Raw genomic sequence first — 115,343 nt, forward strand, 5'->3', positions numbered from 1 at the left:
ACGCCATGCGGCGCGACGGAAAAGCCATTCTCTTTACGGACGTTGGTCGGATGCCGTAGCGGGCGGGGACACATCCAAAGCAGACGCCGACCCCGCGCCCAGCGCAGACAACTGCTCAATTGTGCCAGACAGCCGCCGGGTGACGAAATCGTGACCCCACCGGGCCCGGTGCAGTCGACATCACAGGCGGCACCGTCACAGACGTCACACCCAACACACATTTACCCGTTACGCTGATCAATCAGATTTTCATCCATCGTGATCCGAGGAGACCCATGCGCCCGCAGCAATTGAAGCTGCTGACCATCACCGCCGCTGCGGCAACGGTGATGCTCACGGCTGGTTGCGAGGCCAAGGTCTACGGGGCGGCGCCGCCGAACAAGATCGCGCTGACCGTCGTACCGGTCGTCACCGCCCTGGAGCTGCCGGAGGCTCCGGCCGCCGAGCCCGCCGCGGCCCTGACGGGCCTCGATGCCCGCGAACGGACCGCCACCAGTGATGCCGCGGCAGCCGGCGCGTCGATCAGCACCGCGGTTCTCGACCGCAACACCGGTCAGCTGATCGCCACCGGCAACACGTCCACCCTGCCCATCGCGTCGGTGGCCAAGTTGTTCATCGCCGACGACCTGCTGCTGCAGGAGGCGAAGGGCCAGATCGAGCTCACCGCGGCCGACCGTCAGTCGCTGGACACCATGCTCCGCTCGTCGGACGACTCCGCGGCCGAGATCTTCTGGAATCGCAGTGGCGGCAACAGCGTCGTCACCCGTGTCGCGGCGCGGTACGGGCTGACCTCGACGTCGGTGCCGTACGACGGCAAGTGGTGGAACACCATGAGCACCACGACCGACCTGGTGCGCTACTACGACAAGCTGCTGAACGGTTCCGGCGGCCTCCCGCCGGAGCGAGCCAGCATCATCCTGGCCAACCTGGCCGCGTCGACGCCCACCGGCGCCGACGGCTACCCGCAGCGCTTCGGCATCCCGGACGGCCTGTACGGCGAACCGGTTGCGGTGAAGCAGGGCTGGATGCCCGAGTGGGGCGGCAACAACTGGATGCACATGTCCACCGGCGTGATCGGCGCCGACCGGCGCTATGTGATGGCGATCGGCGCGCTGCAACCCACCGATGACGCCACGGCCCGCGCCACGATCACGGGCGCCGTCAAGACGATGTTCCCGGGCGGGCGAATCAGCTAGTTCGTCAGTCGGGGCGAGCGAAGCGACGGGGAAGCGGTCTAGCGCAACAGATCAGGTCTTCTTTCCCGCGTGCGCTGCAGCCCCTGTTCGCGACGCCAGGCGGCAACCTTGGCGTGGTCACCCGACAGCAGTACCGGGGGCACCTCGAGGTCCCGCCACACCGGCGGCCGGGTGTAGCTCGGCCCCTCCAGCACTCCCCCGACGTGCGCCGAATGCGAATCATCTTGGTGCGACACCGGATTGCCCAGGACATCGGGCAACAGCCGCACCACGGCCTCGATCATCACGAGAGCCGCGGACTCGCCACCGGGCAGCACATAGTCACCGATCGATACCTCTTCGACCCGCATCCGCCGGGCGGCGTCGTCGGCGACCCGCTGGTCGATGCCCTCGTAACGGCCACAGGCGAACACCAGGTGCTGTTCTTCGGTCCACCGGTGTGCGTGTTCCTGCGTGAACAACCGGCCGGCCGGCGTCGGAACCACCAAAACCGTTTCCGGAGTGCAGATTTCGTCGAGGGCAGCACCCCAGATCGGCGCCTTCATCACCATGCCGGGCCCGCCGCCGTACGGCGAATCGTCGACCGACTTGTGGACGTCATGCGTCCAGTTCCGCAGGTCGTGCACGCCGAGTTGGACGGTGCCGTTGGCAATGGCCTTGCCCGGCAAAGACTGCTGCAGGGCGTCGAGATACGCCGGGAAGATGGTGACGACGTCGATCCGCATGGATGTCAGTCCATCTCGAGCAGGCCGTCGGGCGGATCGATCTCCACCAGACCGTCGGCCAGCGACACCGTCGGCACCATCTGGGTGACGAACGGCACCAGCACCTCGGCGCCGGATTCCGTTCGGATGGACAGCAATTCACCGCCCGGGGTGTGCAACACCTCGGTCACCACACCCACGTCGACGCCGTCGACGGTGCGGACCTTGAGGCCCTCGAGTTGGTGATCGTAGAACTCGTCGGGTTCTTCGATGGGCGGCAGGCTCGCGGAATCCACGAGAAACAGCGTGCCGCGCAACGCATCTGCCGCATTGCGATCGGCCACGCCTTCGAGGCGGACCAACAACCGGCCGCCGTGCTCGCGCATCGATTCGACGACGAAGGTGCGTTCAGGACCGGGATTTCGGGCTCCCGGCTTGCCACGCAGCGATGATCCCGGCGAGAAACGCTCGCCGGGATCATCGGTACGTACTTCGACGACTACCTCGCCGCTGATGCCGTGCGCCTTGACGACGCGGCCGACCACGAGGTCCATATTTACTGGTCGGTGTCCACCACGTCGACGCGGATGCCCCGGCCGCCGATGCCGGCGACCAGCGTCCGCAGCGCGGTGGCCGTGCGGCCGCCGCGCCCGATGACCTTGCCCAGGTCATCGGGGTGCACGTGCACCTCGACGGTACGACCGCGGCGGCTGGTCACCATGTCGACCCGGACATCATCCGGGTTGTCGACGATCCCGCGGACCAGGTGCTCTACGGCGTCGACGACGACGCTGCTCATTCGGCGGGCGCTTCGGCCTCGGCCTCAGTGGCCTCGGCAGCCTCGGTCTCGGCAGCAGCCTCAGCCGCCTCTTCCTTCTTGTCCTTGCGCTTCTTCAGCGTGACGGCCTCGCCACCGGGGGCGGCGTCGGCGTTGGCCAGCGCGGCGTTGAACAGGTCCAGCTTGGACGGCTTGGGCTCCTTGACCTTCAGGGTGCCCTCGGCGCCCGGCAGGCCCTTGAACTTCTGCCAGTCACCGGTGATCTTCAGCAGGGCGGCGACCGGCTCGGTCGGCTGTGCGCCGACGCCCAACCAGTACTGCGCGCGCTCCGAATCGATCTCGATCAGGCTCGGCTCTTCCTTCGGGTGGTACCGGCCGATGACCTCGATGGCGCGGCCGTCGCGGCGGGTGCGCGCGTCGGCGACGATGATGCGGTACTGGGGGTTGCGGATCTTGCCAAGCCGGGTGAGCTTGATCTTGACAGCCATGTTCTGCACTTCTCCTGATGATTGCCACGCTGCAATTCAGCGACTCAGGCGGATTGCCCGGTCCGGTCTTGCCTCACGTGTGTGACCGCCGCGCGGCGCATTGAACGAGTCGCGGACAGACAGCCGACCATTCTGCCAGAGCAGCCACGACCGCCCCAAATCCCGAGGACGCGTCAAACCACCCGGTCGAAGCACTTGGTCTCGACGCGGCGGGTCATGCGCCAGCCCTCGGCGGTACGGACGAACTCGTCCTCGTACCAGAGGCCGCAGAACAGCACCTGGGGCTGCGCGTCGGCTTCCGCCGAGCCTTGCCCCGTCGCTTCGCTCGCCCCGGTGGGCAACACCATGGGGTTGAAGCAGATGGTGCGCGATTTCGCCGTGTCACCGGTGATGGTGACGTCGAAGTTGCCGAGCATGTGCGCATAGGCCGGGAAATTCGGCAGCACCTGCGCCAGCCATTCCTTGACCTCGGGGAAATGCCCGTCGATGCCGCCCATCGCGCGGTAGTCGATGTACGCGTCAGGCGTGAAAACCTTTGCCAGATCATCGAATTGGCGGGTATCGATGGCCGTCGAGTACGCGACCAACAGCTGTTGGATTTCCAGACGGTCCGAGATCTCTTCCAGACTCAGCATGCTCCGATTGAACACCACCAGTAGGCTGCTGGCTCCATGGGAAGGTTCGCAACCGCCGTCATGGCGACCCTGACGCTCGTGTTCCTCGTCGCGCCGCCGGTTGCGGCCGCTGACCCCGACATCCAGCCGGTCGGCACCGTACAGATCCCGGCGGGGCCGGCCCCCGCCTGGATCGTCGCCGACATGGACTCGGGCCAGATCCTCGCCGGCCAGGACATCGACCTGCGGCATCCGCCCGCCAGCACCATCAAGACACTGCTGGCGCTGACCGCGCTCAGTGAACTGCCGAGCCTGGACGCGACCGTGGCCGGCACCGTCGCCGACACCCAGGTGGAGTGCAACTGCGCCGGCATCGTCCCCGGCCACGTCTACACCGCGCGCCAGCTGCTGGACGCGGTGCTGCTCGCCTCGGGCAACGACGCGGCCAACGCCCTGGCCGACATGATCGGCGGCTACGACGTCGCCGTCGCCAAGATGAACGCCAAGGCCGCCGCGATCGGCGCCGTCGACACCCACGCCGCCACCCCGTCGGGCCTCGACGGCGCGGGCGGTTCGGGCTGGACGACGCCGCGGGACCTGGCCATCATCTTCCGCGCCGCGATGGCCAACCCGTACTTCGCGCAGATCACCGCGCAGCCCGCCGCGACGTTCCCAGGCAAGAACGGCAACGAGCAGATCGTCAACGAGAACCAGCTGCTGCAGCGGTACCCCGGCACCATCGGCGGCAAGACCGGATTCACCAACGCCGCCAAGAAGACGTACGTGGCTGCCGCCGACCGCGGCGGACGCCGTCTGGTCATCGCGATGATGTACGGCATGGTGCACGAGGGCGGACCGACCTACTGGGACCAGGCCTCCCAGTTGCTGGATTGGGGCTTCGCGCAGGACCGCTCCGTCAGCGTCGGCTCGCTCTAACCGCAGCAACCGATACCCGACCGGAATCTCGGCGCGAGCTGATCGCAGCCTGGAATCCGTAGCGTCGGCGCTCGTGCGCAAACTGTTCACGGCGACCGCGCTGACCCTCGGCGCATTACTGGTGACGCCGATCGCAACACCCCTCGCGGCGGCCGAACCCACCGGGCAACCCACGGGCGCGCAGGCATTTGCCAACGGCCCGGCCAAGGCCTGGCTGGTCGCCGACCTCGACACCGGCCAGGTGCTGGCGTCGCAGGATCCCGGCGGGTCGTACGCGCCGGCCAGCACCATCAAGCCGTTGCTGGCCATGGTCGTACTGGACAACCTGCGCCCGGACGCCCTGGGACGGGCCAATGAGTCGCACACCAAGGTCGAGTGTTCGTGCGTCGGGCTCAAGCCCGGCCAGGTCTATTCCGTGCGCCAGCTCCTCGATGCCCTGCTCATGGTGTCGGGTAATGACGCCGCGAACATGCTGGCGGACATGCTCGGCGGACAGCGCGTCACGGTGGCCGCCATGAATCGCAAGGCCGCGGCGCTCGGTGCCCGCAGCACCCGCGCCGGCTCACCGTCCGGGCTCGACGGCCCCGGCTGGGAATCGATCACCACCCCGCGCGATCTCGGGGTGATCTACCGGACGGCGCTGACCTACCCCGTGATCGCCGAGATCTTCCGGCAGACGTCCGCGCAGTTTCCCGGCAAGACCCTCACCAGTCAGAACGAGTTGCTGACCGGTTACCCGGGCGATTTCGCCGGCAAGACCGGCTACACGGATCGGGCGCGCAAGACCTATGTCGGTGCGGCGCAACGCGGCAACCACCGGCTGGTCGTGGTGCAGATGTACGGCACCGGCGATCTCTACCCCCAGGCGCGGCAGCTGCTGGACTGGGGTTTCAGCCAATACACGTGAGTCAGTAGACGTTCCCGCGCAGGATCACCAACGCGGGGTGGTCGAGCACGCCCGGCAGCCGCGGGTCCTCGGCATAGCAGACGAGATCAGCCGAGGCACCGTGCTCCAATGCCGGACGCCCCAACCACTTTCGCGCGTCCCAGCTCGCCGCCCCCAATGCGTCGGTCGGGCTCAGGCCCACCCGGCCGAGGGCGGCTACCTCGTCGGCGATGCGGCCGTGGGCGATCATGCCGCCGGCATCGGTGCCCGCGTAGATGGGAACCCCGGCCTCGTGGGCGGCACCGACCCGCTGTGGGCACGTCGCGTACAGATCGCGCATGTGCTTGGCGTAGGCCGGGAACTTGGCCGCCTTGTCCGCGATCCCGGGGAAATTCTCGATGTTGATCAGCGTCGGCACCAGCGCGGTGCCGTTCGCGAGCATCAGCTCGATGATGTCGTCGGTGATCCCGGTGCCGTGCTCGATGCAGTCGATGCCGGCGTTGATCAGCCCCGGCAGCGCGTCCTCGCCGAACACGTGCGCCGTGACCCGGGCGCCGTTGGCGTGGGCGGCGTCGATGGCCTCTTTGAGGACGTCGTCGGACCACAGCGGCGCCAGGTCACCCACGCCCCGGTCGATCCAGTCGCCGACCAGCTTGACCCAGCCGTCACCGCGACGGGCCTGTTCGGCGACGTACTGCGGCAGCTGCGACTCGTCCTCGACGTCGATGGGCAGCCCGGGCAGGTAGCGCTTGGGCCGTGCCAGGTGCCGACCCGCCCGGATGATCCGCGGGAGGTCGTCACGGTCGTCGAAGCTGCGGGTGTCGACGGGCGATCCGGCGTCGCGCAGGAGCAGCGCACCGGCCTGCCGCTCGGTCTCGGCTTGCCGCTCGGCCTCGTCGGGTTCGACGGCGCCACCCGGCCCGATGCCCACGTGACAGTGCGCGTCGACCAGGCCGGGGATGATCCAGCCACCGTCGAAGATGGTGTCGGCGTTGGCGATCGGCTCGGCCGACAGCACTCCGCCGTGTATCCACCACTGCACCTCGTCGCCGTCGGGCAACCCGCGACCACGAATGTGCAGCGCCCGCACGACGGCTACTTCTTCGGGAACTTCAGCTGTGACAGATCGAAGTCGGCAAGGCCCGGCGGCAACTCGTTGAGCCCCTGCGGCATGTTCGACAGGTCCGGGAAACCACCCGGCAGCGCGCTCGGGTCGAGACCGAACGGGTTGGCGGCCGCCTTCGGCGCCGTGGGTCCCCGTCCGCCCTTGCGGCCCTTGCCCGCCTGCTTGTTCTTGCCCTTCGCTGCCTTACGAGAGTTCTTGCGGCCGAACGGCATTCCCATCTGGCCGGCCATCTGCGACATCATCTTGCGGGCCTCGAAGAAGCGGTCGACCAGCTGGTTGACCTCGGCCACGGTGACACCGGAGCCGTTCGCGATACGCAGCCGCCGCGAGGCGTTGATGATCTTGGGATCGGACCGCTCGGCGGGGGTCATGCCGCGGATGATGGCCTGAATGCGGTCCAGGTGGCTGTCGTCGACGGCTGCCAGAGCGTCCTTCATCTGACCGGCACCGGGCAGCATGCCCAGCAGGTTCCCGATGGGACCCATCTTGCGGATCATCAGCATCTGCTCGAGGAAGTCCTCGAGCGTCAGTTCGCCGGAGCCGATCTTGGCGGCGGCCTCTTCGGCCTTCTTCTGGTCGAAGACCTGCTCGGCCTGCTCGATCAGGGTGAGGACGTCGCCCATGCCCAGGATGCGCGACGCCATGCGGTCCGGGTGGAAGACGTCGAAGTCTTCGAGCTTCTCACCGGCGGAGGCGAACAGGATCGGCGCGCCGGTGACCTCGCGGACGGACAGCGCCGCACCACCGCGGGCGTCGCCGTCCAGCTTGGTCAGCACGACACCGGTGAAGCCGACGCCCTCGCGGAAGGCGTTGGCGGTGGTCACGGCGTCCTGACCGATCATCGCGTCGAGGACGAACAGCGTCTCGTCGGGCTTGACGGCGTCGCGGATCGCGGCGGCCTGGGCCATCAGTTCTTCGTCGATACCTAGGCGGCCGGCGGTGTCGACGATCACGACGTCGAAGTGCTTGGCCTTGGCCTCGGCCAAGCCCGCGGCGGCGACCGATACCGGGTCACCGGTGGTCATCTGGTCGATGGTCACGCCGTCGGGTGAGACTCCCGGATGCGGCGCGAAGACGTTGACGCCCGCCCGCTCACCGACGATCTGCAGCTGGTTGACCGCGCCCGGGCGCTGCAGGTCACACGCCACCAGCAGCGGCGTATGCCCTTGCTCCTTGAGCCATTTCGACAGCTTGCCGGCGAGGGTGGTCTTACCCGAACCTTGCAGACCGGCCAGCATGATGACCGTCGGCGGCGTCTTGGCGAACGCCAGCTGGCGCGTCTCACCACCGAGGATGCCGATGAGCTCCTCGTTGACGATCTTGACGACCTGCTGCGCCGGGTTGAGCGCACCGGAGACCTCGGCGCCCTTGGCACGGTCCTTGATCCGGCCGATGAACTCGCGCGTGACCGGCAGCGACACGTCGGCCTCGAGCAGGGCCAGGCGGATTTCGCGGGCGGTGGCGTCGATATCGGCGTCGGTCAGCCGGCCCTTGCCGCGCAGACCCGACAGCGCACCGGTCAACCGGTCGGACAGGGATTCAAACACGGGGTTAAGCCTAACCGCAGCGCCTGCCGCCGGTACTTCGGCACCACCGTCCCCTTGACACGGCAACACCCGCGCCCGCAGTATTTCATCGCGCGATGAATTCATTGCCTGATGAATTAAATGAGGAGCCTGAGATGACCACCTTGAACAGCACGGACGTCGTCGTTGTCGGCGCCGGTCCGACGGGCCTGACGTTGGCGTGCGAACTGGCCATGCGCGGCGTCGCGGTTCAGTTGCTCGAACGACGCCGCGACATCCCGAACATCACCCGGGCTTTCGGCGTGCACGCGCGGACGCTGGAACTGCTGGACGCCCGCGGTCTGGCCGACGAACTCGTGCAGCGCGGGCTCCCGGTCCAGACCGTGAGCCCGGTCCCGGGCGCCGCGATCAACCTGCAGGATCTGCCCACCCGCTACCCCATGGTGCTGATGGCACCGCAAAGCCTGACCGAACGGGTGCTGACCGCACGCGCCATCGAGCTCGGTGTCGAAATCCGCTACGGCGCAGAGGTTGCCGGCCTGACGCAGGACAGCGACGGCGTCACCGTGCTACTCGCGGACCAGAGCACGGTCCGGGCCGGTTACCTCGTCGGCTGCGACGGTGCGCACAGCGCCGTGCGCACGATGGTGGGGATCGGGTTCGCCGGCAAGCAGTACCAGACGCACATCCTGCTGGCCGATGTGCAGCTGGCGAACCCGCCGGCCGACGGACTGGCCGCCGCGACCAGTCCCGACGGCGTCGTGCTGCTGGTCCCGTTCGGCGACGGCTGGTTCCGCGCCATCGCGTGGGACCGGACCCGGGAGGACGTACCACTCAGCGAGCCGGTGCCACTTTCAGAGATCAGGGAGTCCCTGCGCCGGATCGCGAAGACCGACTTCGGCATGGGCGAGATGCGCTGGAGCACCCGGTTCCTGTCCGAGCGGCGCCAGGCCGACCGCTATCGCGTCGGGCGCTGCTTCATCGCCGGGGACGCGGCCCACGTGCACTCGCCTCTTGGCGCGCAAGGCATGAACACCGGAATCCAGGACGCGATGAACCTGGGCTGGAAGCTGGCGTCGGCAGTCAAGGGCACCGCACCGGCCTGGCTCCTGGACAGCTACCAGCGCGAACGCCATGCCGTCGGCGCAAAGGTGCTCAAGCTCACCGATGCGTTCAATCAACTGGTGCTGGGACGCAGCCTGCCGCGGCGACTGTTGCGGCGCATCGCGATCACCACCCTGTTGAGCACCGGACCGACCAGGCGCGCCATGGGAGGCCGCCTCAGCGGAATCGCCATCGGCTATCCGCGCAAGCGCGGCGATCACCGATTGGTCGGGCAACGGATGCCCGACGCCGCGTGCGGGGGCACCCGGGTCTACGAACTCCTGCGAGACGGCCGCTTCCTACTGCTGACCAAGAGCGGCCTGATACTCGACCGCACGGACATCAACTGCGCCGTCACGGACGATGACCAATTGCCGCCCGCCGTGCTGATCCGGCCCGACGGCTATGTCGCGTGGGCCGGCGAGGCAGCCGAGGTCCGTGCCGCCGTCCGGAACTGGTGCGGCAGCGCCGAACTCGCTAACTCACCTCAGCAGTGATCACCGCGGGCTTGGCCGGCACGGGCGCAGGCAACACCGCGTACAGATCCTGTTCGAACGCGGCCCGGGCCTCGGCGGCCGTGAAGTCGTCCGGAACCACCAGTCCGAATGCGTCGACGACGGTGGCGCCCAGCGTGGTCACCTTCGCCCAGGCGATGTCCACGCTCTTGCGCTCGATCACAGCGGCCAGGCGAGCGAGCAGGCCCGGCCGGTCGGCGCTGCGGATCTGTACGACCAACTCATCGTCGGAGGACCCTTCGAACCACCGCACGCGGGGTGGCGCGATCGCGTGGTAGCCGGGCACCGCTGCGGGAATCTCGCCGGCCCGCCGGGTCGGGGCCGGAGTGTCCTCGTCCCGCTGCTCGAGCGCGGCGATCACGTCGAGATCGCCGTCGAGCGCCAGGATGAACTGTTGACGCAGCAGTTCGGCGGCCGGCGGCGAGCCGAAGTGCGGCGAGACCACGAATGTGTTGATCGCCAGCCCTTCGTGGCTGTTGACCGACGCCGAATGCACCCGCAGCGAGTGCAGGGCCAGTACCCCGGCAGCCTTCGACAGCAGACCGCGGCGGTCCGGGGCGAGCATCGTGACGTTGAACAGGTGCGCACTGTCCCCCGCCGTGAGCTCCACATGGACACCGCTCTGGTCGGCACGCGAAAGCAGTTGCGGATCAATGGGATCAGGATGCGGCAGGTCCTCCCCCGCCATCATCATCCGGCACCGCCGCACCAGATCGCCGATCAGCGAGGCCTTCCAATCGCCCCACACACCGGGGCCCGTGGCGAGCGAATCCGCCTCGGCCAGCGCGTGCAGCAGCTCCAGCAGTTGCCCGTCGCCGCCCAGTGCGTCGACCACCGCGGCGATGGTGTTGGGGTCCTGCAGGTCCCTACGGGTCGCCGTCTCCGGCAGCAGCAGGTGGTAGCGCACCATCTTGACCAGCACCTCGATATCGGCCGGCCACAGGCCCAGCCGGATGCCGATCTGATTGGCCAGTTCGGCGCCGATCACACTGTGGTCGCCGCCCCGGCCCTTGCCGATGTCGTGCAGCAGCGCACCCAGCACCAGCAGGTCAGGCCGGTCCACGCGGGTGGTGAAAGCGCTTGCCCGGGAGACGGTTTCGATCAGATGCCGGTCGACGGTCCAGATGTGCACGACGTCGCGTGGCGGCAGGTCACGGATCGCGCCCCACTCGGGGAACAGCCGGCCCCACAGCCCGGTCCGGTCGAGGGCCTCCACGGTGGACACCGCGCCCGGCCCCGCCGCCAGCATCACCAGCAGGTCGTTGAGTGCTTCCTTCGGCCACGGTGCCCGCAATTCGGGCGCTGACTCGGCGAGCCGCGCCAACGTCGAGGCCGCGATGGGCAGGCCGTTGGTGGCCGCCGCGGCGGCCACGCGCAGGATCAGGCCGGGGTCGCGCTGCGGCTTGGCGTCGCGGGCCAGGATGACCTCGCCACCGAACTCGAGTACGCCCTCGTCCAGTGGTCGCCGGACGGGTCGTTTGAGTGCCGCAAAGCCTCTGCGCGGCAAGGCATTCCCCGCGGTACGCACGCCGGCGTCCACGTAGAAGCTGATGGTGCGGGCGGCATCGCTGATCATGCGCGCCAGGTCGAAGCGGTCACCGATACCCAGTGCGGCGCCGACCTCGTCGGCGTACTGGGCCAGCACCATCTCGCGGCCCTTGTGCGAGACGCGATGGAGCTCGGTGCGAACGTTGAGCAGCGCCAAGTGGGCGTCGCCCAGGGTGCCGATGGGTGAAGCCACGGAACGACTCGGGTAGACGTCCGCCAACTGCGCCATGGCCAGCGCGTTGAGCAGCTGCACGTCCCGCAGGCCGCCGCGGCCGTTCTTGAGATCCGGCTCCGCGCGGTGCGCGATCTGACCGGAACGTTCCCACCGCGCCGCGGCGTGTTCGATCAATTCGGTGAAGCGGGACGTGATCCCGGTCCGCCACTGCCGCCTGGCGCCGCCGACCAACAGCGACGACAGATCCGAATCGCCCGCGATGTGCCGGGCGTCGAGCATGGCCAGCCCGGCAGAGACGTCGCCGGCTGCGGTCTTGAGCGCCTGCGGCACCGTCCGGACACTGTGGTCGAGGTGAATGTTGGCGTCCCACAACGGGTACCACAGTGCCTCGGCGACCTCGGTGACGTCGGCCTGCGGCAGGTCGTCGTGCAACAGCATCAAATCCAGGTCCGAGTACGGCAGCATCTCTCGCCGTCCGAGACCGCCGGTGGCCACGATGGAGAACCCACTGGTCTCGGTGATGCCGATCTCGGTTGCCTTTGCGGCAAGCCAGAATTCGTACAGATCGACCAGCGCCTCGCGCAACGCCACCGAATCGAGGCGGCGCGCGCCGCCGGTGAGCAACTGCTCGACAGCAGCGCTCAGGTCGCTCGCCGGACGGGTTGATCCCGCTGCCGAAGCAGACGAAACCGAAGTATCGTCGGCTCCGGCAGCGGAATCTGGTGTCTGCATTGTCATCTGGTGGTCAGCCGACGTCAGATGGCGTCGCTGCCCCGCTCACCCGTACGGACGCGGACCACGGTCTCGACAGAGGTGACCCACACCTTGCCGTCACCGATCTTGCCGGTCCGCGCAGCCTGCACGATGACATCCATGACCTTGTCGACCGACGCGTCGTCGACGATGACCTCGACCCGGACCTTGGGCACGAAGTCCACCGAGTACTCGGCACCGCGGTAGACCTCGGTGTGGCCCTTCTGGCGCCCGTAGCCCTGCACCTCGCTGACGGTCATCCCGAGGATGCCCATCTGCTCCAGACCGGTTTTGACGTCTTCGAGCGTGAACGGCTTGACGATCGCCGTGATCAACTTCATTTGATCAATTCCTTCCAAATAACCGCGGTACTCGTGGATGTCACCGTAAATCCTTCCCGATCACGCGAATTCATAAGCGGTTTCCGCGTGTTCGGCCTCGTCGATACCGTTGGCCTCGTCCTCGCGGTCGAGGCGCAAGCCGATGGTGTACTTGACGATCAAGGCCAAGATAGCGGTAACGATCGCTGAGTAGCCAAGCACCGCGAACGCGCCGACGGCCTGACGCCACAGCTGGTCGAACCCACCGCCGTAGAACAGACCCGCGACAGCGGCCGGAGCCTCCTTGGTGGCCACCAGGCCGACCATCAGGGTGCCGAACAGACCACCGACCAGGTGCACGCCCACCACGTCGAGCGCGTCGTCGAAGCCCAGCTTGAACTTCAGGCCGACCGCCAGCGCGCAGACCACACCGGCGCCCGCGCCGATCGCCAGCGCACCGATGACATTGACCGACGAGCAGGACGGAGTGATGGCCACCAGGCCGGCCACGATGCCCGACGCCGCGCCGAGGGAGGTGGCGTGACCGTCACGAATCTTTTCCGTCAGCAGCCAGAACAGCATCGCGGCGGCGGTAGCCACGGTGGTGGTGATGAACGTCGACGCGGCGACACCGTCAGAGGTCAGTGCCGAGCCGGCGTTGAAGCCGTACCAACCGAACCACAGCAGACCGGCGCCCAGCATGACGAACGGCAGGTTGTGCGGCCGCATCGGAGTGGTGGGCCAGCCCGAGCGCTTGCCCAGGATGATGGCCAGCACCAGGCCCGCGGTACCGGAGTTGATGTGCACCGCGGTACCACCGGCGAAGTCGATTGCCTTGAGCTGGTTGGCGATCCAGCCACCGTGCGTGGCCGTGATGCCGTCGAAGGCGAACACCCAGTGCGCGACCGGGAAGTAGACGAAAGTGGCCCACAGGCCGGCGAACAGCAGCCAGCCGCCGAACTTGAGGCGGTCGGCGACCGCACCCGAGATCAGGGCGACGGTGATGATGGCGAACATCAACTGGAACGCCACGAACACCAGCTGCGGAATGGTCCCGGCGAGCGGAATCTGTACCGCCGCAGTGGTTCCCGCGGGCAGGTGCGCAACGAGCGAGTTGCCGCCGATCAGGCCCTTCAGTCCCCAGTACTGCGTGGGATCCCCGACGAAGCTCCACTTGTCGTTGCCGAACGCCATCGAGTAGCCGTACAGCACCCACAACACCGTGACGACACCCATGGCGCTGATGCTCATCATGATCATGTTGAGCACGCCCTTACGGCGCACCATGCCGCCGTAGAAGAACGCCAGACCCGGTGTCATCAACAGCACGAGCGCTGAACTCACCAGCATCCATGCGGTATCACCGGTGTCCGGCGTGCCCAAGATAGGGAATCCATCCACTGGCCGCTTCCTCCTTAACCCATGTCACAGGCAGATGCCGATGACCTAGGCCAGAACTTTGCGCATCGGTTGTTTCGCCGACGGCGCGCGGGCGTTTCGCGTATGTGAACGGATCGACCAGTTACGTTTCGGCGCGGTTAAAGAGTTTGTTCGGCCTGGTCATCTGCTCCGTGAGCAGTCGCTTCTGTGCGAAAACACGGGCGTCTGAGTGAGGCGGTCCCTGGTGCGGCACGGTGCGGGGTTCCTACGCCGAGTGTGGCGGTTATCGCGACGATCCGCGGCGTGTCGCTTCACCGAGCCCCGCACTCGGCGTAGCAGCCGGGCCGAGGTGACCGACAGATTCCCCGCGTGGGCGCCGAGTCGGTTGATTCAATGGCGAGGGCGAGAAACCCGGATAACGCTGACCGTGAGCGCAGGCTCAACGACGGCCGAATTTCATTGTGCATCCTGGCCGTTCGGTGCTCGCAAAAGCGCAGCCGCAGCGCACAGTCAATGACCACCGTGCGTTGACCGTGCGCCGCGGCAGGAAAAGATCGAGTAGCGAGCAGCGTAGACGCACGGTCAAATGCTGCGATTCACCCCAGGAGGGCGTCGACGAAGGCGGCGGGCTCGAACGGCGCCAGATCGTCCGGCCCCTCGCCGAGGCCGACGAGCTTGACCGGCACGCCGAGCTCCTGCTGCACCCGGAACACGATGCCGCCCTTCGCAGTGCCGTCGAGCTTGGTCAGCACCACGCCGGTGATGTCCACGACCTCGGCGAAGACCCGGGCCTGCGGCAGGCTGTTCTGGCCGATGGTGGCGTCGAGCACCAGCAGCACCTCGTCGACCTTCGCGCGCTTCTCGACGACGCGCTTGACCTTGCCCAGCTCGTCCATCAGACCGGTCTTGGTGTGCAGCCGGCCCGCCGTGTCCACCACGACGACGTCAGCGCCCGCTGCGATGCCCGTGTCGACGGCGTCGAACGCCACGGAAGCCGGGTCCGCGCCCTCGGGGCCACGCACGGTGTCGGCACCGACGCGAGCGCCCCAGCTCTGCAACTGATCGGCCGCGGCGGCGCGGAAGGTGTCGGCCGCGCCGAGCACTACGCGACGGCCATCAGCGACCAGCACTCGGGCCAGCTTGCCGACGGTGGTGGTCTTGCCGGCGCCGTTGACGCCGACGACCAACAGCACAGACGGCTTGTCGGCGTGCGGCAGCGCCTTGATGGACCGGTCCAGATCGGTCCGCAGCTCCTTGATCAGCACCTCACGCACCACGGCGCGGACGTCGGCCTCGGTGCGCACATTGGCCTCGGCCATGCGGCTGCGCAGCGCGGTGACGATCGATTCGGTGGCGACAGGCCCCAGGTCGGCGATCAGCAGGGTGTCTTCGATGGACTCCCAGGAGTCCTCGTCGAGGTCGCCGCCACCCAGCAGGCCCAGCATGCTTCGGCCCAGCGTGGTCTGCGACTTGGCCAGGCGGCCACGCAGGCGCTCCAGCCGGCCCGCGGTCGGCGCGATCTCGTCGCGCGGGGCAACCTCGAGCTCAGGCTCCGGTTCGGGCTCGGGCTCTGCCTCTGGTTCGGGCGCAGCGGTCGGCTCCGGCTCAGCAACGACTTCCGGCCGCTCGGTGACCACATCCGGCTCTGCCACGACCTCCGGCGCTGCCAGCTCCGGCTCGGGCAGCTGAACATCGGCGATGGTGCGCTTGCGCGAATCCCGCGGAATCTCGGCGTCGTCCCCGACGGTCGGCAGTTTCTCTGCGGTGTCCGAACTACTGAACGTGATGCCTGAGGACGCCGTGTAGCCGCCGGAACGGTCCAGCTCCGGAGTCTCCTCCGGCGCGGACAGCGAAATCCTGCTGCGCCGGTAGCGGACGAATCCGACCACCAGAGCGGTGACAACGAGAACAGCGACGATCGCTATCGCGATCCAGAGACCTTCCGACACGCGAACATTGTGTCAGGTGCTGGAGACCAACTCCTGGCCGCGCATGCGCTGCGAGATGACCTGCGTGATGCCGTCGCCCTGCATGGTGACGCCGTACAGCGCGTCGGCGACCTCCATGGTCGGCTTCTGGTGCGTGATGACGATCAGCTGCGACTTCTCCCGCAGCTGCTCGAACAGACTGATCAGGCGGCGCAGGTTCACGTCGTCCAGCGCGGCCTCGACCTCGTCCATGACGTAGAAGGGTGACGGCCGGGCCCGGAAGATCGCCACCAGCATGGCCACCGCGGTCAGCGACTTCTCACCGCCCGACAGCAGCGACAACCGCTTGACCTTCTTGCCCGGTGGCCGGGCCTCGACCTCGATGCCGGTGGTGAGCATGTCGCCGGGGTTGGTCAGCAGCAGCCGGCCCTCGCCACCGGGGAACAGCGTCGAGAACACCTGGGTGAACTCCTGCTCCACGTCGGCGTAGGCCTCTGTGAACACGCGCAGGATGCGCTCATCGACGTCGGCGATGACGTCCATCAGGTCCTTACGGGCACCCTTGACATCCTCCAGCTGCGTCGACAGGAAGTTGTAGCGCTCCTCGAGCGCGGCGAACTCCTCCAGCGCCAAGGGATTCACCCGGCCGAGCTCGGCCAGTTCCTTCTCGGCCTTCTTCGCGCGGCGCTCCTGCGTGGGCCGGTCGAATGCCATTGGCGTGGGCGCGCTGACCTGTTCGCCGCGTTCCTTGGCCTGCTCGTACTCGGCCATCTCGAGTTCGGTCGGTGGCAGCGGCACGTCCGGTCCGTATTCGGCTACCAGGTCCGCGACCGCCATACCGAACTGCTCCAGCGCCTGCTGCTCGAGTTGCTCGATACGAAGGGCCGCTTGGGCTTTCGCGACCTCGTCGCGGTGCAACGCCTCGGTCAACGCCGCGGCGCGGGCACTGAGTTCGGATACTTCCGCCCTGACCCGCGTCAACCCCTCGGAGCGCTGAGCGCGCTCGGTGGCCAGCGTGTCGCGCTTGCGTGCCGCGAGAGCCACTGTGGCAGCCAGCTTTTCGGCCACCAGCCGACCGGAGTCGGCGACGGCGGCCGCGACCTTCGCCGCGTTCTCCCGGGCCTCGCGGGCGCGTGCCGCCCGTACCCGGGCCTCACGCTCGGCGGCCGCGGCCCGGCGCAGTGAATCTGCCCGTCCGCGAACGGCATTCGCACGTTCCTCAGCGGTACGCACCGCGAGCCGGGCCTCGACCTCGACGGCACGCGCCTCTTCGGCGGCTGCCGTCGTCTCGGAGCGGTCGACGAATTCGACGTCGAACATCGGCTCCTGTTGCGCGTTGTGGAACCGGTCTTCGAGCTCGGCCAGCTCGGCCAAGGTCCGGCTGCGGCCGGCTTCCAGCTCGTCGCGCTGGGCCATCAGCTGCTGCCATTCGGCATCGGCGGTCCGGGCCTCCTGACCCAACCGCGCCAACTGCTCGTAGACGGACGAGATGGTGGCATCGGATTCGTGCAGCGCGGCCAGCGCGTGTTCGACAGCGTCGCGCCGCGCCGACTGTTCGGCCAGCGCACCCGCCAACGCGGCACCGAATTCACTGGTCTGGCGCTCGGCGTCGATCAGCGCGGTACGGGCCTTCTCGATCTCCGAGGTGATCTCCAGAGCACTCGGCTTGCGATCAGACCCACCGCTCACCCAGCCGGCGCCGACCAGATCGCCGTCCGCCGTCACCGCACGCAGCTCCGGACGTGCGGCCACCAGCTCCAGCGCCGCGGGCAGATCAGCGACCACTGCGACCCGCGCCAGCATGGCGTGCATCGCGCCCGAGAGCCGGTCGGGCACGTCGACCAGGTCCAGCGCCCACTGCGCAGCGGACGGCAAATCCCCACGCGGCGAAGAGGATTCAACCGGCCAGTCGCCGAGCACAATGGCCGCCCGGCCACCGTCGCCCTTTTTGAGCGCGTCCACCGCGGCGCGTGCGGCATCGAAACTCTCGGCCGCCAGCGCGTCGGCGGCGGCGCCCAGCACCGCCGCGATCGCCGCTTCATGGCCGGGCTGCACCCGCACCAGTTCGGCCACCGAGCCGAAAAGCCCTGAGCCATCGTGGTTTTTCTGCAGCCACGCCGACCCGTCTTTGAGGTCGAGGGTCACCGAAAGGGCGTCGATGCGGGCTCGAAGGGATGCGACCTGCTTCTCGACGGCACGCTCGGCCGCCTGCAGCTCGTCGACGCGCTCGTCGGCCTGACGCATCGCCGCGATGGTCCGATCGTGATGCTCGTCGAGCCCGTACTCGCCGGCATCCAGCTCACCGACCTTGCTCTGCACGAGTTCGAACTCGGCTTTCGCCTGCTCGACCCGAGCGGCTGCCTCCTCGATGCTGCCGGTCAGCCGGACGGCGCCCTCGTCGATCGATTCGATGCGGGTCCGCATGGTGTCGACCTGTCCGGACAACCGCGCGAGTCCTTCGCGCCGGTCCGCTTCGGCACGGGCCGCGGCCATCTGGGCGCGTTCGGCGTCGGCCGCCGCACGTTCGCATTCGGCGAGCGCGCCGCGGGCGGCCTCGAGCCGGGTCCGCGATTCGGCGAGTTCGGCGAGCAGCTGTTCCTCGTGCTCGGCGACGGCGTCGGCCTCGGCGTCCAGCGCGTCCGGGTCGGGCCCGGTCGACACTTCCGGGTCAGAGTCCAGCAGGTTCGTGCGTTCGGTGGCGATCCGCACCGTGGCACTGACTCGCTCGGCGAGCGCGGACAACCGGAACCAGGTCTGTTGCGCTGCCTCCGCGCGGCCGGACAGGCCCGATACCGCCGCTTCGTGGCCGGCAAGTTCGGCCGATGCGGCTTCGAGGCGCTCGGCCACCTCTCCGTGCTCACGCCGCAGCGCGGTCTCGGTTTGATTGGTGTCGTCGAATTCGGCCTGCCGAGTCACCAGGTCATCGGCGGCCAGGCGCAGCCGGGCGTCCCGCAGATCGGCCTGGATGGTCTGCGCGCGGCGCGCCATCTCGGCCTGCCGGCCCAGTGGCTTGAGCTGACGGCGCAGTTCGGTGGTCAGGTCGGTCAGGCGGGCCAGGTTGGCCTGCATGGCGTCGAGCTTGCGGACCGCCTTTTCCTTGCGCCGGCGGTGCTTGAGCACCCCGGCGGCCTCCTCGATGAAGGCGCGACGGTCCTCGGGCCGCGATTCCAGGATTTCCGACAGCTTGCCCTGGCCGACGATGACGTGCATCTCGCGGCCGATGCCGGAGTCGGACAGCAGTTCCTGCACATCCATCAACCGGCAGCTGCTGCCGTTGATCTCGTACTCGCTGGCGCCGTCCCGGAACACGCGGCGGGTGATCGACACCTCGGAGTACTCGATCGGCAGGGCGTTGTCCGAGTTGTCGATGGTCAGCGTCACCTCGGCCCGGCCCAGCGGGGCCCGTGACGAGGTGCCGGCGAAGATGACGTCTTCCATCTTGCCGCCGCGCAGGGTCTTGGCGCCCTGCTCGCCCATCACCCAGGTCAGGGCGTCGACGACATTCGATTTGCCCGAACCGTTCGGCCCCACCACGCACGTGATACCGGGTTCGAAGCGAAGAGTCGTCGGCGACGCGAAGGACTTGAAGCCCTTCAGCGTCAGACTCTTCAGATGCATGGGGTGAAACCCTACCGTCGCGCCGGTTAAATGCCGGGGACCCCTGGGCTTCTAACGCTCAGAAAAACCGTCGATCGGGTCACCTGCGACGGCCCAGTCGTCGACGACGGTCGTCACCGTGCCCGGGGTGGTGCCGCTGCGCAGGAGTGCCAGCAGCTGCTCGCAGTCGGCGCGCGGGCCCTGCGCCACGACGTGCACCCGGCCGTCCGGCTTGTTACTGGCGTAACCGGTGAGGCCCAACTCCAGTGCCCTGGCCCGGGTCCACCACCGGAACCCGACACCCTGGACCTGGCCGTGCACCCAGGCCGACAGCCGGACCGCCTCCGTCACTCGGCGAACCCGAAGGTGACCTCGGTGCCCGCCTTCAGCGTGCGGCCCACCGTGCAGACCTTGTCGATGGCTCGCTCGACGACGATCTTGAGTCGCTTGATCTCGTCCTCGGACAGACTCGAGAGGTCCAACTCCATCGACTCCTGCAGCAGCGGGTAGACCTCGTTCTCACGGTCCGGCGGCCCCGACACCCGGATGGTGGTCTGGTAATCGTCGCCGAGTCGGCTACGCAGCGGCGCATCGCTGCTCATGCCGCTGCAGGCCGCCAACGCGATCTTGAGCAATTCCCCCGGGGTGAAGACGCCCTCGACGTCCTCGGACCCGACGAGGACCTCGGCCCCTCGCGAGCTGTGCCCGGTGTAGCGGCGCACCCCGGTCCGTTCGACCCACAGTTCCGTCATGGCACATTTGTACCGCGCCGCCGCTCAATGTCCGGCGGGAACCCTGCTGGGCCCCAGGTAAAGTCAGGGATTCGCGCAACACTCTCGGGGGGAGAGTTCACATGACGTACCCATACCCGGGTCCGAATCCAGGGCCATCCGGGTACCCACAGCAGGGACCGTACGGCGGCCAGCCGGTTGCTCCCGGCTACCCCGCATATGGCCCGCCCGGATACGGTCCGATGCCCGGTCAGCCGATGCCGTACGGCTATGCCGGTGCCACTCCGCCGCCGAACTCGGGCGGTCCGGGCAAGTGGATTCTGATCGCCGGCGCCGTGGTGCTGGTGCTGGTCCTCGGTGGCGTCGGAATCTACGCGCTGACCGGTTCCTCCGACGACGACCAGTCGACATCCGCGAGCCGCCAGTCCGGTGCGCGCAAGAGTGCAGCCGGCAGCACGGGTCCGACAAACGACGCCACTGAGCCAGGGTCGTCGGGCAGCGGCAGTTCCGATGAGGACGAGATTCGCCAGTTTCTGGCCAACTTCGGCGGGGGCGACATGGCGTCGATCTCCTGTGCCAACGACCGCAAGTTCTTCGGCCAGGCGGGCGGCGGCGCATTCGGCAGTATGCCGATACCGAAGGTCGCAGGTGACGCGGACAGCATGCAGGTCCTCGACATCACCGTCACGGGCGACCGCGCCACGGTCAAACCCCCGGGGTCGTCGCAGGTTGCGTTCTGGCTGCGTAAAGAAGGCGGCGAGTGGAAGTTCTGCTCCACCGACAATCCCGTATTCAAGAACCTGCCCGGAACCCGCTGAGATCACGGCTCGCCGCCGCCGATTTCGCCATCACGCACCACTTCGCGAGGAGCGACCAGACAATGACCTATCCCCCGCCCGGGTCGCCGGGTCCTCAGCCGTGGCAGCCGGCACCCGGGTACCCGCCGGCCGGCTACGGGCAGGCGCCCGGGTACGGGCAACCGGCCGGGTACGGACAACCGCCCGGGTACGGACAGACACCCGGCTACGGGCAGGCACCCGGCTACCCAATGGGGCCCGGATACGGCCAGGCACCCGGGTTTCCCCCGGGACCCGGCTATCCCGGCGCGCCAACCCCGAACAACAACAAGAAGTTCCTGATCGGCGGGCTGGCCCTGCTCGCGGTCATCGGCATCGTGATCGGCGTGGTGGTGTGGACCTCGGGCTCCGGCGGTGGGCTCAGCGCACTGGGCGGTAACTCGGACGAGGACCAGATTCGCAGCCTGATGAGCGACCCGACGGCGTTGAAGGACCACCGGTGCGAGGCCGACGCCAAGTTCTTCAGTAAGTTCCCTGGCCTCGCCGACGGGAAGAAGGCGCCGGTCGGGCCCAAAGTGAAGGTCACCGTCAACAGTGTCGACGTGACGGGCGAGCATGCCACCGTGAACGTCACCACGCGCGCCGAAAGTGGGCGTGAGGCCTCCGCCACCGTCTATTTCCGCAAGGAAGGCGGTGAGTGGAAGTACTGCCTGACGGACTCCCCTGAGATGAAGAAACTGCAGCAGCTGCCGGGGATGAAGTAACGACCGAGGCTGACCGGCGTTTCCGGAGGTAGACGGCCCAGCGGTGTTAACTTGGACGGCAAGCACAGTTCACAGGGAGCGACCAGACATGACCTATCCCCCGCTCGGGCCGCAGCCAGGCGGCCAGCCGTGGCAGCAGCCGCAGCAGCCGGCACCCGGGTACCCGCCGGCCGGCTACGGCCAGCCGGGATACGGCCAGCCCCAGCCCGCCTATGGGCAACCCTCGTTCGGTCAGCCCGCGTACGGTCAGCCGGCCTACGGCCAGCCCGCATACGGACAGCCGCCGGGTTATCCGATGGGCCCGGGTTTCCCCGGTGCGCCGCAACCCAAATCGAACGGCCCGAAGTGGGCGCTGATCGGTGGGCTGGCGGCCATCATCGTCGTGGGCATCGTGCTCGCCGTAGTCCTGGTCTCGAATTCCGGCGGTGGGCTCAGCGCACTGGGCGGCAACTCCGACGAGGATCAGATTCGGAGCCTGATGAGCTCGGGGCCGTCGTCGATCAAAGAACGCGCGTGCGAGAACGACCAGAAGTTCTTCAGCAAGTTCCCCGGCATCGCCGACAGCACCGGCACCAATCCGACCGGCGCCAAGGGCAAAGCGACCGTCGACAGCGTCAACGTGACCGGGGATACCGCCACCGCCGAAGTCACCGCGACGTCGAGCACCGGCCTGGAGCGCTCCGGCACGCTCTACTTCCGCAAAGAGAGCGGCGAGTGGAAGATCTGCTTCACCGACTCACCGCAGTTGAAGCAGCTGCAGAATCTGCCCGGCATGAAGTGATCGCCCTGTGACTTGCCCGGCCGCGGTTGGCATTTCGGGTAGTGCCGCTGGTGTTACGTTGGATACCAAGCACAGTTCACAGGGAGCGCGCAGACATGACCTATCCCCCGTCCGGCTCTGATCCGGGCGCCCAGCCCTGGCAGCCGCCACAGCCGCCGCCCGAGGGATACGGCCCGCCTGCGTACGGCCCGCCGGCCTACGGACAGCCCGCCTACGGACAGCCCGCCTACGGGCAACCGACCTACGGACAGCCGAGCTACGGACAGCCCGGCTACGGCTATCCGGGCTACGGACCGCCGCCCGGCTACCCGATGGGGCCGGGTTTCCCGGGGCAGCCCGGATTCCCGCCGCCGCCTCCGCCCAACAACACCCGCAAGTGGGCGCTCATCGGTTCGGGGATTTTCGCCGTCGTGCTCGTGATCGGAGTGGTATTCGCTCTGGTGATGTCGCGCTCGGACTCCGGCTCCGGCTCGGATACGGCGTCCAGCGGTGGCGAGGTGACGAACGGTGCGTCGTCCTCGGACCAGGAGAAGATCCGCGACCTGATGACGTCGCAGATCGACACCTTCGACGATTTCAAGGCGCACTCCTGCGCGAACGACGTGAAACTGTACGACAAGGTGCCGTCGATCGCGGGCAAGTTCGGCAAGGGCGGCAGCGCCGGCGACGCCGGCCCCGGTTCGACCAAACGCGCCGAGATCACCGACATCGACGTCAACGGAGATCGGGCGACGGTGAACGTCAGCTCGTCCACCGGGGTCACGAACGTTCCGCTGCGCAAGGAAGGCGGCGAGTGGAAGTTCTGCATGACCGATTCGCCGAAGTTCAAGGGCATTCCCGGGCTGAAGTAGCCCGGGCCGTCAGATCGGACGCGGGATGCGGGGCCGCGGTTGGCATTTCGGGCAGTAGTACGACGAGCGGTTCATGAACTTCTCCCGCCGGATCGCCGTGCCACAGCGGCGGCACGGCTCTCCTTCCTGGCCATAGGCGTCCAGTGACCGGTCGAAGTACCCGGACTCGCCGTTGACGTTGACATACAGCGAGTCGAATGACGTGCCGCCTTGCGCCAGAGCCGAATTCATCACGTCGGCCGCGTGGACGAGGAGTTCCCCGAGCCGGCGCCGAGCCAGCGCCGATGCCGGACGAAACCCGTTGACCTGTGCCCGCCACAGCGATTCGTCGGCGTAGATGTTGCCCACACCGGACACCACGGTTTGGTCCAGCAGCTGACGTTTGATCTCGGAGTCCTTGCGCCGCAGGACATTCACCACGGCGTCCGGATCGAACGCGGGGTCCAGCGGGTCGCGGGCGATGTGCGCCACCGGCACGGGCACGACGCTGCCGTCGACCTCGACGAGGTCGCAGACCTGCCAACCGCCGAACGTACGTTGGTCGACGAAACTCAGCTCGGTGCCGTCGTCGAGCACGGCCGCGATGCGCAGGTGCGACGGCCGGGCCGGTGGTCCGATCAGCATCTGGCCGCTCATGCCCAGGTGCACCACCAGCGCCTCGTCACCGTCGAGGGTCAGCCACAGGTACTTGCCGCGGCGGCCCGTCCCGGTGATCCGGCGTCCGGCCAGCCGGCCGGCCAGATCCGCGGGACCGTTGTCGTGCCGTCGTACCGCACGCGGGTGCAGCACCCGTACCGTGGTGAAACCCTTTGTCACAATGTGTGATTCGAGGCCCCGGCGGACGACCTCGACTTCGGGAAGTTCAGGCATTGCTGACGGCGTCGGCGTCAGGGTCGACTTCGGGACTGGCCTCCAGCGCCTGGTAGGCCGCCGCGGCGGCGTGCTGTTCGGCTTCCTTCTTGGTGCGCCCGACGCCTTCGCCGTAGTCGATGCCGTTGAGCACTGCGCGCGCGGTGAACTCCTTGTCGTGCTCCGGTCCGGTGGACGTCACAACATAGGACGGGACGCCGATCCGGCGGGCGGCGGACAGTTCCTGCAGGCTGGTTTTCCAGTCCAGGCCCGCCCCGAGACTCGCCGCGGTGTCGAGCGCGGCGCTGAACAGCCCCATCACCACGGTTTGGGCCACCTCGTGGCCGTGCTCGACATACGTTGCACCGAGCAGTGATTCGAGTCCGTCGGCCAGCAGGTTGGCCTTCTGGGCGCCGCCGCTGGCCATCTCGCCGCGGCCCAGCAGCAGGTAGCTGCCGAGTCCGTCTGGGGTGAGGGTGCGCGCGATCTCGGCCAGCGCCTGGGTGTTCACGACCGCGGATTTGAGCTTGGCCAGCTCGCCTTCGCTGCGGTCCGGGTAGCGGCGGAAAATCTCGGCGGTGATCACCAATCCGAGCACGGCGTCGCCCAGGAACTCCAGCCGCTCGTTGGTCGGCAGACCGCCGTTCTCGTACGCGTAGCTGCGGTGGGTCAGTGCCACGGTCAGCAGATCGTCGGGCAACTGCACGCCCAGCGCTGCCAGCAGCGGCGCACGATCTACCGTCACGAACCGCCCTCCGACGAAGCCCCGTCGGTGTCGGGGGTCTCGGGCAGTAGCGCCGACAACTTCGCCCACCGCGGGTCGATCTTGTCGTGGTGGTGGTCCGGTTCGGCGTCGAGGAGGCGTACCCCGCAATCCGGGCACAGTCCCGGGCAGTCCGGGGTGCACAACGGCGAGAACGGCAGCGTCAGCCCGACCTCATCGATGATCGACTGCTCGAGGTCGACGGCGTCGTCGACGACGTGGCCGACCTCGTCCTCCTCGGTGGTGGCTTCGGTCGTGCTGTCGGGATACGCGAACAGCTCGGTGAGGTCGACGGTGACGTGCCCCGACAGCGGGTTGAGGCACCGCGAGCACTCACCGGTGGTCGGTGCGGACACCGACCCCGTCACCAGCACGCCCTCGGACACCGACTGCAGTTGCAGGTCGAGGTCGATCGGCGCCCCGGCGGCGATCGCCATCAGATCCAGGCCGATCCGCTCGGGACTGGGCACGGTTTCGACGTGCGTGATCATCGACCCGGGCCGACGGCCCAATCGCGCGATGTCAATGGTCAGCGGACTCGGGCCAGGCATTGCTCAATCCTACGTCGGCGCCGATCACCGACCGGACGCCATTCCCGCGAAGCGGTTCAGCGCTGGGCGTAGTCGTGCGTGCCGGCGGCGGTACGCAGCTGGTGCCGGCCCCGGCTCACCGAGCGCAGCGTGCCCTGCAGGTGCTCCTCGAACTCGGCGAGCTTGGTGTCCACGTAGATGTCGCATTCGCCGCGCAGGCGGTCGGCCTCGGCGTGCGCCGAATCGATCATGCGGGTGGCCTCGGCGTGGGCGGTCTGAACCACCTCGGTCTCAGACACCAGGCGCTGCTGCTCCTTGATGCCTTCCTGCACGGCCTTCTCGTAGGACAGGTTGCCGCTCTCCAGCAACCGGTCGACCTCGGCCTTGGCCCGGTTGGTGCTGGCCTCGTACTCCCGCTTGGCGGTACTGGCGATCCGATTGGCCTCTTCGCGGGCCTCGACGACCATGCGCTCGCTGTGTGCACGCGCCTCGGAGACCATCCGGTCGGCCTGCGCCTTCGCGTCGGCGAGCAGCCGGTCCGCCTCGGCACGGGCGTGGTTGACCAGCGAATCCGCCTCGGCCGTGGCCGACGACACCATCGAGTCGGCGTGCTGCTTGGCCTCACGCAGCATTCCGTCGCGGGCGTCCAGGACATCCTGGGCGTCGTCCAGCTCGCCCGGGATGGCGTCCTTGATGTCGTCGAGAAGTTCCAGGACATCGCCCCGCGGCACCATGCAGCCCGCGGTCATGGGCACTCCGCGTGCCTCTTCCACGATCGCGCCGAGCTCGTCCAGCGCCTCAAATACTCGGTACACGGCAACATCCTCCAGGCGTAGTTGGTTGTTACCAGTGTGCCTGTTGTTACTCGTGTGACTCGGCTTTGCGGGCCGGTGTGTCGCGACCTATCCGGCCAGCTTGGCCTGGAGCCGCTTGTTCACGACCGGCGGCAGCAGGTCGGTGACGTCGCCGCCGAGGGCCGCGACCTCCTTGGCCAACGACGACGACACGAACGAGAATTGCGGCTTGGTCGCGACGAAGAAGGTGTCGACGCCGGCGACGTGCCGGTTCATCTGCGCCATCTGAAGCTCGTATTCGAAGTCCGTGCCGGTGCGCAGACCCTTGACGATGGCCGTCAGCCCGCGCGCCCGGGCGAAGTCGACGACGAGCCCGGAGCCGGCCTCGGCCCGCAGGTTCGGCAAATGCGACGTCGCCTCGCTGATCATCGCGATGCGTTCCTCCGCGGTGAACATGCCCTTCTTGTTGGGGTTCACCAGCACCGCCACCACCACCTCGTCGAACTGGGCCGCTGCCCGCTCGAAGACATCGAGGTGACCAAGGGTTATCGGATCGAAGGATCCCGGGCAGACCGCACCACTCATAGCCCAAGACGGTACAAGGCCTGGGCGCATCAGACCCGACTGGTCAGCCCGACCGACCGGCAGTCCACTCCGCCATTTCCAGCCGGGTGTCGCCGTACCGCCGCTCGCGCAGCACGGTCCAGCCGTCCGGCCAGACGAGGGCCGGGCCGGACGCCGGGCGCTCGATCACCGCGACGGCGCCCTCGGCCAGCCAACCACCCGAAACGAGCTGCCCCACAACGACTTCCACATCAGCGGCCGGTACGTCGTAGGGCGGGTCCGCGAACACCAGATCCACCGGCCGCGGCGCCGTCGTCGCCGCCACACTGGACGCCGTACCGCATCGCACGACGGCGCCGTCCACCCCGAGCTCGGCGATGTTCCGCGAGATCACCGCCGCGGCGCGCCGGTCGGCCTCCACGAACAGGGCCGACGCCGCACCGCGCGACAGCGCCTCCAGCCCGAGCGCTCCCGACCCGGCGTACAGGTCGAGGACCCGCGCCCCCTCGAAGTCCACCCGGGCCGCCAGCACGTTGAACAGCGACTCCCGGACCCGATCCGTCGTCGGCCGAGTCCCTTTGGCGGGCACCGAGATCCGGCGGCCGCCGTGGCGGCCGCCGATGATCCGGGTCAGCTGATCACCACGAGCAGATCGCCACCTTCCACGCCCGCGGTGGGGGTGACGGCGATCCGCGCGACGGTCCCGGCCTTGGGCGCGGTGATGGCCGCCTCCATCTTCATGGCCTCGATGGTGGCGATGGTCTGACCCGCGTCCACCTGGTCACCGACCGCGACGCCGACCGTGACAACACCCGCGAACGGGGCCGCGACATGGTCAGGGTTGGTGCGGTCGGCCTTCTCGGCGGCCGGCACGTCCGCAGCTATGGCGCGGTCGCGCACCAGCACGGGCCGCAACTGCCCGTTGATCAGGCACAGCACGGTCCGCATGCCGCGCTCGTCGGGCTCGGACACCGCCTCCAGGCCGATGAGCAGCTCGACACCCTTCTCCAGCTGCACGCGGTGCTCTTCGCCACGGCGCAGGCCGTAGAAGAACTGGTTGGCGCTCAGGCGCGAGGTGTCGCCGTACTCCTCGCGGTGCGCCAGGAACTCCTTCGTCGGACCGGGGAACAGCAACCGGTTCAGGGCACCCTGGCGCACGGGGCCCGGGGTGGCCAGCTGGGCCTCGTCCTCCGCGGTCAGCTGCTGCTCCGGACGGGCCGGGCCGCGGCCCTGCAAGGCCTTGCTGCGCAACGGCTCCGGCCAGCCGCCGGGCGGGTCGCCCAGTTCGCCGCGCAGGAATCCGATGACACTGTCGGGAATGTCGTAGCGTGACGGGTCGGTCGCGAAATCGTCGGCGGTGACGTGGGCGCCGACCAGAGACAGGGCCAGGTCGCCGACCACCTTGCTCGACGGCGTGACCTTCACCAGCCGCCCCAGGACACGGTCGGCGCCGGCGTACGCGTTCTCGATCTCCTCGAACCGGTCCCCCAGGCCCAGCGCGATCGCCTGCTGGCGCAGGTTGCTCAGCTGGCCGCCGGGGATTTCGTGGGTGTAGACGCGTCCGGTCGGCGCCGGCAGGCCGGACTCGAACGGCGCGTAGACGCGGCGCAGCGCCTCCCAGTACGGCTCCAGGTCGCAGACGGCCTCCAGCGACAGCCCGGTGTCGTACTGCGTGTGTGCCGCCGCCGCGACGATGGACGAGAGCGCGGGCTGGCTGGTGGTGCCGGCCAGCGGCGCCGAGGCACCGTCGACCGCGTCGGCGCCGGCCTGCCAGGCGGCCATGTAGGTCGCCAGCTGCCCGCCCGGGGTGTCGTGGGTGTGCACGTGCACCGGCAGGTCGAAGCGAGACTTCAACGCCGACACCAGTTTTGCCGCGGCCGGCGGTCGCAGCAGGCCGGCCATGTCCTTGATGGCCAGCACGTGCGCACCGGCTTCGACGATCTCGTCGGCGAGCTTGAGCCAGTAGTCCAGCGTGTAGATCTTCTCGCCGGGATTCATCAGGTCGCCGGTGTAGGACATCGCGACTTCGGCCACCGCCGAACCGGTTTCGCGCACCGCCTCGATGGCGGGACGCATCGACGACACGTTGTTGAGCGCGTCGAAGATGCGGAAGATGTCGATGCCGGTCGCCGTGGCCTCTTCGACGAACGCCGACGTCACCAGTTCCGGATACGGCGTGTAGCCGACGGTGTTGCGACCACGCAACAGCATCTGCAGACAGATGTTGGGCAGCGCCTCACGCAGTGCGGCCAGGCGCTCCCACGGATCTTCCTTCAAGAAGCGAAGGCCCACATCGTAAGTGGCACCACCCCAGCACTCGACCGACAGCAGCTGCGGCGTCGACCGGGCGATGTATGGGGCGATCTCCAACAGACCGGTGGACCGCACGCGAGTGGCCAGCAGCGACTGATGGGCATCACGGAAGGTGGTGTCGGTGACCCCGACCGCCGGGGTGTCACGCAGCCAGCGCGCGAACCCCTCCGGTCCCAGTTCGTCCAGGCGCTGCTTCGACCCCGCGGGCGGCGCCGCCTTCAGGTCGACGGCGGGCAGCTTGTCGCGCGGGTACACCGCCGACGGGCGCGGCCCGTGCGGCTGGTTGACCGTGACATCGGCCAGGTAGTTGAGGATCTTGGTGCCGCGGTCGGCGCTGCTGCGCGCGGTCAGCAGCTGCGGACGTTCGTCGATGAACGACGTCGTCACCTTGCCGGCGACGAAGTCGGGGTCGTCGAGCACCGCCTGCAGGAACGGGATGTTGGTCGATACGCCGCGGATGCGGAACTCGGCCAGCGCCCGCTTGGCACGGGCCACGGCTGTCGTCAAATCCCTTCCGCGACAAGTCAATTTGACCAGCATGGAGTCGAAGTGGGCCGATACCTCGGCGCCCAGGTTGGTGCCGCCGTCGAGCCGAATGCCGGCGCCGCCGGGGGTGCGGTAGGCGGTGATGCGGCCGGTGTCGGGGCGGAAGCCGTTGGCCGGATCCTCGGTGGTGATGCGACACTGCAGCGCGGCGCCGCGGGCCTGCATGGTCTCCTGGCTCAGACCCAGCTCCTCGAGCGACGAGCCGGAGGCGATACACAACTGCGACGCGACCAGGTCGACAGCGGTGATCTCCTCGGTGACGGTGTGCTCGACCTGGATGCGCGGGTTCATCTCGATGAACACGTGCTGGCCGCGCTCGTCGACGAGGAATTCGACGGTACCCGCGCACGTGTAGCCGATCTGCCGGGCGAAGGCGACGGCGTCGGCGCACATCCGCGTCCGCAGTTCGGGGTCCAGGTTCGGCGCGGGCGCCAGCTCGATGACCTTCTGGTGCCGGCGCTGGACGCTGCAGTCGCGCTCGAACAGGTGCATGACGTTGCCGTAGGTGTCGGCAAGGATCTGTACCTCGATGTGCCGCGGGTTCACGACGGCCTGCTCGAGGAACACCGTCGGGTCACCGAAGGCCGAATCGGCTTCGCGCGACGCGGCTTCGATGGCCTCGCGCAGGTCGGCCGGGTCGGCCACGCGGCGCATGCCGCGGCCGCCACCACCGGCGACGGCCTTGACGAACAGCGGGAACTGCATCTGCTCGGCAGCCGCGAGGAGGTCGTCGACCGACGACGACGGCTCCGACGACGCCAGCACGGGCAGCCCGGCGGCGCGCGCCGATTCGATGGCGCGGGCCTTGTTGCCCGTCAGTTCGAGAATGTCGGAGCTCGGTCCGACGAACGTGATGCCGGCGGCGGCGCAGGCGGCCGCCAGTTCGGGGTTCTCCGAGAGGAAGCCATAGCCCGGGTAGATCGCGTCGGCACCGCACGCCAGCGCGGTGGCGACGATGTCCTCGACGTTCAGGTACGCGCGTACCGGATGGCCCTTCTCGCCGATCTGGTACGACTCGTCAGCCTTGAGCCGGTGCAGCGAGTTGCGATCCTCGAACGGGTACACCGCGACAGTGGCGATACCCAGTTCGTTGGCTGCGCGAAAGGCCCGGATCGCGATCTCGCCGCGATTGGCCACCAGGAGTTTGGAAATCACCCAGTGACCCTAACGGGTAGGGCAAGCTCGCGCGCTAGATCAGGGTGGACCAATAACTCCAGAATCGATCAAGGATCAGCAACGCGATCGCGGTGATCCACACGGCGTACAGCGGCCACCGCCACTGGTACAGGGCGTCCACCACTTTGTTGCGGCCGGCCAAGGGCCGCAAGGCAATTGGCGTGACCACGACAAGCAGCGCCATGGTGACCACCCAGACCACCATGCAGTACGGGCACAGCGCGCCGATCTCGTACAGGCTCTGGTAGATCAGCCAGTGCACGAACACCGCGCCCAGCAGCGTGCCACCGGCCAGGCCCGCCCAGTACCACCGCGGCAACCGAACGCCCGCCACGGCGAGCACACCCGTCACGATCACCACGCTGAAGGCGGCGATGCCCAGGAGCGGGTTGGGAAAGCCGAACAGCGATGCCTGTTTGGTCAGCATCACCGACCCGCAGGACAGCACGGGGTTGATGCTGCAGGAGGGGACGTACGACGGGTTCTGCAGTTGCCGAACCTTCTCGACGGTCAGCACGAACGCGGCGACCCCGCCGATGATGCCGGCGAGCAGAACCCAGACGGCGGCGGGGCGGCTGACCGCCACCCCCGCCTGCCGCTGCGAGGTGTCGACGTCGGTCACTGGTGCGGTGCCGGAGCGGGCTGCGGCGCCGGGGCACCAGGTGCCGGAGCGGCCGGGGCCGCCGGTGCCGCCGGCAGGTTCGGCAGATCCGGCGCGATGGCCTTGATCTTCTCGATCAGGCTGTTCGGATCACCGTTCGGGACGAGGCTGGTCTCGGTGCCGTTGATCTTGATGGTCGGGGTGCCCTGAATCTCGGCGTTGCGGGCCATGTTGTTGACCATCTCGGTGTAGACGCCGTTCTCGACGCACTTGCTGAGCGGATCATTGGGGCCGACGGCGACACCGGACTGGCGCGCGTACTCCAGCAGCTTGGCGTTGTCGGGGAACGACGCCGCCGTCTCCTCGGGCTGGTTCTTGTACAGCGCTTCGTGGAAGCGCCGGAACGCGGCCTTGTCCTCGTCGGCGACGCAGTACGCCATGGCGCCGGCGCGCGTCGAGTACGACTTCGGGTCGCCGCGGCCGATGATCGAGACGATGTTGTAGTCGACGGCGATGTCACCGTTGTCGATCAGCTTGGCGATGGTCGGGCCGTAGGTCTTCTCGAAGACGCCGCAGACCGGGCAGAGGAAGTCCTCGTAGATCGTCAGGGTGACCTTGGGATCCTTGGTGCCGGGGTTGGTGACGACGTTGCTCGCCGCGATCTGGACCGCCTGCACCTTGTGCGGGTCGGCCTTGGGCTTGCCGTTCATGACGATGTACGCCACCAGCACCACCGCGAAGATGATGACAAGCGCGGTCAGCCCGCCCTTGACCACCCAGTCGCGCTTGCGGTCCGCGGCCTTGAGGTCGTAGCTGGCGTTCTTCGATGACTTCGACGATTTCGACGGCACGGCGTCAAGGGTACCGACGTCGTCCCCGAAGTCGGCCGGACCCGTGCCTCAGCGGGTGAGGTGGGCCCGGAAGGCAGATATGAAGTCCGCGGTCGCGTCCGCGCTGTCGCCGCCGAGCGGGAAGAAATTCGCGAAGGCGTGGATCAGGGACCCGTACTTACGGTGGTCCACCGGCACGCCGGCGGCGGCCAGTGCCGCGGCGTACGCGTCGCCTTCGTCGCGCAGCGGATCGAACCCACCGGTGAGCACGAGGGCGGGCGGCAATCCCGACAGATCCTCGGCCAGCAGCGGGGACACCCGCGGGTCCGACGCATCGAGCGCCGATTCGGCGAGGTAGTTCGCCCGGAACCAGTCCATGTCGATCTTGCTGAGGAAGTAGCCGTCGGCGAACAGCACCTTCGACCGCGTATCCCTCGCGAAATTGGTCACCGGATAGATCAGCAACTGCAGGGCCGGCAGCGGTTTGTGGTTGTCGCGGGCCAGCTGCGAGACGACGGCCGCCAGGTTGCCGCCGGCGCTGTCGCCGCCGACTGCGATCTTCGCCGGGTCCGCGCCCAGCCGCGCCGCGTTCTCCACACACCAGAGATAGGCGGCGTAGCAGTCGTCGGAGGCCGCCGGAGCCGGGTGCTCGGGGGCCAGCCGGTACTCGACGGACACGACGTGCACTCCGGCATCCCGGCTGATGAGGCGGCACAGCCCGTCGTGCGACTCGATGCCGCCGACGACGAACCCGCCGCCGTGGAAGAAGACGAGCATCGGGGCGGGGCCGGCGCCGTCGGGCTGGTAGTGCCGGGCGCGCAGCGGTTCGACCGGACCGGGGATGGTGAAGTCCGTCGTCGGCACGGCAATGGCCGGGTCGAGGTACTGCGACAGCGTCATCAGCTGGGCCCGCGCGACGTTGACGTCGCTGCTGGCGACCAGGCCGCCGGCGCCGCTGGCGTTCTGCGCCGTCAGCATCAGCTGCAGGGTGGTGTCGAGAGTGTTGCCGTCGATGGTGACGCGGCGGCCACCGAGCAGCACGCGCTTCAGCCGATCGGGAATCTTGGGGAGGATCCGGAGGGCGGTACCGCCGACCCGGGTCAGAATCGCCAGGCGCAGCCGGCTGGGTCGTCCCGCGACCGGATGCTCCGGCCGGACGACCAATTCGGCGTCGGTTGTCGCTGCCGCGTGCACAGCGTCGCCTGGCATGCTCATGGTCATGGCTGATCCTTCAGGTGCTCCGAGTCCAACACTGACGCTCAACGACGGTACGTCCATTCCCGTGGTGGGGCTCGGGGTGTGGCAGACACCGGCCGAGGACACCGAACGCGCCGTCAGTGCAGCATTGCACGCCGGATATCGCCATATCGACACCGCCGCGGCCTACGGCAACGAAGACGGCGTCGGCCGGGCCATCGCCGCCTCCGGCATCCCGCGTGAAGACGTCTTCGTCGTCACCAAGCTCTGGAACTCCGAGCAGGGTTACGAGAAGACCCTCGCGGCGTTCGACGCGAGCATGTCGCGACTGGGGCTCGACTACCTCGATCTCTACCTGATCCACTGGCCGACGCCCGCGCAGAACCTGTTCATCGACACCTTCAAGGCTTTCGCGCACCTGCGTGACCAGGGCCGGATCCGCTCGATCGGCGTCAGCAACTTCGAGCCCGAGCACCTGAAACTGCTCATCGACGCCACCGGGATCGTGCCCGCGGTGAACCAGATCGAACTGCATCCGCGGCTGCCGCAGGCCGAGCTGCGCGAAGCGCACGCCCGCTACGGCATCGCCACCGAGGCCTGGAGTCCGCTGGGGCAGGGTTCCCTGCTCGAAGACCCGATCGTGACCACCATCGCGGAGCGACACGGAAAAACGCCAGCACAGGTGCTGATTAGGTGGCATATACAGCTGGGTAATATCGTCATCCCGAAATCGGTGAACCCAGACCGGATTGCGAGCAATTTCAACGTGTTTGATTTCGAGCTGAGCGAGGCGGACATCGCGTCCATCGCGACCCTCGACAACGGCACCCGCCTGGGCCCGGATCCACGAACATTCAACTTCACAGGGTAGGTGACATGGCCTCCGCAGAGATTCCCAATGTGGCGCTCCACGACGACAACACGATTCCGGCGCTCGGCCTCGGTGTCGCCGAGCTGTCGGACGCCGACACCGAGCGTGCCGTCTCGGCCGCGCTCGAGATGGGTATCCGCCTGATCGACACCGCTGCCGTGTACGGCAACGAGGAGGCCGTCGGGCGGGCCATCGCGGCGTCGGGTATCCCGCGCGCCGAAATCTTCGTGACCACCAAGCTGGCCAACGCCGACCAGGGTTTCCAGGGCGGCCAGGACGCCCTCAAGGTCAGCCTGGACAAGCTCGCCATGGAGTACGTCGACCTCTACATGATCCACTGGCCTGCCGGTGACATCAGCAAGTACGTGGACAGCTGGGGCGCCCTGATCAAGCTGCACAACGACGGCACCGCCAAGTCCATCGGCGTCTGCAACTTCACGGACGAGGATCTGTCCACCATCATCGACCTGAGCTACGTCAGCCCGGTGGTGAACCAGATCGAGCTGCACCCGTTGCTCAACCAGTCCGCGCTGCGGGCCGTGCACGCCGAGCGCGGCATCGTCACGCAGGCCTACAGCCCGCTGGGCGTCGGCAACCTGCTGACCCACCCGACCGTGCAGTCCATCGCCGCCGAGTACGGCAAGACCCCGGCGCAGGTGCTGATCCGGTGGAGCCTGCAGCTGGGCAACTCGGTGATCCCCCGCTCGTCGTCGCCAGAGCGCATCGCCGAGAACCTCGACGTGTTCGGCTTCGAACTCGCCGCCGAGCACATGGACAGCCTGAACGGGTTGGACGACGGCACCCGCTACCGCCCGGACCCCACCACCTACACCGGCATCTGAGGGCCGCCTGAGGTCCCACTGATACAGACGCAAATGGTCGTTCTCCCATCGGGGAGGACGACCATTTGTGTTTGGCGCGAACGATTCTGGTTACGCGCTGCATCGGTACGACGGGCGTCGGCGCGCGCGTGTCACAGATGTTTCCAGTGGGTCGCGTGTGCCGATTGTCGAAAAACTCGCAGCAATTGATTCGTGTTAACTATCCCACTATTACCCCTGGTGCGTTAATTTGATATTGCGTCCGTTTATTCCGACGCAACCAGACATCATCGAGCAGGGGGTTCGAGAAATGGTTCATTCATTCCGGAGCACTTCACAATTAACGACTCCGACAATTGGGCGCGTCTCTCAGCGCTTGCTATTGGGTGCGGCAACAATTGGCATGGGCGCACTGCTATTCACCTTCGGAGCCGGCACGGCACAGGCCGACACCTCCGGGCTCGCGAGTCACGCCAACGCACCCACCTCGAGTAGCCCGGTGGGCGGCATCGCTGGCGCACTCGACGGCACGGTGAAGACGGTGGCCGGTGCCCTCCACGGCACCACCAAAACCCTGGCCGCCGACCTCAACGGGACCACCAAGACCGTCGCCGCCGACCTCGACGGCACCACCAAGACCGTCGCGGGCGGACTGCACAACACCACCAAGACGGCCGCGGGCGCACTCGACGGCACCACCAAGACCGTCGCCGGTGCCCTCAACGGCACCCTGAAGACCATCGGCGGCATTTTCGGGCGCCGCTAGCGAATACCGCAACAGGCAGGAGCGAATTTGGCATCAGGCTGCGGCGAATTGTTGACCGATTGCTGAATTGACGGCATTCCGACCCGAAATTCAGTCGCCCCGCTCTCGGTCATTTCGCCGTGGTCATATGAGCAGATATTGGTTGCCGAGACGCGGTAGCTCGGCAACCAATATCTGCGCAATTCGGCGCCGACCGCTCTCGAATTAGCGGTTGTGCGACCCCGGCGCGCAACAGCAAACAATCCACCGCCATTTTTTGTGCGGAATCAGTCGGTCGGGCAACGAATACGCAAACAGCCCGTCGTGTACTGACGACGACGGCTCCTAGCTCGTCGGGCAGGTGGCCGCGGCATCGCGCAGGACGGGCACCGACGGCGCGTCCACGGGCAGCCCATAGCCGCGCAACACCGCGACGTATTGCACGGCGTACTGGCACCAGAAACCGTGGTTCGGCGGCATCCAGTCCGACGGCTGCTTGTCGCCTTTGTCCTGATTCGATTTCCCGGACACCGCGAGCAGATTCGCCGGGTCATTGGCGAATCGGAGCCGAAGCTCGTCGTTCCAGTCTCTGGCCCCGAGGTCCCAGGCCAGCGCGAGCGGCACGATGTGGTCGATCTGCACCGCTGCGCCGACCTGGTTGCCGCGCGTGAACGCGATGGTGTCGTTGGTGTAGGGATCGCGCAGTACCCCGGTCTTCACCGCCTGCGGGCAGCGCTTGAGCGACACGAGAGTCTTGTCGGTGAGGTCCCGGTTCAGGATGTCGTTGCGGGTGTCGCAGCCGTTGTGGCCCTCGGGCGCCGGGTTGTCGTCGGTCCAGGCCTCACCGAACGCCGCGCGCCGGTAGTTCGGATCCCGCACGCGCCGCGCGATGACGGCCACGCCCGCCAGGATGTCGGTACCGGGAGCGACGGTCGGCACGACGGCACCGTCGACGCCGTCGGCGACCGCTGCCGGTTCGTCTGCCGTACCGACCTGGATCGCGACCACCACCGCCAGCACCACTGCCGCCACCAGCCACAGCAGGCGTTTCACGCCTTGTCCAGGTACTCGACGCGGTCGGTGTCGACGAACTGGGCAGCCAGCGCGGACATGCCCGGATCATCCGGATTCTGCGCGTAGGCCGCCTGGCAGAAGGTCCGGGCCGACTCGATGACTTCCTGATGGTCGGCCAGCGACAGGAACCGCAGGTGCCCGGCCCGCCCGGACTGGTTGAGGCCCAGCACATCGCCCTCGCGACGCTCCTGCAGATCCAGATCGGCCAGTTCGAAACCGTCGAGGGTGCCGGCGACGGCCTGCAGCCGGGCGCCGGCCTTCGATCCCTCCGGCAGTTTCGTCGCGAGTAGGCACAGGCTGGCGTGCGAGCCACGACCGATACGGCCCCGCAGCTGGTGCAGCTGGCTGATGCCGAAGCGGTCCGCGTCCATCACCACCATGACCGTCGAGTTGGGCACGTCGACGCCGACCTCGATGACCGTGGTGCACACCAGCACATCGATCTGTCCGGCCCGGAAGGCCGACATGATGGCGTCCTTCTCGTCGCCCGGCAGCCGGCCGTGCATGAGCCCCAGCCTCAGTCCGTGCAGCGGCCCGGTACGCAGTTTGTCGTAGAGCTCGACGACCGTCACCGGCGGCGGGCCGGCCTCTTTGTTCTCGCTCGTCTTGTCGTTCTCGTCGATCCGAGAGGCCACCACGTAGGCCTGCCGGCCCGCTTGGACCTCTTCGCGGATGCGGGCCCACGCCCTGTCGAGCCACGCCGGCTTCTGGCTGACGAAGATGGTCTTGGTGTCGATCGGCTGGCGGCCCCGCGGCAACTCCCGCATGGTCGAGGTCTCCAGATCGCCGTACACGGTCAGCGCGACCGTACGCGGGATCGGGGTGGCCGTCATCACCAGCAGGTGCGGCGTCAGGCCCTCAGGAGCCTTGGCGCGCAAGCGATCTCGCTGCTCGACCCCGAACCGGTGCTGCTCGTCGACGACCACCATGCCGAGCCGGTCGAACTCCACGGCGTCCTGCAGCAGGGCGTGGGTGCCGATGACGATGCCGGCCCGCCCACTCGAGACCTCCTCGCGTACCTGCCGTTTCTGCTGTGCGGTCATGGATCCGGTGAGCAGCGCCACCGATGTCGCATCGTCCGGGGCGCCGAGCTGGCCCGCCATGGCGAGCGGCCCCAGTACGTCGCGAACCGACCGCGCATGTTGCACGGCAAGCACTTCCGTCGGCGCGAGCAGCGCACATTGGTATCCGGCGTCGACCATCTGCAGCATGGCGAGCAGCGAGACGATGGTCTTGCCCGAGCCCACTTCGCCCTGCAGCATCCGGTTCATGGGCCGGGACTCGGACAGCTCGGTCGACAGCACCTCGAGCACATCACGCTGGCCCGCGGTCAATTCGAACGGCAACCGGTCGCGCAGCGCGGCCGCCAGACCGTCTTCTCTCGGCGGTGCCGGTGGACCGGATTGCGACTGCGTACCGTGCCGACGGGCGGCCAGCGCCCATTGGAGCCCGGCGGCCTCGTCGAAGGTCAGCCGCTCCCTGGCCTGTTCACGGTCCGCCTCGCGCTCGCCGAGGTGGATGTCACGCAGCGCCTGGTCCTCGGAGATCAGGCCCCGCTGCGCGCGGATGGATTCCGGCAGCGGGTCGGATATCGGGTCCAGCACCGCGAGCACCTGCAGGATGCATGCGTAGATGTCCCAGCTCTGCACCTTGGCGCACGCCGAGTAGATCGGGAAGAACTCCCGCTCGAACGCCGACATCTGCAGTTCGCCGTGCATCTTCTCGGAGGCGTCGGCGATCTTCTTCAGCGCCGGTGAACCGAACGTGCGGCCCCCGGCCGAACCGAGGACCAGGTGTGCGGGATGCGTCAATTGCATTGTGCGCCCATAGAATCCGACCACGCCCGACAGCATCACCCGGGTGCCCTCGACGAGCGACTTCTTGAGGAACTTGGCGTTGAAGAAGGTCGCGGTGACCTTCGGATTGCGATTGCCGAGGGTGACCACCAGATATTCGCGCTTGGGTGCCCGGTTGGTCCAGCGCGTCTCCGCCTTGGTGATGACGTCGACGAACGTGACGTGGTCGCCTTCCTCCGGTAGCTCGGTGTCTTCACCGAGCACCGTCATACCCTGGCTGTACTTGCGCGGATAGTGCCGCAACAGGTCGTTGACGGTACGGATACCGAAGAATTCTTCCAGCGGCGCAGCCGATTTCGCGCCCAGTACGTGGACCAAGGAGTCGGTCAGCGCGACCACCGCTACTCCACCCCGATCAGTAGTGCGTCGCCGCGGTGACCGGTGTGATAGGTCACCAACTCGGCCGCCAGGTGCTCCTGGCGCACATGCTCGGCCAGGGCGGCCCCCACTTCGGCGTCGACGCCCGCACCGGTCAGCACCGTCACCAGTTCGCCGCCCGACGACAGCAGCAGGTCGATCAGCCCGCTGGCGGCACTGACCAGGTCGTGCCCGACGATCAGCACCTCGTCACCGGCGATGCCCAGTCCGTCACCGGGACGGCACCGGCCGGCCCAGGTCAGCGCCGCTTCGGTGGCGATACGTACCGATCCATGCCGGGCGCCCGCCGCGGCGCGCGCCATGGTGTAACCGTCGTCGACGGCCTGCCGGGTGGCGTCGTGCACCGCCAGTGCCGCCAATCCCTGCACCATAGATCCGGCCGGTACCGGTACCACGTCCATGCCCCAGCTGATGGCCGTGGCGCAGCCGGCCACCAATTCCTCGGCGGCCAGAAAACCGTTGGGCAGCACCATGATCTGCGCGGCGCCGGTGCCGACCAGCCCGGCGAGGAACTGCTGCGCACTGACCGGCTGACCGTCGACCGGCCGCAACACGTGCGCACCCTCGCCGCCGAACAACTCCCCCGCCCCATCGCCGTCGACGATCGCCAGCACGGCGCGGTCCCGGCTCCAGCCGCCGGAGGGCCGGGCCCCGGCGGCCCCGATCAGCGCGGTGACCTGAATCCTGCTGACGGTACCCAGATCGAGGGCGGCCTCGATCGCGGCGCCGGCGTCGTCGGCGTGCACGTGCACGCTGTACTGGGCACCGGCGCTCGCGGCGGCGATGGCAACCGATTCACCGAGCCGCAGCAGGCGGGCGCGCAACACCTCGACGTCGTCGGCGGCGCAGTCACCCAGCAGGTACATCACCTCGAATTGTTGTGCCGCGCCATTGATTTCGTGATGATCGTGTTGGCCGTGGTGGTCGTGCTCGGGCCGAGGGTGCCCCGGCTGGTACTGGGGCCGGGGCGCCGAGCCGCCGGACAGCGTCGCGGTCAGCGCGTCGAGCAGGACCAGCAGACCGCGCCCACCGGCGTCGACGACGCCCGCCTCCGCGAGCACGTCGAGCTGGTCGGTGGTCCGCTCGAGCGCTGCCGCGGCGGCGTCCGCGACCGTCGCCGCGATGGTCGCGAGGTCCGTCAGGCCGTCGTGCTTCTCGGCCTCCAACGCGGCCGCCTGCAGCACCGAGACGATGGTCCCGGGCACGGTCTGCCCGACCGACGCGACCGCCAGCACCTGGGCGTGATGCAGGGCCGCGGCGAATTCCGGCGCCGTGATCTCGCCGCACTCTCTGTCCTCGCCGCGTTGCAACGCGGCCTCGGCGACCACGTCGGCCACGCCGCGCAGGATCTGCGACAGGATGACGCCCGAGTTGCCCCGGGCGCCGTGCAGCGCGCCCGCCGACAACGCGGCCGACACCGCCACCACGTCGTTGCCCGCCGCCTTCACGGCCTCGTCGGCCTGGGCGGCGGCGGCGCGCATGGTGAACAACATGTTGGTGCCGGTGTCGGAGTCGGCGACGGGATAGACGTTCAGCCGATTGATCTCGTCGGTGTGGGCGATCAGATGCAGGACCGCGGTGTGCGCCCAGTCACGTAAGGCGATCCCATCCAGCGGACGGGGTGTGCGACCCACGCCAGCTGACATGTGACCTCCATCGCGTCCGCCCTCGACCCTCAGTGCCCCGCCAGCCTAGCCACAGGCCCCGACAAATCTCCTGACCAACTCCCATGGAACAGCGGCCGCCAGACCCATTTTGGTGATCGTCGGGCGGCCCGGTATCCTGGTCAGGTTGTCTGTTCGCGCCGCACAACGCTGCGGCCGTCGGACTCAGACCCCAAGTACTGATTTTCGAGGAGTTCTTCATGGCCGCCGTGTGCGACATCTGCGGAAAGGGACCGGGCTTCGGTATGTCCGTCTCGCACTCCCACCGTCGGACCAACCGCCGCTGGGATCCGAACATCCAGACCGTGCGTGCCGTGGATCGTCCGGGCGGCAACCGCAAGCGCGTCAACGCCTGCACCTCCTGCCTCAAGGCCGGCAAGGTCACCCGCGGCTAGTTTCGGCTACCGCCGGGCGGATTGCTTCCGCCTGACAACTGAAAGCTTCACACGAAAGCGCTGCACGTACTCCGCGTGCAGCGCTTTCGTGTGTCTTCGGGCCAAGTTCGCGGCCCGCGAGCGGCCGCATAGTGCACACCAAAACCGGCGTGTCGCCGTACAAACACGGTCGCTCGCGGGAGGTGTCCTAGGGCAGGCGCCAGTCGATCGGGTCCGCACCGAGGCCGGTCAGCAGCTCGTTGGCGCGGCTGAAGGGCCGGGACCCGAAGAAACCGCGCGATGCCGACAACGGTGACGGGTGCACCGATTCGATGCTCGCGCAGCGTTCGCCGGTGAGCATGGGCTTGAGGGTCTGCGCGTCGCGGCCCCACAACACCGCCACCAGCGGCTGCGGCCGCGCGATCAGGGCGTTGATCGCGCATTCGGTGACGGCTTCCCAGCCTTTCCCGCGGTGCGATGCAGGATTGCCCGGCCGGACCGTCAGCACCCTGTTCAGCATCATGACGCCCTGCTTCGACCACGGGCTCAGGTCGCCGCAACTGGGCGGCTCGTAACCCAGGTCCGCGGTGTACTCGGTGAAGATGTTGGACAGACTGCGCGGCAGCGGCCGCACGTCGGGCGCCACCGAGAAACTCAGCCCGACGGCATGCCCTGGGGTCGGATAGGGGTCCTGGCCGACGATCAGCACCCGCACCTCGTCGAAGGGGAACGTGAAGGCGCGCAACACATTCTCCCCCGCCGGCAGATAGCCGTGACCGGCCGCGTTCTCGGCGCGCAGGAATTCACCCATCGCGGTGATCTGCGGGGCGACGGGTGCCAGGGCCGTGGCCCAGCCGGGGTCGATCAGGTCGTGCAGGGGTCGGGCGCTCACGCCAGTACCTTACTGACCGAACGATTCCCATCCGCCGGCTCCATGCCATGACGCGCCGTCGACCGTCACGCGCGCTTCGCCGGGCCCGACGGTTCCGATCGCCCGCCACCCCGCCGGCAGTGCGCCACCGAAAGTGCCGACCAGCACGTGGTCCTCACCGCCGCCGAGCACCCAGTCACGGGCGTCGCCACCGACCATCGCGGCCGCCGGCGTCAGCGTCGCCACGTCGACCTCGAGCGCGGCCATGGACAGGTCTACGGCGACGCCGGAGGCCGACGCGATGTGACCGAGGTCGGCGACCAGCCCGTCGGACACATCTGTCAACGCGGTCGCGCCCGCCGCCGCGGCGGCCGCCCCCTGTCCGTACGCCACGTGCGGCACCAGATGCCGTCGGCGCAACTCGTCGAACTCGTGGATACCTTTGCGCCACAAGGTATATCCGGCTCCAGACCAGCCCAGGTCACCGATCACCGCGACGGTGTCCCCCGGTTGCGCACCGGACAGCAGCACAGGCGCGCGGCCACCCAGGTCGCCCAGCACCGTCACCGAGACCACCCACTGCGGTGCGGCCACCAGGTCACCGCCCACGATTCCGGCACCGAATTTCGTTGCCTCCGACCACATTCCGTCAGACAACCGCTGCGCGTCGGCGGCCTCGGTGTCCACGGGCGCCCCGAAGCCGACGACGAACGCGTAGGCCCGGCCGCCCATGGCCTCGATGTCCGCGGCGTTCTGCGCAATTGCCTTGCGGCCCACATCATGCGGTGTGGACCAGTCCAGCCGGAAATGCCGGCCCTCGACCAGCATGTCGGTCGACACCACGACCCGGCCGTCGGCGGCCGTCAGCAGCGCGGCGTCGTCACCCGGACCGACGACGACCTCGGCGGGCTGGGTGCGGCGAGCGGTTATCCGCCCGATCACCGCGAACTCACCGAGCCCCGCCAGGGTCTCCCGGGATTCCGCGCTGCTCATGGTGGTGGAGTCTATGGCGCACGACCGCCGTCGGCCGCCCGGGGCGACGGGCGCTCTAGAGTTGCCGTCATGACCGAACCCGGCGACCACAGCGCCCTGGCCGGCGATCCCGATGGGCCGCCCCGCGGCGCCATCATCGCGGCTGTCGTCGTGGCGGTCGCCGCTATCGTCGGTCTGCTCGCCTATGCGGCACTGCGGCAGGCGCCTGCGGACAAGCCCGTTGCGCTCCTGCTCGCCGGCGCGCCGGCACCGCAGGCCGACAGCGACCAGTGCCGGGCACTCCTCGCGGCGCTGCCCGACGCCATGGGCGATTTCCGGCGGGCGACGCTCGCGGACCCCGCCCCGCCCGGCGCCGCCGCGTGGCTGGGCCCGACCGGCATCGACACGGTGGTGCTGCGCTGCGGTGTCGAGCGGCCCGACGATTTCGTGGTCGGCGCACCGCTGCAGATGGTGAATGCGGTGTCGTGGTTCGAAGCCAGCGGCCCCTCGGCCAGCACCTGGTACGCCGTCGACCACGGGGCGCAGGCCACCTACGTCGCGCTGACGCTGCCGCAGGGCTCCGGTCCGACACCGATCCAGACCATCTCCGAGCTCATCGAAAAGGTGATGCCGCCCCGGCCGCTGGACCCGGCACCGGCCCGCTAGCGCAGACCGGTCCCCCGCCCGACCGCGGTGTCCACCATGACACTGAGCAGCGTGGCGTAGTCGACACCACTGGCCGCCCACATCTGCGGGTACATCGAGATGGTGGTGAAGCCGGGCATGGTGTTGATCTCGTTGATCACCGGCCCGTTCTCGGTGAGGAAGAAGTCGACGCGGGCCAGGCCCTGGCAGTCCAGCGCTTTGAACGCCCGGATGGCCAACTGCCTGATCTCGTCGGCGGTTTCGTCGTCGACCTTGGCGGGCACGTCGAGTTCGGCGGCGTCCTCGAGGTACTTGGTGGCGAAGTCGTAGAACCCGCCACCCACGCGAATCTCACCCAGCTCACTGGCCGCGACACGGCCGTCCGGGTACTCCAGAACCCCGCATTCCACTTCGCGGCCCGGCATCGCGGCTTCGACGATCACCTTCGGATCATGTTGGCGCGCATAAGCGATGGCCTGATCCAGCTCGTCCCACGACGTGACCCGACTGACGCCGATGGACGATCCGCCGCGAGCCGGCTTCACGAACACCGGCAGACCCAGACGTTCCCGGTCGTCGAGGCTCAGCGTCACGTCGCGCGGCCGCAGCACCACCTGGTCGCCGATCGGCAGACCGTCGGCCGCCAGCAGCTTCTTGGTGAATTCCTTGTCCATCCCGGCCGCGCTGGCCAGCACACCCGCACCGACATACGGCACACCGGCCAGTTCCAGCAGGCCCTGGATGGTGCCGTCCTCGCCGTACGGGCCGTGCAGCACCGGGAAGACGACGTCGACCGCGGTCAGCACCTGTGCGACGCCGTCCTGCAGCGACAGCAGTTCACCGCGGCGGTTCGGGTCGGCGGCCAGCGTCAGCGCGGTTCCGGACGCCTCGGTGACACCCGGCAGCTGGCCGTCGGTGATGGCGAGGGTCTCCGGACGACCGTCGCCCAGCACCCAGGAACCCTCCGGGGTGATGCCGACGGCGACGACCTCGTAGCGGGCCGGGTCCAGGTTGCGCAGGATGCTCCCGGCCGAAACACAGGAGATGGCGTGCTCTGAGCTGCGTCCGCCGTAAACGACGGCGACCCGGGTACGGCCGGCGGCTGCTGAGGATTGAGGGGCAGTCACAATCTGGAGAGGCTACCTGGCTACCCCAGCGCACCCGTGATGTCGGCCAGTAGGTCATCGGTGTCCTCGATCCCGAGCGATATCCGCGCAAAGCCCGGCTCTACCGCATCGCCCCAGCGTGCGCGCCTGTCGACCGAGGTGTGGATACCGCCGAAACTGGTCGCGGCGACCAGCAGCTGACTGCGGTTCACCAGCTCCCGGACGGCAGCGGCGTCGGCCAGCTCGATCGCGACCAGGCCGCCGAAACGTCGCATCTGATCGCGGGCGACGGGGTGCGCCGGGTCGGTCGGTAGGCCCGGATAACGCACGGTCCGCACGGCGGGGTGGGCGTCGAGCGTCATCGCCAGCGCGAGCGCGTTGCCGCACTGCCGCTCGAACCGCAGACCGGCGGTGCCGAGGCTGCGCAGCGCCAGCCAGGCCTCGAAGTGGCCGAGGATCGCGCCGGCCAACAGGCGGTCCCGTTCGATGGCGGCCATGAGTTCGCGGTGGCACCCGGCGACGTAGCCGGCCAGCAGGTCGCTGTGCCCGGACAGCCCCTTCGTCGCGCTGGCCACCACCAGGTCCGCGCCGAGCGACAGCGGCCGCTGCCCCAGCGGGGTCGCGGCGGTGTTGTCCACCATGAGGGTCGCGCCGCGGGAGCGGCAGATCGTGGACAACCGGTGCAGGTCGACGACATCCAGCGTCGGGTTGACGGGAGATTCGGCGAGCACGACGTCGGCGCCCGCGGCGGCGTCGTACATCTGCGCGGCGGTCGCCTCGATCACCGTGACGCCACGGGCCGCGAGATGCTCGGCCGCGTATCGGCGCACCTGGTAGTAGCCGTCGGCGGGGACCACGAGCGTGGTGCCGGGGATTGCCAGCACCCGCAGCGCGGACGATATCGCGGCCATCCCCGAGGAGAACGTCAGCGCCGAGGTGGCGCCCTCCAGCTCGGCCAGGGCCGATTCCAGTTGACGCCAGGCCGGATTGGAGTTGCGGCCGTAGAAGTCCAGACCGTCCGATTCATCGTCGGACAGGTGATACGCCGCCACCGGAACCGGGGGCGGCGCCACCGGCAGCCCTGGAACCCGTTGCGACGCAGTCGCTTTGACGGTACGGGTGGAGTCGCCGAGCTGGCCGTCCACGGCCCTACTCCGGCTTGGTGCTGCGGCCGAGCAACAACGCGAACGCCTGGTCCACCGACAAACCCTTGTGGCACACCCGGTTCACCGCGTCGGTCAGCGGCATCTCGACGTCGTAACTCTCGGCCAGCGCCAGCACCGACTGGCAGGACGTGACGCCCTCGGCGACCTTGCCGCTGGCCGCGGCCGTCGCCGACTCCATGGTGCCGCCGCGCGCCAGGCGCTCGCCGAAGCTGCGGTTGCGGGACTGCGGCGAGGTGCAGGTGGCGACCAGATCACCGACGCCGGCCAGTCCGGCCAGCGTTACGCCCTTGGCGCCGAGCGCGATTCCCAATCGCATGATCTCGGCCAGCCCGCGGGTGATGATCGCGGCGGCCGTGTTCTCGCCGAACCCGGCGCCCGCCGCCATCCCGCAGGCCAGCGCGATGACGTTCTTGCAGGCCCCGCCCACTTCGGCGCCGATCACGTCGGCGCTGGTGTACGGCCGGAAGTAGCCGGTGGCGAAGGCGCGCTGCAACGCGACCGCACGTCCCGAATCGGTGCACGCGATCAGCGTGGCGGCCGGCTGCTCGTCGACCACTTCGCTGGCCAGGTTGGGTCCGCTGAGGACGGCGACCCGGCTCGGGTCGGCACCCGTGACCTGGACGATTACCTGGCTCATGCGCAACAGGTTGTCGAGCTCGATGCCCTTGGCCACGCTGACGAGCGTGGTGTCGTCACCGAGGTATCCGGTCCAGGCGGTCAGATTGGTGCGCAGCGTCTGGGACGGCACCGCCAGCAGCACGGTGCAGGCGCCCGTCAGCGCCTCGGCGGGATCCGCCGTCGCCTTGATGGACGCCGGCAGCGTCCGGTCACCGAGATACTTCGAGTTCCGGTGGGTCTCGTTGATCTCGCGCGCCACCTCCGCGCTGCGCGCCCACAACGTCACATTGTTGCCCGCGTCCGCCAGGACTTTAGCCAGTGCCGTCCCCCACGCGCCGGCACCCATCACCGCTGCCTCCACCACGCGTCAACAGTAGCCCCGCCGGCCCTTTGGCAGTATGGCGGTCATGAGCGGCGACCCGAGGGTGCAGACGGCCGGCGATGGCGCCGGTGTCGGGTTGATCATCGCGGTGAAACGGCTGGCCGCGGCCAAGACCCGACTGGCCCCGGTTTTCGCCGGCGATCTGCGCGAGCAGGTGGTGCTCGCGATGCTGCTCGACACCATCACCGCGGCCCTGGCCGTGCCGGCCGTCGGCTCGGTAACCGTCGTCACGCCCGACCCGGACGCCGCCGCCGCGGTGCGCGAACTCGGTGCCGGCGTGCTGCTGGACCCCACGCCGGCCGGACACCCCGATCCGTTGAATCACGCACTCGCCGCCACCGAGCGCGTGCTGCGGGACCGGGTGACGAACGTCGCGGTGTTGCAAGGTGACCTGCCCGCGCTGCGCACCGCGGAATTGGCCGACGCGATCGCCGGCGCCAGTGGGCATGCCCGCAGTTTCATCGCCGACCGGCACCGCACCGGTACCGCGGCACTGTTCGCCTTCGGTGCCCCACTCGTTCCCGAGTTCGGCGCCGATTCCGCACGGCGCCATGCCGATTCGGGCGCGGTGGAACTGTCGGGTGACTGGCCGGGGCTACGCTGCGACATCGACACCCCGGACGACCTGGAGACGGCGCGCCGGCTTGGTGTCGGGCCGGCCACGACGCGGATCGTCGGCTGACCACCGGCGTTCACCAACCATGTGGCCTGTACCCAACAGATAGGGAATGATCGTCGGGGTGACCGAAGCCGACACCCGTTCAGCACACACCGACCGCACCCCCGTCGACTCGGACCCGGAGACACTGCCCGCTGCCACCGCGGATCCGACGGACGGCGCGCTACCCGATGACCGGTACCTCAACCGCGAGCTGAGCTGGCTGGACTTCAACGCCCGGGTGTTGGCGCTCGCCGCCGACCGGTCGCTGCCGTTGTTGGAGCAGGCCAAGTTCCTGGCGATCTTCGCCTCGAATCTCGATGAGTTCTACATGGTCCGGGTGGCCGGCCTGAAGCGCCGTGACGAGACCGGGCTGTCGGTCCGGTCGGCGGACGGGCTGTCACCGCGCGAACAGCTGCGCCGGATCGGCGAACGCACTCAGCAGATCTCGACCCGCCACGCCACCGTGTTCGGTGAGGTGGTGCGTCCGGCGCTGGCCGAGCAGGGCATCACGATCGTCAACTGGAGCGAGCTGGACGAGCACGAGCAGTCCAAGCTCTCCACCTATTTCCACGATCAGGTGTTCCCGGTGCTGACGCCGCTGGCCGTCGACCCCGCGCATCCGTTCCCCTTCGTGAGCGGCTTGAGCATCAACCTCGCCATCACCGTGCGCAATCCCGAGGACGGCACTCAGCACTTCGCCCGAATCAAAGTGCCGGACAACGTCGATCGGTTCGTGGAGTTGCCCGAGCCGGGCACGACGGCCGACGGCGTGAAGTCGCGCGTGCGGTTCCTGCCGATGGAAGAACTCATCGCCGCATTCCTGCCGGTGCTGTTCCCCGGCCTGGACATCGTCGAGCACCACGCGTTCCGGATCACCCGCAACGCCGACTTCGAAGTCGAGGAAGACCGCGACGAGGATCTGCTGCAGGCGCTGGAACGGGAGCTGGCGCGCAGGCGGTTCGGCTCACCGGTACGGCTCGAAGTCGCCACCGACATGACCGAGAACATGCTCGACCTGCTGTTGCGTGAGCTGGACGTGCACCCGGGCGACGTGATCGAAGTTCCTGGACTGCTGGACCTTTCGTCACTGTGGCAGATCTACGGCGTCGACCGACCCGATCTGAAGGACCGGCCGTTCGTGCCGGCCACGCCCCCGGCGTTCGGCGAGCGCGAGACACCGAAGAGCATCTTCTCGACGCTCCGCGACGGGGACGTCCTGGTGCACCACCCGTACGACTCGTTCTCCACCACGGTGCAGCGTTTCATCGAGCAGGCCGCCGCCGACCCGAATGTGTTGGCCATCAAGCAGACGCTGTACCGCACCTCGGGTGACTCCCCGATCGTCAACGCGCTGATCGATGCCGCCGAGGCCGGCAAGCAGGTGGTGGCGCTGGTGGAGATCAAGGCCAGGTTCGACGAGCAGGCCAACATCAAGTGGGCGCGCGCGCTGGAGCAGGCGGGCGTGCACGTGGTGTACGGACTCATCGGGCTCAAGACCCATTGCAAGACGGCGTTGGTGGTGCGTCGCGAAGGTTCGACCATCCGCCGCTACTGCCATGTGGGCACGGGCAACTACAACCCGAAAACCGCGCGCCTGTACGAGGACGTCGGCCTGCTGACGGCCTCGCCGGAGATCGGCGCCGACCTCACCGACCTGTTCAACTCGCTGACCGGCTACTCACGCAAGGTGTCGTACCGCAACCTGCTGGTCGCTCCGCACAGTGTGCGGCGCGGCATCATCGAGCGCATCGAGCGCGAGATCGAGGCCAAGCGGGCCGGAGGCGACGGCCGCATCCGGATGAAGATGAACGCCCTGGTCGACGAACAGGTCATCGATGCGCTGTACCGGGCGTCGCAGGCCGGGGTGCGGGTCGAGGTCGTGGTCCGAGGTATCTGCGCGCTGCGTCCCGGCGCCGAGGGATTCTCCGAGAACATCGTCGTGCGCTCGATTCTCGGCCGCTTCCTTGAACATTCACGCGTTATTCACTTCAACGCCATCAATGAATTCTGGATCGGCAGCGCCGACATGATGCATCGTAATCTCGACCGACGCGTCGAGGTGATGGCGCAGGTGAAGGACCCGAGACTGACCGAGGAGCTGAGCGGGGTGTTCGATTCGGCAATGGATCCGGCCACCCGTTGCTGGGAGCTGGGTCCGGACGGACACTGGACCGCGCTGCCGCGCGAAGGCGAGAAGGTCCGGGATCACCAGGTGTCGATCATGGAGCGGCACCGCACACCGTAGTTTTCGCCCGGCGGCAACGCACCGCGAAAACCTGATCCCGACAACCACATCCAGGAGCACAGGTGCCGAACAAGACGGCGCACGACACCCCCGCGACGCCGGTGTTCGCGGCCGGGGCGGTGCTGTGGCGCCCCGGCGAGTCCGGAGCGCCACTGATCGCCGTCGTCCACCGACCGCGCTACGACGACTGGTCGCTGCCCAAGGGCAAGGTGGATCCCGGTGAGACCGAACCGGTTACCGCCGTGCGGGAGATCCTGGAAGAGACCGGGTACGAGTCGGTACTGGGCCGCCGGCTGGCCGCCGTCAGCTATCCGCTGGAATACGGCACCAAGAAGGTCCGCTACTGGGCGGCCCGCACGACCGGCGGCGGGTTCAGCCCCAACGCCGAGGTCGACAAGCTCGACTGGCTGCCGGTGACCGAGGCCATGCTCCGGCTGCAATACCCGCACGACCGAAAAGTTCTGCGGCGCTTCACCCGTCGGCCCGCCGATACCCGCACCGTGCTGATCGTCCGGCACGCGACCGCGGGCCGCAAGGCCCGGTACAAGGGCGACGACCGGCTGCGGCCGCTCGACAAGAAAGGCCGGGCACAGGCGGAATCGCTTGTCGGCCAACTGCTCGCTTTCGGTGCCGGCGAGGTCCACGCGGCGTCGCGGACCCGGTGCCACCAGACCGTGGAACCGCTGGCGCAGGAGCTCGGTGTCCGGGTACGGGATGAACCGACGCTGACCGAAGAGGCCTTCGCGGCCGACGCCGACGCGGCCCGCAAGCGGGTGCTGAAGATCGCCGCAAAAGCCGACGACGAAACGGTCCCCGTCATCTGCACGCAGGGCAAGGTGATCCCGGACCTGATTTCGTGGTGGTGCGAGCGCAGCGGCATCCGGCCCGACAAATCGCGTAATCGCAAGGGCAGCATGTGGGTGATGTCACTGCACGGTGACGCGCTCGTCGCCGCGGATCACATCGGCAGCCCACTGCCGACGAAGCGCTGACACTCCACACACAGACACGCCGTGGATCGGTTGATCCACGGCGTGTCCGAGTCGGACCTATCGGATAGGGCTTAGCGGCGGCCCTTCTTGGCGGGAGCAGCCTTCTTGGCCGGTGCGGCCTTCTTGGCGGGAGCGGCCTTCTTGGCCGGAGCCGCAGCCTTCTTCGCCGGTGCGGCCTTCTTGGCGGGAGCGGCCTTCTTGGCCGGAGCCGCAGCCTTCTTCGCCGGAGCGGCCTTCTTGGCGGGAGCGGCCTTCTTGGCCGGAGCCGCAGCCTTCTTCGCCGGAGCGGCCTTCTTGGCCGGAGCGGCCTTCTTGGCCGGAGCCTTGGTGGCGGCGGCCTTCTTGGCGGGAGCGGCCTTCTTGGCCGGGGCGGCCTTCTTGGCAGCGCCACGCTTGGCCGGAGCTGCGGTGGCGCCGCGCTTCACGGCGGGGCCGTCAGCCGAAAGACGCTGCTGGCCAGCGACAACGGCCTTGAACTGAGCGCCCGGGCGGAAAGCCGGAACCGACGTCGGCTTCACCTTGACGGTCTCACCGGTGCGCGGGTTGCGCGCGACGCGGGCGGCGCGGCGACGCTGCTCGAAGACGCCGAAGCCGGTGATGGTGACGCTCTCACCCTTGTGCACGGCGCGGACGATGGTGTCCACGATGTGCTCGACGGCCGCGGTGGCCTGACGACGATCGGTGCCCAACTTCTCTGTCAGGGCATCGATGAGTTCTGCTTTGTTCATCCAAAACCTCCGATTTCAGTGGCCCTGGGTGGACCGACTAATGCACACGGTAAACCCAGTACCCGCCGATTTCCAAGAGCCACGCCCGGTTTCGGGCATAGCTATGACGAAATTCGGCAATCCGGTTGGCCCACTTGGGAGGTGGTTGAGAGGTTTCGAAACGTGGTTGCGGGGGCAGGGATTCGAGCTGCGCCCGAGTGCCGAAATTGCTCCGCAGGCCCTCCGCCGGGACCTGCGGAGCCCCTTGGTCAGGCCGGCAGAGTGCGCGGTTTGTAGCTCGGCCGACGCTGCTCGAAGGCCTCGATCTCGTCGCGTTTCCGCAGCGTAAGGCCTATATCGTCAAGACCTTCGAGCAGCCGCCATGCGGTGTAATCGTCAATCTTGAAGGGCAGCACGACCGTTCCCGCGGTCAAATTCCGATCTTGAAGATTCACAGTGATTTCCAGCCCCGGGTTCTGCTCGATCAGCTTCCAGAGCAGTTCGACATCGTCCTGTGCGACCTCCGCGGCGAGCAATCCGGCCTTGCCAGAATTTCCCCGAAAAATATCTGCGAAGCGCGACGAGATGACGACCCGGAATCCGTAATCCATCAATGCCCACACCGCGTGTTCGCGCGACGAGCCGGTGCCGAAATCGGGTCCGGCGACCAGAACCGAGCCGCGGTCGAACGGCGGGAGGTTGAGGATGAACGACGGATCGGTCCGCCAGCCGGCGAACAGTCCGTCCTCGAAACCCGTTCGGGTGACCCGCTTCAGGTACACCGCGGGGATGATCTGGTCGGTGTCGACATTGGACCGGCGCAGCGGAACGCCGATTCCGGTGTGGGTGTGGAAAGCCTCCATTACAGTGCGCTCCTAGCTCAGATCAGCGGGTGAGGACAGGGTTCCGCGCACCGCGGTGGCGGCGGCGACGGCGGGAGACACCAGGTGGGTGCGGCCGCCCTTGCCTTGGCGGCCTTCGAAATTCCGGTTGGATGTGGAGGCGCTGCGCTCGCCCGGAGCCAGCTGGTCGGGGTTCATGCCCAGACACATCGAGCAGCCGGCCTGCCGCCACTCGGCGCCGGCGGCGGTGAAAACCTCTCCCAGACCCTCGGATTCGGCCTGTGCACGCACCGCCATCGACCCGGGCACCACGAGCATCCGCACGCCGTCGGCGATCTTGCGGCCACGCAGCACATCGGCCACCACCCGCAGATCTTCGATCCGGCCGTTGGTGCAGGAACCGACGAACACGGTGTCCACCGCGATGTCCCGCATGGGCGTATTGGCCCGAAGGTCCATGTAGGCCAACGCCTTTTCGGCGGCCAGCCGGTCACCTTCATCGAACATTTGTTCTGGGTCAGGGACATTCGCGGACAGCGGCACGCCCTGCCCGGGGTTGGTACCCCAGGTGACGAACGGGCTCAGGGTGGCCGCGTCGATGTGCACCTCGGTGTCGAATTCGGCACCCTCGTCAGTACGTAACGCCGTCCAGGCCGCCACGGCCGCGTCCCAATCCGCCCCCTGCGGCGCATGCGGACGGCCCTTGAGGAACTCGAACGTCGTCTCGTCGGGCGCCACCATGCCGGCGCGGGCACCCGCTTCGATGCTCATGTTGCAGATCGTCATGCGGCCTTCCATCGACAGCGATTCGATGGCACTGCCGCGGTATTCGATGACGTGACCCTGGCCGCCGCCGGTACCGATCTTGGCGATCACCGCGAGAATGATGTCCTTGGCACTGACTCCCGGTGGCAGTTCGCCGTCGACATTGACCGCCATGGTCTTGAACGGCTTGAGCGGCAACGTCTGGGTCGCCAGCACATGCTCGACCTCGGACGTGCCGATGCCCATCGCGATCGCGCCGAAGGCACCGTGCGTCGAGGTGTGGCTGTCACCACACACCACCGTCATACCGGGCTGGGTCAGACCCAGCTGCGGTCCGATGATGTGCACGATGCCCTGCTGCGCGTCACCCATCGGGTGCAGGCGGATGCCGAATTCCGCACAGTTGCGCCGCAGCGTCTCAACCTGAGTGCGGGACACCGGATCCGCGATCGGCTTGTCGATGTCGATCGTGGGGACGTTGTGGTCCTCGGTCGCGATGGTGAGGTCCGGGCGATGGACGGGACGACCGGCCAGGCGCAGGCCGTCGAATGCCTGCGGGCTGGTGACCTCGTGCACCAGATGAAGGTCTATATAGATGAGATCGGGTTCGCGGGCGGCGCCTTCACCGGCACCCTCGACCACCACATGGTCCGCCCAGACCTTCTCCGCCATGGTGCGTGGCTTGTTCGTCATGACTGTGCAGTTCCTTCCGCGATACCCGGGAGGGCTGACCTACCATCTCACAATGCGAGACGTTAGTATCTCCCTGTGAGACAGGATAGCGGCATCGGCGTCCTCGACAAAGCGGTGGGTGTGCTGCATTCAGTGGCCGAGTCACCGTGTGGACTGGCCGAACTGTGCACCCGGACCGGGCTGCCCCGGGCGACCGCCCACCGACTGGCCGCGGGCCTGGAGGTCCATCGACTTCTGGCCCGCGACAACGAAGGACGGTGGCGGCTCGGCCCGGCACTGACCGAACTGGCCGGGCAGGTAAACGATCCGCTGCTGAGCGCTGCGGGCGCGGTACTCCCCCGACTACGCGAGATCACCGGCGAGAGCGTGCAGCTCTATCGCCGGGAAGGCATGGCCCGGGTGTGCGTCATGGCCCTCGAGCCACCGTCGGGCCTGCGCGACACCGTGCCGGTCGGCAGCCGGCTGCCCATGACCGCCGGCTCCGGCGCCAAAGTCCTGCTGGCGTACAGCGATCCCGCCACCCAGCAGGCGGTGCTGCCGACGGCGAAGTTCACCGACCGCGTCCTGGCCGAGGTCCGCCGGCGCGGTTGGGCACAGAGCGCCGCCGAACGTGAGCCCGGCGTGGCCAGCGTCTCGGCGCCGGTGCGGGACAACCGCGGCGCGGTGATCGCGGCGGTGTCGGTCTCCGGGCCGATCGACCGGATGGGCCGGCGCCCCGGCGTGCGCTGGGCGAGCGATCTGCTGGCCGCGGCCGAAGCGCTCACCCGCCGCCTGTGAGACGAACCAGCAAACCTTTGAATACGCCGCATACGGTGACGACGGTGGCGCCGATCACCTAAGTTCCTAAGTGACCCCGGCAGCGCCGGCGGGGACGTACCGCTGTAGGAAAGTAGGTTTCATCGTGTCGCAGCCACCGCAGTGGCTGGCAACCGCACGGATGCTGCGCCGCACCGGCTTCGGAACCACCGGAGCCCAGGTGGATGCTGTCGTCAAACAGGACTGGTCGGGGTATCTCGATTGGGCGCTGAGCCTCGATCCGAACGCCGACCCGGGTGCCATCGCGACCCCGATGCCGAAATCCGCCATCCCGCAGTACCCACCGTCGGGCGCCTCGGCCACCGAGATCGCCACATTCGGCCAGGAACTCGTGGCGCGCATGCAGGAACTGTCGGGGTGGTGGTTGCGCCGCATGGCCGCCGTGCAGCAGCCCGTCCACGAGAAGCTGACGCTGTTGTGGCACAACCACTTTGCCACCTCGGCGGAGAAGGTCAACGCGGCCCAGTTGATGGGCGAGCAGAACGAGAAGCTGCGTACCCTCAAGCTCGGTGACTTCGGCAGCCTCGCGTGGGCCATGCTCACCGACGGTGCGATGCTGCACTGGCTCGACGGTGACGTGAACACCGCCGCGGCGCCCAACGAGAACCTGTCCCGGGAGTTCATGGAGCTCTTCACCATGGGACATGCCAACGGCTACACCGAGATCGACGTCAAAGAGGGCGCCAAGACCCTCACCGGGCGGCACCTGAAGCCCGACGGCAGCACTGTCATCTACGCCGAGCATCATGACGAGTCCGTCAAGACCGTGCTCGGTGTCACCGGCAACCTCACCGACACCGACTTCTGCAACATCGTCCTGCGTCAGCCCGCCTCCGCGGCGTTCGTCGCCGGAACCCTCTGGCGCCTGCTGGCTTCGGACCAGCCGGCCTCCCCCGACACCGTGACCCGCCTGGTCGCCGCCTACGGCCACAACCGAGATCTCAAGGCGCTCACCAAGGCCGTCGTGCTCGATCCCGAATTCACCAAGGCCGCCGGCACCGTCGTGAGCACTCCCGTGGAATGGCTGATGGGCATCGTCCGGTCGCTCGCGGTTCCCCTCGACGACGAGCACGTCCTCGCCGACCTCGACCAGGTGCTCCGGGTGATGGGTCAGCGCCCCTTCTATCCGCCGGACGTCGGCGGCTGGCCCCGCGGCCAGCTCTGGTTGTCGACCAACAGTGCGGCGGCGCGGGTCTGGGCCGCCAACCGGCTGCTGGCGCTCAGCGACATCAGCGCCGTCGAGCAGATGGCGTCCAGTGAGCGGATCGACGGCGTCGGTTACCTGTTCGGCATCGGCGCCTGGTCGGATCGCTCGGCAGCCGCGCTCAAACCGTTGGTCTCCGATCCACACCGGCTGGTGGCAGCGGCCGTCATCACCCCCGAGTACGTGACGTCCTGAAGAGATCCCCATGCCCGAGTTCAATCGCCGCAAGTTCTTGATCGCCAGCGCCGGGGCCGGCGCCGCCGGTCTGCTCGGCGGTGTCGCCGCGGTGACGCTGCCCGATCTGCTGCGCGAAGGTCAGGACCGTCCGCTGCCGACCAACCAGGGCATCCTGGTGATCGTCACGCTCTACGGCGGCAATGACGGCCTCAACACCGTTATCCCGTACGCCGACAACGCCTATCACGACGCCCGCCCCGAACTCGCCTACAAGCCCGAGGAAGTGCTCCACCTCGATCCGGCGTTCGGGCTCAACCCAGCGCTCACCGGGATGTCGAAGCTGTGGCAGTCCAACAAGCTCGCGATCGTGCGCGGTGTCGGCTACCCGAGGCCCGACCGCAGCCACTTCCGCTCCATGGACATCTGGCAGACCGCCAACCCCGTCGACGCGGTCACCAGCGGCTGGATCGGCCGCTGGCTCGACACCAGCGGCGACGACCCGATCCGGGCCGTCAACATCGGCACCGTGCTGCCGCCCCTGGCCGTCGGCCAAAAGCACGTCGCGGCATCACTTTCCGACTTCGTGCCGGCCATCCCGCCCGACGTCGCGCGCACTTTGGCCGCGCTCAGCGCCGACGACCCGAACGACACCACCGCCATGAGCCAGGTGTGCGAGTCCTACCGTGCCAACCACGCCACCAACAGCCGCTTCGCGCCGGTGATCAACGGCCGCCTGCAGACCATCGGCCAGGCCGACAACCAGTTGGCCAGCGACCTGGAACTGGTGGCCCGCTGCATCCGCGCCGGGGTGCCCACACAGGTGTACATGACGCAGCTGCTGGGCTTCGACACACACGCCGACGAGCGCGCCCCCCAGCAGGCATTGCTCAAGACCCTCGACGACGCGCTTACGCCTTTCTTCCACAAGCTTCAGGGCACGCCGTACGGCCGCAACGTCGTGGTGCTGATGTACTCGGAATTCGGGCGGCGCGTCGCGGCCAACGCCTCACAGGGCACCGACCACGGCACGTCCGGTCCGGTGTTCATCGCCGGCACCCCCGTCAAGGGCGGGTTCTACGGCGACGCACCGAGCCTGACCGATCTCACCGACGGCGATCTGAAGACCACCGTCGACTTCCGTGACGTTTATCACGAACTGCTCCACGGCACCCTAGGCGCCGATCCGGAGCCGTCGGTCGGGCGCGGCCGGCGGGATCTCGGATTCCTGGCCGGCGGCAGGTGAGACCCCGAGAAAGACAAAACGCCGGACCTGTTGTCAGGTCCGGCGTTCGTACGTACCCCCGATGGGATTCGAACCCACGCTACCGCCGTGAGAGGGCGGCGTCCTAGGCCGCTAGACGACGGGGGCTAGAACTTCCGGAGCGATAGCTTAGCTCAGTTGCGCTGGCTGACCTAATCGCTCCGGCAGCTGGGGTACCAGGACTCGAACCTAGAATGGCTGAACCAGAATCAGCTGTGTTGCCAATTACACCATACCCCATTTGATGCCCATCACCGCAGGTCACGGGCATCTTCGGCCTGGAAACCTCAGCGGATGTTCGCCGCTTTGCGCTTTCCGGGCCGACGAGCAGACTACCAAACAGTTGGCCCTGCCTTTAAATCGCCCGCTCACAGGCCGTTTCGGGCCGCCTGCAACCGCGCCAGACTGCGCTCACGGCCGAGCAATTCCATCGACTCGAACAGCGGCGGGCTGACCGTCGCGCCGGTGACCGCCACCCGGATGGGACCGAACGCCTTGCGGGGCTTGAGTTCCAGGCCGTCCAGCAGCGCCGCCTTGAGCGCGGCCTCGATGTTGGCGGTGTTCCACTCGCCGACGCCCGCCAAGGCGCTCAGCGTCGCGTCCAGGACCTCGGCAGCCTCGGGCTTGAGTTCCTTGGCCGCCGACTTCTCGTCGATCACGTAGGCGTCGTCGTTGAAGAACTTCACGAGGTCCCACGCGTCGCCGAGGACCACGATGCGGGTCTGGATCAACTCGGCCGCCGCGGCGAAAGCCAAGGCGTTCAACGTGGTGTCGTGGCCGTGCGCGTCGAGATACGCCTTGAGCCGTGCGGCGAAGTCCTCCGGGGCCAGCCGGCGGATGTGCTCGGCGTTGATGGCGTCGGCCTTCTTCTGGTCGAAGCGCGCCGGGTTCGAGTTGACGTCGGCCACGTCGAACGCCGCCACCATCTCGTCGAGGCTGAAGAGGTCGTTGTCGTCGGCGATGCCCCAGCCCAGCAACGCCAGGTAGTTCAGCAGGCCCTCGGGGATGAATCCGCGGTCGCGGTGCAGGAACAGGTTGGACTGCGGGTCGCGCTTGGACAGCTTCTTGTTACCGTCACCGAGAACGCTTGGCAGGTGGGCGAATTGCGGCACCGCGTCGGCGACACCGATCCGGATCAGCGCCTGGTACAGCGCGATCTGCCGCGGCGTCGACGGCAGCAGATCCTCGCCGCGCAGCACATGGGTGATCTTCATCAGCGCGTCGTCGACCGGATTGACCAAGGTGTACAACGGCTCTCCGCTCGCGCGCGTGATCGCGAAGTCCGGAACCACGCCGGCGGCGAAGGTCGTCTCGCCACGCACCAGGTCCACCCAGGAGATGTCCTCGTCGGGCATCTTGAGGCGCAGCACCGGCTTTCGGCCCTCGGCCTCGAACGCGGCCTTCTGCTCGGCGGTGAGGTCGCGGTCGTAGTTGTCGTAGCCCAGCTTGGGGTTACGGCCCGCCGCGAGGTGCCGGGCCTCGACCTCTTCGGGCGTCGAGTAGGCCTCGTAAACCTCGCCCGCGGCAAGCAGTTTCGCGATCACGTCGCGGTAGAGGTCGCCGCGCTGCGACTGCCGGTACGGCTCGTAGGGGCCGCCGACCTCGGGCCCCTCATCCCAGTTCAGCCCGAGCCAGCGCAGCGCGTCGAGGATCGCGTTGTAGCTCTCCTCGCTGTCGCGCGCAGCATCGGTGTCCTCGATCCGGAAGACGAAGTCGCCACCGGTGTGTCGCGCGTACGCCCAGTTGAAGAGGGCGGTGCGGACCAGGCCGACGTGCGGCGCGCCGGTCGGCGACGGACAGAAGCGAACCCTGACAGGTGTGTTCACGTTATTTCCCTTTACGCACAACAGGATTGGAGAGGGTGCCGATACCCTCGACGGTGATGCTGACGGTGTCGCCGTCCTCGATCGGGCCGACGCCCTCGGGGGTTCCGGTGAGGATGATGTCGCCGGGCAGCAGCGTCATGACGGCCGAGACCCATTCGATGATGGCGCCGACATCGTGCAACAGCAGCGCGGTGTTGCTGTCCTGCCGCTTCTCGCCGTTCACCTCGGTGCGGATGTCCAGATCGGCCGGGTCCACGGCGGTCTCGATCCACGGGCCGACCGGGCAGAACGTGTCGTGCCCCTTGGCCCGCATCCACTGGCCGTCCTTCTTCTGCTGATCACGTGCCGAGACATCGTTCGCGATCGTGTAGCCGAGGATGTAGTCCTTGGCCTTGGCCGCCGGGATGTCCTTGCCCGGACGTTCGATGACCACCGCCAGTTCGCCCTCGTGGTGCACGGGGTTGGCGTCGGCGGGCAGCTGGATCGGGATGTTCGGCCCGATGATCGCGGTGTTCGGCTTGAGGAAGATCACCGGATCCTCGGGCGGCTCGCTTCCCATCTCACGGGCGTGTGCCGCGTAGTTCTTGCCCATGCAGATCACCTTGCTGGCCAGGATCGGCGCCAGCAGCCGGACGTCGGCCAGCGGCCAGGAGCGCCCGGTGAAGGTGGGGTTGCGGGACAGGTACTGCTCAGCGATTTCTTTGCAGACCGCATCGGAGTTCGGGTCGCCCTCGATCACCACAAAAGCGACGCCGTCTGGACTGGCAATTCGACCTAGGCGCATCCGTCCAGCCTAGTGAGGCCCGCTGGTCAGCCCGCGAACTGGGCTTGCAGGAAGGGAGTCGAGTCGGCCATCGAGGTCAGCACGGTGCTGGAGTGGTCATCCTCGGGGTAGACGTACAGCGCCACGTCCTGGCCGTTGGCCTTGAGCTGATCGGCGAACTTCAGGGTCGACGACGGCGGTACGTCACGGTCCTTGAGGCCGACGCCGAGGAAGATCGGCCGGTCGTAGCCCGCGATGGGCGTGCCCATGAAGTCGGCCAGCGCCCGGCGCATGTCCGGTAGCGACGCCAGTGGGGCGGAGAAGAACTGTGGCGGCGTGAGGCCCGTCACCGCCGCACTCAGTGGTGCGGTGCACAGGGTCTCGGCCTGGTCCGCCGCGGTCAGACCGGCCGGCGTGAGCACACTGTTGACGTCCGGGCGCAGCTCCCGGAAGCCGGCGAGGATGTAGGCCGTGTAGGCCGACGCGATGGGACCCAACCCGGGCGGCAGCACCATGTCGGGGCCTGCCGTGATGATGACGTCGTCGATGTTCGCCGGGGTGCCGGTCGCCACGACACCGCGGTAGTCCAGGCCGCTCCCCTTGCTGAATTCGGTGGCCCACCGTGCGCTCGCGACCGCCGCCGCGCCGCCCTGGGACTGACCGACCAGAGCCCACTTCGGCGACAGCGGCAGGTTCATGTGATGCGCGGCGATCACCGAATCGATGATGGCGTGCGCGGTGGCGACGCTGTTGAGGTAGCTCATCAGACCCGGGGTGCCCAGACCCGTGTAGTCGGATCCGACGACGACGTAACCCTCATTCAGCCAGTGGCTCAGATACTCGTTGTCGCGTGCGCTGCGTGGCTGCGCCGAGGGCGTGCAGTCGTCACCCAGGCCGACGGTGCCGTGCGCCCAGGCGATGACGGGCCAGCCGCCCGGCGGGGCCTCGCCGGGCGGCACGAACACCACGCCGGTACTGACCGCCGGTGAATTGTGTTGGTCGGTGGTCGAATACAGGATTCGGTAGGCGCGGGCCGCACCGGCGACCGACAGCTCGGGGTTCAGCGGGACGGTCCGGATGAGCCCACCCGGCGGCGATACCCGGTCCGCGAACGCCCGGGCGTCCAGGCCCGACCAGTTCGGCGCAGCTGCCGATGCCGTCGGTATCGGTGCCGCCACCAGCATCAGGCCGGCCACGAAGGCCCCCGTCAAACGTGAGAAGTACGCGCGCTGAGCCATGTTGCCGACCCTAGTTGTTCTCATATATTGAGAAATGGATTCATATCTTGAGAAGCCTGGTGGCACCATGAAGCCATGGTCACCAACGTCTCAGCCGTCCGCCGCTGGTCGATGCTGGTGATCGCGCTCGGCTCGACGATGTGCGCCAACGTCTTCATCAACGGCGCCGCCTTTCTGATCCCGACGCTGCACGGCGAGCGCGGCCTCGACCTGTCGCGTGCCGGTCTGGTCTCCGCCATGCCGAGCTTCGGCATGGTCCTGACGCTCATCGCGTGGGGCTGGGTGGTCGACCGGGTCGGCGAACGGTTCGTGCTGACCGTCGGGTCGTTGCTGACCTCGGCGGCGGCGTTCGCGGCGGCGTGGGCCGACTCGTTGGTGGCGGTCGGAGCCTTCCTGTTGTTGGGCGGCATGGCGGCCGCGAGTTCCAATTCCGCGAGCGGCCGGCTGGTGGTCGGCTGGTTCCCGCCCGAGCAACGCGGGCTCGTGATGGGCATCCGCCAGACGGCGCAGCCACTCGGAGTTGGGCTGGGCGCCTTGGTGATTCCGCGCCTGGCCGAGTCGTCAGGGGTATCGGCCGCGCTGTTGTTCCCCGCGATCGCCTGTCTGGTCGCCGCCGTGGTGACCGTCATCGGCGTCATCGATCCGCCCCGGCCGCCCCGATCCTCCGCCCCCGCAACCGATCTGGCCAATCCCTACCGCGGGTCGTCGGTACTGGCGCGCATCCATGCCGTGTCGGTGTTGCTGGTCGCGCCGCAGTGCCTGGTGTGGACCTTCTCGCTGGTGTGGCTGATGACAGCGCACGGCTGGTCGGCCGGCGCGGCGGGCGCGATGGTGACGGTGGCCCAATTGTGCGGTGCCGCAGGGCGAATCGGCGCCGGCCGGTGGTCGGATGTGATGGGCTCGCGGCTGCATCCGGTACGCGTGATCGCGGTTGCCGCCGGGGTCTCCATGGGACTGCTGGCGTTGACCGACTACCTGCACTGGCCGGTGGCCGTGTTCCTGATGGTGGTGGCGTCGGTGGTCACCGTGACCGATAACGGACTGTCGTTCACCGCAATTGCCGAAATCGCAGGGCCGTTCTGGAGTGGCCGGGCGCTGGGTGTGCAGAACACGACGCAATTGCTGACGGCAGGCATCGTGCCGCCGGTGTTCGGCGCCCTGATCGGAGCCTTCGGGTTCCCGGCCGCGTTCGCGGTGTGCGCGCTGTTCCCGGTGCTGGCCGTGCCGTTGGTCCCGGTGGCCGCAGACCCGTTGCGCGCCAACCCTGTTTCCGACCCCGTGCCGCATTGATCGTGCGCCTGCGCCGTGCGACACTCGCAAGTCTTCAGCGCTGACGCACAGTCGATCGCAGCGCGCGTCGACTCCAGTCACAGCCGTCACTCCAGCCGCGGCCCTCCTACCTGATACCGATCTCTCACCTGAATGATCGAATGGCGGCGCGCAGCCGTCAGCAAGTCCGCCGCACCGAGCGCGACCTCGCCGTAAAGAAGTTGTGGGTCAACTCCGTTCGCGCGTAGCAACGGATCGGCGCGTTGCGAAACGCTGCCCTTGATCCCGAACCATTCGAGGAGTTCAGCCACCTGCGGCGTGCCGAATCGGCCGATGGAGTGGTTGGCTCGGCAGATCACCCAGGCCACGGCGGCCGCTCCGCGTTCCAACGATGCCTTACGACGGAAGATCGCTGGATCGGCCACCGCAGCACGGCCCAGGAAGCGACGCATCGCCGTCCGGTGCTCGACATCGAAGAGCTCGTCCGCGCAGCGGTCGCACAGGGCCAGCACCTTCTCGACGGCGGGCCGGATGTCGTCGGCTATGCCCGCCCAGTCAAACGACTCATCATCCAATGGCTCGTCGGTCAGATTCTGCAACTGGAAATGGCCGCCGACCATCGCGTCCAAGCGCTCGAGCATGATCTCAGCGAGGCTTGGGTCGTCATCGTCGAATCCGCCGAAGCCCTCCCCCAGCAACCGGGCGGCCAGCGCCGCCGCACCCTGCGGACGATCCGTCCGGATCATCCGCTGAAATTCGCCTTCCCATCTACCGACGGACGTCAAGGTCTCGGCCGTGAGGGTGGCGCTGATGCCTTGGCCGAGATGGCAGTAGGCGATGAATGAGCGCAACACGTTCGGTAGCTGTGCGAGATACCCCGTGTCCGCCACTATCTTTCGCGGAGCCCAGTCCACGAGGAGGATTTCAACGTTGACGGGGCTCCAGCGGTAGGGATCACCGGGTCCCCATTCGGTCGCGAACCACAAGATCGAGTCCAGCAGACCACGCGCATCGGCGGTGTCCATGGCGTCACCGAACCGCGAGGCGAAGAAATCGTCGGCGATTGCCGTTCTCTCCTCGTCGGTCCATTCATGACGTTCCGGCACCGCGCCTCCGGCCGGCTGCATACGCACCAGCCACTCCACGAGAGGCCGGCACATGGGCCAGGACTCCGACTCCAACGGCGGGAACAATCGGGATCCGTAATCGATCGCCTTCTCGACTATCGCCCGCGCCTCAGCCGGGTCGAACGGTGTCAGTGACTGCCCGTCTTCGATCGACGGTTGTAGCCGCTCCAGCACGACTGAAATCGGTTCCGGAATGACGAATGCGTCTTTGACCACCGTGCCCATGTTGTGGTCGACATAAACCAGCGCCGTCAGCTGCCGGCCGTCGGGCAGCGTCGCGCCGAAAAAGTAGTCGTCACCGTCGCCAAGAACGTGCGTCAGGATCCACACTTCCGGGTCGGCACGGGTATTCGCCAGGGCGCCAAGCCAATTCGGCAACGGTTGGCGGCGCGCGGCCAATTCGCGATCGATACGCGCCGCCATCGCCTGGTCCGGCACCAGCTCGCGGACGACGGACAACGCGGCCGTGGTCTGCGCGAACGAGGTACCGATAAACGACTCGATCAGGGCGTCGAGACTGGGGCCATCGTCATCGCGGGCCCAGGGATTGCGAGAGCGCGGATCGGTGGCAGTGATCAGCCCACTCACGAGTTCGAGCAATGCCAGAGGCTGGTCGGAGCGCAACGCAGTACGCAGCGCCTGGAACAGCGGCTGATCCTCGGGTCTGACCGAAGGCGGAGGCGGCACCGACCGAAGGTGACGCTTGGGTTGCTTGCCACGGGCAGACTTGGACATACCGGTCAGCGTAGGGTGTCGCTGATGGACGGAGGGTGAGCGAACCGCTCCTCACCTACGGATTCGTGTCGGACCGGGCGCGAAACCACGACAATTCAAGTGAAGTACCTGAGGTCAAAATCTCTTTGTGACTTCACTTTGTCCGGCCACTTCGACCAATTCTCGCAAGAAGGTGTCCGGAAGGGGACACCGCGTGGAATAGGCTGGGTCAGGCACCAACTCGGCGAAAGTGGAACAGCATCGTATGCCCGCGCATCTCGAATCCGACGAATGGGACGACGACCACAGCGATCTCGATGCTCTTGGCTATGCCTCCGACTCCGTCGAATCGGACACCGACGGCACCGACCTCGATGCCGTCGCCGCGACTCCCCCGGACGACGATGACGCGGTCATACCCGTGTCATCCGCCAGCAACCCGGCCGACACCATCACCGTCACCGCGTATCTCACCGGCGTCATCGCGCGCGTCGACCTCGACAGCAGCGTCACGGCGCTGACGGAATCCCAACTCTCCCAGCAGATTCAGGCGGTGGCAGAGGTGGCGGTGAAGCGTGCTTCCGCGGTCATGCACATCGCGATGGTCAAGGTCCTCATGGACGACGGCATGGACTTTCCGCAGGCGCGGGACTTCGCCGAGAACATGCTGCCGTTCACCACGCCCGCCCAGGCCGACGCTGCTGCCGTCGAACTCGTCGCCCGCTTCGCAGACGGCGATCTCGACCATGCCTGACGCCGGCACGACGAAAACCCCGAAGCGGGGACTCCAAAAGTCCGTACTCGTTGGCGCCGTTGTCGTCTGCTTGATCTGGGCAGGCGCCAGTGCATGGTCAGGCCGCTATGTGACCGCAGCTGTGGCATTGGGCCTGGCGGCATGGTGGTTCAACGCGCTTCGAGCCCCGTTCGCCATGACCACCGCGGCCCCGGAATGCAGTTACGACGCGAACGGCACCACGTTGCATCCCGACCAGCGCCTGGAGCGGGTGGGACGGATGACGTACGTCCTCGGCATCCCGGCGTGCGCGGCGATGGGATTCCTGGGGATCTACGACATGGTGCATCAGGGTATTTCACCGCTTCACCCATCAGCCGGCGACAATCCGGTCGAGGTCATCGGGCGCCTGTACAAGCTCGCCTTCGGGGTGTGCGCATTCGTCTTGATTCCCTTCTGGCTTAGCCAGCGCAAGAACGGGATGGGCTGGATCCGCCTGAACTCTGACGGATACCAGTTTCTGGACGGCCTGAAGACGGGTAGCGGGCGCTGGAGCGACCTCGAGGCGGTGACCGACCAATTAGACGGTGTGGAGGGACGCTTCACTCCGCTGGTGTTCCGGTCGGCCGACGGCAGCATTGCCTCAATCGAGTCCTCGGCAATGTACGCCGGGCCCGACGGCCGTCCGCTGTACGAACTGGTGCGGTACTACTGGCAGCATCCCGAATCTCGGGGCGAACTCACCAACGGGCAAGCGCTCGAACGATTTACCCGATATCGCGATGACGCCGCACCATCGAAGGGGGTACGCTGATGGGGACGATGGTCGACCTCTACAACTCTGCGAATTACTGGTACAGCGGCTACCAGCACGTCACCGGAATGGGCGAGAGTCCAGGTTGGGCGGCGGGTGGCATCGCCGCGGATTTCGTCGGATTCATGCAGCCCATCGGCCACGCAGCGGCAAGCGCCCTCGGGGCCACGAGAGCGGCGGCGGCACTCGAGACGCCCATCATTGAAGCCGCCCTGACCTCGATGAACGTCATGAACAATCTGTGTGGCTTCGGCGGCCCGGACAAGGGCGAGCAGTTTGCACAGGGAGCAGACGCCTTCAATGCCGTGAAAGACGAATTGGGATCGTGCCGCCCGCCGGACAGTTGGCAGGGCAGCAGCTCCGAAGCCTACGAGGATCGCAACACCGAGCATCAGCAGCGGGCAGAGTCCTTGGCAGAGGTCGACCGCACGATTCACGACGTCCTGAACAAAGAGGCCGAGCAGGTGGAATCGACCCGGACCAACATCGATCACAACCAAACCATCCTCACCGCCTTCATCCCGCCTGCGGTCGCCGCCATGGCCGTGGAACTGCCACCGGGCGCCGGCATAGCGCTGTCCATGTCGATCCAGACCGCCGGTGTCGCCGCGACTCTGCCGTTCTGCATGGAAGCCTTCGCCCAACTCGGCAGCGACGCCGCGCACAACGCCACACTCATTCGCCGTGCCGGGGCGTCGTACGACCAGATCGCATCGGCGGCGCAGGCCGCCACCCAGGCAGGGAGCTGATCATGAGTGGTGAATTGAAGGTCACACCAACAGATTTGACCGAGCTGTCCGGCAGGCACCAAGGAGTCGCCGAGCATCTGGGCACCGCGGGCGCCGTCACCGAGGGCGCCACCGGGAGCGTCGTGCTGACCCACGGGCTGGTGTGCAGTCTCACCTCGGCCGCTCTGGGCTCCGCGCAGTCATCGCGCGACGCAGCGGTTCGGGCGATGCAAGCCGCCTCGAACAGCCTGGCCGGCCGGCTCGACACTGCCGCGAGTAAATACACCGCGACCGACGCTCACGAAGGCTCGGTATTGGACCAGGAGATGCCGCCTCGCTGAGAAGGTGTTGCTTTGGTGTTCGACGTCCGCTGTCTCGGACGGATGCCGCCGCCCCTACGCCGAGCGTGGTACCTGATGAGCCGACACGCGAACGCACACCTCGGCGACTCGCACGCTCGGCGTAGTCGCCAGTCTCAGCTAAGACCAGATCTGGATGGCCCGCGATCTATCGCAGCTCACGAGGCCGCAATGAACACCTCGTCGTTGTGCCACTCCAAAAACTCTCTCGCCGGACGATCTGCTCGACGGTCGGGGAGATTGATGCGTTGGCCCTCCCGCTGATAGAACCAGTCACCGTTGCCGAAGCGCTCACGCAGCGCGGGGCTGACCCGTAATCGGTGCTTGGGGTCGACCGCAATGAAGCCACGGTCAAACAGCGTGTGAACGTCCGAGCGCAGCAGCAAGCCGTTGTCGATGCGATGGTCACCACCCGCCGCGACCGGAAATATGTGCGCCGCTTCGAGAACCGGTCGCACTTTGTCGCCGGTGATCGCACAGTGGTGGTTGTAGGTTTCGGCGACAACCGCCTTGAAGGCCTGCTGACCGATGCGCGGGACCGCGAGGACCGGCGCGCCGCGCGTCATCTCCGACAGCAACGGAACGTGGGCGTCGGCGAGGAGTTGATACTGCAGCAACGCTTCGACGACCGAGTGCCCTGGCCCGATCGACTCGAGGTCGTAAGCTCGCCCACGAACGAGGTTGAGCGCGAAGTCGTCTGGGGCAGGCAGAGTCTCACCCTCATCGAACAACACCACGTTGTTCAGGTAGACGCATCCGATCAGGGGGTCCTCGAACCGGCCAAGCGGATGGTTCCGATACTGCTCGATGCTCGCTCGCAACTGCTCAAACGAATCAACCCCGTTCGCGGCGCCGAGCAAGTCCCACGCTTCTCCGACGGTTGAACGCGCGAAGCCGGAGAACATGCCCACCCCGACAATGCGGTTACTCAGCGCAGGATATTTGCGGTCAACGTGTGTCTTGAAGACAAACGCCTGACCTCGCGCAATAGCACCAAACCCCTGACCCGCGCTCGGCAGCCAGAAGTTGACTTCGTCATGCTCCGGACCGCTGGCGAGCAGACGGCGATACCAGTCAAGGTCAGTGACGCCGACGTACGCGTTCATTCGAAGATCGCCGTCACCAACTCGGGTACAGACACTCCTAATACGTCGCTCAACGCGACGAGTGTCGACAGCCGCGGGTTCGCCGGCCTCTTGGTCCTGCGGTTGCTCAGACCGTTCTCCAGCAGTTGGTAGTGGTTGCGGCTCATGCCCGCAGCTTCAGCCACCACTTCCTGAGTGAGCCCACGCGCTTCGCGCAGATTGCTTAGTCGTCGCCCGAGAGCCTGCGCCAGAGCTCGTTCGATCTCGGACTGCGGCACCCCTGCAATCTGCCGAGGCACCAATTCGCCGTCGACCATCTATACATGGCTTATGATCCGGATTGGTGGATGTCGCCGTCTATAGATGGCTAGAGCGAAGGGGGCAGGTGATCAGTTACATCACCGGCACCTTGTTCAGCCCGCTCCGCGATTCGCCCGTACTCCCCGCCGAGCAGCCATGAAAGACGGTCGCTGGGTCACGATCGCTGACTCGCAGTTCGCACACGAAAAGGAAGGCCTCGACGCCGTCAAGCGGGTGCTTCCCGACGCGCCGCCGTTCCGGGCCTGGGCCAACTTCGAATTCCGCGACAATCGCGGCCGCTGGCACGAGGTCGACCTACTGGTCCTGGCCCGCGACACCCTCTATCTGATCGAGCTCAAGCACTACCGCGGCATCCTGCGCGGCAACGACCACGTCTGGATGCGTGACGGGCATCGCGCCGAGGACTCACCGCTCCTGCTGGCTCGTCGCAAGGCCCAGTACTTCGCCTCACTGCTCAAAGACGCTATGCGCCAACGCGGTGGGCCGGAGGCCGCAAGAAAGATCCCGTTCGTCCAGGAATTGGTGTTCCTGCACCACGAGCAGTTCGTCTGCGATCTGCCCTCAAGTTCCCGGATCAATCTCTACGGCTTGGACGGTCACACCCGAACCACCGGACTGCCGGGCATCTCCGAGCGGCTGATGGCTCCAGCCCGCCGCGAACCGATCTCTGAGCATGACAGCAAGCTCATCGCCGGCCTCATGAAAGCCATCGGACTGGCACCCCGGCGCCAACGCGAAGTCGGCTCCTGGATCATCGACGATCAGCCACTCGGTGATGGCGACGGTTGGCAGGACTGGCCGGCGTTTCATCACGTCAACACCGAAGACCACGCGCGAATCCGGTTCTACACCACGGCCCCTGGCGCGACGGCAGCCGATGTGCACGCACACAAACAGGCCGTCACTCACGAGTACAACCTGCTGTCTCGGCTCACCTACGACGGTCTCCAGGCACCCAAGGACCTGGTCAACGAGCCGGAGCTGGGTATCGGTCTGGTGTTCGGGCAGCCGAAAGCCGATACCCCGCTCGACCTTTGGCTGGCCGACCACAAAGACACGGTCACGCTGGCCGAGCAGTTGGACCTGATCGCCAAGATCGCCGACATCGTGCACTACGCCCACCGCAACCGGGTAGTGCATCGCACACTGAACCCGCGCGCCATCGCGATCCGCGAGCGTGGCAAGACACTGCTGCCCCAGGTCACCGACTGGGACAGCGCCGGCGTGCTGCCAGCCAACCCCGATACAGAGGTCAGCCGGCTGTCGTCGGGGTCGCTGAGCCTGATGGCCGGCACGCCCAGCGACACTGCACGGTTGTTCGCCGCACCCGAAGGCCAGCGGCCCACTGATCCCGCCCGCATCGATGTGTTCGGCCTTGGCGCCCTTGCTTTTTACATCCTCACCGGCGGAACCGCGCCCGCCACCGAACGGGGCGAACTGCTCGACCGGCTGCGGCGTGACCGCGGGCTGGACCTGGCGGCCGAGCTGCCGCAAGTGCGGACTCCGTTGCGGCAGTTGGTTCTTGATGCCACGCATCCGAGCCCAGCCGAACGCACCGCCGATGTCGCCGATTTCGTAGCTCAACTCGCCGCGCTCAATGAGAAACTGTTCGAGAAATCCACCGGCACCGACCCGTTGGAAGCTTCCCCGGGCGCCGAATTGGCCGACGGACGATTCCTCTACAAGCGGCGCCTCGGCGCGGGGTCGACGGCGGTAGGCATCCTGGTCGAAGACCGTCAGGCCGGCGAGGCCGAGCGAGTGTTGAAGGTAGCCAGGGACTCTGAGGCTGCTGAACGACTTGCCGCCGAAGCCCAGATTCTCGGCCGGTTGGACAACAACGAACGGATCGTCACGCTCCACGCGATGGTGCCGGTTGGTCCGCGCATGGCGCTGGTGCTACAGAACGCCGGACGCACCACGCTGGCCGAGGAACTGACCGGCGGCCGCCGGTTGTCCATCGACGTGCAACAGCGCTGGGGTACTGACCTGCTGACCGCGCTGGTGACCCTGGAACGCAAAGGCATCACCCACCGCGACATCAAACCGTCGAATCTGGGTGTTTACCAGTCAAGTTCACGCGCCAACACGCATCTGGTGATGTTCGACTTCTCGATGGCCGGCGTCGATCCCCGCAACGTCGAGGCTGGCACTCCCCCATACTTGGATCCGTTCCTGGGCACCGGAACTCGCCGCCAGTACGACTCGGCCGCCGAACGTTACGGCGCCGCAGTGGTGCTGTTCGAGATGGCGACCGGCACGACGCCTCAGTACGGACCGGACCGCAACGCCAACCCAGTCACGGTCGACGACGACATCACGATCAATGCCGCGATGTTCGAGCCCACGTTGGCAGCGGCAATGGTCAGCTTCTTCACCTCGACGTTGTCCCGCGACGTTGAACGCCGTCCCGACACTGCCGAGGACATGCTGCGGGCCTGGCAGCAGGTTTTCGACGTCTCGCACACCGACACCGCGAGTGGTGACGAGGCGGCCGAAAAAGCTGATGCCACAACCACACTCACGGCAGCCGGCCTGAGTCCTCGCGCAGTATCGGCACTGGTGCCCGTCCAGGTCACCACCGTCGGTGAGCTGCTGGCGTTGGATTCGACGGCGCTGAATCGGTTGGTCGCGCGTGAGGCCAAAGACACCAGCAAGGAGATCAAGGACCGCTACCAGGCGTGGACCAAGCGGTTGGGCAGGCAGAAGCAGACACCGAAGACCACGCTGATGGGTCTGGACGAGGCGGTGTCTCGGCTCATGTCGGCCGTCTCCGGCCAGCGGGCGTCGACCCGCAAGGATGCGGCTGCGTTGATCCTCGGTGTCACGCCCGGCCTGGATGCATTCGCAAGTAGCACCGAGCTCGCGGAGAAGCTGGGCAAAGCCACTCAACGTGGACCGCAGTTGCTCAGAGAGCTGCAGGGTGATTGGGGTAGTAACCCAGCGACGCGCGAGCTGCTGGATGCGGTCATCGACATCGCGCGACGTGTGATCAACGACTACGGCGGCGTGGCAGCGATCAGCACCCTGACCGCTGAGATCCGGGCGCGGCTCCCCCAGACCGATATCGGTGCCGGCGACACCGCGGCACATACGTTGGCCGAACGGGCGGCCGGTGGGCTACTTCGAGTCGCGCTGGACCGCCTCAGCGAACACGAGCTACTCGACGGCGATAAGCAGCTGCTGCGTCGCCGTCACGGTCGACGACTGGCCCTGCTGGCCGAGGACGAAAGGCTGCTTGCTGCAGCTGATTCCGCGGCCAAGCGAGCGAACGACTTGGTATCGGCTGACGTCGATGCCGTTATTCCGCCACACACCGCTGCCCGGGAGTTGCGTACGGCATTCCAGGCCGGTTTCGACTCGGCATCTGATGGGAAAGCCACCGCGCCGGTACCCAGCGATGGACGGTTGATCCGGCTGGCTGCGTCGATCGGCCACAACACCGCGGTGTCGGGTCGCGGCGAGCTGCACAACGCGAATATGTCACCTTCCGCAGCGGTGCAGGTGGCGTTGACTGGTCTGGCGCAGAGCGAATCACTATCGGCGTCGCAGATCCGTAGCCGAGTGACCGCACGCTTCCCCGATCTGGACAAGGTTCCGACCCGGCCACATCTGGACGCCGTACTCGACCGCACCGATCTGAAACTCAAGTGGGACAACGACCGTCAGGTCTACTTCTTCCCCGACGCGCAGCCGGCCAGTGCCACCACCATGCACACCCGCGCACCCACCGATCTGCCGGCGGCTACCCATTCCACCGAAGCGGTCGATGGTGCACCGAACAACCTCGCGACGTTGAACCGCTCGATCGATGAGTGCGGTTTCGTCGCGATCGGGGTGCACGTACCGCCTGACCGTCCCGGCGAGCATGAGCGTGTTGCCCAACTGCTGGCCGAAGCCCACGGCGGCCGGGTGGTCGATGTGACGACTCGATTGATCGCGTCGATGCGAACTCTGGCTGAGCAACAAGGTGTTTCGTGGGATCTGATCCGCGGGGCCGATGCGGCTGAGGCCGGCACTGTCGATGCCCGCGGGTTGCGCGCGGTGATCGACCGCGTGGTGCCGCTGCTGCGGGACGAACTGCAAGCGGCTGTGTTCGACGGCGAAACCAGCCGCGCACCACTGATTCTCACCGAGGTGTCGCCGCTGGCCCGGTACGGACACCTCGACGTGCTGGCCAAACTCAGCGACCTGGCCGCGCCGCGGCGCCGACCGGTGTGGGTGGTCCTACCGCAGCTACGCGGGCAGACCGGGGCACTGGTGGACCGAAAGCCCATCCAACTGGGCTCTCCCGGTGGGCAATTCGTGTTGTGGCGGGGTGTGCCTGCCGGTTTCGATGAAGGAGTCAGGTAAATGGGTTGGGCACCAGCAGATTTGGTGGCGGCGCTGCGTAAGCAGGTGCTCATGCTGGAGGCCGACTTCAAAGTGCGCGTCGACGGCGATGACCCGCACCTGCGTGAGGACGGCGTGTACGAGGCGTGGAAACGCGACTACGACATCGCATTCGCCGCGAAACGCACCGCGTGGACCTGGCTGGAATGGCGCAATGACCGCATCACCCAGGCCGCAGTCGGCTGGGTACTGCTGACGGCGTTCGCTCGCTACTGCGAGGACAACGCCTTGGTTAGCCCACGCTGGATCGGCGGGGCGGATGCCGACCAGCGTGCCCATGCGCTCGACGCACGGCGAGCCTACTTCCAGGAGAACCCAGAGCACACCGACCGCGACTGGCTCCGCCAGATCATCGAGCACTTCGGCAAGTTCGACGCCACCATGGCCCTGGTCGACAAGTACGCGCCGCTGCATCTGGTTGCGCCGTCCGGTGACGCCGCACGCGCGTTGCTTGAATTCTGGTGGCAGCTAACCGATAACGGTGAGCCTGTCTATCTATTCATCGGTGAAGACACCCGATTCCTAGGCGACGTGTACCAGGACCTGTCCGAGTACGCGAAGAAAACCTACGCGCTGCTACAGACCCCCGAGTTCGTCGAAGAGTTCATCCTCGACCAGACCATGGAGCCGGCGCTGGCCGACCGGCCACTCGAAGGCTTCACGGTCATCGACCCGACGTGCGGGTCCGGCCACTTTCTGCTCGGCGCTTTCCATCGCCTGCATGAGCGGTGGCAGCGGGAGGCGCCCGGGCTCGGCGCACGCGAGTTGGTTAAGAACGCGCTCAACGGCGTGTACGGCGTCGACATCAATCCGTTCGCGGTGGCGATCGCGCGGTTCCGCTTACTTGTCGCAGCCATGCGGGCCGCCGGCGACAAGACCATCGAGCTGGACATTGATTACCGGCCGCACCTGACGGCTGGCGACAGCTTGCTGTGGGGTGCACCTCAACATTCGTTGCCCGAGGACTTGCTGGCGCGGGATACATCAAAGGCGTATCCCACTGAGGACGAAGACGCACTGGAAAAAATCCTGCAGCGAGGACATGACGTTGTGGTGGGCAATCCTCCGTACATCATCCCGAATGATCCAGCGCTCAACACCATGTATCGCGAGCGGTACAAGACAACCCATCGCCAATACGCGCTCTCGGTTCCATTCATGGAACTGTTCTTCCACCTCGCCTATGGTGTCTCGGGCCGCCGACCGGCAGGTTGGACGGGACAGATCACCTCAAATTCGTTCATGAAGCGCGGGTTCGGATCCAAGTTGGTCGAAGAGTTCATTCCGACGGTGGACCTACAATTCGTAATTGATTCTGAGGGTGCGTGGATTCCTGGACACAACATGGATGGAACGCCGACTACCATCCTCTTCGGACGCAATCGCCCGCCAGTTGCACCGACTGTTCGGGCGGTGCTCAGCAAGGGCATCCGGGAGACTTCGGCCGACGCCGCTGAGCGCGGACACGGACCGTACTGGTCTTCAATCGTCGAACACGTCGGCACTGCCGGCTACGAAGACGAACACATCAATGTCGAAGACATTCCACGCGATACATTAAAAGCACATCCATGGACACTCGCGGGCGGTGGAGCTGTCGATCTGAAACGTAAGATCGAATCGGCATGCTCGCGTCGCCTCTCTGAATCCATCTCTCCTCCAATCGGCCGCGCAATCCGTGCAGGTTCGGATGAGGCGTTCATACGTCCCGCATCTCACACACGTTGGCGTGGCGATTCATATTGCCGTCCTGTGTTGCTCGGCGAGGAAATACGGGACTGGTCTGAAAACTGCGAGAAACTCATCTTGTACCCGTACGTATTTGGCGCCAACAAAGTGCGCTCGGATTTTCCTCCAGACGAGCTTTGGCATCTGCGAACACAACTCCGACAACGCAAGACATTCCAGGGTGTAATGGAGGATGCTGGCCTCAAATGGTGGGAATATATGCAACACACCGCTAGTGCCTATTTCACCGAACTATCCATTGCTTTCAGCAATGTGAGCAGTCATAATCACTACACATTGGACCGCGGCGGACGCGTATTCACGTCTCACGCCCCGGTGATCAAACTCAGCGAGGACGCATCCGTGCAGGATCACCTGCGACTGCTGGGAGTCCTAAATTCATCTGTGGCGTGCTTCTGGCTAAAGCAGAGCAGCCAGCCAAGGGGCGGCGCAGCGGAGCATACATGGTCACGAACTTATGAGTTCACCGGTACCACGCTCCAAGCATTCCCGTTGCCGGCAAGTCTCCCCGGCGAACTCCCAAAGATTCTGGACCGCATTGCACACGACCTTCGTCAGCAGTTTCCGACTGAACTCGCCAACCGCCAAGCACCCACCGCCAGTGCCCTCGAAGCCGCAAGAACCGAGTCAAACCGAATGCGCAACTTGATGATTGCCAACCAGGAAGAACTCGACTGGGACTACTACCGCATCTACGGCCTGATCGACGACGACCTCACGTACCCGGGCGACTTGCCGGGTATCGCCCTCGGCGAGCGCACATTCGAGATCGCCCTGGCCCGCCGTATGAAGGACGGCGAGCAGACCGCCTGGTTCGATCGGCACGGCTCCACCCCCATCACCGAAATCCCCGAACACTTGCCTGCCGATTATCGAGAGCTGTTGCAGCGCAGGCTCGATGCCATCGAGTCGAACCCCCACATCCGCCTGCTGGAAAAGCCGGAATACAAGCGGCGCTGGGCATCTGAGCCTTGGGACAAGCAGGTCGAATCCGCATTACGAGGCTGGCTGCTCGACCGGGTCGAGGACAAGGCACTGTGGTTCGATCGCGATGGCCGGCCCACCCCGCAGTCGGTGGCACAGCTCGCCGACGTCCTCGACCGCAATGAGGAATTCCGGAATGTTCTGCGGTTGTGGGCCGGCGACCCCAACATCGCCACGGGTGCCGCGCTCGCGAAACTGCTTGCCGATGAATCAGTTCCGTTCCTCGCGGCCTACCGCTACAAGCCGTCTGGACTCGACAAGCGGGCCGCATGGGAAGACACCTGGGCACTGCAGCGTCGAGAGGACGCCGGCGAGAAACTCGCCAATCCCATCGCCGTACCACCGAAGTACAAGCCCGCCGACTTCGCCAAACCGTCGTACTGGTCGCACCGCGGCAAGCTCGACGTGCCCAAGGAGCGGTTCATCAGCTACCCCAATGCCGGGCGTGATACCGATTCCACCGAACTGCTGGGCTGGGCCGGCTGGGATCATGCCGACCAGGCGCTCTCTCTGGCCTCGCTGATCAGTCAGCGGATCGAAGATGGTTGGGACACTGCGAAACTCACGCCGCTGCTGGCCGGGCTTCATGAGCTCCAACCGTGGGTTCGGCAGTGGCACAACGAAATCGACCCCGAGTACGGCGAATCGGTATCCGACACCATCGACGATGAGCTGACCACCCGGCTCACCGAGCACCACCTGACCGTGACCGATCTGACGTCGTGGCGACCTGCGGCCCAGCCCCGACGAGGACGGTCGGCACGATGAACCTCAAACTACCGTCGGGCATTCTAAAGCCCCGGAAACGTGATGATCAGCGGTCCTCCGGGGCAGTTCGATCCCCACTATACCCGCACCACGCATCCGTTTCTCGTCCGACGGTCCCATTGCGGTCGATCGGATCGTCGGCGACTCAGCACAAGCAACAGATCCACCGTCAGGACATCACTGAGCCCCGGCGACATATCCGAAAGGTACAGGTCCACCGGGGCTTTTCACCGCTAACTCTACAACCCGGAAAGGCGCCAGAACTGTGCGTCAATCGGGTCCGTCGATCCCACACGATTGGGAGCCCGTCAGCCCACGGTTCCTGTCGGTGGGCCCGGATACCGTCGCGTGATGGTCACCAAGAAATGTGGAAGCCCCGGCAACGTGGCAATCAGCGGTCGTCCGGGGCTGTTCAAAGCCAGCATACACGTCGGGACCGTCTGAGGGAAAGAGCGATGACAAGCTCCGCGCCCATTCTCTCCGACCGAGATGGCGAGTGGGTCGACGAATGGCTCAGCGCCGCCCGCCTCACTACCTATCTGACCGCCGCCGCGGGATCACGCCGCAACGCATTGGCACTCTACGAATGGAACATCGCGGCTGCATGCGCCATCCAGCAGGACCTGTGTCACCTGGAGGTCGGACTGCGCAATGCCTACGATGCCGCGATTCGGGCACATTGGACCGGCCCCGCGGACTGGACCAGCCAACCTCTAGCTATGTTCCCTACAACGCCAAGCACGCGGGGGCGCGGAGGGAGCATCAACCCGAAGGAAGTCGTCGACGTCAACACCAGACCGCGGACTCTGTTGCTCAAAGCCCGCCAGGACGCCGGCGGTGTCGCAGCACCGCCGGGCAAAGTGATTGCCGAGCTGAGCCTCGGATTCTGGCGTTACCTGTCGGTCAAGCGTCACGATCAGACCCTCTGGGTGCCCTATCTCCATCACGCGTTCCCACCCGGGACAGACCGTGCGCGTGACGTCGACGCGCGTATCCATCGTCTGCACACCCTCCGCAACCGGGTCGCCCACCACGAGCCGCTCCTCCGAGTGAACTTACCGGGGCGGCTGGCAGATATCACCGACCTCGCAACCCTGATCAATCCCGATCTAGCCGCCTACATCACCGCGACCACTCGTATCCCCCAGGCCATCGCCGAACGCCCGTGAGAGATTGAGACACCTTTGAGCACCCTTCTACGTGATGTCATCGACATCCCCGAACGCGTCGGCAGCGACGATTACGTACTGCGCCTCACCGACAGCACCGACGACGACCAGCATGTGGCCGCCACCGTCGAGCAGTACGTCCTCACCAACTCGTTGCGGGACAACTTCGTCCAGGCCATCGACCTGGTGGCTGATGCGTTGGGCCGCAACACCTCCCGGGCCGCGTACCTGACCGGATCGTTCGGCTCCGGTAAGAGCCACTTCATGGCTGTGCTGTACGCGCTGCTCGGTAACCACGCGGCCGTCCGTGTTCCGAAATTCCAGGAACTCACCGGGCATTACGACGGCACCCTGGCCGGCAAGAAACTGCTGCGCCTGACGTACCACTTGCTCGGCGCCAAATCGTTGGAGCAGGCCGTGCTGCGCGGCTACGTCGAACAGATCACCCGACTGCATCCCGGAGCCCCGCTACCCGCGGTGCACGTCTCCGACACGCTGCTCGCCGATGCCGAGAACCTGCGCGGCAGGATGGGTGACGACGAGTTTCTGGCCGGTCTGGGCGGGAGCAGTGGCAGCACCGGTGGTTGGGGCGGGCTGCTCGGCGCCGGCTGGGACCTGCCGCGCTACCAGGCCGCACTGGGCGCCGGTCCGGAGGATTCTGAACGGCGCGAACTGGTTTCGGCGCTGGCGGGCAGTTACTTCAGCTCCTTCACCGCGACCGCCGACTACATCGACCTGGACCGCGGCCTGGTCGTCATCTCCGAGCACGCCAAAGCTCTCGGCTATGACGGCGTGGTGCTGTTCCTCGACGAACTGGTGCTGTGGTTGGCGTTCTCGGTGCGCGACACCGAATTCTTCGCCCGGGAATCGCAGAAGATCACCAAGCTCGTCGAGTCCTCCGGCCGGCAGCGCGCTATTCCGTTGGTGTCATTCATTTCTCGCCAGATGGACCTGCGCAAGTGGTTCGCTGATGCGGGTGCCTCGGGCGCCGAGCAGGAGGCCTTGGATCGGGCGTTCCAGTACCAGCAGGGCCGGTTCGCCGAGATCGAAATGGGTGACGACAACCTGGCCGAGGTTGCCAAGGCCCGGCTGCTCAAGCCGAAAGATGAAGCTGCCCAGGCCATTTTGGATCAGGCGTTCAAGGACCTGACGCGCCGCCCCGAGGTGTGGGATGTGCTGCGCGACAGCCTCAACACCGACGACAAACACCGCGGTGCCTCCGAGGCGGAGTTCAAGCTGACCTATCCGTTCTCCCCGGTGCTGGTTTCGACCCTGCGCAATCTGTCCTCGGTGATGCAGCGCGAACGCACCGCGCTGAAGGTCATGCAGCGCATGCTGGTCGACCGCCGCGACACCTTGACGGTCGATGATCTGGTTCCGGTCGGCGATGCCTTCGACTACCTGGTCGAGGGCAGCGAGCCGATCGACAAGCATGCCGGCACCATCTTCAAAGCCGCCCACGACCTGTACGAAAACCGGTTGCTGCCTTCCCTGTTGGAGACACACGGGGTCACCCGCGACCAGCTCGCCAGCGACCCCACATCAGTGCCGGGCGGGTTCCGCAGCCAGGAACGCATCGCCAAAACTCTGCTGCTCTCGGCCATCGCCCCCAACGTCCCAGCCCTGCGCGACATCACCGCCGCACGGCTGGCGGCGCTCAATCATGGCTCTATCAAGTCCAAGATCGCCGGCGGTGAAGCACGCGTCGCGCTCGGTGTGGTCCGGGACTGGGCGAACAAACAGGTTCCGGAGATCAGCCTGACCGATGGCGCCAACCCGGTGATCCGGGTGCAGCTGGCCGAGGTGGACTACCAGTCGATCCTGGATCGCGTCCGCGGCGAAGACAATTCGGGTCGACGTCGGGTACTACTGCGCACCCTGGTGCACAAGGCGCTTGGCGTTACCAGCGCCCCAGACCTGGGTGGTGCAGCCACCCGCACCATCATCTGGCGAGGTTCCCGCCGCGAGGTCGACGTGGTGTTCGGCAACGTCCGGGACGCCAACTCGCTACCCGAACTGGCCTTCGAAAACCGGGACGGGGTGTGGCGGGTCGTAGTCGACTATCCGTTCGACGAAGCTGGACACACCAGCGCCGATGACCGCAACCGCGTTGACCGCCTACTGTCCAACGGGCCCAGCCGCGAAACCATCGTGTGGCTGCCGTACTTCTTCACCGATGCGGCGATGGAAGACCTTGCCCTGCTGGTCAAGCTGGATTGGCTGTTCACCGACACCAGTGGCGATCGCTGGAATGAGAACTCCAATCACCTCGGCGCCACCGAGCAGGCCCAAGCCCGCGGCATTCTGGAGAACCTCTTGAGCGGCACCATGACCAGCTTCCAGAACCTCCTCAAACAGGCCTACGGGATCGAACCGGCGGATGCCAAGCGCATCAGCGCCGAATCGCAGCAATTCGACGTGCTGACATCGCTGAGCCGCGACTTCCAGCCCAAGATGCCGCCGGCCGCCAGCCTGGAAGATGCCTTCACCAAGATCGTCGACCAAGCGTACGGGGCCACGTACCCGAGCCATCCGCTGTTCGAGCCGGAGGCCGAAGAACTCACCGCCCGCAACTTCGAGACCGTCCGCGATTACGTCGAGCAGGCCAGCACCCACCGAGACGCTCGGGTGCCGACTAATGCGGGCGATCGAAAGGTGTTGCGCCGCATCGCTGGACCGCTGCAAGTCGGCAAAGCCACCGAAGATCATTTCCTGTTCTCCGAAACCTCGTTCACGTTCTGGGCTCAGGAACTGGACCGCGCCGCAGCGGCAGCCACCCCGGTGACCGTCGGGGCGCTGCAGAGGCACATCAACGACCTGTCTCCGCGCTGGGGTCTGCGCTCCGAAGCCCGTGATCTGGTCCTGAGTGCATGGGCACTGCTGCGCAAGCGCGCCTGGTTCGAGGCCGGAAGTGCCATCACCGCACCCGCATTGGGTCGCATGCGGCCGAACATCGAGTTGCGCGCCGAGGAGCTTCCTGCCCAGCAGGCCTGGGATTCCGCTCGGATCAAAGCGTCGAAACTATTCGGCTACACCAGTCCCCGCAGCTATCTGACGGGGGCCAACGTCGCCGAGTTCGCCGACCAGGTACGCGCCAGAGCTGCCAACAGCATCAGTGAGGTGAATCACCTGATTGACCAACTCAAATCTGCCCATCACCAACTGGAATTCGCTCCCGGCGACGGCGACCGTCTGACCACAGCCCTTGCCCTGCGCACCTTTATCGAAACTCTGTCCAGTACCTCGGGCAATGTTGCAGCCATCACCACGATGGCCGACGTGTCATTACCTGTCGGATTGGAGACTGCGGGACAGATTCTGGCCGACGCCGACCGCGACCACCGCGCACAGCGAGCCTTCAAGTGGGACCTGCTGCGCAAACTCAAGACCGGCACCGAACGGGCCGGCGAAGCCGGCGACAGCGCCCGCGCCATCTGGTCAGCACTGCAGAACGCAATCTCGGTTCCTGGCCGGTCGCTGTCCGATGAATTGTCCTCTGGTTTGGACAAGCTCGTCACCTGGGTAGTGCAAGACGAACCGGTGACGCCGCCACCCCCACCTCCCGGACCGACGCGCTCCGAGGTGGTGCTCAACAGTCCCGCTGACCTTTCCGGCCTGCAAGAGCAGTTGACGACGGCCCTCGCTGAGCCCGGCAAGACCGTTCACGTGCATTGGTGGGTGGAATGACCACCTTGGTCGCCACAGCCCCGATCATCCGGGCCCGGCTGAGGAAGGCGACGGCAAAGAACCACCGCCGCGGGGTGCTCGGACTGCGGGCCCAACCCCATTGGGATGGCGCTGATTTCGAGCATGAGGGCGTGCGCGTAACAGTGGTCGCATGCCCCTCGGTATTGGCCATCTGGGAGGCGATCGATAGCCGCAAGGCCGAGGAATGGACCGTCGTGCTCACCAATGTCGATGACGACGAACTGGGTGACACCGTGCTGGCGCATCTGCTCGATGGCCGGCTGATTACCCCGGATCCGTGGGATGCGTTGCGTAGCAACTTCTCTGCGTCGACCATCGAGCCCGCACTGTACCGCGGGCCGAATGACCGGGCAGTCGCCAACGGACTGTTGGCCGTACTGTCGTCGTACACCCCGGCACCAGGCGGGGTATTGACTCGCGACCACGCCATGGCGGCTGTCGCACGCGATGTACTGGGCGTCGTGAAGGGCGCCGACGTCGAGGTCGATACCTTCGCGGTGCTGGAGTGGAGCCGCTCATCCCAAGCCGCCGCCAATCTGACCGAATTGCGCGTCCATGCGGAGCTGGCGTCGGTGGTCAGCGCCTGGCTGGCCGAACGGGCCGGCAAGCTCGCCGGGCCGGTGACAGCGTTACTGAAGGCCGACCGCTTGGCGGATCTGGTGCCTCTCGGCGTGGTCTCAGGCCTGTTCTGCCAACCCGACAACGCCGACTCTGTGGCACTCGGGAGGTTCCTCGGGCGCTACGAGTTGACCGGCGACGGACTTGAAGATTGGTACAGCCATGCCCGCGGATTGGTCACCACCTCGCTGGCACCAGACCAACAACAACTGGTGTTGCAGAGCGCAGCGGCGATCGTCAATGATCTCGGAATCACCTCTGCCGCAGCATCATCGGATCTGCTGCCGCATGGGCTCGAGTCCCGCATCGGTGCCCTGGCCGACGCGGTCACGGGCTCTGGGCTTTCCGCGGTCGAAGCATGCTGGACCGAAGTAGGCAAGCATTTTCTGGCGGCGGGCTCCCCCACCGTCGACGCGTTTGCCGGTGCGGTGCGATTGGTGCGCTGGCTCAACATTGCGGCTCCCGCGGGCAACGGGCTCGCCCACGCAACCGAACTTTACGTCAGCATCGATTCCTGGGTCGACGCTGCATTGTTGAAGGCACGCCGCGGTTCCGAAAACCCCATCGCCGCAGCCGCTTTACGCACCGTCATCGACACCACGCTGGCGCGTCGTGCCCAATCCGACCGGGTGTTCGCGGCCGCACTGGCCGACGCCCCACAACCCGCAGTGCCGCGGATCGAGAACGTCCTGCGCGCGAATGTGGTGCCCATCGCCCGACAGGCGCCGACGCTGCTGCTGGTGATCGACGCGTTGTCGATGGCCGCCGCCAATGAGCTCGTTGCCACTATGCAGCAGGACGGCTGGACCGAGGTGTCCGCCGGTACCGGATCGCAACGCGCCAGTGCGCTGGCCGTCCTGCCCACTTTGACCCAGCGCAGCCGTTGCTCGCTGCTGTGCGGAGAGTTGCGCGAAGGCCCCGATACTGTGGAGCGGTCCGGGTTTCTGGCTCTGCTCAAGGAGACTGGGCTGGAAGCCACCGGTGGAGTGGCTGATCCGATTTTCCACAAGAAGGCCCTCGACGCGATCCCCAGCGGCGCATCGCTGGCAACCGATGTCAACAACGCCATCGCGGACATCGAACACCAGCCGTTGGTGGCTGCTGTCTTGAACTACGTCGACGACACCCTGCACCACACCGACCCCGGCGGCACTGATTGGACGATACGGACCATTACCCACCTACGAGCACTGCTGCACGCGGCGAAGAGCGCCGGCCGGGCCGTGGTCATCACGTCCGACCACGGCCACATCATCGAATACGGCACCAGTGCCAAAGTTGAGCGCGCCAATACATATGGCCAACGCGCGCACGGTGATTTCGCCGCTGCTGATCCTGAGCGTGAGGTGGTGGTCGAAGGGCCGCGGGTCCTCACGAGCGATCACCGCGTCGTTCTGGCGGTCGACGAAACCATCCGCTACGGAGCCCGCAACGCCGGATATCACGGTGGCGCAACCCCGGCCGAGGCCATCGTGCCGGTGCTGGCCTTCGTGCCCGGCGTCGCTGAGTGGGCCACTCCGGTCGTCGGGGCCGAACCCTCTTGGTGGCATGCAGGCGTTGTGCATCCGACGCTGAAGACTGCGACGGCACCGAGCCTGTTCGATACCGAGAACACCCCGAGTCCGCTGCCCGAGAAGGTGATTCGCAGCAAGGTCTTCGAGGCACAGCTCAATTTGGCCGGCCGTGTGGTGGTCAAACGCGAGCAGATCAAGGCACTGCTGGCTGTGTTGCTCGATGCCCACGAAATCACCGCCGCGCAGGCCGCCACCGCCCTTGGCGTCGCAACCGCCAGCGTCAACGGCGCGCTGATGCAGACGAAACGCATCCTCGATGTCGAAGGTTACGAGGTGCTGAGGGTCAGTCGTGGAGTAGTCAGCTTGGATGTCGCCGCGCTCACCGAACAGTTCAGGGTGCGCGCATGACATCGCCGGTGTCCGCACGCCGGCGCCGCGAGATCCTCGACGCGCTGCGCCGCGGCACCGTCCCCTCCAATGGACTGGACCAATTGGCTGTCGGTCTCGGTCGATTCGAGACCGAACTGGACAATGAACTGGACGTCGTCGCTGCCGGCGGTGCCATGTTCAAAGCGGTTCGCGGTGAATATGGCTCAGGTAAAACCTTTTTCGCACGGTGGCTCGGCGATCGAGCGATGAAGAAGGGCTTCGCCGTCGCCGAGGTGCAGATCAACGAGATCGACACCCCACTGCACAAACTGGAAACCGTTTACCGCAGGTGTATCGAGTCGCTGCGCACGGCCTCGATCCAGCCCAGCGCACTGCGCCCTATCCTCGATGCCTGGCTGTTCACCATCGAAGATGACGCAGCGCAGCAGGGTGTCGATGTCGATGTGCTGCTTGAGCGGAGGCTGGCCGACGTCGCGACGCGGGCGCCTGTGTTCCCGTTGGCCATTCGCGCGTACCGGCGGTTCGTCGCCGAGGGTGATCATGACGGCGCCGACGCCCTGGTGGCCTGGCTCGGTGGGCAACCGCATATCGCGGCGTCGGTGAAGCGCCGTGCCGGAATCAAGGGCGACCTCGACCATTACCTGGCTTTGGGCTTCCTGCGCGGACTGTTGGCTATCCTGGCCGACGCCGGTAACCCTGGCTTATTACTGGTGCTCGATGAAGTCGAAACGCTGCAGCGAATTCGTAGCGATGCACGGGCCAAAGCGTTGAATGCATTGCGGCAGTTGATCGATGAAGTACACGACGGGCACTTCCCGGGGCTGTACCTACTGATCACCGGCACCCCGGCATTCTTCGAAGGCCGCCAAGGCATTCCATTATTGCCGCCCCTGGCCGACCGGCTGCACACCGAGTTCGCCAAGGACCCCCGCTTCGATAACCCGCGAGCACCACAACTGCGGCTGAGCGGGTTTGATCAAGCCCGGTTGATAGAGCTCGGTGGCCGGGTCCGCGATTTGTATGTCAGCGGGCTGGACGACGCCGCGCGAGTCTCGGCTGTGGCCTCAGACGATTTCGTCGCGCAGTTCGCCACAGCGGTCGCTGGACAACTCGGCGGCAAGGTCGGCATCGCCCCACGGCTGTTCCTGCGGAAGCTTGTGGACGTGCTGGACAAGATCGAACAGTTCCGCGACTTCGACCCGTACGAAGACTACGAAGTCTTCATCGCACCTGCGGAGTTGTCCGACGCCGAGCGGGCCGCGCTGGTCGCCGACGACATCCCGCTCGACCTGTGACCGAACCGTTCGACCTGTTGCACCCCGGGGTGCAGTATCACATCGCAAACACCTTGCGCTGGGACGGGCTTCGTCCCACCCAGGCCGCTGCCGTCGAACCCATCCTGTCCGGCGGGGATGCCTTGGTATTGGCCCCCACTGCGGGTGGAAAAACCGAAGCCGCGATGTTCCCGGTGCTGTCGCGGATGGCGACCGAGGACTGGCAAGGGGTTTCGGTCCTCTATATCTGCCCACTGCGGGCGCTGCTGAATAACTTGCAGCCCCGCGTTGACGGCTATTGTCGCTGGCTGGGCCGCTCGGCCGCGGTCTGGCACGGTGATGTGAGTCAGAGCCAGCGCCAACGGATTCTGGTCGAACGTCCCGATGTTCTGCTGACCACGCCTGAATCCATCGAATCAATGCTGGTGTCTACCAAGGTCGATCCGCGGATGTTGTTCGCCGGCCTGCAGACGGTGGTGGTCGACGAAATTCATGCCTTCGCCGGCGACGACCGCGGCTGGCATCTATTGGCGGTGTTGGAGCGGCTGTGTCGCATCGCCGGGCGGAAACTGCAACGCATCGGGTTGTCGGCGACTGTCGGTAATCCTGATCAGCTGTTGGCGTGGCTGCAGGGCGGATTCCGGTCCCAGGCCTGCTCGGTTGTTGCACCCGCAGCGCCCCCAACCGCCGTTCAACCCGAAATCACCGTCGATTTCGTCGGCTCAATCAGTAACGCCGCCACAGTGATTGCGTCGCTTCATCACGGCGAGAAGCGACTGGTGTTCGTCGATAGCCGTCGTCAGGCCGAAGAGCTCGGGGCTGCCTTGCGCGGCCACGGGATCGAAACCTACCTATCTCATTCGTCGCTGTCGGCAGCTGAGCGCCGGCGTTCCGAAGAAGCCTTCGCCGAGGCCCGCGACACCGTCATTGTCGCGACCTCGACGCTGGAACTCGGTATCGACGTGGGCGATCTGGACCGCGTCATCCAGATCGGGTCGACGCGTACCGTCGCGTCGTTTCTGCAGCGACTCGGACGAACTGGGCGACGGGCTGGCACTGTGCGCAACTGCCTGTTCCTCGCAATCGATGACGAAAGCGTGCTCCTTGCGGCCGGCATGCTCAAGCGTTGGTCCGACGGATGGGTGGAACCCATTGCGCCACCGCCACATCCCCGGCACATCGCGGCGCAGCAGCTGATGGCATTGTGTCTGCAAGAGCATCGGCTCGCTCTCGGCGAGTGGGCTCAGTGGTGGGGCGATCTGCCGGTCTTCGACTCGGCCGCGCCCCAGATCGTGGATCACCTTGTCGCCGAAGGTTTTTTCGAGCTCGATGGACCATTCCTCCACATCGGACCCGAGGCCGAGCGCCGATTCGGCCGACGGTACTTCTCCGACCTGACCGCGGTATTCACTGCGCCACCGGAATTCGTGGTCCTGGCCGGTCGGATCGAGGTCGGGACGATTGGCACCGACCTCCTGACCGAGCAGACCGAGGGGCCACGCGCGCTACTCCTGGCCGGACGGTCGTGGACGGTCACACACATCGACTGGGAACGACGGCGGTGTTTCGTCGAGCCCGCCAAGGAGGGCGGCAAGGCCAAATGGTCCGGTACCGGTGCCGGTCTGTCCTACGACATTGCCCGCGGCATCCGCTCGGTCCTCCTGGGCTCGTTGCCTGCCGGTGTCACCTTCACCTCGCGCGCAACCAATAGCCTTGCCTCACTGCGTCAAACGTACGGCGGCAACGTGTCGACTGACCGGCTGATCGTCCGACTCCCCGATGGGTCCCAGGGCCGCTGGTGGACCTGGGCGGGCACCGCAGCCAACCGAACATTGCAGGCCTCCCTGCCTGACCTCGTCGACCCACGACAGCGGATCGACGAAAAGTCCATACGACTGTTGCCCTATGTGAGCGCCGAACGTTTCGCGGCGGCGTTGGCCACTGTCGAGTGGACCGACCCACCTGTCGACGAAGCAGCACTCCGCGGGCTCAAATTCTCTGCGGCGCTACCTCGTGGATTGGCCATGCACACCGTCGGAGCCAGACTCGGCGATGTGCAATCTGCAATGGACGTAGTCAACGGTCCGAGGATGATTGTCCGGTGAGGTCACGTCTCCACCAACAAAGCCCTACGGCATTTCGCCATCCGCCGCCTATGCAGGCCCGCGTCGTGTTAGCAGTTCGGGATTGCATGTAACCGCTCGTCGCGCCATAGTGGTCCGGTGCTGATTCACATCCTCCGCGGGAAGGGCGTTCCCGCCTCCGCGTGACTGCCGACGGCGGCGCTATGCCGCTGGATATTCGGACCCGAGCAGAACTCCGGCAACAACGCCGCCGACGACCGCACAGCTGCTGGAATCACTTGATCGCCGCGCCGCTGTGGCCCAAATACGGCGTCAACCTCGGTACCTTGCTACGGACCTGCGACGCCGTCGGCGCCTGCCTTGCCGTCCCGCACTTGCCGTGGGTGCCGGACGCGCTCAAGCAGGGCGACACGCTCCGCCGCCGCCCGTGCATCCATTGGATATACGGCGACGTCGGTCGCTGGCTCGGACGGCAACGCGGAGGCGGGTCCAACATCGTCGGGGTCGAGCTGACTCACCAGTCGATCCGACTGGCGGACCTGCCCACCGCTCGTGGCCGCACAGTCATCGTCCTCGGCAACGAAAGCAACGGCATCCCTGAAGAAGCAATGCGCCACGTCGACGTCGCAGTCGAAATCCCGATGATCGGCAGTGGGCACAGTCTCAATGTCGCCGTCGCCGGATCCCTCGTGCTGTACAAGGTCGCCGGACTGATCTGAATCGACGTCGTCATCGACGACGGCGCTTCTGCCGATCGTGACACTCTGAGCATCAACATCATTCGGTCGATTTCGGATGCCCCGGACCGCCCACTCAGCCTCGAACCGCCGGCGGCGGAACCTGCCCCAAATCTTCGTCGCTCGGCGCCGACAAGACGGCAACCAGTTCAGGATCAGCCAGTACCTCTGCCGTGTGCCGCCATGCGTCGATCACCTGTGCGACCGGCGCTGGATTGTCGATGGATTCGGCGGCCCTCATTGTCGAGACCAATTCGACGGCGAACTGGCGAAGCTCGTCGCGAGACAGAAACTCCACCCACGGGAAAACGTCTGGCACGACGTCGGTGACAAGCTCGCGAACCTGGGGGCGCGCTGCATCAATGCAACGAACAACCGCGACGTGACCGACGAGGCCTCCCGTGCCTGTGCAGCCCGTGACGCGGTGGTTAGCGCGAGGTCCTCGGCATCCCTACGACGGACAACCAAGACGCGGCTGGTCGATCTCCTCAGCCAGTCCTCGACAGTGGCCTTGCCACGGAGCTGCAGATCGGCCGACGAAACCGGTTGACACCAACCTGCTTCCCATCGTTCAGCGAACAGTGAAGGATTCGAGCGCAGGTACACAACCGTTGGTGTATCTTTGGTGTATGACCCGCACAAACATCGACATCGACGACCATGCGTGCGAGGTCGTCATGCGAAGGTTCCATTTGACCAGCAAGCGAGACGCGGTGAACTTCGCGTTGCGCAATCTCGCCCAGGAAGCATTGGACCTCAAAGCGGCCCGAGAACTCCGCGGGTCCGGATGGGACGCCGATCTCGATGAATTGCGCAGCGACCGCGTCCGATGATCCTCGTTGACACGTCAGCCTGGATCGAGTTTCTAAGGAACACCGGGAGCGGTGTGTGCGTGCGAGTCGACGAGCTACTCGCCGAGCCGATCGCGATCTGCGCTCCCGTCCAGATGGAAATCCTCGCCGGGGCCCGAAACGACCGCCACCTCAAGGATCTTCGTGGCCTGTTGGCACGCGCACAAACTCTACCGACATCCCCCACTGACTATGAAGACGCCGCAACCATTTACCGCGTCTGTCGGCGTCGCGGTGAAACCGTACGCAGGCTGATCGACTGCCTCATCGCCGCGCACGCCATACGCGAACAGATTCCAATCCTGCACTCCGACGGCGACTTCGACGCAATTGCGCGGCATACATCACTACAGCTGGATACCTCACCGCGGCCGGACTGACCCAGCCGCCATCAACAACTCCACCGCGGCGCCAATCGGAATGCGCTCCTGCTCCAGGCGAATGCCATCGCGACTCAACAAATCGAGTGCTGCGCGCTCCCTCTCGGTCAGCCACGCCGTATCTACCGAGCCGCTCGCGCGGTGTGGCACAACCAGACTGCGCCACCTCTCCACGCTGGCTTGATCCATCAGCAGGCTCTCGCAAGGACATTGAGCGCGAAAACGGGCCAGTATGTCGAACCCGTCCGTGTCCAGATCGCCCCAATACACGACACGCGGCGCATTCCGAACCCACGGGAATCCGGCCACCGCGGTGGCATGGTCGCCCCAGCCGAACACCGCGATCGTGCCGGGCACGTCAGGCAGCGCTTCGAGGGTCTGCAAGTTCTCGACAACCAGGACCTGCGATGCCGCAAAATCAAGCCCCGCCAGCTCACCATCCGGGGCGGCAAAGATACGTGGAAGACCTCGCCGCAGTGCGGGGTCAGCAATGACAACCGCCCGCAGTAGTTCACGCTCCCGCAGTCCCAGATGCTCAGGCACACCGAGCGGCACCGCTAGCGCCGTCACCGCAGTGCGGTGTGTACCCAGCCATTTGGTGTCGACACCGGGAATCGGAAGCTGACGGATCAGCAGGCCGGAGTCCGGATTCTGACGTAACCAGCGAACCGTAGCCAGGAGCCGGTCGAAGTCGTTGTCGGCCAAGGAATTCCAGTACCGGAACGTCTCGACCAGGACCGCCGACCATTGCGGCCCATCATCGAGCGCCTGGAGCTGCGCGCGGCGCTGTTGCAGAGACTGCCAGCGTCGGGTCTCACCTGCAGCCGCGACAATCGCATCCGCACCCTCGATGGTCACCACGACCGGTAGCAGTTGCCTACCAAGGCTGGGCCACCGCCGCTCCTCCCAGCGGACATCGAGGCGCGAGTCTTGCCAGGCATGGACCCAGTTCTCGACGACCGCACGCTGGGCCGCGACGGCCGCCTCGCTCGGGCTACCCAGTCTTATTGTCAACGCATCGACGGAAGCACCGAACAACCACGATTTGAGATGGCGGTCCACCGTCCGTCGTGCCCGCGCCACGACGTCCTTGGGCAGCACGAGTTTTTGTGGCTCAGCCATCAGCCGCCTCACCGATGGATGCGACCCCCAACCGGGATGCCTTCGAATCTCGGATCGACACAGTGGCTACCCCGCCGACGTAGTCCTGCAGTGTCTTGATCATCTTCAGTGGTGTGGCGAGCACAAGGTGAAAACCGAACTGATCGAACACATCTGCCGCACGGCGGGTGTATTCAGGATCCGACCGGTCGAATGCCTCGTCGAGGACCACCGTGCCGTACTTGGGCACGTCGGCATCCGACCCGACGAGCTGGTACCGAAGGGCCGCGGCCAGACAGAAGAACACCAACTTCTGCGCCTGCCCACCGGACAGCGCGTCCGAAGAATCGTGGTGGTTGACCGCCGTGCCCTCGGCATCCATCTCGATACCGACGAACGTGACGTGGCGCCGCGTGTCCAAACACCGATTGCGCCACACCACATCACCAGGATCGGACGATCCGAGCCGCCCGAGCAGTTCCCGCATCCGCTCGAATCGTTGCTCCTGAGCCTGTCGATCGTCAGCAAGCAACGACCCCTCCTGCACGCGTGCGATAGCCGCGAGAAACTCCGTCACGTCCGGATGCAGGGAGTCGCGGACGTCGATCTTCAGGAACCGGCCACGGTCGAATTCCGAGTGTGCCAGTGACGAATTGACCTCATCGATCCGGCGACGGATCTCGCCGGGCGCGCGCCGGATTCGGAGCGCGAGCGTGCCGAGGTTCTGATTCGACTGCCGATCATTGAGATCGAAGAATCGATTTTCCACGCTGGGCAGGTCATCAGCGCGCAGCCGGCGCAGGAATGCCACGGCATCGTCGGCGTATCCGTGCTCTGCAGCGAGTTCGGGGTGTGGCCAGCGGTTGAGGTACTGCTGCAGCACAGTCTCGATAGCGTGTTGCGCCTGCAGCAGCTTCTTCTCGGCTGCCGAGTATTCGCCCCGAATCTGGTTCGCCACAGCCCGTTCGGCAGCGGGAAAGCCGTTGAGTCGCAGCGGTGCACGCTTGCCATCGTCGAAACGGGCGCGATAGCGCTCGGTCAGTTCGGGAGACGGCTCGTCGCTGGCCGCCGCTGTGCGTTGAAGGTCGTCGATGCGGGATGCGACATTCTGTGCGTGCTGGCGCGCTGAGTACAACGCCTCGTGCGCGTCGTCGTACGCCTTTTCAGCTCGAGTCGCCTCGCCTCGCGCCGCCACCACGGCAGCTTCCAGGCGGTCGATCTCAGCGTCACCCCGTAGCGCCGCAAGACGTTCACCCACATCGAGACGGTGAGCTTCCGCGGCCAACAGGTCGAGCTCGTCCCATTCGACAGCGACGATCCCTGGAGCTGACTGGACCCGGTCCCGACGCTGTTCGGATTCGGCACGGGCGGCACGCGCGCGACGGTGTGCGGAGCCGGCATCGGATTCAGCCTTGCGCAGGGCGTCGCGCAGGGCCTGGAGCTTGCTGTCATTGCTGGTGCCGAGCACGTAGTGCCGTCGGTCGTCGATCGCCGACCGGTCGTCCTTGATATGCCGGTCGCCGTCGCGGGTCTGTCCGGCGCGGGTCACGGCGCGGTGGTGCCGGCCCAGTTCTCGCGCGTCGGCAACACGGCGGTAGTCGAATCGGGATACGAGTTCGAAATGCAGCCAGTGCTGCCATGGCCCCTCGGCGATCTGGAGCACATTCACGATCGAATCGGCATCGACAGCCGAAATCCGGTGTGTGCGATGCACATCCACGCGCCGCCACACCAGCCGCGTACCCAGATGGGCAGCATCGACGGCAGCGGCGACATCAGCGGCGTGCTCGTCGGCGACCAGCATTGTGCGGCCCAGCCCGCCGAGCACCCGCTCGGCGGCGCCCGCCCAATTCGCATCGATGACGTCGATCAACTCGCCGGCGAACGGCAACGATCGCGCCGGCAGCCCGGTCGCGCGCATGACCAGCTCACGAGCCGCCAGCAGCTTGTGGTCCAGGTTCGACTTCTGCCCGGCGAGCGAAGAGATCTGCTGTTTGAGGTCGGTAACCTGTTCGTCGGCGCGCGCGGCAGCGAGGATCAGGGCGCTGTGGGCGGCGTCGTGCGCACCGGCTCCAGCCTCTAGTTCAGCTGCCTCCCTTGCGATCTGCGAGCACATGGTGGCGAAGCCTTCGGCGGTATCGGGAACGGTCGTGTCCCAGGACCGCAAAGCCACACCTAATCGGGCGCGCTGCGTGACCACCCGACGGACCGCTTCGTCGGCGCTATCCAGGGCATCGGTGAGCTCACGCAGGGACTGATTTCCGTCACGCGCACGCTCGGCGTCCTTCAGCGCGGTGGCAGCACGATGACGGGCCGCACTCGCGTGTTCGTCACGCGTGACGGCGTCAGCGAGCGCGGCCTCAGCGTCGGCGTGCCAACCCTGCGCCAGGTGCAGCTCGAAGCGCGCGGCGAGGCCGTCGAGCGCTGTCTGCTCCTCCCCGAGTTCCTGAGTCCGTTGCGCCTCTCGGTCCCGCGTTTCGGTCCACTCCTCCAGCGGTGTCAGTGCGGCGATCTGCTCACGCGTCTGCACGACCCTGCGATGCGCCTCGTCGAGGTCGGCGAAGAACTCGACGGCGCGACGAGCTTCGGCAAAAGTGTCGGGTTCGTCGAGCATGTAGTCGCGGAACAGCCGGTCGAGGCTGTCGAGCCCTTTGGCAGACATCGCCCGGTGCAGCAACAGTTGCGCGTTCTCGTCGGCGATTCCCAACCGGGCACGGAGCCGCTGACCAAACTGGGGGTAGCTCTTGTTGTAGAGAACATCGGGCCAGCGCTTCTTCAACCCGCGGACGTCGATGCCGTCAGACACCACGTGTCTGAGTTCGGTGATGTCCAGGTCGTGGTCGAAAAGCAGGAACGCGCGGCCCGATTCGCCAAGATCATTGCTGCCGCGTTTGAGGTGGAACAGCGCGACCAAGGTGGTGACGGTATCCCCATCAGGATCGGCAGTGGCCATCGTCAACCCGACGGCGCTCCAGGTCGCACCTTCCCGCAGGTAGCGCGACCGCAATTCGCGGGTGTCCGTGTCGGATCCGCGCGCATACGCACCTCGGATATAGGAGGCCACGGTGCGGCCGCGGCCCTGCGCGGCCGCATTGAAACTGAGCTTCGTCGGGGGCACCAACACCGTGGAGATCGCGTCCAACAACGTGGACTTACCCGAGCCCGAGGGACCGGTGATCAGGAAGCCCCGGCGCGCCACGGACAGGTCGTGATAGCCGTCATAGGTGCCCCAATTGAACAGCTGAACACGTGCCAGGCGGTGCTGACCATGCCGGAACACGTCCTCACTCATCGTCGGCCTCGGTATCGGAGTCCTGGTCGCTACCGGCGTCCAAGAGCCGCTGGTACTCCGCCTCGACCAGGGCAACCTCGTCCGCGTCGAACAACTGACGGAGCACGGGCGATACTTCGAACCGGCCCGCGGTGTCAGCGGCGGCGATCAGCGAGTACTTCTTCATCTTTTCCCATGACGCGTTGATCCGCTTCCGGAAGCCGCCCGCATCGGTGGTGTAGCGCCCGCGGTAGGGCTCCATGTCGGCGGCGATGTCGTCGTAATCGACGATCACCCGTTGTCCAGGCGGTGCCACGAGCAACTGGTAGCGCAACGCGAGTACCACCAGCGTGTCCATGAAGGTCAGCGTCTCTGTCCGAAGTACCTGCGGTGGAGCGAATTTGGGGTCATCGGGTGCGGGCTGCGGCCGGGTGAACGCGATGCCGTCGTCCTCGTCGAGGACGAGGTCGAGGAACACGTCGGCCAGTCGGCGTTCGATTTCGCTGCGGTGGGCGAGAATTGCCGACCATTGCTGTCGATGCGCATCATGCGTCACCACCGGACCGCGGAGCAGTTGGACCAGCGCACGCTTTGCCTCGAACGGAAAGGTCTCTTCGGGATTCACCGGTGATCCTCGAATGCATCGGGGCTGAAGGTGATGGTCGGAAGCACAACGGTGCGTCGGTCCATGGCGACCCGTTCGCTGGTGTCGGCGGAGACGGCACCGTGCTCAGCGCCGAGAACCATCAGGCCGACGATGCTGGCGAGGCCCTGGGTGGCAGGGAACTCGGCCAGGACCTGCCCTGCGGTGACCGGTCCAGCCGACCGGCTGAGGCTGGCGACGATGTTGCTGCGGAGTTCCTCGAAATCGATGTCGGATTCATGTGCCTGCGCAGCGAGTTCGGCGAAGTCGACCTCGTCGGTGTCATGCCGATCGAACTCCGTAGGCACCCGGCCTTCGCCCGGGTTGTGCAGCTTGAGGGCGGCGATCGAACGAACCTGCATGCCAATTCTGGTGAGTTCCAAGTTCATTGACTTCTCGGGTCGGTGCTGTGCACTCACTCGCACAGCCAGCGACTGGCAGCGCTGAATCAGTTGGCGGAGCCGCCGATGTTCTTCGTATTGGCGCGAGAGCACGAAATGTCGCAGCGATCGCGATAGCAGGATCATGGTCTGGCGTACCGTGGCTGCTTCGTTCTCCAGCCGGGTGAGGAGAGTGCTCAGGTCCGTACGCGTCTGAGGGGTCAACTCGGCTGCGAAGTCCCGTGACAGGATGGCGGTGATCGCTTCCTGAAGACGGGTCGACTGTTCGGCATCGAGGATCACGTCGTAGAAGCCGTTCACGGAACGTCCGGCTTCTGAGTCCGCCAACAGATCAACCCCGCGAAAAACGTTGCTCAACGTCGCACCGCCCTCAGCGGTGTCGTCAAGGATTTTGGCCCGGAGGTCCCGGCTCAATTCTTCGATGGTCGACCGCACCCGGGCGAAATCCACGGGTATCTCCTGCGCCAGGCCGAGCGTCTCGGCGACCCGCTCCTTTGCCGTCTCCGCGTCGAGCACAGCGAACTCGCCGCGTTCGACTTCTTCAATGCGCTGCTCGACGGCCTTGCGTTCGGACTGCAGCAGTGCCAGCCGCGATGCCGAAACCGGGTCTGAATCACGTTGCAGTGCAATGAGGTTAGCGGCAATCGACCCCAGCCGTGACGCCGACGCGGCGCGCTGCGGCGCATCGATTCCGTTCACCACTGCGGCAGCGTTCAATGCTGCCGCCGATGGCACCAACGTTTCGGTCCCCCGCGTCTGGCCGGGACGCCGGACCAAGTAGCCGTCGTGCACCCATGCGGCGACGTATCCTGTTGCCGTCGATTCGAATTCAGCTCCGGTCTCGCGGAGGAGTTCGAGATCATGATCGAGTTCGGCTACCACCTCGGCCGCCGGGCGTATACGACGTTCCGGCGGAAAGTAGTCCTGGACCACGGCGATGATGAGCCCGGCGTTTCGGGCCCTCAGCAGCGACCATTCCGGCGCCTCCTGCTGTAGACGCCGGAAGCGCAGGACCGCGGACGTTATCGCCACGCTGCGAGACTAGCCGGAAGGGCTGACAAGGCTCTCCACAGTGTCGAGCGCTTCTGCACAGCGCAAACTCAAAAATGGGATTTCACTGGTACCATAGTCCCATGGAAGCGGTAATCGACTCGGGCGGCCGCATCTTGGTGCCCAAGCAACTCCGCGACGCGTTGGGACTGACGCCCGGTTCGACGGTCGATATTTCGGCATATGGCCCTGGACTGCAGATTGTCCCCGGCGGCCGCTCCGCGCGCCTCGTGCGAAACAAGGACGGACGCCTCGTCGCCAACGCAGACACAGTCGTCACCGATGAAATGATGTTCGCGCTCATCGATTCGGGGCGACGCTGACGTCGCAGCAGGTCACGGCAATCGATACCAGCGTCGCGGTGCCCTTGCTTGTGTCCTCGCATCCGCAGCACGTCGCGGTCTCGCAATGGGCAATGGGCCGACGTCTTGGGCTCAGCGGGCATGCGCTGGCCGAGACATACTCGGTTCTGACGCGTCTGCCCGGCGATGCTCGTGTCGACCCTGCCGACGCGGTGGCGTTGATCGACGACAACTTCCCGGAGCCCCTTCAACTGGGTGCCGACACGGGACGCGGTGCCCATCACGAATTCGCCCGTTGTGGCGTCGCGGGCGGCGCCACCTATGACGGCTTGGTCGCGTTGGCCGCTCGTGAGCACGGTGCAGTCCTGGTCACTCGCGATGCCAGAGCCAAGGCAACCTACGACGCCCTCGGGGTAAACGCGGAAGTGCTGGCCGGCGCCTGACCTGTCTTTGGCGAACGGGCGCGGCCCGACCAGAACCTGGCACTGAAATCGCGGTGTAACCCCGCACCCACCCTCGTTGTCGTAGATCTGCACGTGGTGATGCGTTGTGCCTCGTGCTCTGTCACCTGTGCGCATTGCTGGGCTGCGGTGTGCGCGTGGGAATCGAACCCGTTGCACTGCCCTCCGTGCGCCTGAACGGTTGGAGCCGTTTGCGGTTTTGTGCACGCCTCCGCGACAACTACCTGCTACACCATGCTGCTGTCAGTCCAGCAGCTCGATCTCCCAGTTCGCCTTCTGGATCCGGACGTCGAGCTCGCGCAACTCCTGCGCCACCTGGTCGGCCCGCGCCCGCAGATCGCCAACGGACAAGGCGGACAACATCTTCAGCTCCGAACGCAGCTGCCGCGAGTAGCCGTACTGGCCCGCGCCCGCACCCGCGGCTGCATCCGCGGCCGTGGTCAGGACGTGGTACCGCAAGCGCAGCGCGTCGCGCCGCCCGAGGGCGTCGGTCAGCGTGCCGTCCGCCCCGACCGAGTTGGCCGCGTTGGTCAGGTTGATCCGCCGGATCAGGGATTCGTATTCGTCCAGCGCGCCGTCGATCTCGACGAGTAGCGCCGCGGCGTCCTCGGCAGGCACTTCGCCCTCCTGGAACCGTGCGTTACCCACGACGCGCACGCGCAACTGCTCGATACGGCGAACTGCGTTCGCACGCAACGACAAAGCTTCTGCCAACTTCATGATTTCACCTCGCTCCTGATGGCACCGGCCGAGCGTTCGTTTCTCGGCCCGAACCATGATGAGCGGAAAAGGCTTGGCCGGCAACGTATTTTTCAGCAGGCCAGACGGTCGGTGGCGATCAGCCCTGCGCGCCGACGAAGAACAGCACGAGCACCGCAACCAGGCCGAACAGGGCGGCAAAGAATGCGCCACATGCCACGTCGTCAAACCGCGGCCGCACCGTCGCGACCAGAACCGCGGCCGCGGCGACCAGCAACGCGCCCGCCGGCGCGAACAGCCAGTAGTACAACAGCGGCGCCGGGGACATCACGACCAGGCCGAGCGCGTAGCCGCCGAACAGATATCGCGGATCAACCTCGCGCTCGATCCGCGGGTCGAGCGTGCTCTCATGCTCGAAGGACATGCGCACCTCCTCTGGTCAGCGACACACCGTCACCGTGGCAACGGCCTGCAGGTACAGCAGACCGACAATGCACCAAACGCTCACGGGTGCGACCACCAGCGCCACAGCGACGCTGCTGAGTACCCGCGCGCGCAACAACAGTGCTGCAATCAGTCGACATATCAGCGAAACACTCACCGCTGCAGTCAAATTCGTTCCAGCTACCCGGTCGAGGTGCGGATCATCACCGGGGCCCATGGCCCCGACCGCCAACAGACCCCAGCCGACTCCCCCTGAGACCGCTCCGGCGAGTACGCCGCGGGTCCAGTCCGTACCAATCAAACGTCCCCCCGATCCGGTTCGCTCATGTCCCCCGTCGCCGGTACGCCCTCGGCCAATCCGTACTGCAGGTACACGATGCCGGCCGGGCTCGATACCGGCGGCTTGAGCAGCGTTAGGTTCGACGGCACCGGACCGCCATCGAATACCCTCTTGCCTACCCCAGGACAATAGGATGCACCCAGAGGTCGATGCGATCAAATAGTTTTTCGCGCAACAGGGTCTGCACGAAGTTCAAACTCCCGACCACTTTCACGTGCTCGTGGCGATCACGGATTTCCCGCACTTCGCTGACCAGATCCGTGCCGATCTGCGTCGAGCCGGACCACGACAGATCGGGCTCGCCGCGGGAGGCGACGTACTTGGGGATGCGATTGAACATGGCCGCGAATTCGTCGTCCTGGTGCGGCCAGTAGCCCGCGAAGATGTCGTACGTCCGCCGGCCGAGCAGCAGCGCGTCGGTGCCTTCGTACGCGGCGCCGACCTGCTCCCCCGACACCTCGTCGATCAGCGGTGCCTGCCAGCCTTCGAATGGAAAACCCCCGTCGGGGTCTTCTCCGGGACCGCCGGGCGCCTGCCCGACGAGGTCGAGAGTGGCGAACAACGCGAGGTGAATCTGGCCCATTTCCAGCTCCTGGTGAGTCGGTGGTGTGTGTCAATGAGGTAGACCAGCGGACTCGGTGAAACTCATCGGCGCGGCCGGCTACTTCCCGGACAGCACCCGGTACTGCGCCGAAATCTGTTGGTCCACAGCGGTTTCATCGTCGGCGAAGACCTGGAACACAAATCTGTCGGTGCGGGCGAGGCAGCTGTAGTGCCACCCCAGGATGCGCCATGTCACCGTCGCGTCCGGTTGCGCATAGTCGCGGAGGTGCTCGAAACAGCGCGCACCGGGGAACCCCGGCACCGGCCCGGCCATCTGCACATCCGGATTCTTCATGATCAGAGCGCTGGTGGCGTCCAGCAGCTGCGCGGCCGAATCCGCATTGGGCGCCTGGTAGACCCGGCCCCACCGCTGTGTCACCCACTGGACGCCGGCGCGCTCGAACTGGGTCGTCATGCTCACCGGATCGGTTTCGAAATGCAGCCACGCCCGCGGTCGCCACGTCCCGATCAGTACGCCCTGCTGCCGATCGGGAGTGGTGATGGTCTTCGACAGCAACTGATCGTCGCTCGGATCTTTGGGCAGGTCAGCGAGTTTCGCGGGATCGGTGGGCACAAAGCTCTTGATGAGCGACTGCTGCCTGCTGAGCAGGTCGGACGTCAGCAACTGAGCCCGCAGCGGTGCCTTGGTCAGCTTGGTGGCTTTGGCGCTCACGAATTGGTACAGCACGAAACGTCCCTGCGCGGTGTACGCCGCGACGCCACTGGCCCCGGTGCCGTAATCCACGCCGACCGCCGGCACCGTGCCGGTACCGACCGAGATCTGGACGGGATATGTCGGAAACGGAGTGGCCACGACGGGGCCGAACTGTGCGGTGAATTCTGCCGCGGCCGCCGCTGCTTGGCCATCATCGGGAAACATCAGGACCGCGTTCTGGATTTCCAGATCGGAGTCCCGGGACCCTGATGACCGGTACGACCCGAAACCGGCGACCAGACCGTGTGCTCTGGCAATGCCCTGCATCACATTGTCTTTGGACACCCCAAGGATGTTGTCGACACCGAACTCCGACGTCATGGTGCCGGTCCCGATGGCCCCGGGCTTCGTCACCGACGCGTCGATTTCCCAAGGGCCCACGACGTATTCGGCCATCCGGGTCGATTCGACGATCGACTGCGTGAGCGGGTTGGGTCCAGCGCTGAAGAACGGGGTGCTCGGCTTGATCTGGTAGTTACCGGTCCGCAGCTGGCTGACGTCCGGTTCGGGGTCGCTCAGTGAACCGCCGAACCGCGAGGTGCCGGTCGTGGTCGTCGAACAGCCCGCGACCACGCACCCGCACGTAACCACGGCAAGTGCCAGCTTCCGGATCCCCACGATCCAACACTAACTGTGGCCGAGGCGCGCAAGCACCGATCGCACCGACTCCGCGATCGCCTCGTTGAACGGCCCGGCGTCCCGCCGCACGGTGCGCGTGCGGACCAGCACCGTCAGCATGACCCGTTCCCGCTTCGGGCCGATGAGCATCCCGGCGTCGTTGGTCGACCCGTAGTCGCCGCCGCCGGTCTTGTCCGCGCTGGTCCATCCCTCAGGCAGACCCGCGCGAAAACGGCGGGTCGACGTCGCGGTCTCCTCCATCCACCGACGCAGTTGGAACTGAGCCGCACCGGACAACGCGTCGCCGGCGAGAATGGCGCGATACCCGCCGCACAGCGCCCGCGGCGTGGTGGTGTCGCGGAGATCGCCGGGCGCCGCTTCGTTGAGGGCCGGTTCCCAGCGATCCAGCCGGGTCTGCGAATCACCGATCGAGCGGGCGAAATCCGTGAGCGCCGAGGGCCCGCCGATGGTCCGCAACATGATGTTGCCTGCCGCGTTGTCACTCTGGCTCAGGGCCGCGGCACAAATCTCTCGCAACGCCATCCGCGCCCCCACCGCCTCGCTCAGCACCGGCGAGTTGACCACGATGTCACCGGCGGTGATGGGCACCATGGCATCGAGATTCGCCTTGCCCGCCGTGGCCATCTGCAAGATGCGGGCCGCCGCATACGCTTTGAAGGTCGAGCACATCGCGAACCGCTCGTCAGCACGGTGCTCGACCGTCGCCGAAGACTCCAGATCAACTGCGTAGACGCCGATTAACGCCTGATAGCGATCTTCCAGATCGGCAAAGTTGGTCGGCTCGTCCGCCTTGGTGGGCTGGCACCCGGCCAGCACGCCCGTCGCGGCCAACCCGACGATGAAATCCCGTCGGCTCAGCGATACCCCCACATATTCAGCCAACCATGTATCGACGAAAGACGCCAACGCGGGGTGCCCTTCCGGCACCCCGCCGGCCTGCAGTGCGTTGGGCCCCAACAGATCCCGTGGTGTCAGCAAAGATGACGTCAGGCGATGTACTTGTCGAACCAGTCGATGGCCACTTCCGGGTGGACACCGAGGTAGTTGTAGCCGTCGAATCGCCTGTTGGTTCCTTCAATCCAGTGCAGGCTCTTGTCGGCGACCGGAATCGCGTCGTAGATGTCCTGCACATCCTGCGGGCGCGTCATCGTGTCGTCGCGGACCTGGGCGACGAGCGTCGGCACGGTCACGGCCTTGACGTATTCGAGCGGTGACTGCTCGGCGATCCGGAATCCCGTTCGTTCGTGCACGGCCTGATCGAACTTCACGTAGCCGTCGGCCATCCCGACTGCCTTGACGAACTCCTCGACGATGTAGCGACCCGACACCGGTTGCAGCATCACCATGGCCTGGATTTCCGCGAACTCCTCGGGATGCTTCGACCAGGCCACCGCCGTCGAATCAGCGCCCAGGCACACCGAAAGCAGCACCTTCTTCATCGATTTCGTGTCCGGCCGAGCGCCGGCGTAGCGCAAGGAGCCGATGACATCGCGATATTCGGTCAGACCGATGCCCGCGATTCCGCCGTTGCCCTGGCCACTGCGGCCGTGATTACGGATGTCGTACGCGAGAACGTTGTAACCGGCGTCATGCAGCGCCTTGTACTCGGGCAGGAAATTCACCTCGAAGCCGCCGAGCCCGCCGAACTCCGGCAGGTGCCCGGGGTAGCCGTAGCGGTTTCCGGGGAGAAAGTGGTTATGGATGACGAGCCGGTCGGAGTCGGCCGGGATGAACCAGCCCTCCAGCGGGACGCCGTCCATCGACGGGAAGAACACGTCTTCGTAGTCGAGCCCGACCTCATCTGGGCTCCGTAGCACTGGCGCGCGCCGTCCGCCGGTGGTTCCGGTGGTCCACATTGCGACAAAGCCGTCGAACGCTTCCTGAGCTGCGGTGTCATCGGACATGTGCGGTTCCTTCCGTCGAGAGGTGGTGTCAGAAACGACGGTAGGCCGGGCGCGGTCCGGTCAGTCAGGGCCGAGTTGTCCGGGGTCCAGCAAACCCCCTCTCCCGGCTGCCGAGCCCACTACTGTCGAGAACGTGGACCAGCGCAAGGACATCCGGGAATTCCTCACGTCCCGGCGCGCCCGCATCACTCCCCAGCAGGCCGGCCTGCCCGACTACGGCGCCAAACGACGAGTCCCCGGCCTGCGCCGCGAAGAGGTCGCTCTGTTGGCCGGAGTCAGCGTGGACTACTACACCCGGCTCGAACGCGGCAATCTCACCGGCGTCTCCGACTCGGTACTCAACTCGGTGGCGACCGTCCTGCAACTCGACGAGACCGAGCGCGCGCACCTGTTCAACCTGATCAAAGTCAGCCAAGGGCCGCGGCGGACCCCGCGCAAGGCCGGCAGCAGGCTTCGGCCGAGTGTCCAACTGATCCTGGATGCGATGGTCGGAGTGCCGGCCTGGGTCAGCAATGACCGCCTCGACATCCTGGCCGCCAACGTCATCGCCGCGGAGTTGTACCGCGTCGCCATCGACGGACCCGGACAGGCCAACCTCGCCCGATTCGTGTTTTTGGACGGCCGCGCGCAGGAATTCTTCGTCGATTGGAATCAGCAGGCCGACAACGCCGTCGCGATTCTGCGCAGTGCCGCGGCCCGTGATCCGTACGACGACCGGCTGACCCAGCTCGTCGGCGAATTGAGCACGCGCAGTGACGAATTCCGGGTCCGCTGGGGCGCCCACATCATCCGCGCACACCAGTCGGGCCCGAAAGCGTTCAAGCACCCCGACGTCGGCCAGCTCGATCTGACCTTCGATGGGCTGGAACTTGCCGCCGATCCGGGTCTGACGCTCTATGTCATGACGGCGGAACCGAATTCAGCGACGGCGGAACGACTGAAGTTACTCGGCAGCCTGGCGGCAACGCGCCAGTCACACGGCTGACCGCCCAGGCCGCACCAACAGCGCGGCCACCAGGAAGCACAGTGCTCCGACGAACGTCCCGAAGTTGGCCATCCGCTCGTCGATCGTGACACCGGTCTTGCGGACGAACGCCGCCAGCGCCGAGACCTGGAACGCGACGCAGCCCATCATGTTGATCCACGATGCCTGCCAGGCAACGGATTTCGGCGACCACAGGCCGACCACCATGACGGCCAGCAGCCCACTGAGCAGGAAGGCCAGTGACCCGGCGGCGTCGGGCGCCCACACGTAGCGGCGCTCGGCGAGCACGGCGTGCGCCCACACTGCCGCGCCGGTGCTCACGTTGAACAACACGGTGCCCATGAATTGGATTGCCGCCGACCACCATTGGCTTCCCGGCGGGGCCAGCAGGTACTGCATCAGGGCGGCCGTGGTGAAGAACCACGATCCGATGAAGCACAGCACGTTCGCCGTGCCGGCCCCGGCCACCGAGGGAAACCCCGGCGCCGTGGCCAGCGCGAAGAATGCCGAGCCGATGGCGAAAAGCCAACACTGCCTGGTGAGGGTGGCGAAGCCGCTCACGGCACTACAGGAAGCTGCGAATCCGCTCGCCGGTCTCCGACGTCGACAGTTTGGCGTCGCCACGCGTCGAAAGGTGCTCGGCGACAGCCTTGTCCACGCGGGCCGCGGCGTCGGTCTCACCGAGGTGCGTGAGCAGCAGCGCCACACTCATGATGGCCGCGGTCGGGTCGGCGAGACCCTGACCCGCGATGTCGGGCGCGCTGCCGTGCACCGGCTCGAACATCGACGGGTTGGTGCCCGTCGCATCGATGTTGCCCGACGCTGCCAGGCCGATGCCGCCGGAGACGGCCGCGGCCAGGTCGGTGATGATGTCGCCGAACAGGTTGTCGGTGACGATCACGTCGAAGCGGCCCGGATCGGTGACCATGTGGATGGTCGCGGCATCGATGTGCTGGTAAGCGGTCTCGACGTCCGGGTACTCGGTGGCGACCTCGTCGACCGTGCGCTTCCACAGCGAGCCGGCGAACGCCAGCACGTTGTTCTTGTGCACCAGGGTCAGGTGCTTACGCCGCGTCCGGGCCTTCTCGAATGCGTAGCGGACGACCCGCTCCACACCGAAGCGCGTGTTGGTGGACACCTCGGTGGCCACCTCGTGCGGGGTGCCGACGCGGATGGCGCCACCGGTGCCGGTGTACGGACCCTCGGTGCCCTCGCGGACGACGACGAAATCGATGTCCGGGTTGCCGGCCAGCGGGCTGTCGACACCGGCGAACAGCCGCGACGGCCGCAGGTTCACGTGGTGATCCAGCGCGAACCGCATGGTCAGCAGCAGACCGCGCTCGAGCACGCCGCTGGGCACCGACGGATCGCCGATGGCGCCCAACAGGATCGCGTCGTGTGTCTTGAGCTCGTCGACCATGCCGTCGGGCAAGGTCTCGCCGGTCTCGTGGTAGCGCTTGGCGCCGACGTTGTACTCGGTGCGCTCGACGCCCGGCAGTACGACGTCGAGAACCTTCAGCGCCTCGCCGATGACCTCGGGGCCGATGCCGTCACCGGCAATGACGGCGAGCTTCACGACAGATCCACCAGTTCCAGCGTGGTCGCGCCGACGGCCTCGCCGATCGCGCCGAGCACGTCGGCCGGCACCTCGCGGTCCAGGCGCAGCATGATCGTCGCTCCCGAACCGTCGGCGTCCTGCGACAGCTGGGCCGCCAAGATGTTGACCTCAGCCGCACCGAGCAGGGTGCCGATCTTGCCCAGTGCGCCCGGCTGGTCGCCGTAGTTGAGGATCAGGTTGATGCCCTCGGCGCGCAGGTCCAGGTTGCGGCCGTTGATCTGGACGATCTTCTCGACCAGCTGCGGGCCGCTCAAGGTGCCCGACACGTTGACGACCGAGCCGTCGGCGGCCACGGCGCGCACGTCGACGACGCTGCGGTGGTTGGGGCTCTCGGTCTCGCTGGTGAGGACGGCCTCGACGCCACGCTCGGCGGCCAGCGCCGGCGCGTTGACGAACGTCACCTGGTCCTCGATGACGGCCGAGAACAGGCCGCGCATCGCCGAAAGCTTCAGAATCTCAACGTCTTCCGACGCCAGCTCGCCGAGCACCTCGACGTTCAGCGAGGCCGGGAGCGCCGGTGCCAGGGCACCGACCAGCAGGCCCAGCTTGCGCACCAGGTCGAGCCACGGCGCGACCTCTTCGCCGACGACACCGCCGCCGACGTTGACGGCGTCCGGCACGAACTCGCCGGCCAGCGCCAGCTTCACGCTCGCGGCGACGTCGGTGCCGGCGCGGTCCTGGGCCTCTTCGGTGGAGGCACCCAGGTGCGGGGTCACGACAACCTGCGGCAGCTCGAACAGCGGGCTGTCGGTGCAGGGCTCGGTGGCGAACACGTCGAGGCCGGCGCCACGGACGTGGCCACTGGTGATCGCGTCGGCCAGGGCCTGCTCGTCGATCAGGCCACCGCGGGCGGCGTTGACGATGATGACGCCCGGCTTGGTCTTGGCCAGCGCGTCCTTGTTGATCAGGCCGGCGGTTTCCTTGGTCTTGGGCAGGTGCACCGAGATGAAATCAGCACGACCCAAAAGTTCATCGAGGCTCAGCAGCTCGATACCGAGCTGGGCGGCGCGGGCCTGCGAGACGTAGGGGTCGTAGGCGACGATGTGCGCGCCGAAGGCGGCGAGGCGCTGCGCGACGAGCTGGCCGATGCGGCCCATGCCCACGACGCCGACGGTCTTGCCGAAGATCTCGGTGCCCGAGAACTTGGAGCGCTTCCAGGTGTGTTCGCGCAGCGTGGCGTCGGCGGCCGGAATCTGGCGGGCCGTCGAGAGCAGCAGCGCGAGGGCGTGCTCGGCGGCGCTGTGGATGTTCGAGGTCGGGGCGTTGACGACCAGCACGCCACGCGCGGTGGCGGCGTCGACGTCGACGTTGTCCAGGCCGACGCCGGCACGGGCGACGATCTTGAGCTTGGGTGCCGCGGCCAGCACCTCGGCATCCACCGTGGTGGCCGAGCGCACCAGCAGGGCGTCGGCGTCCGGAACGGCGGCCAGCAGCTTTTCGCGGTCGGGTCCGTCGACCCAACGGACCTCTACCTGGTCGCCGAGGGCGGCGACGGTCGATTCGGCGAGTTTGTCAGCGATGAGTACGACAGGAAGGCTCACGCGCACAGACTAGTGGGCGGCATGGCCGCGCTACCAATCGCGGTTGCCTTGAGCTGCGTTGTCAGCGGCCGTCACTACCATCGACGTGGTGGACGTCACCGTCGTCGGTAGTGGACCGAATGGCCTGGCCGCGGCCGTCATCTGCGCACGAGCGGGGCTGTCGGTCCGGGTCATCGAAGGTCAGCCGACGCCCGGCGGCGGCGCGCGCAGCGCCCCCGACCCGGAATATCCAGGCGTTTTGCACGACGTCTGCTCGGCGGTACACCCGCTGGGGGTCGTGTCGCCGTTCTTCGCGGAGTTCGACCTCGCCGCCCGCGGGGTGCAGATGGTGACGCCGGAGATCTCGTACGCCAATCCCCTGCCTTCCGGCGGAGCCGCCATCGCTTACCACTCGCTGGAGCGCACCTGCGCCGAGCTCGAACACGGCTCCTCGTGGCGGCGGCTGCTGGGCCCTCTGGTCGAGCACGTCGACGGCGTCCTCGGCTTCTTCCTCGGTGACAAACGGTCGGTGCCGCCGGACCTGCCGAGCACCGTGCGGGCCGGGCTGCGCGTCCTGGCCCAGGGCAGTCCGGCGTGGCGCCTGCTGCGCGGCGACGACGCGCAGGCCCTGTTCACCGGCGTCGGCACGCACGCCATCCACCCCATGCCATCGCCCGTCAACAGCGGCGCAGGCATCATGCTCACCACCGTCGCGCACACGGCGGGCTGGCCCGTCCCCGTCGGTGGCACCCAGACCATCACCGATGCGCTCATCGCCGACCTGCGCGCGCACGGCGGCGAGCTCATCACCGACTCCCCCGTGACCAGCCCGCCCGGCGGCGTGGCCATCTACGACACCTCGCCGACCGCGCTGCTCGACATCTACGGACCCGCGGTTCCCGACCGTTACGCAAAAGCCTTGCGCCGCTACAAATTCGGGCCCGGCGTCTGCAAGATCGACTTCGTGCTGTCGGGTGAAATCCCCTGGCGCGATCCACGAATGGCGTCGTCGCCCACCGTCCACCTCGGCGGCACCCGGGCCCAGATGGCACACGCAGAGCGCGAGATCTGGCACGGCCGCCATGCCGAGCACCCGATGACCCTGGCCTCGCTGCCGCACCTGGCCGATCCTTCACGCATCGACGCCCAGGGCCGTCGGCCGCTGTGGACCTACTGTCATGTGCCGGCCGGCTCGACCGTCGACCAGACCGACACCGTCATCGCGTTGTTCGAAGACGCCGCACCGGGTTTCCGCGATCTGGTGCTGGCGGCGCGCGCGGTGCCGGCCGCCGAGATGTCACGGCACAACGCCAACTACGTCGACGGCGACATCATCGTCGGCGGCGCGACGCTCAAGGCCGCGATGATCGGGCCGACGCTGCGGGCCAACCCCTGGACCACACCCATCCCCAAGGCGTATGTCTGCTCGTCGGCCACCCCGCCGGGCACCGGCGTGCACGGCATGGCCGGTCTGTACGCCGCGCGTACCGTGCTGCGTCGTGAATTCGGGGTGAAGACGCTGCCGTCGCTAGCGCCATAGTGTTGGCTTGGCGCATGGCCAAGCTTTCTGTGATCTATTACTCCGCGACCGGGCACGGCAGCTCCATGGCGCAACGGGTCGCGAGCACCGCGGAATCGTGCGGCGCCGAGGTGCGGCTGCGGCCCGTCGCCGAGACCGCTGCCCCCGAGTCGTTCGCGCACAACTCGGCGTGGACCGCGAATTACGAAGCGACCAAAGACCTTCCGGCCGCTACCGGTGACGACATCGTCTGGGCCGACGCGGTGATCTTCGGCTCACCGACCCGCTTCGGCTCGGTCGCCTCGCAGCTGCGCGGGTTCCTGGACTCCCTCGGCGGCCTGTGGTCGAAGGGCGTGTTGGCGGACAAGGTGTACGCCGGGTTCACCTCGACCAACACCGCGCACGGCGGCCAGGAGACGACGCTGCTGTCGCTCTACATCACGCTGATGCACTGGGGTGGCATCCTCGTGCCGCCCGGTTACACCGACCCGCTCAAGTTCGCCGACGGCAACCCCTACGGTGTGAGCCTGCTGGCCAATCACGACAACATCCGCCAGTTCGACGACAACACCTACGCGGCATTGGATCACCTGGCGCGGCGGGTCGTCACGGTCGCGGACCGGTTGGGCGGGTAGTTCGTCGCTCGCCGCCCGCGCCCGGCGTGTCGCGTGCTGTGATGATCAGTGCGCACCGTCAGGGCGGTCCGCTTTCATTCCGCGCTGAGGGCGACAAATGTCGAGAGGACGCCGCCGTGGCCGCAGAGTCGATCGCGGTGACTGGTTGACCCTGCGGCTGTGGCTGGAACGTTCGAGTGGCCAATGCCGCTGGCGCAGAGTCAATGCACGCGTTGGTGATTCTGCGGTCAGGGCGCGGTGATCCACTCGGAACACGCGTCATCTACCAGCAACGACAGCTTCGGCACCCAAATTGGCGTCGGAATACCCCGCCGGCCCGGCTTAGCGTGATGAGGTGACGTTCGTAGGAACCGCCCGTCTGGTGGGCGCGGTACCCAATGATCGGTGGTTCGCCGTCGGCGATCTGGAGCTCTATCAGATGCGCCCGCCGTTGTGCGGGTATCACGTGATCGCCGCCGAGCGGAGCATGTGGGCCATGCGCGCGCAGGCCATCTACCCCGATGGCCGCATCGAACCGCCCGAACCCGACGATCCCGTGTCCACCGATTTCTACGGCGTGGCGGGCGAGGGCCTCGACATCGACCGGTCCGTGAAGCTGCCCGGCAGTGCCGACGGCCGCAACGTCGCCCGCGCCCTGGCCGGCATCGGGTACACCCTCTACTGAAAAGCCGAAAGGCCAGTCACCGCACGCTTTTTCGCGAATCGCGTGCGACAACTGGCCTGTCGGCGGTTGAAACTAGGCGGTCTCGGTGATCGGCCGGTCGACCCAGCTCATCAGGTCGCGCAGCTTCTTGCCGGTGACCTCGATCGGGTGCTCGGCGTTGGCCTTGCGCAGACCCTCGAGCTCCTTGTTGCCGCCCTCGACGTTGGCGACGAGGCGCTTGACGAAGGTGCCGTCCTGGATGTCCTTCAGGATGGCGCGCATGCGCTCCTTGGTGTCGGCGTCGATGACGCGCGGGCCGGACAGGTAGCCACCGAACTCAGCGGTGTCGGACACCGAGTAGTTCATGCGGGCGATGCCACCCTCGTACATCAGGTCGACGATGAGCTTGAGCTCGTGCAGCACCTCGAAGTAGGCCATCTCCGGCGCGTAACCGGCCTCGACCATGACCTCGAAACCGGCCTTGACCAGTTCCTCGGTGCCACCACAGAGGACGGCCTGCTCACCGAACAGGTCGGTCTCGGTCTCTTCCTTGAAGTCGGTCTTGATGACGCCGGCGCGGGTGCCACCGATGCCCTTGGCGTAGGACAGCGCCAGCGCCTGGCCCTCACCCTTGGGGTCCTGGTGCACGGCGATCAGCGCGGGCACACCCTTGCCGTCGACGAACTGACGACGCACGAGGTGGCCGGGGCCCTTCGGGGCGACCATGCCGATGGTGACGTTGGCCGGCGGCTTGATCAGGCCGAAGTGGATGTTGAGGCCGTGGCCGAAGAACAGCGCGTTGCCGTCTTCCAGGTTCGGCTCGATGTCGTTGGTGAAGATCTCGGCCTGCGCGGTGTCGGGCGCCAGCAGCATGATGACGTCGGCCCACTTGGCGACCTCGGCCGGGGTGTCGACCTCGAGGCCCTGCTCGGTGACCTTCTCGCGGGACTTCGAGCACTCCTTCAGGCCGACCTTGACCTGCACACCCGAGTCGCGCAGCGAAAGCGAATGCGCGTGTCCCTGGCTGCCGTAGCCGATGACGCCGACCTTGCGCCCCTGGATGATCGACAGGTCCGCGTCGTCGTCATAGAACATCTCAACTGCCACTTGCTTTTCCTTACCCTTTGTTTCTGTTGTTGAAGTTTGGTTCGGGGTCCAGCTCGGTTACTTGGCCGCGCCGATGCCGCGCGGGCCGCGCGCCAGCGAGACCACACCGGACTGCACCAGCTCGCGAATACCATACGGCTCCAGCACTCGCAGCAATGCGTCGAGCTTCTCCTGAGTGCCGGTGGCCTCCACGGTCAGCGATTCGGTCGACACGTCGACGACCTTGGCGCGGAACAGGTTGACGGCCTCGATGACCTGGCCACGGGTGGTGGCGTCGGCCCGCACCTTGATCAGCGCCAGCTCGCGGGAGACGGAGTTGTCCGGCTCCTGCTCGACGATCTTGATGACGTTGATCAGCTTGTTGAGCTGCTTGGTGATCTGCTCCAGCGGCAGCTGCTCTTCGACCGAGACGACGATGGTCATCCGGGACATGTTCTTCTGCTCAGTGGCGCCGACCGCGAGCGACTGGATGTTGAAGCCACGCCGCGAGAACAGTGCCGCCACGCGGGCGAGCACACCGGGGGTGTCCTCGACGAGGACCGAGAGTGTGTGAGTGGTCGACATGGCGCTTACACCTGATCCTCGTTGTCGAACAGCGGACGGATATCGCGCGCCGCCATGATCTCGTCATTGCTGGTGCCTGCGGCGACCATCGGCCACACCTGGGCGTCGGCGCCGACGATGAAGTCGATGACGACGGGGCGGTCGTTGATCTCGCGGGCCTGCCGGATGACGTCCTCGACGTCCTCGGCACGCTCGCAGCGCAGACCGACGCAACCCAGCGCCTCGGCCAGCATCACGAAGTCGGGGATGCGGTGCGAGTGCGTCGACAGGTTGGTGTTGGAGTAGCGCTCGTCGTAGAACAGCGTCTGCCACTGCCGCACCATGCCCAGGTTGCCGTTGTTGATCAGCGCAACCTTGATCGGCGCCCCTTCGAGGGCGCAGGTGGCCAGCTCCTGATTGGTCATCTGGAAGCAGCCGTCGCCGTCGATGGCCCACACCTCGGCCTCCGGGCGGGCGAACTTGGCGCCCATCGCGGCCGGGATGGAGAAGCCCATGGTGCCGAGACCGCCCGAGTTCAGCCAGGTCTTCGGGTTCTCGTACTTGATGAACTGCGCGGCCCACATCTGGTGCTGACCGACGCCCGCGACGTACAGCGCGTCCGGCCCGGCGATCTGGCCCAGCTTCTCGATGACGTACTCCGGCGAGAGGCTGCCGTCGCTCTGCGGGCCGTAGCTCAGCGGGTACGTGTCCTTGACGCCGTTCAGGTAGGTCCACCAGTCGGCGAGGTCCAGCGTGTCGGCGGCGACACCGTCACGGCGCAGCGCCGCGAGCAGGTCGACGATGACGTTCTTGATGTCACCGACGATCGGCACGTCGGCGTGCCGGTTCTTGCCGATCTCGGCGGGGTCGATGTCGGCGTGGATCACCTTGGCGTCGGGCGCGAACGACGACAGCTGGCCGGTGACCCGGTCGTCGAAGCGGGTGCCGAGGGCGATCAGCAGGTCACTCTTCTGCAGCGCCGCCACGGCGGAGACCGTGCCGTGCATGCCGGGCATGCCCATGTGCTGCGGGTGGCTGTCGGGGAACGCGCCGCGCGCCATCAGGGTGGTCACGACGGGAATGCCGGTCAGCTCGGCGAGCTCCAGCAGCTCGGCGGACGCCTCGCCGCGGATGACGCCGCCACCGACGTACAGCACGGGCTTGCGCGACGCGGCGATCAGCTTGGCGGCCTCACGGATCTGGCGGCTGTGCGGCTTGGTGTTCGGCTTGTAGCCGGGCAGGTCGATGACCGGCGGCCAGCTGAAGGTGCACTGACCCTGCAGCACGTCCTTCGGGATGTCGACGAGGACGGCGCCGGGACGGCCGGAGGCGGCGATGTGGAACGCCTCGGCGATCACCTTGGCGATGTCGTCACCGTTGCGGACCAGGAAGTTGTGCTTCGTGATCGGCATGGTGATGCCGGAGATGTCGGCTTCCTGGAAGGCGTCGGTGCCGATCAGCCCGCGGCCGACCTGGCCGGTGATCGCGACGACCGGGATCGAGTCCATCTGCGCGTCGGCCAGCGGCGTGACCAGGTTGGTGGCGCCGGGGCCCGAGGTGGCCATCATCACGCCGACCTTGCCGGTGGCGTGCGCGTAGCCCGACGCGGCGTGGCCGGCGCCCTGCTCGTGCCGCACCAGCACGTGGCGCACCTTCTTCGAGTCGAACAGCGGGTCGTAGACCGGCAGCACGGCACCACCGGGGATGCCGAAGATGGTGTCGACGTCGAGTTCCTCGAGCGACCGGACGACGGCCTGGGCACCGGTCATCTGTTGCGGGGCAACGGCCTTGGAAGAACCGTTCACCGTGCCGCTGGGGCCGCCCGCTCCGTTGGGCTGCGGCGTCGACTCTGGCGGTCGCGTGGTGGGTGCGCTCACTCTTGTCCTCTTGATCGTGTTGCGGTTTTGGCGTTCCCGGGCAAACAAAAAACCCCCGTCAGCGTCTGCTGCTGTACGAGGGTTGCGCGTCGATGCTTGTAGTCGGCTTAGTCAGCCTGGTCACGCACCAACGCGCCCAGTTACTACAAGCAATGCCGAGGTCTGCATAACGGTGACGGTAGTCCTCGCGGCGCGCGCAGGTCAAATCAGTTCCGTTGCCGGACACACCCGGCGACCGGCCGACCCGCCGCCTGGGAAGATGAATGGCGTGAGCCGCCGAACCGCTTCGACCGCACCCCAGCCCGTCGTGATCAAGATCCCGGGGGTCGCCCATCTGGCGGTGGGGTTCTTCGCCATCGGCCTGCTGGCGCTGGTGTTCGCCGGGCCGGCCTGGTGCGCGGTGCTGCTCGTCATCCCGATCGTGTTGTCGGCGATGGTGATTCGCTACCGCACCGTGGCGGACAAGAAGGGCGTCACGGCGCGGTCGCTGCTCGGCAGCCGGACGGTGACGTGGCAGGACATCAAGGGACTGCGTTTCGACCGCTCCAAGTGGGCCAAGGCCGAATTGACCGACGGTACCGAGCTGCGCCTGCCGGGTGTGACGTTCGCGTCACTGCCGGTGCTGACCGCCGCCAGCGGCGGCGTCGTGCCCAATCCGTACAACGAGTGAGCCGGCGCCGCGGTCGAAGCAAGCGTCGATCACGCTCAGTGCAGCGGGTTTGATCCGTTCAGCAGCAGCCACGCGCCGACGCCCGCGCCGATGCCGAGCAACAGGCACAGGATCGACCCGATGAACGGCCGGCGGGCCCAACCGCGTCCGGCGTCGAAGCCGTAGAGCCCCGGCCCCGTCAGGGTCAGCGCCGCGGCGAGCACGATCATGGTCACCAGGTACTCGTGGCCCTCGGGCAGGAAATACGGGAAGTAGCCGTGCACGGGTTGCGCGGCCACCTCGACGGCGAGCGCGTTCATCAGGTAGCCCACCGCGACCGCCGCGGCGACCGGGGTGAACAGCCCCAGGACCAGCAGGACACCGGCGCCGATCTGCGCCCCGGTGGCGAGGTAGGTCAGTATCCCCGCGTGCTGGAAGCCGGCGGCGGCCAGCGCGTGCTCGTACCCGTTCAGGCCCTGGCCGCCCCACCAGCCGAATGCCTTCTGCAGTCCGTGGACCACCAGCCAGGCGCCGAGGCCGACGCGCAACACCATGAGTCCCAGGTCCTGGGTGCCGCGGCGCTTGGCGACGCGTACCCGGGCGTCGGTCTCGGGGTCGGGCTCGATCTCGGCGGGCCCCAATGCGTCGGAGGCCTGCTCGGCACGCCGCTCCCGAGGTTGCACGTACGGCAGCGGCTCGGGTTCGTGCATGAGATCGAACGCCATCGAGGACGGCGTCGACGACGACGCAGGCGTCACCTCGGTCGCCTCGTCGGACGACGCGTTGTCGAACCGCGGGATGGCGGTGGTCGCGGCGGTCTCACCGCCCTCTGCGCCGGCACCGCCGCGGTAGGTCGTGATGGGCAGGTCGTCTTCTGGATCGACCAGGCGTGCCGACGCGGGCCTGGCGGCCGACTCGTCGGGCCGTCGCCATGCGCGCGAGTCATGGGAAGTACTGGTCATAGTTGCCAGGGTAAGTGCAACTGCACTGCTGACCGTGGATTTAAGCGGTGGTTTGACCGGCTTGTTCACGGGATTTGCCCGGCCCGGCGCGCGGCCCCGACGTGGCGAGCATCCTCGAACAGTCCGTAACCTGGCGGGCATGACATTGCGGCGGTCGACGCAGACTGCGCTGACGAGGCCCCGACATCGGCCTGAGCGTTCCGGCTCTGCACCCGCTCGACGGGTCCTGGCGTTGTGCGCCATCGCTTTGCTGGCGCTGCCCGGCTGCGCCCGTTTCGATTCGGCGGCGTCCGAGCCGTTCACCATCGAGCCCGACCTCGGCGGGGCGCCCAGCTCGCCGCCACCGCCTCCGCCGCCGCTGCCGCCGAACCCGTTCCCCAAGGCGTGCCCGGCGCCGGCCGTGCTGCAGGGCTGCCTGGAGAGCACCAGCGGCCTGATCATGGGTGGCGACAGCAAGTCGGCGATCGTCGCCGAACGCGTCACCGGCGCCGTCAAGAACATCTCGACGACGGCGGAACCCAAGGTCAAGACCGTGATCCCGGTCGACGCCTCCGGTGACGGCGGGCTCATGGACATCGTGCTGTCGCCGAGCTACCAACAGGACCGGCTGATGTACGCGTACATCACCACGCCGACCGACAACCGGGTGGTCCGCATCGCCGACGGCGACGTGCCGAAGCCCATCCTCACCGGGATTCCCAAGGGCCCCACAGGCAACACCGGAGCGCTGATCTTCAGCAGCCCGACGACCCTCGTGGTGCTCACCGGGGACGCCGGAAACCCCGCGGCCGCAGCCGATCCGGCTTCGCTGGCGGGCAAGCTGTTGCGCATCGAGCAGCCGACGACGGTGGGCCAGGCGCCCCCGACCACCGCGCTGTCGGGCATGGGTTCCGGCGGCGGGCTGTGCATCGACGGTGCCAGCGGCTCCTTGTACGTCACCGACCGGACCCCGACCGGCGACCGGCTGCAGCGGATCACCAAGGACTCGAAGGTGTCGACGGTGTGGAGCTGGCCCGACCGACCCGGTGTCGCGGGCTGTGTGGCGACCGACGACACCGTCATGGTCAACCTCGTCAACACCAAGAAGACGGTGGCCGTCCGGCTGTCGAAGGAGACCGGCGCGGTCACGGGTGACCCCGAGGCCCTCCGCACCGACACCCACGGCCACGTCTTCGCGCTGAAGCTCTCCCCCGACGGCAACGTCTGGGGCGCCACGGTGAACAAGACGGCCGGCGACGTCGAGAAGTTCGACGACGTCGTGTTCCCGCTGTTCCCGCAGGGCGGATTCCCGCGTAGCACGGACGACAAGACGTAATTTGGCGCCCGACGTGAGGGTCGCTCGATGATGCGCGCGTGCCCGGCCGACTTCGCTCGGCTGGCCGGCTACCTGGGCTTTTCCTGCGACGACGAGTCCTGGGTCAAACTGCGCAACCCCCTGACCCTGGCCCACTGGACCATGCCGGTCGTCGAGTTGCTGATGCTGGTCGGCGCGGCACTCGCCCTGGCCTACGCGCTGCGGCGGGTCCGGCGCGACCCGACCGGGATCGCCATCT

Annotated in this window: 101 protein-coding genes, 2 tRNA genes and 1 pseudogene (1 of these 104 running past the window's edge); 43 read left to right on the forward strand and 61 right to left on the reverse strand. The window is 66.8% G+C overall.

Translation table 11 applies throughout. From position 1 onward, the window contains the following. Nucleotides 1-275: 275 nt before the first annotated feature. Nucleotides 276-1,196, forward strand: a complete 921-nt coding sequence (locus G6N46_RS07235; protein WP_138248814.1) for a serine hydrolase — start codon at nucleotides 276-278, stop codon at nucleotides 1,194-1,196. Nucleotides 1,197-1,234: 38 nt separating this feature from the next. Here G6N46_RS07235 and trmD read toward each other — a convergent pair whose 3' ends face one another. The 5 genes from trmD to G6N46_RS07260 all read right to left on the reverse strand — a co-directional run bounded on the left by trmD (nucleotide 1,235) and on the right by G6N46_RS07260 (nucleotide 3,801). After that, nucleotides 1,235-1,921, reverse strand: a complete 687-nt coding sequence (trmD, locus tag G6N46_RS07240; protein ID WP_064860429.1) for a tRNA (guanosine(37)-N1)-methyltransferase TrmD — start codon at nucleotides 1,919-1,921, stop codon at nucleotides 1,235-1,237. A 5-nt stretch (nucleotides 1,922-1,926) separates the two neighbouring features. Further along, on the reverse strand, nucleotides 1,927-2,454 hold the full coding sequence (gene rimM, locus G6N46_RS07245) for a ribosome maturation factor RimM (RefSeq protein ID WP_061004195.1): 528 nt from the start codon (nucleotides 2,452-2,454) through the stop codon (nucleotides 1,927-1,929). A gap of 2 nt (nucleotides 2,455-2,456) precedes the next feature. After that, a complete protein-coding gene (locus G6N46_RS07250) occupies nucleotides 2,457-2,699 on the reverse strand; it encodes an RNA-binding protein (RefSeq protein ID WP_003881089.1) in 243 nt (80 codons plus the stop codon). After that, entirely contained in the window at nucleotides 2,696-3,166 is a 471-nt protein-coding gene (gene rpsP / locus G6N46_RS07255) for a 30S ribosomal protein S16 (RefSeq protein ID WP_029105754.1), read from the reverse strand. The genes G6N46_RS07250 and rpsP overlap by 4 nt, the downstream gene beginning before the upstream one ends. A 173-nt stretch (nucleotides 3,167-3,339) precedes the next feature. Further along, complete coding sequence (locus G6N46_RS07260; protein WP_138248813.1) at nucleotides 3,340-3,801, reverse strand: nuclear transport factor 2 family protein; 462 nt, start codon at nucleotides 3,799-3,801, stop codon at nucleotides 3,340-3,342. A gap of 36 nt (nucleotides 3,802-3,837) precedes the next feature. On the opposite strand from G6N46_RS07260, the gene G6N46_RS07265 reads away from it, so the two are divergent. Both G6N46_RS07265 and G6N46_RS07270 read left to right on the forward strand, forming a co-directional pair. After that, a complete protein-coding gene (locus tag G6N46_RS07265) occupies nucleotides 3,838-4,716 on the forward strand; it encodes a D-alanyl-D-alanine carboxypeptidase family protein (RefSeq protein ID WP_064860431.1) in 879 nt (292 codons plus the stop codon). Nucleotides 4,717-4,789: 73 nt separating this feature from the next. Beyond that, a complete protein-coding gene (locus G6N46_RS07270) occupies nucleotides 4,790-5,623 on the forward strand; it encodes a D-alanyl-D-alanine carboxypeptidase family protein (RefSeq protein ID WP_174814028.1) in 834 nt (277 codons plus the stop codon). A gap of 1 nt (nucleotide 5,624) precedes the next feature. Here G6N46_RS07270 and G6N46_RS07275 read toward each other — a convergent pair whose 3' ends face one another. Both G6N46_RS07275 and ffh read right to left on the reverse strand, forming a co-directional pair. Then, a complete protein-coding gene (locus G6N46_RS07275) occupies nucleotides 5,625-6,692 on the reverse strand; it encodes an amidohydrolase family protein (RefSeq protein ID WP_064860433.1) in 1,068 nt (355 codons plus the stop codon). Nucleotides 6,693-6,697: 5 nt separating this feature from the next. Further along, on the reverse strand, nucleotides 6,698-8,275 hold the full coding sequence (gene ffh, locus G6N46_RS07280; protein WP_138248812.1) for a signal recognition particle protein: 1,578 nt from the start codon (nucleotides 8,273-8,275) through the stop codon (nucleotides 6,698-6,700). A gap of 134 nt (nucleotides 8,276-8,409) precedes the next feature. On the opposite strand from ffh, the gene G6N46_RS07285 reads away from it, so the two are divergent. Continuing rightward, nucleotides 8,410-9,855, forward strand: a complete 1,446-nt coding sequence (locus G6N46_RS07285) for an FAD-dependent monooxygenase (RefSeq protein ID WP_138248811.1) — start codon at nucleotides 8,410-8,412, stop codon at nucleotides 9,853-9,855. Here the strand turns inward: G6N46_RS07285 and G6N46_RS07290 are convergent. The 7 genes from G6N46_RS07290 to G6N46_RS07320 all read right to left on the reverse strand — a co-directional run bounded on the left by G6N46_RS07290 (nucleotide 9,836) and on the right by G6N46_RS07320 (nucleotide 20,326). Next, the gene (locus tag G6N46_RS07290) at nucleotides 9,836-12,334 is read right to left on the reverse strand and encodes a [protein-PII] uridylyltransferase (RefSeq protein ID WP_174814029.1); all 2,499 of its coding nucleotides are present in this window, start codon (nucleotides 12,332-12,334) and stop codon (nucleotides 9,836-9,838) included. The two genes, G6N46_RS07285 and G6N46_RS07290, sit on opposite strands and share 20 nt — an antisense overlap. A 17-nt stretch (nucleotides 12,335-12,351) precedes the next feature. Further along, nucleotides 12,352-12,690, reverse strand: coding sequence for a P-II family nitrogen regulator (locus tag G6N46_RS07295; RefSeq protein ID WP_138248809.1), 339 nt, complete (start codon nucleotides 12,688-12,690; stop codon nucleotides 12,352-12,354). A gap of 60 nt (nucleotides 12,691-12,750) precedes the next feature. After that, nucleotides 12,751-14,070: an ammonium transporter gene (locus G6N46_RS07300; protein ID WP_138248808.1), complete on the reverse strand. Its 1,320-nt coding sequence runs from the start codon at nucleotides 14,068-14,070 to the stop codon at nucleotides 12,751-12,753. Nucleotides 14,071-14,645: 575 nt separating this feature from the next. Continuing rightward, nucleotides 14,646-15,998 (reverse strand): signal recognition particle-docking protein FtsY, encoded by a 1,353-nt coding sequence (ftsY, locus tag G6N46_RS07305; protein WP_138248807.1) that lies wholly within the window; start codon nucleotides 15,996-15,998, stop codon nucleotides 14,646-14,648. Nucleotides 15,999-16,010: 12 nt separating this feature from the next. Continuing rightward, nucleotides 16,011-19,595 carry a chromosome segregation protein SMC gene (gene smc, locus G6N46_RS07310; protein ID WP_138248806.1) on the reverse strand — a complete coding sequence of 1,195 codons (3,585 nt, stop codon included), beginning with the start codon at nucleotides 19,593-19,595 and terminating at the stop codon, nucleotides 16,011-16,013. Nucleotides 19,596-19,646: 51 nt separating this feature from the next. Beyond that, nucleotides 19,647-19,925, reverse strand: a complete 279-nt coding sequence (locus G6N46_RS07315) for an acylphosphatase (protein WP_138248805.1) — start codon at nucleotides 19,923-19,925, stop codon at nucleotides 19,647-19,649. After that, nucleotides 19,922-20,326, reverse strand: coding sequence for an OsmC family protein (locus tag G6N46_RS07320; RefSeq protein WP_138248804.1), 405 nt, complete (start codon nucleotides 20,324-20,326; stop codon nucleotides 19,922-19,924). Before G6N46_RS07320 ends, G6N46_RS07315 begins: the two co-directional genes overlap by 4 nt. 101 nt (nucleotides 20,327-20,427) lie before the next feature. Here G6N46_RS07320 and G6N46_RS07325 point away from each other — a divergent pair, with 101 nt between their 5' ends. The 4 genes from G6N46_RS07325 to G6N46_RS07340 all read left to right on the forward strand — a co-directional run bounded on the left by G6N46_RS07325 (nucleotide 20,428) and on the right by G6N46_RS07340 (nucleotide 23,498). Then, nucleotides 20,428-21,123 carry a hypothetical protein gene (locus tag G6N46_RS07325; RefSeq protein ID WP_138248803.1) on the forward strand — a complete coding sequence of 232 codons (696 nt, stop codon included), beginning with the start codon at nucleotides 20,428-20,430 and terminating at the stop codon, nucleotides 21,121-21,123. Between the two features lie 62 nt (nucleotides 21,124-21,185). After that, nucleotides 21,186-21,866 (forward strand): Rv0361 family membrane protein, encoded by a 681-nt coding sequence (locus tag G6N46_RS07330; RefSeq protein ID WP_138248802.1) that lies wholly within the window; start codon nucleotides 21,186-21,188, stop codon nucleotides 21,864-21,866. Nucleotides 21,867-21,954: 88 nt separating this feature from the next. Continuing rightward, entirely contained in the window at nucleotides 21,955-22,647 is a 693-nt protein-coding gene (locus tag G6N46_RS07335) for an Rv0361 family membrane protein (RefSeq protein WP_138248801.1), read from the forward strand. Nucleotides 22,648-22,742: 95 nt separating this feature from the next. Then, nucleotides 22,743-23,498 (forward strand): Rv0361 family membrane protein, encoded by a 756-nt coding sequence (locus G6N46_RS07340; protein WP_138248800.1) that lies wholly within the window; start codon nucleotides 22,743-22,745, stop codon nucleotides 23,496-23,498. A gap of 9 nt (nucleotides 23,499-23,507) precedes the next feature. Here G6N46_RS07340 and mutM read toward each other — a convergent pair whose 3' ends face one another. From mutM to G6N46_RS07390, 10 genes are all read right to left on the reverse strand, one after another. Further along, nucleotides 23,508-24,368: a bifunctional DNA-formamidopyrimidine glycosylase/DNA-(apurinic or apyrimidinic site) lyase gene (gene mutM / locus G6N46_RS07345; protein ID WP_138248799.1), complete on the reverse strand. Its 861-nt coding sequence runs from the start codon at nucleotides 24,366-24,368 to the stop codon at nucleotides 23,508-23,510. After that, nucleotides 24,361-25,092, reverse strand: coding sequence for a ribonuclease III (gene rnc, locus G6N46_RS07350; protein WP_138248798.1), 732 nt, complete (start codon nucleotides 25,090-25,092; stop codon nucleotides 24,361-24,363). Before rnc ends, mutM begins: the two co-directional genes overlap by 8 nt. Next, a complete protein-coding gene (locus G6N46_RS07355; protein WP_179967685.1) occupies nucleotides 25,089-25,661 on the reverse strand; it encodes a YceD family protein in 573 nt (190 codons plus the stop codon). The genes rnc and G6N46_RS07355 overlap by 4 nt, the downstream gene beginning before the upstream one ends. Before the next feature lie 56 nt (nucleotides 25,662-25,717). Beyond that, nucleotides 25,718-26,455, reverse strand: a complete 738-nt coding sequence (sepIVA, locus tag G6N46_RS07360; protein WP_020103794.1) for a cell division protein SepIVA — start codon at nucleotides 26,453-26,455, stop codon at nucleotides 25,718-25,720. 87 nt (nucleotides 26,456-26,542) lie between these two features. Next, nucleotides 26,543-27,019 carry a pantetheine-phosphate adenylyltransferase gene (gene coaD, locus G6N46_RS07365; protein WP_064860444.1) on the reverse strand — a complete coding sequence of 159 codons (477 nt, stop codon included), beginning with the start codon at nucleotides 27,017-27,019 and terminating at the stop codon, nucleotides 26,543-26,545. 43 nt (nucleotides 27,020-27,062) lie between these two features. Beyond that, entirely contained in the window at nucleotides 27,063-27,632 is a 570-nt protein-coding gene (rsmD, locus tag G6N46_RS07370) for a 16S rRNA (guanine(966)-N(2))-methyltransferase RsmD (protein ID WP_082934874.1), read from the reverse strand. After that, nucleotides 27,629-31,012, reverse strand: coding sequence for a pyruvate carboxylase (locus G6N46_RS07375; protein WP_138248797.1), 3,384 nt, complete (start codon nucleotides 31,010-31,012; stop codon nucleotides 27,629-27,631). The genes rsmD and G6N46_RS07375 overlap by 4 nt, the downstream gene beginning before the upstream one ends. A gap of 34 nt (nucleotides 31,013-31,046) precedes the next feature. After that, nucleotides 31,047-31,655 carry a vitamin K epoxide reductase family protein gene (locus G6N46_RS07380; RefSeq protein WP_138248796.1) on the reverse strand — a complete coding sequence of 203 codons (609 nt, stop codon included), beginning with the start codon at nucleotides 31,653-31,655 and terminating at the stop codon, nucleotides 31,047-31,049. After that, nucleotides 31,652-32,485 carry a DsbA family protein gene (locus G6N46_RS07385; protein ID WP_061001509.1) on the reverse strand — a complete coding sequence of 278 codons (834 nt, stop codon included), beginning with the start codon at nucleotides 32,483-32,485 and terminating at the stop codon, nucleotides 31,652-31,654. Before G6N46_RS07385 ends, G6N46_RS07380 begins: the two co-directional genes overlap by 4 nt. 48 nt (nucleotides 32,486-32,533) lie before the next feature. Continuing rightward, the gene (locus G6N46_RS07390; protein WP_174814030.1) at nucleotides 32,534-33,685 is read right to left on the reverse strand and encodes an alpha/beta hydrolase; all 1,152 of its coding nucleotides are present in this window, start codon (nucleotides 33,683-33,685) and stop codon (nucleotides 32,534-32,536) included. Here G6N46_RS07390 and G6N46_RS07395 point away from each other — a divergent pair. From G6N46_RS07395 to G6N46_RS07405, 3 genes are all read left to right on the forward strand, one after another. Then, nucleotides 33,678-34,532: an aldo/keto reductase gene (locus tag G6N46_RS07395; RefSeq protein WP_407665187.1), complete on the forward strand. Its 855-nt coding sequence runs from the start codon at nucleotides 33,678-33,680 to the stop codon at nucleotides 34,530-34,532. The two genes, G6N46_RS07390 and G6N46_RS07395, sit on opposite strands and share 8 nt — an antisense overlap. 5 nt (nucleotides 34,533-34,537) lie before the next feature. Then, a complete protein-coding gene (locus G6N46_RS07400; protein ID WP_138248794.1) occupies nucleotides 34,538-35,374 on the forward strand; it encodes an aldo/keto reductase in 837 nt (278 codons plus the stop codon). 382 nt (nucleotides 35,375-35,756) lie between these two features. After that, the gene (locus tag G6N46_RS07405) at nucleotides 35,757-36,119 is read left to right on the forward strand and encodes a hypothetical protein (RefSeq protein ID WP_138248793.1); all 363 of its coding nucleotides are present in this window, start codon (nucleotides 35,757-35,759) and stop codon (nucleotides 36,117-36,119) included. 324 nt (nucleotides 36,120-36,443) lie between these two features. On the opposite strand, the gene G6N46_RS07410 is transcribed toward G6N46_RS07405, so the two are convergent. Genes G6N46_RS07410 through G6N46_RS07420 form a run of 3 tightly spaced genes read right to left on the reverse strand, consistent with a single transcriptional unit; the run spans nucleotide 36,444 to nucleotide 41,052 of the window. After that, entirely contained in the window at nucleotides 36,444-37,151 is a 708-nt protein-coding gene (locus G6N46_RS07410) for an HNH endonuclease family protein (protein WP_133425941.1), read from the reverse strand. Then, entirely contained in the window at nucleotides 37,148-39,367 is a 2,220-nt protein-coding gene (recG, locus tag G6N46_RS07415) for an ATP-dependent DNA helicase RecG (RefSeq protein WP_138248792.1), read from the reverse strand. The genes G6N46_RS07410 and recG overlap by 4 nt, the downstream gene beginning before the upstream one ends. Nucleotides 39,368-39,369: 2 nt before the next feature. Further along, nucleotides 39,370-41,052 (reverse strand): fatty acid kinase ATP-binding subunit FakA, encoded by a 1,683-nt coding sequence (locus G6N46_RS07420; protein ID WP_138248791.1) that lies wholly within the window; start codon nucleotides 41,050-41,052, stop codon nucleotides 39,370-39,372. Between the two features lie 218 nt (nucleotides 41,053-41,270). Here G6N46_RS07420 and rpmB point away from each other — a divergent pair, with 218 nt between their 5' ends. Further along, nucleotides 41,271-41,465, forward strand: coding sequence for a 50S ribosomal protein L28 (gene rpmB / locus G6N46_RS07425; RefSeq protein WP_029105766.1), 195 nt, complete (start codon nucleotides 41,271-41,273; stop codon nucleotides 41,463-41,465). A gap of 187 nt (nucleotides 41,466-41,652) precedes the next feature. Here the strand turns inward: rpmB and G6N46_RS07430 are convergent, their stop codons facing one another. Together G6N46_RS07430 and G6N46_RS07435 are read right to left on the reverse strand one after the other, a co-directional pair. Further along, the gene (locus tag G6N46_RS07430; protein WP_133425938.1) at nucleotides 41,653-42,336 is read right to left on the reverse strand and encodes a uracil-DNA glycosylase; all 684 of its coding nucleotides are present in this window, start codon (nucleotides 42,334-42,336) and stop codon (nucleotides 41,653-41,655) included. A 9-nt stretch (nucleotides 42,337-42,345) separates the two neighbouring features. Next, nucleotides 42,346-43,308, reverse strand: a complete 963-nt coding sequence (locus G6N46_RS07435; protein ID WP_138248790.1) for a thiamine-phosphate kinase — start codon at nucleotides 43,306-43,308, stop codon at nucleotides 42,346-42,348. 69 nt (nucleotides 43,309-43,377) lie between these two features. On the opposite strand from G6N46_RS07435, the gene G6N46_RS07440 reads away from it, so the two are divergent. Next, nucleotides 43,378-43,953, forward strand: coding sequence for a DUF3515 domain-containing protein (locus tag G6N46_RS07440; protein ID WP_138248789.1), 576 nt, complete (start codon nucleotides 43,378-43,380; stop codon nucleotides 43,951-43,953). Here the strand turns inward: G6N46_RS07440 and G6N46_RS07445 are convergent. From G6N46_RS07445 to G6N46_RS07455, 3 genes are read right to left on the reverse strand one after another with little or no spacing between them, the layout of a single operon-like run. Next, entirely contained in the window at nucleotides 43,950-45,059 is a 1,110-nt protein-coding gene (locus G6N46_RS07445; RefSeq protein ID WP_138248788.1) for a D-alanine--D-alanine ligase family protein, read from the reverse strand. The genes G6N46_RS07440 and G6N46_RS07445 overlap by 4 nt on opposite strands. Nucleotides 45,060-45,079: 20 nt before the next feature. Next, nucleotides 45,080-46,183, reverse strand: coding sequence for a cystathionine gamma-lyase (locus tag G6N46_RS07450; RefSeq protein WP_138248787.1), 1,104 nt, complete (start codon nucleotides 46,181-46,183; stop codon nucleotides 45,080-45,082). Between the two features lie 4 nt (nucleotides 46,184-46,187). Then, nucleotides 46,188-47,186 (reverse strand): NAD(P)H-dependent glycerol-3-phosphate dehydrogenase, encoded by a 999-nt coding sequence (locus tag G6N46_RS07455; protein WP_174814031.1) that lies wholly within the window; start codon nucleotides 47,184-47,186, stop codon nucleotides 46,188-46,190. Nucleotides 47,187-47,229: 43 nt separating this feature from the next. On the opposite strand from G6N46_RS07455, the gene cofC reads away from it, so the two are divergent. The 3 genes from cofC (at nucleotide 47,230) to mutT1 (ending at nucleotide 51,102) form a co-directional block, all read left to right on the forward strand. Next, nucleotides 47,230-47,886: a 2-phospho-L-lactate guanylyltransferase gene (gene cofC, locus G6N46_RS07460; protein ID WP_407665084.1), complete on the forward strand. Its 657-nt coding sequence runs from the start codon at nucleotides 47,230-47,232 to the stop codon at nucleotides 47,884-47,886. 58 nt (nucleotides 47,887-47,944) lie between these two features. Continuing rightward, complete coding sequence (locus tag G6N46_RS07465) at nucleotides 47,945-50,110, forward strand: RNA degradosome polyphosphate kinase (RefSeq protein ID WP_407665085.1); 2,166 nt, start codon at nucleotides 47,945-47,947, stop codon at nucleotides 50,108-50,110. Between the two features lie 62 nt (nucleotides 50,111-50,172). Then, nucleotides 50,173-51,102: an 8-oxo-(d)GTP phosphatase MutT1 gene (gene mutT1 / locus G6N46_RS07470; RefSeq protein ID WP_138248785.1), complete on the forward strand. Its 930-nt coding sequence runs from the start codon at nucleotides 50,173-50,175 to the stop codon at nucleotides 51,100-51,102. Nucleotides 51,103-51,173: 71 nt separating this feature from the next. Here the strand turns inward: mutT1 and G6N46_RS07475 are convergent, their stop codons facing one another. From G6N46_RS07475 to leuC, 3 genes are all read right to left on the reverse strand, one after another. Beyond that, entirely contained in the window at nucleotides 51,174-51,830 is a 657-nt protein-coding gene (locus tag G6N46_RS07475) for an HU family DNA-binding protein (protein ID WP_029118439.1), read from the reverse strand. Nucleotides 51,831-52,078: 248 nt separating this feature from the next. Continuing rightward, nucleotides 52,079-52,672: a 3-isopropylmalate dehydratase small subunit gene (leuD, locus tag G6N46_RS07480; protein WP_064860460.1), complete on the reverse strand. Its 594-nt coding sequence runs from the start codon at nucleotides 52,670-52,672 to the stop codon at nucleotides 52,079-52,081. A 12-nt stretch (nucleotides 52,673-52,684) separates the two neighbouring features. Next, entirely contained in the window at nucleotides 52,685-54,109 is a 1,425-nt protein-coding gene (gene leuC, locus G6N46_RS07485; RefSeq protein ID WP_020103819.1) for a 3-isopropylmalate dehydratase large subunit, read from the reverse strand. Between the two features lie 75 nt (nucleotides 54,110-54,184). On the opposite strand from leuC, the gene G6N46_RS07490 reads away from it, so the two are divergent. The 3 genes from G6N46_RS07490 (at nucleotide 54,185) to G6N46_RS07500 (ending at nucleotide 57,549) form a co-directional block, all read left to right on the forward strand. After that, the gene (locus G6N46_RS07490) at nucleotides 54,185-54,886 is read left to right on the forward strand and encodes an IclR family transcriptional regulator (protein WP_029105769.1); all 702 of its coding nucleotides are present in this window, start codon (nucleotides 54,185-54,187) and stop codon (nucleotides 54,884-54,886) included. Nucleotides 54,887-55,010: 124 nt separating this feature from the next. Beyond that, nucleotides 55,011-56,324, forward strand: coding sequence for a DUF1800 domain-containing protein (locus tag G6N46_RS07495; protein ID WP_322790396.1), 1,314 nt, complete (start codon nucleotides 55,011-55,013; stop codon nucleotides 56,322-56,324). 10 nt (nucleotides 56,325-56,334) lie between these two features. Beyond that, complete coding sequence (locus G6N46_RS07500) at nucleotides 56,335-57,549, forward strand: DUF1501 domain-containing protein (RefSeq protein ID WP_138248784.1); 1,215 nt, start codon at nucleotides 56,335-56,337, stop codon at nucleotides 57,547-57,549. Nucleotides 57,550-57,602: 53 nt separating this feature from the next. On the opposite strand, the gene G6N46_RS07505 is transcribed toward G6N46_RS07500, so the two are convergent. From G6N46_RS07505 to G6N46_RS07525, 5 genes are all read right to left on the reverse strand, one after another. Continuing rightward, nucleotides 57,603-57,675 (reverse strand) — tRNA-Glu (locus tag G6N46_RS07505). 60 nt (nucleotides 57,676-57,735) lie between these two features. Continuing rightward, nucleotides 57,736-57,807 (reverse strand) — tRNA-Gln (locus G6N46_RS07510). A 128-nt stretch (nucleotides 57,808-57,935) separates the two neighbouring features. Continuing rightward, nucleotides 57,936-59,393, reverse strand: coding sequence for a glutamate--tRNA ligase (gltX, locus tag G6N46_RS07515; RefSeq protein ID WP_138248783.1), 1,458 nt, complete (start codon nucleotides 59,391-59,393; stop codon nucleotides 57,936-57,938). A gap of 1 nt (nucleotide 59,394) precedes the next feature. After that, on the reverse strand, nucleotides 59,395-60,177 hold the full coding sequence (locus G6N46_RS07520) for a fumarylacetoacetate hydrolase family protein (protein ID WP_029105771.1): 783 nt from the start codon (nucleotides 60,175-60,177) through the stop codon (nucleotides 59,395-59,397). 26 nt (nucleotides 60,178-60,203) lie between these two features. Then, nucleotides 60,204-61,394 (reverse strand): alpha/beta hydrolase family protein, encoded by a 1,191-nt coding sequence (locus G6N46_RS07525; RefSeq protein ID WP_406801364.1) that lies wholly within the window; start codon nucleotides 61,392-61,394, stop codon nucleotides 60,204-60,206. Between the two features lie 75 nt (nucleotides 61,395-61,469). Between G6N46_RS07525 and G6N46_RS07530 the strand changes: the two genes are divergently transcribed. Then, a complete protein-coding gene (locus tag G6N46_RS07530; RefSeq protein WP_138248782.1) occupies nucleotides 61,470-62,684 on the forward strand; it encodes an MFS transporter in 1,215 nt (404 codons plus the stop codon). An 86-nt stretch (nucleotides 62,685-62,770) separates the two neighbouring features. Here G6N46_RS07530 and G6N46_RS07535 read toward each other — a convergent pair whose 3' ends face one another. Beyond that, entirely contained in the window at nucleotides 62,771-64,525 is a 1,755-nt protein-coding gene (locus G6N46_RS07535; protein ID WP_138248781.1) for a hypothetical protein, read from the reverse strand. A gap of 244 nt (nucleotides 64,526-64,769) precedes the next feature. Between G6N46_RS07535 and G6N46_RS07540 the strand changes: the two genes are divergently transcribed. Genes G6N46_RS07540 through G6N46_RS07555 form a run of 4 tightly spaced genes read left to right on the forward strand, consistent with a single transcriptional unit; the run spans nucleotide 64,770 to nucleotide 67,120 of the window. Beyond that, a complete protein-coding gene (locus tag G6N46_RS07540; RefSeq protein ID WP_138248780.1) occupies nucleotides 64,770-65,258 on the forward strand; it encodes a hypothetical protein in 489 nt (162 codons plus the stop codon). After that, the gene (locus G6N46_RS07545) at nucleotides 65,251-66,051 is read left to right on the forward strand and encodes a hypothetical protein (protein WP_138248779.1); all 801 of its coding nucleotides are present in this window, start codon (nucleotides 65,251-65,253) and stop codon (nucleotides 66,049-66,051) included. The genes G6N46_RS07540 and G6N46_RS07545 overlap by 8 nt, the downstream gene beginning before the upstream one ends. An 8-nt stretch (nucleotides 66,052-66,059) precedes the next feature. Then, nucleotides 66,060-66,800 carry an EspA/EspE family type VII secretion system effector gene (locus G6N46_RS07550; protein WP_234880612.1) on the forward strand — a complete coding sequence of 247 codons (741 nt, stop codon included), beginning with the start codon at nucleotides 66,060-66,062 and terminating at the stop codon, nucleotides 66,798-66,800. Nucleotides 66,801-66,802: 2 nt separating this feature from the next. Further along, a complete protein-coding gene (locus G6N46_RS07555) occupies nucleotides 66,803-67,120 on the forward strand; it encodes an ESX-1 secretion-associated protein (RefSeq protein WP_138248778.1) in 318 nt (105 codons plus the stop codon). Nucleotides 67,121-67,296: 176 nt separating this feature from the next. Here G6N46_RS07555 and G6N46_RS07560 read toward each other — a convergent pair whose 3' ends face one another. Both G6N46_RS07560 and G6N46_RS07565 read right to left on the reverse strand, forming a co-directional pair. Further along, nucleotides 67,297-68,244 (reverse strand): HNH endonuclease, encoded by a 948-nt coding sequence (locus tag G6N46_RS07560; protein ID WP_138248777.1) that lies wholly within the window; start codon nucleotides 68,242-68,244, stop codon nucleotides 67,297-67,299. After that, complete coding sequence (locus G6N46_RS07565; protein ID WP_138248776.1) at nucleotides 68,241-68,540, reverse strand: helix-turn-helix domain-containing protein; 300 nt, start codon at nucleotides 68,538-68,540, stop codon at nucleotides 68,241-68,243. The genes G6N46_RS07560 and G6N46_RS07565 overlap by 4 nt, the downstream gene beginning before the upstream one ends. 139 nt (nucleotides 68,541-68,679) lie before the next feature. On the opposite strand from G6N46_RS07565, the gene pglW reads away from it, so the two are divergent. From pglW to vapC, 10 genes are all read left to right on the forward strand, one after another. Next, nucleotides 68,680-72,894: a BREX system serine/threonine kinase PglW gene (gene pglW, locus G6N46_RS07570; protein WP_138248775.1), complete on the forward strand. Its 4,215-nt coding sequence runs from the start codon at nucleotides 68,680-68,682 to the stop codon at nucleotides 72,892-72,894. After that, entirely contained in the window at nucleotides 72,895-76,434 is a 3,540-nt protein-coding gene (gene pglX, locus G6N46_RS07575; protein WP_138248774.1) for a BREX-2 system adenine-specific DNA-methyltransferase PglX, read from the forward strand. It abuts the gene before it with no gap. 455 nt (nucleotides 76,435-76,889) lie between these two features. Beyond that, nucleotides 76,890-77,603 carry a hypothetical protein gene (locus tag G6N46_RS07580; RefSeq protein WP_138248773.1) on the forward strand — a complete coding sequence of 238 codons (714 nt, stop codon included), beginning with the start codon at nucleotides 76,890-76,892 and terminating at the stop codon, nucleotides 77,601-77,603. Nucleotides 77,604-77,618: 15 nt separating this feature from the next. Next, a complete protein-coding gene (locus G6N46_RS07585) occupies nucleotides 77,619-81,290 on the forward strand; it encodes a DUF6079 family protein (protein WP_138248772.1) in 3,672 nt (1,223 codons plus the stop codon). Further along, nucleotides 81,287-83,851 (forward strand): BREX-2 system phosphatase PglZ, encoded by a 2,565-nt coding sequence (pglZ, locus tag G6N46_RS07590; RefSeq protein WP_138248771.1) that lies wholly within the window; start codon nucleotides 81,287-81,289, stop codon nucleotides 83,849-83,851. The genes G6N46_RS07585 and pglZ overlap by 4 nt, the downstream gene beginning before the upstream one ends. Next, nucleotides 83,848-85,128, forward strand: coding sequence for a BREX system ATP-binding protein BrxD (gene brxD, locus G6N46_RS07595; protein ID WP_138248770.1), 1,281 nt, complete (start codon nucleotides 83,848-83,850; stop codon nucleotides 85,126-85,128). Before pglZ ends, brxD begins: the two co-directional genes overlap by 4 nt. After that, complete coding sequence (locus G6N46_RS07600; RefSeq protein WP_138248769.1) at nucleotides 85,125-87,212, forward strand: DEAD/DEAH box helicase; 2,088 nt, start codon at nucleotides 85,125-85,127, stop codon at nucleotides 87,210-87,212. The genes brxD and G6N46_RS07600 overlap by 4 nt, the downstream gene beginning before the upstream one ends. Nucleotides 87,213-87,469: 257 nt before the next feature. Beyond that, nucleotides 87,470-87,910, forward strand: coding sequence for a TrmH family RNA methyltransferase (locus G6N46_RS07605; protein ID WP_234880611.1), 441 nt, complete (start codon nucleotides 87,470-87,472; stop codon nucleotides 87,908-87,910). 647 nt (nucleotides 87,911-88,557) lie between these two features. Further along, nucleotides 88,558-88,761 carry a type II toxin-antitoxin system VapB family antitoxin gene (locus G6N46_RS07610; protein WP_133425925.1) on the forward strand — a complete coding sequence of 68 codons (204 nt, stop codon included), beginning with the start codon at nucleotides 88,558-88,560 and terminating at the stop codon, nucleotides 88,759-88,761. Next, nucleotides 88,758-89,159: a type II toxin-antitoxin system VapC family toxin gene (gene vapC / locus G6N46_RS07615; RefSeq protein WP_133425924.1), complete on the forward strand. Its 402-nt coding sequence runs from the start codon at nucleotides 88,758-88,760 to the stop codon at nucleotides 89,157-89,159. Before G6N46_RS07610 ends, vapC begins: the two co-directional genes overlap by 4 nt. Here vapC and G6N46_RS07620 read toward each other — a convergent pair. Genes G6N46_RS07620 through G6N46_RS07635 form a run of 4 tightly spaced genes read right to left on the reverse strand, consistent with a single transcriptional unit; the run spans nucleotide 89,142 to nucleotide 95,607 of the window. Continuing rightward, nucleotides 89,142-90,281, reverse strand: coding sequence for a DUF3322 domain-containing protein (locus G6N46_RS07620; RefSeq protein WP_138248767.1), 1,140 nt, complete (start codon nucleotides 90,279-90,281; stop codon nucleotides 89,142-89,144). The two genes, vapC and G6N46_RS07620, sit on opposite strands and share 18 nt — an antisense overlap. Then, on the reverse strand, nucleotides 90,274-93,552 hold the full coding sequence (locus G6N46_RS07625; RefSeq protein WP_061001013.1) for an ATP-binding protein: 3,279 nt from the start codon (nucleotides 93,550-93,552) through the stop codon (nucleotides 90,274-90,276). The genes G6N46_RS07620 and G6N46_RS07625 overlap by 8 nt, the downstream gene beginning before the upstream one ends. Beyond that, nucleotides 93,545-94,156 (reverse strand): DUF4194 domain-containing protein, encoded by a 612-nt coding sequence (locus G6N46_RS07630; RefSeq protein WP_234785328.1) that lies wholly within the window; start codon nucleotides 94,154-94,156, stop codon nucleotides 93,545-93,547. The genes G6N46_RS07625 and G6N46_RS07630 overlap by 8 nt, the downstream gene beginning before the upstream one ends. Continuing rightward, nucleotides 94,153-95,607: a DUF3375 domain-containing protein gene (locus tag G6N46_RS07635; protein ID WP_061001015.1), complete on the reverse strand. Its 1,455-nt coding sequence runs from the start codon at nucleotides 95,605-95,607 to the stop codon at nucleotides 94,153-94,155. The genes G6N46_RS07630 and G6N46_RS07635 overlap by 4 nt, the downstream gene beginning before the upstream one ends. Before the next feature lie 101 nt (nucleotides 95,608-95,708). Here G6N46_RS07635 and G6N46_RS07640 point away from each other — a divergent pair, with 101 nt between their 5' ends. Both G6N46_RS07640 and G6N46_RS07645 read left to right on the forward strand, forming a co-directional pair. Beyond that, the gene (locus tag G6N46_RS07640; protein ID WP_061001016.1) at nucleotides 95,709-95,948 is read left to right on the forward strand and encodes an AbrB/MazE/SpoVT family DNA-binding domain-containing protein; all 240 of its coding nucleotides are present in this window, start codon (nucleotides 95,709-95,711) and stop codon (nucleotides 95,946-95,948) included. After that, a complete protein-coding gene (locus G6N46_RS07645; protein ID WP_061001017.1) occupies nucleotides 95,945-96,370 on the forward strand; it encodes a type II toxin-antitoxin system VapC family toxin in 426 nt (141 codons plus the stop codon). The genes G6N46_RS07640 and G6N46_RS07645 overlap by 4 nt, the downstream gene beginning before the upstream one ends. Before the next feature lie 261 nt (nucleotides 96,371-96,631). Here the strand turns inward: G6N46_RS07645 and G6N46_RS07650 are convergent, their stop codons facing one another. The 7 genes and pseudogenes from G6N46_RS07650 to G6N46_RS07680 form a co-directional block, all read right to left on the reverse strand. After that, nucleotides 96,632-97,108 carry a DIP1984 family protein gene (locus G6N46_RS07650; RefSeq protein ID WP_064860476.1) on the reverse strand — a complete coding sequence of 159 codons (477 nt, stop codon included), beginning with the start codon at nucleotides 97,106-97,108 and terminating at the stop codon, nucleotides 96,632-96,634. A gap of 118 nt (nucleotides 97,109-97,226) precedes the next feature. Next, nucleotides 97,227-97,511, reverse strand: a complete 285-nt coding sequence (locus G6N46_RS07655; protein ID WP_061001018.1) for a hypothetical protein — start codon at nucleotides 97,509-97,511, stop codon at nucleotides 97,227-97,229. 15 nt (nucleotides 97,512-97,526) lie between these two features. After that, on the reverse strand, nucleotides 97,527-97,748 hold the full coding sequence (locus G6N46_RS07660; protein WP_138248766.1) for a hypothetical protein: 222 nt from the start codon (nucleotides 97,746-97,748) through the stop codon (nucleotides 97,527-97,529). A gap of 80 nt (nucleotides 97,749-97,828) precedes the next feature. Continuing rightward, nucleotides 97,829-98,454 (reverse strand): annotated as a pseudogene (locus tag G6N46_RS07665) (dihydrofolate reductase family protein). Nucleotides 98,455-98,532: 78 nt separating this feature from the next. Then, entirely contained in the window at nucleotides 98,533-99,807 is a 1,275-nt protein-coding gene (locus G6N46_RS07670; protein ID WP_133428395.1) for a DUF7373 family lipoprotein, read from the reverse strand. Between the two features lie 9 nt (nucleotides 99,808-99,816). Beyond that, entirely contained in the window at nucleotides 99,817-100,698 is an 882-nt protein-coding gene (bla, locus tag G6N46_RS07675) for a class A beta-lactamase (RefSeq protein ID WP_061001021.1), read from the reverse strand. 116 nt (nucleotides 100,699-100,814) lie between these two features. After that, entirely contained in the window at nucleotides 100,815-101,732 is a 918-nt protein-coding gene (locus G6N46_RS07680) for an alpha/beta hydrolase family protein (protein ID WP_138248765.1), read from the reverse strand. Nucleotides 101,733-101,865: 133 nt separating this feature from the next. Between G6N46_RS07680 and G6N46_RS07685 the strand changes: the two genes are divergently transcribed. Beyond that, on the forward strand, nucleotides 101,866-102,717 hold the full coding sequence (locus tag G6N46_RS07685; protein WP_138248764.1) for a helix-turn-helix transcriptional regulator: 852 nt from the start codon (nucleotides 101,866-101,868) through the stop codon (nucleotides 102,715-102,717). On the opposite strand, the gene G6N46_RS07690 is transcribed toward G6N46_RS07685, so the two are convergent. The 3 genes from G6N46_RS07690 to serA are packed head-to-tail and all read right to left on the reverse strand — an operon-like array spanning nucleotide 102,706 to nucleotide 105,876. Then, nucleotides 102,706-103,278, reverse strand: coding sequence for a hypothetical protein (locus tag G6N46_RS07690; RefSeq protein ID WP_138248763.1), 573 nt, complete (start codon nucleotides 103,276-103,278; stop codon nucleotides 102,706-102,708). The genes G6N46_RS07685 and G6N46_RS07690 overlap by 12 nt on opposite strands. Before the next feature lie 4 nt (nucleotides 103,279-103,282). Further along, nucleotides 103,283-104,293, reverse strand: coding sequence for a 3-isopropylmalate dehydrogenase (locus tag G6N46_RS07695; RefSeq protein ID WP_138248762.1), 1,011 nt, complete (start codon nucleotides 104,291-104,293; stop codon nucleotides 103,283-103,285). Then, nucleotides 104,290-105,876 (reverse strand): phosphoglycerate dehydrogenase, encoded by a 1,587-nt coding sequence (serA, locus tag G6N46_RS07700; protein ID WP_064860480.1) that lies wholly within the window; start codon nucleotides 105,874-105,876, stop codon nucleotides 104,290-104,292. Before serA ends, G6N46_RS07695 begins: the two co-directional genes overlap by 4 nt. Before the next feature lie 85 nt (nucleotides 105,877-105,961). On the opposite strand from serA, the gene G6N46_RS07705 reads away from it, so the two are divergent. The 3 genes from G6N46_RS07705 to G6N46_RS07715 all read left to right on the forward strand — a co-directional run bounded on the left by G6N46_RS07705 (nucleotide 105,962) and on the right by G6N46_RS07715 (nucleotide 108,673). Beyond that, nucleotides 105,962-107,395 carry a phytoene desaturase family protein gene (locus tag G6N46_RS07705; RefSeq protein ID WP_322790397.1) on the forward strand — a complete coding sequence of 478 codons (1,434 nt, stop codon included), beginning with the start codon at nucleotides 105,962-105,964 and terminating at the stop codon, nucleotides 107,393-107,395. A 14-nt stretch (nucleotides 107,396-107,409) separates the two neighbouring features. Then, a complete protein-coding gene (wrbA, locus tag G6N46_RS07710) occupies nucleotides 107,410-108,009 on the forward strand; it encodes an NAD(P)H:quinone oxidoreductase (RefSeq protein WP_138248760.1) in 600 nt (199 codons plus the stop codon). A 334-nt stretch (nucleotides 108,010-108,343) separates the two neighbouring features. Further along, nucleotides 108,344-108,673, forward strand: a complete 330-nt coding sequence (locus tag G6N46_RS07715) for a hypothetical protein (protein WP_135356618.1) — start codon at nucleotides 108,344-108,346, stop codon at nucleotides 108,671-108,673. Between the two features lie 72 nt (nucleotides 108,674-108,745). Here the strand turns inward: G6N46_RS07715 and ilvC are convergent, their stop codons facing one another. The 3 genes from ilvC to G6N46_RS07730 form a co-directional block, all read right to left on the reverse strand. Further along, nucleotides 108,746-109,747, reverse strand: a complete 1,002-nt coding sequence (gene ilvC, locus G6N46_RS07720) for a ketol-acid reductoisomerase (RefSeq protein ID WP_174814116.1) — start codon at nucleotides 109,745-109,747, stop codon at nucleotides 108,746-108,748. Between the two features lie 69 nt (nucleotides 109,748-109,816). Continuing rightward, on the reverse strand, nucleotides 109,817-110,323 hold the full coding sequence (gene ilvN, locus G6N46_RS07725) for an acetolactate synthase small subunit (protein ID WP_061001088.1): 507 nt from the start codon (nucleotides 110,321-110,323) through the stop codon (nucleotides 109,817-109,819). A gap of 5 nt (nucleotides 110,324-110,328) precedes the next feature. Beyond that, nucleotides 110,329-112,179, reverse strand: coding sequence for an acetolactate synthase large subunit (locus G6N46_RS07730; protein WP_138248758.1), 1,851 nt, complete (start codon nucleotides 112,177-112,179; stop codon nucleotides 110,329-110,331). A 259-nt stretch (nucleotides 112,180-112,438) separates the two neighbouring features. Here G6N46_RS07730 and G6N46_RS07735 point away from each other — a divergent pair, with 259 nt between their 5' ends. After that, entirely contained in the window at nucleotides 112,439-112,849 is a 411-nt protein-coding gene (locus G6N46_RS07735; protein ID WP_138248757.1) for a PH domain-containing protein, read from the forward strand. Nucleotides 112,850-112,884: 35 nt separating this feature from the next. Here G6N46_RS07735 and G6N46_RS07740 read toward each other — a convergent pair whose 3' ends face one another. Next, on the reverse strand, nucleotides 112,885-113,790 hold the full coding sequence (locus G6N46_RS07740) for a DoxX family protein (protein ID WP_138248756.1): 906 nt from the start codon (nucleotides 113,788-113,790) through the stop codon (nucleotides 112,885-112,887). A gap of 139 nt (nucleotides 113,791-113,929) precedes the next feature. On the opposite strand from G6N46_RS07740, the gene G6N46_RS07745 reads away from it, so the two are divergent. Beyond that, nucleotides 113,930-115,105, forward strand: a complete 1,176-nt coding sequence (locus tag G6N46_RS07745) for a PQQ-dependent sugar dehydrogenase (protein ID WP_191260188.1) — start codon at nucleotides 113,930-113,932, stop codon at nucleotides 115,103-115,105. Between the two features lie 27 nt (nucleotides 115,106-115,132). Then, on the forward strand, nucleotides 115,133-115,343 hold the start of the coding sequence (locus G6N46_RS07750; protein ID WP_064857674.1) for a hypothetical protein. Its footprint extends 899 nt past the window's final position; the window shows 211 of its 1,110 coding nt (coding positions 1-211); its start codon is at nucleotides 115,133-115,135; its stop codon lies off the right edge, out of view.

It is taken from the genome of Mycolicibacterium phocaicum (genome assembly GCF_010731115.1).
Classification (GTDB): domain Bacteria; phylum Actinomycetota; class Actinomycetes; order Mycobacteriales; family Mycobacteriaceae; genus Mycobacterium; species Mycobacterium phocaicum.

Excerpts from the sequence above, each read along its gene's own strand:
- G6N46_RS07740 (WP_138248756.1), bottom strand. The coding sequence starts at position 113,790 with ATGACCAGTACTTCCCATGACTCGCGCGCATGGCGACGGCCCGACGAG.
- G6N46_RS07735 (WP_138248757.1), top strand. The coding sequence starts at position 112,439 with ATGAATGGCGTGAGCCGCCGAACCGCTTCGACCGCACCCCAGCCCGTC.
- vapC (WP_133425924.1), top strand. The coding sequence starts at position 88,758 with ATGATCCTCGTTGACACGTCAGCCTGGATCGAGTTTCTAAGGAACACC.
- cofC (WP_407665084.1), top strand. The coding sequence starts at position 47,230 with ATGAGCGGCGACCCGAGGGTGCAGACGGCCGGCGATGGCGCCGGTGTC.
- G6N46_RS07540 (WP_138248780.1), top strand. The coding sequence starts at position 64,770 with ATGCCCGCGCATCTCGAATCCGACGAATGGGACGACGACCACAGCGAT.
- G6N46_RS07520 (WP_029105771.1), bottom strand. The coding sequence starts at position 60,177 with ATGCGCCTAGGTCGAATTGCCAGTCCAGACGGCGTCGCTTTTGTGGTG.
- G6N46_RS07400 (WP_138248794.1), top strand. The coding sequence starts at position 34,538 with ATGGCCTCCGCAGAGATTCCCAATGTGGCGCTCCACGACGACAACACG.
- G6N46_RS07745 (WP_191260188.1), top strand. The coding sequence starts at position 113,930 with ATGACATTGCGGCGGTCGACGCAGACTGCGCTGACGAGGCCCCGACAT.
- G6N46_RS07330 (WP_138248802.1), top strand. The coding sequence starts at position 21,186 with ATGACCTATCCCCCGCCCGGGTCGCCGGGTCCTCAGCCGTGGCAGCCG.
- G6N46_RS07435 (WP_138248790.1), bottom strand. The coding sequence starts at position 43,308 with ATGAGCAGCGCGGAATCCCGGGAGACCCTGGCGGGGCTCGGTGAGTTC.
- G6N46_RS07260 (WP_138248813.1), bottom strand. The coding sequence starts at position 3,801 with ATGCTGAGTCTGGAAGAGATCTCGGACCGTCTGGAAATCCAACAGCTG.
- G6N46_RS07295 (WP_138248809.1), bottom strand. The coding sequence starts at position 12,690 with ATGAAGTTGATCACGGCGATCGTCAAGCCGTTCACGCTCGAAGACGTC.
- G6N46_RS07265 (WP_064860431.1), top strand. The coding sequence starts at position 3,838 with ATGGGAAGGTTCGCAACCGCCGTCATGGCGACCCTGACGCTCGTGTTC.
- G6N46_RS07440 (WP_138248789.1), top strand. The coding sequence starts at position 43,378 with ATGACCGAACCCGGCGACCACAGCGCCCTGGCCGGCGATCCCGATGGG.
- G6N46_RS07655 (WP_061001018.1), bottom strand. The coding sequence starts at position 97,511 with ATGTCCTTCGAGCATGAGAGCACGCTCGACCCGCGGATCGAGCGCGAG.
- G6N46_RS07335 (WP_138248801.1), top strand. The coding sequence starts at position 21,955 with ATGACCTATCCCCCGCTCGGGCCGCAGCCAGGCGGCCAGCCGTGGCAG.
- G6N46_RS07535 (WP_138248781.1), bottom strand. The coding sequence starts at position 64,525 with ATGTCCAAGTCTGCCCGTGGCAAGCAACCCAAGCGTCACCTTCGGTCG.
- G6N46_RS07650 (WP_064860476.1), bottom strand. The coding sequence starts at position 97,108 with ATGAAGTTGGCAGAAGCTTTGTCGTTGCGTGCGAACGCAGTTCGCCGT.
- G6N46_RS07290 (WP_174814029.1), bottom strand. The coding sequence starts at position 12,334 with ATGACAATGCAGACACCAGATTCCGCTGCCGGAGCCGACGATACTTCG.
- rpsP (WP_029105754.1), bottom strand. The coding sequence starts at position 3,166 with ATGGCTGTCAAGATCAAGCTCACCCGGCTTGGCAAGATCCGCAACCCC.
- G6N46_RS07405 (WP_138248793.1), top strand. The coding sequence starts at position 35,757 with ATGGGCGCACTGCTATTCACCTTCGGAGCCGGCACGGCACAGGCCGAC.
- G6N46_RS07420 (WP_138248791.1), bottom strand. The coding sequence starts at position 41,052 with ATGTCAGCTGGCGTGGGTCGCACACCCCGTCCGCTGGATGGGATCGCC.
- pglX (WP_138248774.1), top strand. The coding sequence starts at position 72,895 with ATGGGTTGGGCACCAGCAGATTTGGTGGCGGCGCTGCGTAAGCAGGTG.
- G6N46_RS07625 (WP_061001013.1), bottom strand. The coding sequence starts at position 93,552 with ATGAGTGAGGACGTGTTCCGGCATGGTCAGCACCGCCTGGCACGTGTT.
- G6N46_RS07560 (WP_138248777.1), bottom strand. The coding sequence starts at position 68,244 with ATGAACGCGTACGTCGGCGTCACTGACCTTGACTGGTATCGCCGTCTG.
- G6N46_RS07545 (WP_138248779.1), top strand. The coding sequence starts at position 65,251 with ATGCCTGACGCCGGCACGACGAAAACCCCGAAGCGGGGACTCCAAAAG.
- pglW (WP_138248775.1), top strand. The coding sequence starts at position 68,680 with ATGAAAGACGGTCGCTGGGTCACGATCGCTGACTCGCAGTTCGCACAC.
- G6N46_RS07565 (WP_138248776.1), bottom strand. The coding sequence starts at position 68,540 with ATGGTCGACGGCGAATTGGTGCCTCGGCAGATTGCAGGGGTGCCGCAG.
- G6N46_RS07325 (WP_138248803.1), top strand. The coding sequence starts at position 20,428 with ATGACGTACCCATACCCGGGTCCGAATCCAGGGCCATCCGGGTACCCA.
- G6N46_RS07525 (WP_406801364.1), bottom strand. The coding sequence starts at position 61,394 with ATGGCTCAGCGCGCGTACTTCTCACGTTTGACGGGGGCCTTCGTGGCC.
- G6N46_RS07235 (WP_138248814.1), top strand. The coding sequence starts at position 276 with ATGCGCCCGCAGCAATTGAAGCTGCTGACCATCACCGCCGCTGCGGCA.
- G6N46_RS07620 (WP_138248767.1), bottom strand. The coding sequence starts at position 90,281 with ATGGCTGAGCCACAAAAACTCGTGCTGCCCAAGGACGTCGTGGCGCGG.
- ilvC (WP_174814116.1), bottom strand. The coding sequence starts at position 109,747 with ATGTTCTATGACGACGACGCGGACCTGTCGATCATCCAGGGGCGCAAG.
- mutM (WP_138248799.1), bottom strand. The coding sequence starts at position 24,368 with ATGCCTGAACTTCCCGAAGTCGAGGTCGTCCGCCGGGGCCTCGAATCA.
- G6N46_RS07285 (WP_138248811.1), top strand. The coding sequence starts at position 8,410 with ATGACCACCTTGAACAGCACGGACGTCGTCGTTGTCGGCGCCGGTCCG.
- leuC (WP_020103819.1), bottom strand. The coding sequence starts at position 54,109 with ATGACGAACAAGCCACGCACCATGGCGGAGAAGGTCTGGGCGGACCAT.
- brxD (WP_138248770.1), top strand. The coding sequence starts at position 83,848 with ATGACATCGCCGGTGTCCGCACGCCGGCGCCGCGAGATCCTCGACGCG.
- rimM (WP_061004195.1), bottom strand. The coding sequence starts at position 2,454 with ATGGACCTCGTGGTCGGCCGCGTCGTCAAGGCGCACGGCATCAGCGGC.
- coaD (WP_064860444.1), bottom strand. The coding sequence starts at position 27,019 with ATGAGTGGTGCGGTCTGCCCGGGATCCTTCGATCCGATAACCCTTGGT.
- ilvN (WP_061001088.1), bottom strand. The coding sequence starts at position 110,323 with ATGTCGACCACTCACACACTCTCGGTCCTCGTCGAGGACACCCCCGGT.
- pglZ (WP_138248771.1), top strand. The coding sequence starts at position 81,287 with ATGACCACCTTGGTCGCCACAGCCCCGATCATCCGGGCCCGGCTGAGG.
- G6N46_RS07640 (WP_061001016.1), top strand. The coding sequence starts at position 95,709 with ATGGAAGCGGTAATCGACTCGGGCGGCCGCATCTTGGTGCCCAAGCAA.
- wrbA (WP_138248760.1), top strand. The coding sequence starts at position 107,410 with ATGGCCAAGCTTTCTGTGATCTATTACTCCGCGACCGGGCACGGCAGC.
- G6N46_RS07680 (WP_138248765.1), bottom strand. The coding sequence starts at position 101,732 with ATGTCCGATGACACCGCAGCTCAGGAAGCGTTCGACGGCTTTGTCGCA.
- G6N46_RS07610 (WP_133425925.1), top strand. The coding sequence starts at position 88,558 with ATGACCCGCACAAACATCGACATCGACGACCATGCGTGCGAGGTCGTC.
- G6N46_RS07355 (WP_179967685.1), bottom strand. The coding sequence starts at position 25,661 with ATGCCTGGCCCGAGTCCGCTGACCATTGACATCGCGCGATTGGGCCGT.
- leuD (WP_064860460.1), bottom strand. The coding sequence starts at position 52,672 with ATGGAGGCTTTCCACACCCACACCGGAATCGGCGTTCCGCTGCGCCGG.
- G6N46_RS07395 (WP_407665187.1), top strand. The coding sequence starts at position 33,678 with ATGGTCATGGCTGATCCTTCAGGTGCTCCGAGTCCAACACTGACGCTC.
- G6N46_RS07555 (WP_138248778.1), top strand. The coding sequence starts at position 66,803 with ATGAGTGGTGAATTGAAGGTCACACCAACAGATTTGACCGAGCTGTCC.
- trmD (WP_064860429.1), bottom strand. The coding sequence starts at position 1,921 with ATGCGGATCGACGTCGTCACCATCTTCCCGGCGTATCTCGACGCCCTG.
- G6N46_RS07250 (WP_003881089.1), bottom strand. The coding sequence starts at position 2,699 with ATGAGCAGCGTCGTCGTCGACGCCGTAGAGCACCTGGTCCGCGGGATC.
- G6N46_RS07500 (WP_138248784.1), top strand. The coding sequence starts at position 56,335 with ATGCCCGAGTTCAATCGCCGCAAGTTCTTGATCGCCAGCGCCGGGGCC.
- G6N46_RS07530 (WP_138248782.1), top strand. The coding sequence starts at position 61,470 with ATGGTCACCAACGTCTCAGCCGTCCGCCGCTGGTCGATGCTGGTGATC.
- G6N46_RS07340 (WP_138248800.1), top strand. The coding sequence starts at position 22,743 with ATGACCTATCCCCCGTCCGGCTCTGATCCGGGCGCCCAGCCCTGGCAG.
- G6N46_RS07320 (WP_138248804.1), bottom strand. The coding sequence starts at position 20,326 with ATGACGGAACTGTGGGTCGAACGGACCGGGGTGCGCCGCTACACCGGG.
- G6N46_RS07390 (WP_174814030.1), bottom strand. The coding sequence starts at position 33,685 with ATGACCATGAGCATGCCAGGCGACGCTGTGCACGCGGCAGCGACAACC.
- G6N46_RS07580 (WP_138248773.1), top strand. The coding sequence starts at position 76,890 with ATGACAAGCTCCGCGCCCATTCTCTCCGACCGAGATGGCGAGTGGGTC.
- G6N46_RS07475 (WP_029118439.1), bottom strand. The coding sequence starts at position 51,830 with ATGAACAAAGCAGAACTCATCGATGCCCTGACAGAGAAGTTGGGCACC.
- smc (WP_138248806.1), bottom strand. The coding sequence starts at position 19,595 with ATGCATCTGAAGAGTCTGACGCTGAAGGGCTTCAAGTCCTTCGCGTCG.
- G6N46_RS07550 (WP_234880612.1), top strand. The coding sequence starts at position 66,060 with ATGGTCGACCTCTACAACTCTGCGAATTACTGGTACAGCGGCTACCAG.
- rpmB (WP_029105766.1), top strand. The coding sequence starts at position 41,271 with ATGGCCGCCGTGTGCGACATCTGCGGAAAGGGACCGGGCTTCGGTATG.
- G6N46_RS07660 (WP_138248766.1), bottom strand. The coding sequence starts at position 97,748 with ATGGGCCCCGGTGATGATCCGCACCTCGACCGGGTAGCTGGAACGAAT.